This window comes from Erythrobacter aurantius, from assembly GCF_023823125.1.
In the GTDB taxonomy this organism is placed as follows: Bacteria; Pseudomonadota; Alphaproteobacteria; order Sphingomonadales; family Sphingomonadaceae; genus Erythrobacter; species Erythrobacter aurantius.
This window is the reverse complement of sequence record NZ_CP090949.1, coordinates 2,836,426-2,949,187: the sequence shown is the minus strand read 5'-3', so window position 1 is coordinate 2,949,187 and position 112,762 is coordinate 2,836,426. Positions and strand designations below refer to the sequence as shown.

The 112,762-nt window shown below is 61.5% G+C and carries 111 protein-coding genes and 1 tRNA gene (2 of these 112 running past the window's edge); 46 read left to right on the top strand and 66 right to left on the bottom strand.

The genetic code is table 11. The annotated features are described in order from the left end of the window. Together ccoN and L1K66_RS14135 are read right to left on the bottom strand one after the other, a co-directional pair. Positions 1 to 1,440 carry the 5' portion of a cytochrome-c oxidase, cbb3-type subunit I gene (gene ccoN / locus L1K66_RS14140; RefSeq protein ID WP_252258437.1) on the bottom strand. Its footprint begins 225 nt before the window's first position, so 1,440 of the gene's 1,665 nt are visible here — the first part of the coding sequence; it begins with the start codon at positions 1,438 to 1,440; its stop codon lies off the left edge, out of view. A gap of 99 nt (positions 1,441 to 1,539) precedes the next feature. Beyond that, positions 1,540 to 2,331, bottom strand: a complete 792-nt coding sequence (locus L1K66_RS14135) for a Crp/Fnr family transcriptional regulator (protein ID WP_252258436.1) — start codon at positions 2,329 to 2,331, stop codon at positions 1,540 to 1,542. Positions 2,332 to 2,452: 121 nt separating this feature from the next. Between L1K66_RS14135 and L1K66_RS14130 the strand changes: the two genes are divergently transcribed. Beyond that, positions 2,453 to 3,124, top strand: a complete 672-nt coding sequence (locus L1K66_RS14130; RefSeq protein WP_252258435.1) for an OmpW/AlkL family protein — start codon at positions 2,453 to 2,455, stop codon at positions 3,122 to 3,124. Positions 3,125 to 3,231: 107 nt separating this feature from the next. Here L1K66_RS14130 and L1K66_RS14125 read toward each other — a convergent pair whose 3' ends face one another. Continuing rightward, positions 3,232 to 4,620, bottom strand: a complete 1,389-nt coding sequence (locus tag L1K66_RS14125; RefSeq protein ID WP_252258434.1) for a DcaP family trimeric outer membrane transporter — start codon at positions 4,618 to 4,620, stop codon at positions 3,232 to 3,234. 149 nt (positions 4,621 to 4,769) lie between these two features. Between L1K66_RS14125 and acs the strand changes: the two genes are divergently transcribed. Then, complete coding sequence (gene acs / locus L1K66_RS14120) at positions 4,770 to 6,701, top strand: acetate--CoA ligase (protein ID WP_252258433.1); 1,932 nt, start codon at positions 4,770 to 4,772, stop codon at positions 6,699 to 6,701. 13 nt (positions 6,702 to 6,714) lie between these two features. After that, positions 6,715 to 7,365 (top strand): response regulator transcription factor, encoded by a 651-nt coding sequence (locus tag L1K66_RS14115; protein ID WP_252258432.1) that lies wholly within the window; start codon positions 6,715 to 6,717, stop codon positions 7,363 to 7,365. Here the strand turns inward: L1K66_RS14115 and L1K66_RS14110 are convergent. The 8 genes from L1K66_RS14110 to L1K66_RS14075 form a co-directional block, all read right to left on the bottom strand. Beyond that, positions 7,317 to 10,709: a PAS-domain containing protein gene (locus tag L1K66_RS14110; RefSeq protein ID WP_252258431.1), complete on the bottom strand. Its 3,393-nt coding sequence runs from the start codon at positions 10,707 to 10,709 to the stop codon at positions 7,317 to 7,319. The genes L1K66_RS14115 and L1K66_RS14110 overlap by 49 nt on opposite strands. A gap of 170 nt (positions 10,710 to 10,879) precedes the next feature. Next, entirely contained in the window at positions 10,880 to 12,655 is a 1,776-nt protein-coding gene (locus tag L1K66_RS14105) for a sodium:solute symporter family protein (RefSeq protein ID WP_252258430.1), read from the bottom strand. 12 nt (positions 12,656 to 12,667) lie between these two features. Then, entirely contained in the window at positions 12,668 to 13,033 is a 366-nt protein-coding gene (locus L1K66_RS14100; protein ID WP_252258429.1) for a DUF4212 domain-containing protein, read from the bottom strand. A 119-nt stretch (positions 13,034 to 13,152) separates the two neighbouring features. Continuing rightward, positions 13,153 to 13,830 (bottom strand): exonuclease domain-containing protein, encoded by a 678-nt coding sequence (locus L1K66_RS14095; protein WP_252258428.1) that lies wholly within the window; start codon positions 13,828 to 13,830, stop codon positions 13,153 to 13,155. Position 13,831: 1 nt separating this feature from the next. Then, positions 13,832 to 15,694, bottom strand: a complete 1,863-nt coding sequence (locus L1K66_RS14090; protein ID WP_252258427.1) for a putative nucleotidyltransferase substrate binding domain-containing protein — start codon at positions 15,692 to 15,694, stop codon at positions 13,832 to 13,834. Positions 15,695 to 15,756: 62 nt separating this feature from the next. Further along, on the bottom strand, positions 15,757 to 17,223 hold the full coding sequence (locus L1K66_RS14085) for a TolC family protein (RefSeq protein WP_252258426.1): 1,467 nt from the start codon (positions 17,221 to 17,223) through the stop codon (positions 15,757 to 15,759). Positions 17,224 to 17,225: 2 nt separating this feature from the next. Beyond that, positions 17,226 to 18,263, bottom strand: coding sequence for an efflux RND transporter periplasmic adaptor subunit (locus L1K66_RS14080; protein ID WP_252258425.1), 1,038 nt, complete (start codon positions 18,261 to 18,263; stop codon positions 17,226 to 17,228). A 2-nt stretch (positions 18,264 to 18,265) separates the two neighbouring features. Then, the gene (locus L1K66_RS14075; protein WP_252258424.1) at positions 18,266 to 20,032 is read right to left on the bottom strand and encodes an ABC transporter transmembrane domain-containing protein; all 1,767 of its coding nucleotides are present in this window, start codon (positions 20,030 to 20,032) and stop codon (positions 18,266 to 18,268) included. 204 nt (positions 20,033 to 20,236) lie between these two features. Here L1K66_RS14075 and L1K66_RS14070 point away from each other — a divergent pair, with 204 nt between their 5' ends. Genes L1K66_RS14070 through L1K66_RS14055 form a run of 4 tightly spaced genes read left to right on the top strand, consistent with a single transcriptional unit; the run spans position 20,237 to position 25,422 of the window. Further along, entirely contained in the window at positions 20,237 to 21,346 is a 1,110-nt protein-coding gene (locus L1K66_RS14070; RefSeq protein ID WP_256471458.1) for an FAD-dependent oxidoreductase, read from the top strand. 44 nt (positions 21,347 to 21,390) lie between these two features. Then, a complete protein-coding gene (locus L1K66_RS14065) occupies positions 21,391 to 23,532 on the top strand; it encodes an FAD-dependent oxidoreductase (RefSeq protein WP_252258422.1) in 2,142 nt (713 codons plus the stop codon). Positions 23,533 to 23,536: 4 nt separating this feature from the next. Next, positions 23,537 to 24,820: a NupC/NupG family nucleoside CNT transporter gene (locus tag L1K66_RS14060; protein ID WP_252258421.1), complete on the top strand. Its 1,284-nt coding sequence runs from the start codon at positions 23,537 to 23,539 to the stop codon at positions 24,818 to 24,820. A 14-nt stretch (positions 24,821 to 24,834) separates the two neighbouring features. Continuing rightward, positions 24,835 to 25,422 (top strand): CDP-alcohol phosphatidyltransferase family protein, encoded by a 588-nt coding sequence (locus tag L1K66_RS14055; protein ID WP_252258420.1) that lies wholly within the window; start codon positions 24,835 to 24,837, stop codon positions 25,420 to 25,422. A gap of 3 nt (positions 25,423 to 25,425) precedes the next feature. Here the strand turns inward: L1K66_RS14055 and L1K66_RS14050 are convergent, their stop codons facing one another. Beyond that, positions 25,426 to 26,229: a DUF1499 domain-containing protein gene (locus L1K66_RS14050; protein ID WP_252258419.1), complete on the bottom strand. Its 804-nt coding sequence runs from the start codon at positions 26,227 to 26,229 to the stop codon at positions 25,426 to 25,428. A 262-nt stretch (positions 26,230 to 26,491) separates the two neighbouring features. Between L1K66_RS14050 and L1K66_RS14045 the strand changes: the two genes are divergently transcribed. Then, on the top strand, positions 26,492 to 26,977 hold the full coding sequence (locus L1K66_RS14045; protein ID WP_252258418.1) for a c-type cytochrome: 486 nt from the start codon (positions 26,492 to 26,494) through the stop codon (positions 26,975 to 26,977). A gap of 79 nt (positions 26,978 to 27,056) precedes the next feature. After that, entirely contained in the window at positions 27,057 to 27,671 is a 615-nt protein-coding gene (locus tag L1K66_RS14040) for a plastocyanin/azurin family copper-binding protein (protein ID WP_252258417.1), read from the top strand. On the opposite strand, the gene hemA is transcribed toward L1K66_RS14040, so the two are convergent. The 14 genes from hemA to bchF all read right to left on the bottom strand — a co-directional run bounded on the left by hemA (position 27,658) and on the right by bchF (position 43,201). After that, on the bottom strand, positions 27,658 to 28,878 hold the full coding sequence (gene hemA, locus L1K66_RS14035; protein ID WP_034955133.1) for a 5-aminolevulinate synthase: 1,221 nt from the start codon (positions 28,876 to 28,878) through the stop codon (positions 27,658 to 27,660). The genes L1K66_RS14040 and hemA overlap by 14 nt on opposite strands. 22 nt (positions 28,879 to 28,900) lie before the next feature. After that, positions 28,901 to 29,695: a putative photosynthetic complex assembly protein PuhE gene (puhE, locus tag L1K66_RS14030; RefSeq protein WP_034955132.1), complete on the bottom strand. Its 795-nt coding sequence runs from the start codon at positions 29,693 to 29,695 to the stop codon at positions 28,901 to 28,903. Beyond that, positions 29,689 to 30,750: a magnesium-protoporphyrin IX monomethyl ester (oxidative) cyclase gene (gene acsF / locus L1K66_RS14025; protein ID WP_252258416.1), complete on the bottom strand. Its 1,062-nt coding sequence runs from the start codon at positions 30,748 to 30,750 to the stop codon at positions 29,689 to 29,691. Before acsF ends, puhE begins: the two co-directional genes overlap by 7 nt. Continuing rightward, positions 30,747 to 31,076, bottom strand: a complete 330-nt coding sequence (locus tag L1K66_RS14020; RefSeq protein WP_252258415.1) for a hypothetical protein — start codon at positions 31,074 to 31,076, stop codon at positions 30,747 to 30,749. The genes acsF and L1K66_RS14020 overlap by 4 nt, the downstream gene beginning before the upstream one ends. Continuing rightward, entirely contained in the window at positions 31,076 to 31,558 is a 483-nt protein-coding gene (gene puhC / locus L1K66_RS14015; protein ID WP_252258414.1) for a photosynthetic complex assembly protein PuhC, read from the bottom strand. The genes L1K66_RS14020 and puhC overlap by 1 nt, the downstream gene beginning before the upstream one ends. Beyond that, positions 31,555 to 32,271, bottom strand: coding sequence for a photosynthetic complex putative assembly protein PuhB (gene puhB / locus L1K66_RS14010; protein WP_252258413.1), 717 nt, complete (start codon positions 32,269 to 32,271; stop codon positions 31,555 to 31,557). The genes puhC and puhB overlap by 4 nt, the downstream gene beginning before the upstream one ends. Further along, on the bottom strand, positions 32,262 to 33,071 hold the full coding sequence (puhA, locus tag L1K66_RS14005; protein ID WP_252258412.1) for a photosynthetic reaction center subunit H: 810 nt from the start codon (positions 33,069 to 33,071) through the stop codon (positions 32,262 to 32,264). The genes puhB and puhA overlap by 10 nt, the downstream gene beginning before the upstream one ends. Positions 33,072 to 33,158: 87 nt before the next feature. After that, entirely contained in the window at positions 33,159 to 34,595 is a 1,437-nt protein-coding gene (locus tag L1K66_RS14000) for a BCD family MFS transporter (RefSeq protein ID WP_252258411.1), read from the bottom strand. Next, the gene (bchM, locus tag L1K66_RS13995; RefSeq protein WP_252260520.1) at positions 34,592 to 35,299 is read right to left on the bottom strand and encodes a magnesium protoporphyrin IX methyltransferase; all 708 of its coding nucleotides are present in this window, start codon (positions 35,297 to 35,299) and stop codon (positions 34,592 to 34,594) included. The genes L1K66_RS14000 and bchM overlap by 4 nt, the downstream gene beginning before the upstream one ends. Then, positions 35,299 to 36,195 (bottom strand): ferredoxin:protochlorophyllide reductase (ATP-dependent) iron-sulfur ATP-binding protein, encoded by an 897-nt coding sequence (gene bchL / locus L1K66_RS13990; RefSeq protein WP_034955126.1) that lies wholly within the window; start codon positions 36,193 to 36,195, stop codon positions 35,299 to 35,301. Before bchL ends, bchM begins: the two co-directional genes overlap by 1 nt. A 19-nt stretch (positions 36,196 to 36,214) precedes the next feature. Beyond that, a complete protein-coding gene (locus tag L1K66_RS13985; RefSeq protein ID WP_252258410.1) occupies positions 36,215 to 39,847 on the bottom strand; it encodes a magnesium chelatase subunit H in 3,633 nt (1,210 codons plus the stop codon). Then, positions 39,837 to 41,393 carry a ferredoxin:protochlorophyllide reductase (ATP-dependent) subunit B gene (bchB, locus tag L1K66_RS13980; RefSeq protein WP_252258409.1) on the bottom strand — a complete coding sequence of 519 codons (1,557 nt, stop codon included), beginning with the start codon at positions 41,391 to 41,393 and terminating at the stop codon, positions 39,837 to 39,839. The genes L1K66_RS13985 and bchB overlap by 11 nt, the downstream gene beginning before the upstream one ends. Before the next feature lie 3 nt (positions 41,394 to 41,396). Further along, positions 41,397 to 42,704, bottom strand: coding sequence for a ferredoxin:protochlorophyllide reductase (ATP-dependent) subunit N (locus tag L1K66_RS13975; protein WP_252258408.1), 1,308 nt, complete (start codon positions 42,702 to 42,704; stop codon positions 41,397 to 41,399). Continuing rightward, on the bottom strand, positions 42,701 to 43,201 hold the full coding sequence (bchF, locus tag L1K66_RS13970) for a 2-vinyl bacteriochlorophyllide hydratase (protein ID WP_252258407.1): 501 nt from the start codon (positions 43,199 to 43,201) through the stop codon (positions 42,701 to 42,703). The genes L1K66_RS13975 and bchF overlap by 4 nt, the downstream gene beginning before the upstream one ends. A 320-nt stretch (positions 43,202 to 43,521) precedes the next feature. Here bchF and L1K66_RS13965 point away from each other — a divergent pair, with 320 nt between their 5' ends. The 7 genes from L1K66_RS13965 to L1K66_RS13935 all read left to right on the top strand — a co-directional run bounded on the left by L1K66_RS13965 (position 43,522) and on the right by L1K66_RS13935 (position 50,282). After that, positions 43,522 to 44,409: a cobalamin B12-binding domain-containing protein gene (locus L1K66_RS13965; RefSeq protein WP_252258406.1), complete on the top strand. Its 888-nt coding sequence runs from the start codon at positions 43,522 to 43,524 to the stop codon at positions 44,407 to 44,409. Positions 44,410 to 44,421: 12 nt separating this feature from the next. Further along, the gene (gene ppsR / locus L1K66_RS13960) at positions 44,422 to 45,843 is read left to right on the top strand and encodes a transcriptional regulator PpsR (protein WP_252258405.1); all 1,422 of its coding nucleotides are present in this window, start codon (positions 44,422 to 44,424) and stop codon (positions 45,841 to 45,843) included. 233 nt (positions 45,844 to 46,076) lie between these two features. Then, entirely contained in the window at positions 46,077 to 46,979 is a 903-nt protein-coding gene (gene chlG / locus L1K66_RS13955) for a chlorophyll synthase ChlG (protein WP_252258404.1), read from the top strand. Beyond that, positions 46,979 to 48,319: a BCD family MFS transporter gene (locus L1K66_RS13950; protein WP_252258403.1), complete on the top strand. Its 1,341-nt coding sequence runs from the start codon at positions 46,979 to 46,981 to the stop codon at positions 48,317 to 48,319. Before chlG ends, L1K66_RS13950 begins: the two co-directional genes overlap by 1 nt. Beyond that, on the top strand, positions 48,316 to 49,512 hold the full coding sequence (locus L1K66_RS13945) for a geranylgeranyl diphosphate reductase (protein ID WP_252258402.1): 1,197 nt from the start codon (positions 48,316 to 48,318) through the stop codon (positions 49,510 to 49,512). The genes L1K66_RS13950 and L1K66_RS13945 overlap by 4 nt, the downstream gene beginning before the upstream one ends. Before the next feature lie 10 nt (positions 49,513 to 49,522). Beyond that, positions 49,523 to 50,011 carry a TspO/MBR family protein gene (locus L1K66_RS13940; RefSeq protein WP_330221236.1) on the top strand — a complete coding sequence of 163 codons (489 nt, stop codon included), beginning with the start codon at positions 49,523 to 49,525 and terminating at the stop codon, positions 50,009 to 50,011. A gap of 7 nt (positions 50,012 to 50,018) precedes the next feature. After that, positions 50,019 to 50,282: a hypothetical protein gene (locus L1K66_RS13935; protein WP_252258401.1), complete on the top strand. Its 264-nt coding sequence runs from the start codon at positions 50,019 to 50,021 to the stop codon at positions 50,280 to 50,282. An 11-nt stretch (positions 50,283 to 50,293) separates the two neighbouring features. Here the strand turns inward: L1K66_RS13935 and L1K66_RS16550 are convergent, their stop codons facing one another. The 11 genes from L1K66_RS16550 to L1K66_RS13885 all read right to left on the bottom strand — a co-directional run bounded on the left by L1K66_RS16550 (position 50,294) and on the right by L1K66_RS13885 (position 59,966). Then, positions 50,294 to 50,644, bottom strand: a complete 351-nt coding sequence (locus L1K66_RS16550; protein WP_407931953.1) for a DUF6804 family protein — start codon at positions 50,642 to 50,644, stop codon at positions 50,294 to 50,296. Next, entirely contained in the window at positions 50,631 to 51,227 is a 597-nt protein-coding gene (locus L1K66_RS13930; protein ID WP_252258400.1) for a hypothetical protein, read from the bottom strand. Before L1K66_RS13930 ends, L1K66_RS16550 begins: the two co-directional genes overlap by 14 nt. Positions 51,228 to 51,380: 153 nt before the next feature. Beyond that, on the bottom strand, positions 51,381 to 52,304 hold the full coding sequence (gene pufM, locus L1K66_RS13925) for a photosynthetic reaction center subunit M (RefSeq protein ID WP_252258399.1): 924 nt from the start codon (positions 52,302 to 52,304) through the stop codon (positions 51,381 to 51,383). Between the two features lie 4 nt (positions 52,305 to 52,308). Beyond that, positions 52,309 to 53,142, bottom strand: a complete 834-nt coding sequence (gene pufL / locus L1K66_RS13920) for a photosynthetic reaction center subunit L (RefSeq protein ID WP_252258398.1) — start codon at positions 53,140 to 53,142, stop codon at positions 52,309 to 52,311. 104 nt (positions 53,143 to 53,246) lie between these two features. Further along, positions 53,247 to 53,393: a light-harvesting antenna LH1, alpha subunit gene (gene pufA / locus L1K66_RS13915; RefSeq protein WP_084155766.1), complete on the bottom strand. Its 147-nt coding sequence runs from the start codon at positions 53,391 to 53,393 to the stop codon at positions 53,247 to 53,249. Between the two features lie 69 nt (positions 53,394 to 53,462). Then, complete coding sequence (gene pufB, locus L1K66_RS13910) at positions 53,463 to 53,633, bottom strand: light-harvesting antenna LH1, beta subunit (RefSeq protein WP_252258397.1); 171 nt, start codon at positions 53,631 to 53,633, stop codon at positions 53,463 to 53,465. A 147-nt stretch (positions 53,634 to 53,780) separates the two neighbouring features. Next, positions 53,781 to 55,226, bottom strand: coding sequence for a chlorophyllide a reductase subunit Z (gene bchZ / locus L1K66_RS13905; protein ID WP_252258396.1), 1,446 nt, complete (start codon positions 55,224 to 55,226; stop codon positions 53,781 to 53,783). Next, complete coding sequence (gene bchY, locus L1K66_RS13900; RefSeq protein ID WP_252258395.1) at positions 55,223 to 56,779, bottom strand: chlorophyllide a reductase subunit Y; 1,557 nt, start codon at positions 56,777 to 56,779, stop codon at positions 55,223 to 55,225. Before bchY ends, bchZ begins: the two co-directional genes overlap by 4 nt. Then, positions 56,779 to 57,768: a chlorophyllide a reductase iron protein subunit X gene (locus L1K66_RS13895; RefSeq protein WP_252258394.1), complete on the bottom strand. Its 990-nt coding sequence runs from the start codon at positions 57,766 to 57,768 to the stop codon at positions 56,779 to 56,781. The genes bchY and L1K66_RS13895 overlap by 1 nt, the downstream gene beginning before the upstream one ends. After that, on the bottom strand, positions 57,765 to 58,700 hold the full coding sequence (bchC, locus tag L1K66_RS13890) for a chlorophyll synthesis pathway protein BchC (protein ID WP_252258393.1): 936 nt from the start codon (positions 58,698 to 58,700) through the stop codon (positions 57,765 to 57,767). Before bchC ends, L1K66_RS13895 begins: the two co-directional genes overlap by 4 nt. A gap of 135 nt (positions 58,701 to 58,835) precedes the next feature. Beyond that, the gene (locus L1K66_RS13885) at positions 58,836 to 59,966 is read right to left on the bottom strand and encodes an acetylserotonin O-methyltransferase (RefSeq protein WP_252258392.1); all 1,131 of its coding nucleotides are present in this window, start codon (positions 59,964 to 59,966) and stop codon (positions 58,836 to 58,838) included. Positions 59,967 to 60,097: 131 nt separating this feature from the next. Between L1K66_RS13885 and crtD the strand changes: the two genes are divergently transcribed. Next, positions 60,098 to 61,684 (top strand): 1-hydroxycarotenoid 3,4-desaturase CrtD, encoded by a 1,587-nt coding sequence (crtD, locus tag L1K66_RS13880; protein ID WP_252258391.1) that lies wholly within the window; start codon positions 60,098 to 60,100, stop codon positions 61,682 to 61,684. After that, the gene (locus L1K66_RS13875) at positions 61,612 to 62,526 is read left to right on the top strand and encodes a hydroxyneurosporene dehydrogenase (protein ID WP_252258390.1); all 915 of its coding nucleotides are present in this window, start codon (positions 61,612 to 61,614) and stop codon (positions 62,524 to 62,526) included. Before crtD ends, L1K66_RS13875 begins: the two co-directional genes overlap by 73 nt. Before the next feature lies 1 nt (position 62,527). Here the strand turns inward: L1K66_RS13875 and L1K66_RS13870 are convergent, their stop codons facing one another. The 5 genes from L1K66_RS13870 to L1K66_RS13850 all read right to left on the bottom strand — a co-directional run bounded on the left by L1K66_RS13870 (position 62,528) and on the right by L1K66_RS13850 (position 68,046). Continuing rightward, entirely contained in the window at positions 62,528 to 62,689 is a 162-nt protein-coding gene (locus tag L1K66_RS13870) for a hypothetical protein (protein WP_252258389.1), read from the bottom strand. 13 nt (positions 62,690 to 62,702) lie between these two features. Next, positions 62,703 to 63,596, bottom strand: coding sequence for an alpha/beta fold hydrolase BchO (gene bchO, locus L1K66_RS13865; RefSeq protein ID WP_252258388.1), 894 nt, complete (start codon positions 63,594 to 63,596; stop codon positions 62,703 to 62,705). Then, entirely contained in the window at positions 63,593 to 65,281 is a 1,689-nt protein-coding gene (locus L1K66_RS13860) for a magnesium chelatase subunit D (protein WP_252258387.1), read from the bottom strand. Before L1K66_RS13860 ends, bchO begins: the two co-directional genes overlap by 4 nt. Continuing rightward, positions 65,278 to 66,279 carry an ATP-binding protein gene (locus tag L1K66_RS13855; protein ID WP_252258386.1) on the bottom strand — a complete coding sequence of 334 codons (1,002 nt, stop codon included), beginning with the start codon at positions 66,277 to 66,279 and terminating at the stop codon, positions 65,278 to 65,280. The genes L1K66_RS13860 and L1K66_RS13855 overlap by 4 nt, the downstream gene beginning before the upstream one ends. Positions 66,280 to 66,366: 87 nt before the next feature. Then, complete coding sequence (locus L1K66_RS13850) at positions 66,367 to 68,046, bottom strand: ABC transporter permease (RefSeq protein ID WP_252258385.1); 1,680 nt, start codon at positions 68,044 to 68,046, stop codon at positions 66,367 to 66,369. Between the two features lie 38 nt (positions 68,047 to 68,084). Between L1K66_RS13850 and L1K66_RS13845 the strand changes: the two genes are divergently transcribed. From L1K66_RS13845 to L1K66_RS13830, 4 genes are all read left to right on the top strand, one after another. Beyond that, positions 68,085 to 69,104, top strand: a complete 1,020-nt coding sequence (locus tag L1K66_RS13845) for an ABC transporter ATP-binding protein (RefSeq protein WP_252258384.1) — start codon at positions 68,085 to 68,087, stop codon at positions 69,102 to 69,104. A 75-nt stretch (positions 69,105 to 69,179) separates the two neighbouring features. Continuing rightward, complete coding sequence (locus tag L1K66_RS13840) at positions 69,180 to 70,214, top strand: Fe(3+) ABC transporter substrate-binding protein (protein WP_252258383.1); 1,035 nt, start codon at positions 69,180 to 69,182, stop codon at positions 70,212 to 70,214. Between the two features lie 161 nt (positions 70,215 to 70,375). Next, complete coding sequence (locus L1K66_RS13835) at positions 70,376 to 71,206, top strand: ferredoxin--NADP reductase (protein WP_407931952.1); 831 nt, start codon at positions 70,376 to 70,378, stop codon at positions 71,204 to 71,206. Positions 71,207 to 71,304: 98 nt separating this feature from the next. Then, entirely contained in the window at positions 71,305 to 72,447 is a 1,143-nt protein-coding gene (locus tag L1K66_RS13830) for an acyl-CoA dehydrogenase family protein (protein ID WP_252258382.1), read from the top strand. A gap of 325 nt (positions 72,448 to 72,772) precedes the next feature. Here L1K66_RS13830 and L1K66_RS13825 read toward each other — a convergent pair whose 3' ends face one another. Then, positions 72,773 to 74,068: a surface-adhesin E family protein gene (locus L1K66_RS13825; protein ID WP_252258381.1), complete on the bottom strand. Its 1,296-nt coding sequence runs from the start codon at positions 74,066 to 74,068 to the stop codon at positions 72,773 to 72,775. A 276-nt stretch (positions 74,069 to 74,344) separates the two neighbouring features. Between L1K66_RS13825 and L1K66_RS13820 the strand changes: the two genes are divergently transcribed. The 3 genes from L1K66_RS13820 (at position 74,345) to L1K66_RS13810 (ending at position 77,132) form a co-directional block, all read left to right on the top strand. Next, positions 74,345 to 75,085 carry an SDR family NAD(P)-dependent oxidoreductase gene (locus L1K66_RS13820; protein ID WP_252258380.1) on the top strand — a complete coding sequence of 247 codons (741 nt, stop codon included), beginning with the start codon at positions 74,345 to 74,347 and terminating at the stop codon, positions 75,083 to 75,085. Positions 75,086 to 75,310: 225 nt separating this feature from the next. Next, the gene (locus tag L1K66_RS13815) at positions 75,311 to 76,330 is read left to right on the top strand and encodes an aldo/keto reductase (RefSeq protein ID WP_252258379.1); all 1,020 of its coding nucleotides are present in this window, start codon (positions 75,311 to 75,313) and stop codon (positions 76,328 to 76,330) included. A 127-nt stretch (positions 76,331 to 76,457) separates the two neighbouring features. Next, a complete protein-coding gene (locus L1K66_RS13810; protein WP_252258378.1) occupies positions 76,458 to 77,132 on the top strand; it encodes a response regulator transcription factor in 675 nt (224 codons plus the stop codon). A gap of 82 nt (positions 77,133 to 77,214) precedes the next feature. On the opposite strand, the gene L1K66_RS13805 is transcribed toward L1K66_RS13810, so the two are convergent. Both L1K66_RS13805 and L1K66_RS13800 read right to left on the bottom strand, forming a co-directional pair. Further along, positions 77,215 to 79,929: a TonB-dependent receptor domain-containing protein gene (locus tag L1K66_RS13805; RefSeq protein WP_252258377.1), complete on the bottom strand. Its 2,715-nt coding sequence runs from the start codon at positions 79,927 to 79,929 to the stop codon at positions 77,215 to 77,217. A gap of 124 nt (positions 79,930 to 80,053) precedes the next feature. Then, positions 80,054 to 81,622 carry a hypothetical protein gene (locus L1K66_RS13800; RefSeq protein ID WP_252258376.1) on the bottom strand — a complete coding sequence of 523 codons (1,569 nt, stop codon included), beginning with the start codon at positions 81,620 to 81,622 and terminating at the stop codon, positions 80,054 to 80,056. A 316-nt stretch (positions 81,623 to 81,938) separates the two neighbouring features. On the opposite strand from L1K66_RS13800, the gene L1K66_RS13795 reads away from it, so the two are divergent. The 11 genes from L1K66_RS13795 (at position 81,939) to L1K66_RS13745 (ending at position 94,451) form a co-directional block, all read left to right on the top strand. Further along, positions 81,939 to 82,361 (top strand): tetratricopeptide repeat protein, encoded by a 423-nt coding sequence (locus tag L1K66_RS13795; protein WP_252258375.1) that lies wholly within the window; start codon positions 81,939 to 81,941, stop codon positions 82,359 to 82,361. 153 nt (positions 82,362 to 82,514) lie between these two features. Further along, on the top strand, positions 82,515 to 83,150 hold the full coding sequence (locus L1K66_RS13790; protein WP_252258374.1) for a lytic transglycosylase domain-containing protein: 636 nt from the start codon (positions 82,515 to 82,517) through the stop codon (positions 83,148 to 83,150). A 45-nt stretch (positions 83,151 to 83,195) separates the two neighbouring features. Beyond that, positions 83,196 to 83,504, top strand: a complete 309-nt coding sequence (locus L1K66_RS13785; RefSeq protein WP_252258373.1) for a TrbC/VirB2 family protein — start codon at positions 83,196 to 83,198, stop codon at positions 83,502 to 83,504. Between the two features lie 8 nt (positions 83,505 to 83,512). Continuing rightward, positions 83,513 to 83,797, top strand: coding sequence for a type IV secretion system protein VirB3 (locus tag L1K66_RS13780; RefSeq protein WP_252258372.1), 285 nt, complete (start codon positions 83,513 to 83,515; stop codon positions 83,795 to 83,797). 34 nt (positions 83,798 to 83,831) lie between these two features. Further along, the gene (locus L1K66_RS13775; protein WP_252258371.1) at positions 83,832 to 86,279 is read left to right on the top strand and encodes a VirB4 family type IV secretion/conjugal transfer ATPase; all 2,448 of its coding nucleotides are present in this window, start codon (positions 83,832 to 83,834) and stop codon (positions 86,277 to 86,279) included. Continuing rightward, positions 86,276 to 87,466 carry a type IV secretion system protein gene (locus L1K66_RS13770; RefSeq protein WP_252258370.1) on the top strand — a complete coding sequence of 397 codons (1,191 nt, stop codon included), beginning with the start codon at positions 86,276 to 86,278 and terminating at the stop codon, positions 87,464 to 87,466. The genes L1K66_RS13775 and L1K66_RS13770 overlap by 4 nt, the downstream gene beginning before the upstream one ends. After that, entirely contained in the window at positions 87,463 to 88,290 is an 828-nt protein-coding gene (locus L1K66_RS13765; protein ID WP_252258369.1) for a TrbG/VirB9 family P-type conjugative transfer protein, read from the top strand. The genes L1K66_RS13770 and L1K66_RS13765 overlap by 4 nt, the downstream gene beginning before the upstream one ends. A 37-nt stretch (positions 88,291 to 88,327) precedes the next feature. Beyond that, positions 88,328 to 89,467 carry a TrbI/VirB10 family protein gene (locus tag L1K66_RS13760; protein WP_252258368.1) on the top strand — a complete coding sequence of 380 codons (1,140 nt, stop codon included), beginning with the start codon at positions 88,328 to 88,330 and terminating at the stop codon, positions 89,465 to 89,467. 22 nt (positions 89,468 to 89,489) lie between these two features. After that, positions 89,490 to 90,551, top strand: coding sequence for a P-type DNA transfer ATPase VirB11 (virB11, locus tag L1K66_RS13755; RefSeq protein WP_252258367.1), 1,062 nt, complete (start codon positions 89,490 to 89,492; stop codon positions 90,549 to 90,551). Positions 90,552 to 90,693: 142 nt separating this feature from the next. After that, entirely contained in the window at positions 90,694 to 92,895 is a 2,202-nt protein-coding gene (locus L1K66_RS13750) for an RNA degradosome polyphosphate kinase (RefSeq protein ID WP_252258366.1), read from the top strand. After that, positions 92,892 to 94,451, top strand: a complete 1,560-nt coding sequence (locus L1K66_RS13745) for a Ppx/GppA family phosphatase (protein WP_252258365.1) — start codon at positions 92,892 to 92,894, stop codon at positions 94,449 to 94,451. The genes L1K66_RS13750 and L1K66_RS13745 overlap by 4 nt, the downstream gene beginning before the upstream one ends. Here L1K66_RS13745 and L1K66_RS13740 read toward each other — a convergent pair. Further along, positions 94,448 to 95,320 (bottom strand): queuosine precursor transporter, encoded by an 873-nt coding sequence (locus L1K66_RS13740; RefSeq protein WP_252258364.1) that lies wholly within the window; start codon positions 95,318 to 95,320, stop codon positions 94,448 to 94,450. The genes L1K66_RS13745 and L1K66_RS13740 overlap by 4 nt on opposite strands. A gap of 60 nt (positions 95,321 to 95,380) precedes the next feature. Between L1K66_RS13740 and L1K66_RS13735 the strand changes: the two genes are divergently transcribed. Continuing rightward, positions 95,381 to 95,457: transfer RNA gene (locus L1K66_RS13735), tRNA-Arg, on the top strand. Positions 95,458 to 95,473: 16 nt separating this feature from the next. Here the strand turns inward: L1K66_RS13735 and L1K66_RS13730 are convergent. The 8 genes from L1K66_RS13730 to leuC form a co-directional block, all read right to left on the bottom strand. Continuing rightward, positions 95,474 to 96,280 (bottom strand): NUDIX hydrolase, encoded by an 807-nt coding sequence (locus tag L1K66_RS13730; protein ID WP_252260517.1) that lies wholly within the window; start codon positions 96,278 to 96,280, stop codon positions 95,474 to 95,476. A 302-nt stretch (positions 96,281 to 96,582) separates the two neighbouring features. Further along, positions 96,583 to 96,921, bottom strand: a complete 339-nt coding sequence (grxD, locus tag L1K66_RS13725) for a Grx4 family monothiol glutaredoxin (protein WP_252258363.1) — start codon at positions 96,919 to 96,921, stop codon at positions 96,583 to 96,585. A 38-nt stretch (positions 96,922 to 96,959) separates the two neighbouring features. Then, on the bottom strand, positions 96,960 to 97,193 hold the full coding sequence (locus tag L1K66_RS13720; protein ID WP_034955079.1) for a BolA/IbaG family iron-sulfur metabolism protein: 234 nt from the start codon (positions 97,191 to 97,193) through the stop codon (positions 96,960 to 96,962). 12 nt (positions 97,194 to 97,205) lie between these two features. Further along, a complete protein-coding gene (locus L1K66_RS13715) occupies positions 97,206 to 97,529 on the bottom strand; it encodes a DUF1476 domain-containing protein (RefSeq protein WP_252258362.1) in 324 nt (107 codons plus the stop codon). A gap of 95 nt (positions 97,530 to 97,624) precedes the next feature. Next, on the bottom strand, positions 97,625 to 98,623 hold the full coding sequence (locus L1K66_RS13710; protein ID WP_252258361.1) for an NADPH:quinone oxidoreductase family protein: 999 nt from the start codon (positions 98,621 to 98,623) through the stop codon (positions 97,625 to 97,627). Between the two features lie 11 nt (positions 98,624 to 98,634). Continuing rightward, positions 98,635 to 99,234, bottom strand: coding sequence for a 3-isopropylmalate dehydratase small subunit (gene leuD, locus L1K66_RS13705; protein WP_252258360.1), 600 nt, complete (start codon positions 99,232 to 99,234; stop codon positions 98,635 to 98,637). Between the two features lie 12 nt (positions 99,235 to 99,246). Continuing rightward, a complete protein-coding gene (locus L1K66_RS13700; RefSeq protein WP_252258359.1) occupies positions 99,247 to 99,453 on the bottom strand; it encodes an isopropylmalate isomerase in 207 nt (68 codons plus the stop codon). 69 nt (positions 99,454 to 99,522) lie between these two features. Then, a complete protein-coding gene (leuC, locus tag L1K66_RS13695) occupies positions 99,523 to 100,953 on the bottom strand; it encodes a 3-isopropylmalate dehydratase large subunit (RefSeq protein ID WP_252258358.1) in 1,431 nt (476 codons plus the stop codon). 124 nt (positions 100,954 to 101,077) lie between these two features. Here leuC and L1K66_RS13690 point away from each other — a divergent pair, with 124 nt between their 5' ends. The 3 genes from L1K66_RS13690 (at position 101,078) to L1K66_RS13680 (ending at position 102,842) form a co-directional block, all read left to right on the top strand. Then, complete coding sequence (locus L1K66_RS13690) at positions 101,078 to 101,473, top strand: acyl-CoA thioesterase (RefSeq protein WP_252258357.1); 396 nt, start codon at positions 101,078 to 101,080, stop codon at positions 101,471 to 101,473. An 80-nt stretch (positions 101,474 to 101,553) separates the two neighbouring features. Next, positions 101,554 to 102,345 (top strand): fatty acid desaturase, encoded by a 792-nt coding sequence (locus L1K66_RS13685; RefSeq protein WP_252258356.1) that lies wholly within the window; start codon positions 101,554 to 101,556, stop codon positions 102,343 to 102,345. After that, the gene (locus L1K66_RS13680; protein ID WP_252258355.1) at positions 102,342 to 102,842 is read left to right on the top strand and encodes a sterol desaturase family protein; all 501 of its coding nucleotides are present in this window, start codon (positions 102,342 to 102,344) and stop codon (positions 102,840 to 102,842) included. Before L1K66_RS13685 ends, L1K66_RS13680 begins: the two co-directional genes overlap by 4 nt. A gap of 215 nt (positions 102,843 to 103,057) precedes the next feature. Here L1K66_RS13680 and L1K66_RS13675 read toward each other — a convergent pair whose 3' ends face one another. From L1K66_RS13675 to L1K66_RS13620, 12 genes are all read right to left on the bottom strand, one after another. Beyond that, on the bottom strand, positions 103,058 to 103,405 hold the full coding sequence (locus tag L1K66_RS13675) for a YbaN family protein (RefSeq protein ID WP_252258354.1): 348 nt from the start codon (positions 103,403 to 103,405) through the stop codon (positions 103,058 to 103,060). Positions 103,406 to 103,409: 4 nt separating this feature from the next. Beyond that, the gene (locus L1K66_RS13670; RefSeq protein WP_252258353.1) at positions 103,410 to 103,829 is read right to left on the bottom strand and encodes a SufE family protein; all 420 of its coding nucleotides are present in this window, start codon (positions 103,827 to 103,829) and stop codon (positions 103,410 to 103,412) included. Positions 103,830 to 103,884: 55 nt separating this feature from the next. Then, positions 103,885 to 104,130, bottom strand: a complete 246-nt coding sequence (locus tag L1K66_RS13665; protein ID WP_034955758.1) for a hypothetical protein — start codon at positions 104,128 to 104,130, stop codon at positions 103,885 to 103,887. Next, a complete protein-coding gene (locus L1K66_RS13660) occupies positions 104,130 to 104,468 on the bottom strand; it encodes a hypothetical protein (protein ID WP_252258352.1) in 339 nt (112 codons plus the stop codon). Before L1K66_RS13660 ends, L1K66_RS13665 begins: the two co-directional genes overlap by 1 nt. Next, entirely contained in the window at positions 104,468 to 104,761 is a 294-nt protein-coding gene (locus L1K66_RS13655; RefSeq protein WP_252258351.1) for a hypothetical protein, read from the bottom strand. Before L1K66_RS13655 ends, L1K66_RS13660 begins: the two co-directional genes overlap by 1 nt. After that, on the bottom strand, positions 104,761 to 105,126 hold the full coding sequence (locus L1K66_RS13650) for a hypothetical protein (RefSeq protein ID WP_252258350.1): 366 nt from the start codon (positions 105,124 to 105,126) through the stop codon (positions 104,761 to 104,763). Before L1K66_RS13650 ends, L1K66_RS13655 begins: the two co-directional genes overlap by 1 nt. Continuing rightward, positions 105,123 to 105,470, bottom strand: a complete 348-nt coding sequence (locus L1K66_RS13645) for a hypothetical protein (protein WP_252258349.1) — start codon at positions 105,468 to 105,470, stop codon at positions 105,123 to 105,125. The genes L1K66_RS13650 and L1K66_RS13645 overlap by 4 nt, the downstream gene beginning before the upstream one ends. Then, positions 105,470 to 105,778, bottom strand: coding sequence for a hypothetical protein (locus tag L1K66_RS13640; RefSeq protein ID WP_252258348.1), 309 nt, complete (start codon positions 105,776 to 105,778; stop codon positions 105,470 to 105,472). The genes L1K66_RS13645 and L1K66_RS13640 overlap by 1 nt, the downstream gene beginning before the upstream one ends. A gap of 28 nt (positions 105,779 to 105,806) precedes the next feature. Then, on the bottom strand, positions 105,807 to 106,187 hold the full coding sequence (gene pspC, locus L1K66_RS13635) for an envelope stress response membrane protein PspC (protein ID WP_252258347.1): 381 nt from the start codon (positions 106,185 to 106,187) through the stop codon (positions 105,807 to 105,809). Beyond that, positions 106,184 to 106,483, bottom strand: a complete 300-nt coding sequence (pspB, locus tag L1K66_RS13630) for an envelope stress response membrane protein PspB (RefSeq protein WP_034955060.1) — start codon at positions 106,481 to 106,483, stop codon at positions 106,184 to 106,186. The genes pspC and pspB overlap by 4 nt, the downstream gene beginning before the upstream one ends. 6 nt (positions 106,484 to 106,489) lie before the next feature. Continuing rightward, positions 106,490 to 107,305: a phage shock protein PspA gene (pspA, locus tag L1K66_RS13625; RefSeq protein WP_034955757.1), complete on the bottom strand. Its 816-nt coding sequence runs from the start codon at positions 107,303 to 107,305 to the stop codon at positions 106,490 to 106,492. Between the two features lie 161 nt (positions 107,306 to 107,466). Beyond that, positions 107,467 to 107,634 (bottom strand): hypothetical protein, encoded by a 168-nt coding sequence (locus tag L1K66_RS13620; protein WP_252258346.1) that lies wholly within the window; start codon positions 107,632 to 107,634, stop codon positions 107,467 to 107,469. A 179-nt stretch (positions 107,635 to 107,813) separates the two neighbouring features. Here L1K66_RS13620 and pspF point away from each other — a divergent pair, with 179 nt between their 5' ends. From pspF to L1K66_RS13590, 6 genes are all read left to right on the top strand, one after another. Continuing rightward, entirely contained in the window at positions 107,814 to 108,869 is a 1,056-nt protein-coding gene (gene pspF / locus L1K66_RS13615; protein ID WP_252258345.1) for a phage shock protein operon transcriptional activator, read from the top strand. A gap of 125 nt (positions 108,870 to 108,994) precedes the next feature. Further along, the gene (locus L1K66_RS13610; protein ID WP_252258344.1) at positions 108,995 to 109,366 is read left to right on the top strand and encodes a PilZ domain-containing protein; all 372 of its coding nucleotides are present in this window, start codon (positions 108,995 to 108,997) and stop codon (positions 109,364 to 109,366) included. Positions 109,367 to 109,435: 69 nt separating this feature from the next. Further along, positions 109,436 to 109,849 carry a PilZ domain-containing protein gene (locus L1K66_RS13605; RefSeq protein ID WP_252258343.1) on the top strand — a complete coding sequence of 138 codons (414 nt, stop codon included), beginning with the start codon at positions 109,436 to 109,438 and terminating at the stop codon, positions 109,847 to 109,849. 175 nt (positions 109,850 to 110,024) lie between these two features. Beyond that, positions 110,025 to 110,591 carry a ribosome maturation protein RimP gene (gene rimP, locus L1K66_RS13600; protein WP_252258342.1) on the top strand — a complete coding sequence of 189 codons (567 nt, stop codon included), beginning with the start codon at positions 110,025 to 110,027 and terminating at the stop codon, positions 110,589 to 110,591. Further along, positions 110,591 to 112,249: a transcription termination factor NusA gene (gene nusA, locus L1K66_RS13595; RefSeq protein WP_252258341.1), complete on the top strand. Its 1,659-nt coding sequence runs from the start codon at positions 110,591 to 110,593 to the stop codon at positions 112,247 to 112,249. The genes rimP and nusA overlap by 1 nt, the downstream gene beginning before the upstream one ends. Then, positions 112,230 to 112,762, top strand: the 5' portion of a protein-coding gene (locus tag L1K66_RS13590) for a DUF448 domain-containing protein (protein WP_252258340.1). The gene runs 196 nt beyond the window's last position; the window shows 533 of its 729 coding nt (coding positions 1-533); its start codon is at positions 112,230 to 112,232; its stop codon lies beyond the right edge, outside the window. The genes nusA and L1K66_RS13590 overlap by 20 nt, the downstream gene beginning before the upstream one ends.

The following is a 112,762-nucleotide window of genomic DNA, read 5'->3' as shown; positions in this document are numbered from 1 at the left end:
CCCGTCCGAGCCGTATTCACGCCACATCAGGCCCTGCGTGATCCCGGCGACCCACATGCTCGCGGCGTAGAAAACGATGCCGAGAGTGGCGAGCCAGAAGTGCCAGTTGATCATGCGCAGCGAATACAGACGCTCCTTGTTCCAAAGGCGCGGCACCAGGAAGTAGACGCAGGCGAAGGTGATCATGCCGTTCCATCCCAGCGCGCCGGAGTGGACGTGGCCGATGGTCCAGTCGGTGTAGTGCGACAGGCTGTTCACGGCCTTGATCGACAGCATCGGACCTTCGAAAGTGCTCATGCCGTAGAAGGCGAGCGCCATCACCATCATGCGGATGATCGGATCGGTGCGGATCTTGTCCCATGCGCCGTTCAGCGTCATCAGACCGTTGATCATGCCGCCCCAGCTGGGCATCCACAGCATGATCGAGAACACCATGCCCAGCGTCTGCGCCCAGTCGGGCAGCGCGGTGTAGTGGAGGTGGTGCGGACCTGCCCAGATGTAGAGGAAGATAAGCGACCAGAAGTGGATGATCGACAGGCGATACGAATAGACCGGGCGATTGGCCTGCTTCGGCACGAAGTAATACATCATCGCGAGGAAGCCGGCGGTAAGGAAGAAGCCCACCGCATTGTGGCCGTACCACCACTGGGTCAGCGCGTCCTGGACACCCGCAAAGGCACTGTAGCTGCGCGATCCGAGCAGACTGACAGGCATCGCCAGATTGTTGACGACATGCAGCATCGCGACAGTGACGATGAAGGCGAGGAAGAACCAGTTGGCAACGTAGATGTGCGGTTCATGCCGCTTGAGCAGCGTGCCCACGAACACGACGAGGTAGGCAACCCAGACGATGGTCAGCCAAAGGTCGACGTACCATTCAGGCTCGGCATATTCCTTCGATTGGGTGACGCCCAGAAGGTAGCCGGTCGCCGCCAGCACGATGAACAATTGGTAGCCCCAGAACACGAAGCGGGCGAGGCCGGGCAGGGCGAGCTGCGTGCGGCAAGTGCGCTGCACTACGTAAAAGCTCGTCGCGATCAGGGCGTTGCCGCCGAATGCGAAGATCACCGCCGAAGTGTGCAGCGGGCGCAGCCGGCCGAAGTTCAGCCAGGGTTCGAGGTTCAAGACCGGAAAGGCCAGCTGTGCGGCGATGAACACACCTGCAAGCAAGCCCGCCAGCCCCCAGAACATTGTCGCGATGACACCCCAGCGCACCACATCATCGTCATAGTGCGACGGGTCTGTAGGCATCTTGAAGATGCTTTGCGCCTTGGCCATCGGGTCAAAGCTGGTGAGTGTGGCAACCATCAGGATCGCGGCAACCAGCGCCACAATCCCCATGTGAATGGCAAAGCCGCTATCCTGCGCGCCAGCGATAGCGGCTATCGCTGCACACAGGACAAGGGCCCAGGCCCCGAACCTTCCGAGTACTGATTCCATGATTTCGATCCCTTTGTTCTGATCGCGTGTCCCATCCCTTTGCGATCAGGCAGTTTCTTGTAATTGATCTAGGTCAAATTTGGCTCTGGCTGTCCAAATCTATTGACACCCCCCGCGCGAGGCGAGGGCGTCAAGGTTGCACAGGCGGATGCCTGATCGTCCGTTCGTCTCAATCAGCCCTTCGGCCTTGAGATCGGCGAATTGCCGGCTGACCGTCTCGATCGTCAGGCCCAGACTGTCGCCGATATCACGGCGGCTCATGGGCAGGTTGAATTCGCATTCGCCGCTGGTGCGTCCGCAAATCCGTTCAGCAATCGACACCAGGAAGTCCGCAATCCGCTGGCGCGCGGATTTGTGCCCCATCTGCATCATGCGGGTGCGGCTGCGGTGAAGGGCCTGCAGCGATCGGGCGAGCACAGTGCGAATAACCGCCGGATCGTTTTGCGCGACATCCAGAAACTGGTCCGCTCTGAAGATCACGACTTCCAGATCGCTTAACGCTGCAAGTCGGAAATCCCCGTCGGCCTGACGCAGGACCGAAACGATGTCGCCCGGGAAATGGAACGCCAGCACCTGTGTGCTTAGGGTCGGATTTTCGGCTTCATCGCCGCTCGCGCCCCTCGCGGGAGACGATGCGAATAGCTTTGCCGATCCGGAAGCGATGAAGACCAACCGGTCTTCGTCCGGGTCTACCGGTAGTTCCCCACCCCGTACAATCTGCTGATATTCGCCGACCGCGCACAGCTTTTCTGCAATCGTATCCGAACCGGCATCCCGCACAAGCGTATCGCGGAACGCATCCATGCTGGCCTGTTCAGGAGTGATCGTGACGGTCGCCATAATGGTGACCGAATGCATCGTCTGACCGGCATCGTCTTTGATCAGAATCAAGATGCGGCATTTTGATGTCGATCAATGAAGAGCGGCGAATCTTCAGCCAATTGCGCCACCACAGGCAGCAAAAACCCTGGGTCGCGGAGGGCGGCCACTGCTGCTGTTAGAGGAAGGAACTATGAAGTATATTATCGCCTCAGCCTGCGCAGGGATCGCGCTGGCAGCTTCGCCCGCAGCGGCTCAGGATCGTGCCGGAGACGTGCAGGTCAAAGTCGTAATGACTGGCGTTCTGCCCGATGGTGAGATTGATAGCGTGAATGTCGATCTGGTCGGCCTTCCGGCTGGCACCGATACGGCAGCCAGCGACAATTATGTCCCGACCATTGCGGTTGAATACTTCTTCACCAACAATTTTTCGATCGAAACCATTGCCGGGACCACCCAGCATGACGTCGATGCCGTATCGGGACTGCCCGTCGGCGCCGAACTGGTTTCGGATGCCTTGTTGCTGCCCGCGACGGTAACCGCGAAGCTTCACTTCGATGCTGGCGGTGTGAAGCCCTACGTTGGTGCGGGCGGTGCCTATTTCATCTGGCTTAGCGACAAGCCGGGCGCTGCGACCCTGCCTTTGGGCGTTACCGATACCGATCTTTCGGATGAATTCGGATTTGTCCTCCAGGCTGGCGTCGATGTGCCAGTTGGCGATGACGGGTTTGGCATCACCCTTGATGCCAAGCGCTATTTCATCGGCACCACTGCACGCTGGTTTGCCGGCAACACGCTGGCCATCGAGACCGAGCACAACCTTGACCCCTGGGTCGTCAGTGCAGGCGTAAGCTACCGCTTCTGATCCTGCTTCAAGGCAGAAACAAAACGGCCCCGCAAGCACATCGCTTGCGGGGCCGAGTTGTTTGCGGAGCGGGTGAGAGAGGTGGTTCCGCTCCGGAGGGTTGTTGATCAGAAGTTGTAGCGGGTCGAAAACTGGATGCGCTGCAGATTGCCGCTGCGCCCGTCTTCGAGAATGCGCTCCGCGTACATCAGTTCGATACCGATATCGAGCGGGCTGACAGGGTTCCATATGATGTTGGCAAGCGCGTTCCAGCTCTCGTCGGTCACCTGATCGCTGGTCAACAGAACAGGATTGTCCGCCTTGAAGTAGGAACCGGCGATCGTCGACCTGACCTTGTCCGACCAGTAATGGCGATAGGCGGCGAAACCTGAATAGGTGAAGATCGGATCGAGCATGCCGTTGGCATCGATCGCAGCGTCGTTGACGATGTTGAGGCCAATGTATCGCCCCAATCCGTCGCCCGCGGTCGCCATAAAGCGGAAATCGTCCCGCTCCCCGACATTGATCTTGCCTGAAACACTGAGGCCATAGGCCATGGCGGAATCGTCGACCCCGTTCAGGTCATCCTTGGAGACGTGCAACTGGCGCAGGATACCGGCAGTCGAGATCGAACCCCAGTCGCCGCTCCAGTTATAGCGCGCCACGAAATCGGGCAGTTGATCGTCCCCGGCCAGGACACGGGCCCCGGTGTTCGTGGTAACGGCGGTTTCTGGCTGCTCCGCCGCCAATTGCAGCCCGCCCTTGGTCCAGCGGATCTGCGGCTGACGATCGAAAACAGTGCCGGGAGTGACCCCGATGAAATCAAGGCTGTCGGGCAGCGCACCGACATTCTGGAAAGTCGACCACGATTGCCCGAACAGCCAGTTGTCATATGTGATGAATGCCTGGCGAAGACGCGGGGTGAAACTGTTGGAAATTCGCTCGTCACCACCGTCTGTCACGTTGAAGTCCAGCTCGATATGCGAATTGAGCTTGTGCTCGGAACCGACATCGGTTGCCGTCTTCAGGATGAATCGCGTCTGGCGCGCGCTGAACTCGGTATCAAAGCCCGATGATGCTCCGCCAACAGGGATCGCCGCAGGGATGAGGAAATCGCGCAGGATGGAATTGCCTGGCAATTGCCCACCGCTTGTGCGCTGGCTGATCGCATCCAGTTTCACATATCCGGCGTAGGCGACGGTGGTGTTTCCGACCCGGAAGCCCTTGTCTTCCTGACCGCGTGGTTCGGCAATCTGTTCTGCAAGTTCTGCCTGGCGGGTCTGCAGCGCCTGCGTGGCTTCGAGCAATGCGGCACCTTGTTCACGCAAGTCAGCCTGTTGCTGTTCGCTTGCACCCTGCTGCGCGTCGAGCCGTTCGATCAGGCCGGCAACCATCGCCTCAAGCCTGTCGAGTCGGTCCTCCACCGATTGCTCTTGCGCCAGAACCGGCGAAGCCGTGAGGCACGTTGCGCCAAGTAAAACCATGCGCAGCGACCCGCGCAGTCCTTTCAGTCCCATGGAATTCCCTCCCGTCCGTTATTTATGGCCAGCAGGTCTGCCGCGTGCTTGCATCGCCGCACAGCTAGCGGATAGTCGTAAGACCATTGTCTGAGACGAAAGAGATGGGAGCAGGGAGTATGGTGGATTCACAAAAGAGGAGACTCGCTGTGATCGAAGCCGTTCAACGTCCGCAAGCCGACTACGCCACGCATTGCGTCGCCGAGCAGTATCAGGAGATGTACAAGGCGTCCGTCGAAGACCCGGATGCTTTCTGGCTTGGCCAGGCACAGCGACTCGACTGGATCAAGTCGCCGACCAAGGGCGGAGAATGGTCTTTCGATCCGGCGCAGATCAGCTGGTTTGCCGACGGGACGTTGAACCTCTGCTACAACGCGGTGGATCGCCAGCTCGAAACTCGCGCTGATCAGACCGCGATCATTTTCGAACCCGATGATCCTGCGACCCCGGGCCGAACGCTAACCTATCGCGAATTGCACGGCGAAGTCATCCGCATGGCCAACGCCCTCAAAGCCATGGGTGTAACGAAGGGTGACCGCGTCACGATCTACATGCCGATGATCGTCGAGGGTCTGCTGGCGATGCTCGCTTGCGCCCGAATCGGGGCGATCCATTCGGTTGTCTTCGGCGGCTTCTCTCCGGAAGCCTTGGCCGGACGGATCGAGGATTGCGGAAGCCGGTTTGTCGTCACCGCCGACGAAGGTCTGCGTGGATCCAAGCGCGTCCCGCTGAAGGCGAATGTCGATGCCGCACTGGCGGAGCCCGATCATGAAACGCCGCTCGATGGGGTGCTCGTGGTGCGCCACACCGGTGCCGAGATCGCGATGGAGGAAGGTCGCGACCACTGGTACCACGATGTGGCTTCAGACGCGGATGTTCCGTGCGAGGAAATGAATGCGGAAGACCCGCTTTTCATCCTCTACACCTCCGGTTCCACCGGCAAGCCCAAAGGCGTGCTCCACACCACCGGCGGCTATGGCGTATGGACCGCGACGACGTTCAACTACATTTTCGACTATCAGCCGGGCGAGGTGTTCTGGTGCACCGCCGACATCGGCTGGGTCACCGGTCATAGCTACATCGTCTACGGCCCGCTGATGAACGGGGCGACGCAGGTGGTGTTCGAAGGCGTGCCCAACTACCCCGATCACGGGCGGTTCTGGGACGTGGTGGACAAGCACCAGGTCAATATCCTTTACACCGCGCCCACCGCGATCCGGGCGTTGATGCGCGAAGGCAATGATTTCGTCACCAGCCGCAGCCGCAGCAGCCTGAGACTGCTTGGTTCTGTTGGTGAACCAATCAATCCCGAGGCATGGCGCTGGTACTTCGATGTCGTGGGCGAGGGTCGCTGCCCGATCATCGACACCTGGTGGCAGACTGAAACCGGCGGTTGCATGATCACGACCCTGCCCGCCGCGCACGACATGAAGCCCGGCAGCGCGGGCCTTCCTTTCTTCGGGGTCAAGCCGCAGCTGGTCGACAATGAGGGAGGCGTGCTTGAGGGCGCAGCCGAGGGCAACCTCTGCCTCGTCGGTAGCTGGCCCGGTCAGGCGCGCAGCGTCTATGGCGACCATGAACGGTTCCAGCAGACCTATTTCTCTACCTACAAGGGCAAATACTTCACCGGTGACGGGTGCAAGCGTGACGAGGACGGGTACTACTGGATCACCGGCCGCGTGGACGACGTGATCAACGTCTCCGGCCACCGAATGGGTACCGCCGAGGTGGAAAGCGCTCTGGTGCTGCATGCCAAGGTCGCCGAAGCCGCAGTGGTCGGCTATCCGCACGATATAAAGGGGCAGGGGATCTACTGCTACGTCACTCTCAACGCAGGCGAGGAAGGCTCTGACGAGCTGTTCAAGGAATTGCGCGCATGGGTTAGGCAGGAAATCGGCCCGATCGCAACGCCGGATCACATCCAGTTTACCGACGGCTTGCCCAAGACTCGATCGGGCAAGATCATGCGCCGCATCCTGCGCAAGGTTGCCGAAAACGATTACGGCTCCCTTGGTGATACATCGACGCTGGCCGATCCGTCGCTGGTCGATCGTCTGATCGAGGGCAGGCAGAATCGCTGAGGGGAGCGCGCGCATGCGTGTCATCATCGCCGATGATCACCCGCTGTTCAGGACGGCATTGGGTCATGCGGTTTCGAAAGTCTGGCCCGAAGCCGAGGTGATCGAAGCGAGCAGCGCAGGCGCAGCGCGTGAGGCATTGTCGCAAGGCGAGGCTGAAGCGCTCCTGCTCGATCTGCACATGGAGGATTCGAACGGGCTGTCCGTGCTGATGGACCTGCGTCAGGATTTTCCCGCGCTCCCGATCGCCATCGTCTCGGCGAGCGAGGAACAGCGGGTCTTTGCGGCGGCGAGCCAGCTGGGCGCGGCGGCTTTCATCCCGAAATCCTCCAGCCTGGAGGAAATGCGGGAGGCGTTGGCCGCGGTGCGCGACGGGGACGGCTGGTTTCCTGCCAATGATGCCAGCGATGATGATGATCTGGCCCGGATCGCCAGCCTTACTCCAGCACAGCGGCGGATACTCGGGGCGATCCGGCAAGGCCTGCTGAACAAGCAGATTGCCTATGATCTCGACATCAGCGAAGCCACGGTAAAGGCCCACATCACTGCCATCTTTCGCAAGCTTGGCGTGGGCAATCGCACTCAGGCCGTCCTGCTGGCAGCCAAGCTGGATGTCGATCAACCCGTGGCGGATTCGGCTGCGGGCTGTTCACCCAGTTGCTCCTGAGCGAGGCACGTCGAGATCAGCGCTCGCAGGGCGGCGGGGGATGACGGCTTGAGCAGGCGATTGGCTCGCATCCGCTGAGCGGCCTTTTCGGTTTCTTCCGATTCCTCGGCTGTGAGCAGGATGACGGCGGGCGCCGTTTCCCAATGCTCGCAAAGAGCCGCGTAGACAGCATCACCGCGCTCTTCCTCATCCAGTCGATAGTCCATTATCACCATGCGCGGCGGTTTGGGGCGTTCCCGCAGCGCTTCCGCCAGCGATCCTGCACAAGTCACCGACAGGCCCCATTTCTCCAGCAGCGCAGAAGTCGCGCTCAGCGCTGAGGGATCATTGTCCACCACAAGCACATCGGCCGCACCAAAGCTTTGCGTGGGGCGTCCTGCCGACTTGCGCGGCTGCGATGCCTGCCAGTGCAAGACGGGCATATGCAGTGCGAACCGGCTACCCTTGCCAATGCTCGAAGTCGTTTCGACATGGATGTCGAGCAGCCGGGTGGTGCGCCTGACGATGGCGAGACCGAGGCCGAGCCCCTCGCGATCGGTCGATGTGCCCCGGTTGAATTCGTCGAAGATCGTTTCACGGTCCTTGGCCGCAATGCCGCGGCCCGTGTCGTGAACGCAGATGCGGATCTCCGTTCCGGCGCGACGTACTCCCAGCAACACGCCGCCTTTCTCGGTGTATCGCACTGCGTTGCTGACCAGATTGCGCACCACGCTTGTGAGCAGGGCGCGGTCGCTTTCCACCCATGCACTGGTCCGTACGCGGCGGAAGGTGAGACCCTTGGCCGCAGCCTGTACTGCAAATTCCCGCATCACTTCGTCAAAAATCTGGTCGACCGCCAGAGCTTCGATCTTCGGTTCGATCCCGCCGCTGTCGAGCTTGGAAATGTCCAGCAAGGCCCGGATCAGGCGATCCGCCGAAATGATCGAACCGTCGAGGTCTTTCACCAGACGTTCGAGGCCTGCTTGCCCTGCCACTTCCTCACCCAGAGCCGATGCGAAGAGTCGAGCGGCATTCAGCGGCTGGATCAGGTCATGGCTAGCTGCGGCCAGAAAACGGGTTTTTGATCGCGTTGCCTGTTCCAGTGCGGCGTTGGCTTCGCTCAACTGGACGGTTCGTTCGGCAACCTTGCGTTCAAGCTCCTGTTCGGCCCGACGATCAGCGGTAATGTCAGTGTATGAGGTGGTGTAGCCGCCCCCCGGTGTCGGCGATCCGACGATGCGCATGATCCTGCCATCGTGCTGTTCGCTTTCGATCCGATGCTCTCGTCCGGCTCGCATGTGATCGATCCGCCGCCCAACCTGCTGTTCGATTTCGTCCTCGCTCAGACTGGTGCGGGAAAGGTTGTAGCGGATCAGCTCCGCAATCGGCGTTCCGACCGCAACCAGGTCATCGGGCAGGTCGAACATTTCCTGATAGCGACTGTTCCACGCGACAAGGTTCATTTCCGCATCCACCAGAGCGACACCCTGATCGATGCTTTCGATGGCGATCTGAAGCAGTTCGCCGCTGAACGATAGCCGGCGATTGGTTTCGTCGAACATGGCGACGACTTCGGGCAGAGGGATGGGATCTCCGCCTGCCCAGGACGATACGAGCATCCGGGCAGAGGATGCGCCGATCACCCCCGAAATCGTTCGTTCGGCCATGTCGGTTACCACTGCGTCTGCCGCATCCCTGTCACGGTAGGCGCCTGGTAGTGCTGCGATGGCCGCATCTGCGCGATCAGGGCCGACGAACTGTGTGAGCAGCAGGCGGACATCCGCGACGCGCTTTGTGGTGAGAAACCTGGGCTTGGCACCGGGGCTTGGCGTGCCGACAAACGCCGCCGCCTGAGCCGCATCGATGATCGATGGCTGATTGATGGCAGACCCGATCCAATAGGCAACTACGTTGAGGCCCAAGCTAAGCGCGACGCCCGAAACCAGTGGGTCAGTATGAATTGCCAGAACCGGCGCGGTTCCTGTGGCCGCGGGAATGATCAGCAGGACAAGCCACATGGCAAAACCAGCCAGCAGCCCCGAGATCATCCCGCCCTTGTTACCGGATTGACTGAGCATGCCGAGCACCAGTCCGGGCGCAAACTGCGCGGCTGCGGCAAAGGCCAGCGTGCCAAGCCCGGCGAGGCTCCCAAGCTTTCCAAAGCCGAGGTAGAAAAGATAAGCGAAAAACAGCAGCGCCCCGATCACCAGTCGTCGGATCGTAAGCAGGCTTTGCGCGATTGCGCTACGATCACCTTTCCCGCTCAGCGCCTTGCGCAGCATCAGGGGGGCGATCAGATCGTTGGTGATCATGGTCGACAGGGCCACGCTCGCCACAACGATCATCCCGGCCGAAGCCGAGAAGCCGCCGATGAATACCAGCAGCGCCAATGCATTGTTGCCTGTCGCCAACGGCAAGGCCAGCACTATCGTATCGGCGTCTGTTCCTACAGGCAGGCTGTTCAATCCTGCCAGCACGATGGGGACGATAACGATCGATGTGACGATCAGATAGGCGGGGAACACCCATTGCATCGCCGGTGTGGGTCGGTCGCCGTCAGCCTCGATAAAACTCATGTGAAATTGCCGCGGGAGGCAAAGCGCCGCGCAGGCAGCGATCACCGTGAGAGTCACGAACCGTGCGTCAATCTGGGATGGGGAGAAGACGTCGCTGGTGGTGATCGCTCCGGTCTGGCCACCCGACAGAAGTATGAGAGCAAGGCCCGCCACCGCGATAAGCGCGACGAGTTTCACGATCGCCTCGACGGCTATTGTCAGGACCAACCCGGCATTGTCGCCTGCGCGATCGGCACGGCGCGAACCGAACAGGATGGCAAACAGCGCCATCAGTCCCGCAACCAGCAAGACCAGTTCATCCGTCGCGACCTGCGTTTCGATTTCTGGGCTCAACGTAATTAGCGAAGTGCTGACCGATTGCAGTTGCAGCGCCATGTAGGGCAGCGAGCCAATCGTCGCGATGATCGTCACCAGCGCGGCGACGCTGGCGCTCTTGCCATATCGCGCCGAAAGGAAATCCGCGATAGAGGTCGAATGCTGGGCTTTCGACTGGGCAAGGATCTTGCGCACCAGCCCAAAGCCCAAGGTAAAGACGAGAATGGGGCCCAGATAGATCGGGAGAAAATCAAGCCCGGCGGTTGCCGCGGTGCCGACCCCGCCGAAGAACGTCCAGCTAGTGCAATAGACGGCAAGGCTGAGCCCGTAGACGGTTCCCGAATTCGCTGTGAGCCATCGGGCAAAACTGCCCGTCTGCGCGGGCGTTTGCCCGGCCTTGTCCCGCCAGGCCGCGAGCCAGAACAATGCGCCAAGGTATATGCAAGCAGCAGCAATGGCTGCCCCGAACATCATGATCCCAGTCCTCTCCCGAAAGAAAGGCTACGCCAATTTCCCAAATGTGCAAGTTCGGCTGCGATCAAGTTCCTGCGAGGCAATGAAAAAGGGCGGCGTCCCCGTCGAACGCCGCCCTTCGCTTTTTCAGACCCTTGGTCCGGTCTGAAAGCCGGGATCCCTACCGGCAATCAGTGGGCATGGGCGTCCCCCGCACCGCGCGGCACGCGGATCGAGTCCACCAGCTTGCGGATTTCAACCGGGGTCTTCGCCGTGAAGCTTGCGACCGCGATGGCGACTGCGAAGTTGAGCAGCATGCCGATCACCCCGATTCCTTCGGGCGAAATGCCCAGCAGCCAGTTGTCAGCCACATTCGCCGCCGGATTGATCAGCTTGAAGTAGAAGATGTACCCGAAGGTGAACACCAATCCGGTGACCATCCCTGCAATTGCGCCTTCCTTGTTCATCGACTTGAAGAAGATGCCCATGAAGATTGCGGGGAACAGGCTGGATGCTGCAAGGCCAAAGGCGAAGGCCACAACCTGCGCCACCCATCCCGGAGGATAGATGCCGAGGTAACCTGCCACGAGGATTGCGGCGGTAGCGGCAAGCCGGGCTGCCAAGAGTTCACCCTTGGCCGAAATGTCCGGCTTGAAAGTGCTCTTGAGCAGATCGTGGCTGACCGAGCTTGAGATCACCAGCAACAGGCCCGCCGCAGTCGAAAGCGCAGCTGCCAAGCCGCCCGCTGCCATCAGTGCGATGACCCAGGCAGGCAGACCTGCGATTTCAGGATTGGCCAGAACCAGAGTGTCGCGGTCGACATAGACCTCGTTTTCACTGTCGGCATTGGGCGCGTTTGCCACCACCCGCTCACCCGAAGGACCGGTTTCGCCGGTGAATTCGGGCTGGCCTTCAAAGGCGGTGCCGGGGCGATATTGCATCACGCCGTCGCCGTTCTTGTCCTGCCACGCGTAAAGGCCTGCATCTTCCCAGCTGGTGAAGAAGGGTTCGACTTCGGTGTAAGCCACATCGTCGACCTTGTTCAAAAGGTTGTACATGCCGAATGCACCCACTGCCGGCGCGGTGGTGTAGAGCAGAGCAATGAAGATCAGCGCCCAGCCAGCCGACTTGCGCGCATCCGATGCCTTGGGCACCGTGAAGAAGCGCACGATGACGTGCGGCAGACCAGCGGTCCCCACCATCAAAGCCATGGTGATGCAGAACATGTCGATCGTGCTCTTCGAGCCCGCCGTGTACTGGTTGAAGCCCAGTTCAACGAGCGTGTTGTCGAGCTTTTGCAGCACCGACATGCCCGACCCGTCATTGATTGCCGATCCCAGCCCCAATTGCGGGATCGGGTTGTCGGTCAGCATGAAGCTGATGAAGAAGGCCGGCACCAGATAGGCGAAGATCAGCACGCAATATTGCGCGACCTGCGTATAGGTGATGCCTTTCATCCCGCCCATCACGGCGTAGATGAAGACGATCCCCATGCCGATGATCACGCCCATCGTGATCTCCACCTGAAGGAATTGCGAGAAAACAATCCCCACGCCGCGCATCTGCCCGGCGATATAGGTAAAGCTGATGAAGATGAGGCAGATCACGGCCACCACGCGGGCGGCTTTCGAGTAATATCGTGTGCCGATGAAATCGGGCACGGTGAACTGCCCGAACTTGCGCAGATAAGGTGCAAGCAACAGCGCGAGCATCACGTAACCGCCGGTCCAGCCCATCAGGTAGACGGAGGCATCGTAACCCATGAAGGCGATGAGGCCCGCCATGGATAGAAAACTGGCCGCGCTCATCCAGTCGGCTGCGGTTGCCATTCCATTGACGACCGGGTTGACCCCGCCGCCTGCGACATAGAACTCCTTGGTCGAGCCAGCTCTGCTCCAGATCGCAATGCCGATGTAGAGGGCAAAACTGGCGCCGACGAAGAGATAGATCAGAGTTTGCGTTTCCATTGCTCCGCCCCCTTAGTCGTCGAGATCATACTTGCGCTCGATCTGCTTCATACGAACCACGTAGAAGAAGATCAGCGCGATGAAGATGTAGATCGAGCCCTGCTGCGCGAACCAGAACCCGAGCGGGTATCCGCCCAGCATGAACTGGTCGAGGAAGCCTCTGAACAGGATGCCTGCGCCAAAGGAGCAGGCAAACCAGATCGCCATCAAGGCAAAGAGCAAGCGGAGGTTTTCGCGCCAATAAGCGCCTTCCGCTTCGCTGGTTTCGCTGCTTTCCGCAGCGGATTGCTGTGAAACATCGGAGGAGGGCGCTTCATAGCCGTCTCCTCCGCCGTGATCGAATTCGCCGGGATCGGCGGTGGTACCGGTATCGTCCATTTCTCTCCCCTATCGTTGCCGTCGCCCGCATCGAGAATCCGCGAGCTTGAAACAGCAGGCTAGGTTGAGAGGGGCAGCGAAGGGAGAGAGACTTTAGTCTTACCCGCCTTGAACAGGGTTCAACCGTGTTCGAGATCGCCGAGAGTGGTCGCTGAAGAAAGCCGGGTCAGTTGCGCCTGAAACAGTTCTGCCGCAGCAATGGCATCGGTCAGCGCGTCATGCGCCTGATATTCGGGGAGCCCATACCGCTTCCGGCATGAGGCGAGACGATAGGCCTCGGGGCCGATGCAATTGGGGTTAATGCGGCGCTCAAGCGATAGCGTGCAGACCTGTCTGATCGGTATTGGTTCGCCAAACAGCTTTTGCGTCATGCGTTGCAACGATGATTTCTCGATTCCGGCGGCATGCGCGACCATCACCCGGCCCGCCATCGCCTCGATCAGGGCCGCGATCACCTTGGCGACAGGCTCGCCTTGTGCGGCGCGTTGTTCCCCGATGCCATGGATGGTGACGGCTTCATCATCGAGCTGTGCATAGCTGCGGATGTCGATCGACTGTGCGCCCGCCATTGCGATGCCGCGGCCGGTAAAGGGCACCCATCCCGCCTGAAGCAGGTGCGCGTCCTTGCGCAGCCCGTCGAGTTCGAAATCCAGCGCCAGAAATGGTGCTTCGCGAGCAGGCGTCGCGGGATCGGGCCAATCGGCTGCGGCATAGGCGTGCAGCAGCGCCTGATCGCTTGACGCAAGCGATTTGAAAGCACGTTCCTGGCGCCAGCGAGCAATTCTGGCTGAAACCATGTCAGGCAATCCCGCCGGCGAAATTCCGGCGCAGCGTGTCGAGCGCATCGCGGATCACCGCAAAGGCATCCTTGAGATAGTCGCGTTCAAGCGGCGACAGGTCTGATGGCGCGATCATGTTGTCCGGGGTTTGCCCCGCCTCGATCTGCCGGGCCTGGTGGGCGATCCGCAATTCGTTCACGAAAAGCAGCGCATCGGCCAGACTCTCGGCATCGTCCCGGTGCATCTTTCCCGATTTCGCAAGCGCTTCGAGCCGTGCAAGCGTTCCGACTTCGGCTACACCCGCTGACAACGCATGGGTTCGCGCAATGTCGATGATCGGCATGATCGCCTGTTTCTTGGCGTTGAAGACCTTTTGCCCGTCGTCCGCCTTTTCCAGCACGAGATTGCGGAAGAAGCCGAGGGGGATCTTGCTGCGCAGGGCGTCCCGAGCGAGAAAGCTTACGAACAGCGGACTGTCCTTGAACAGATCGATCACCGCATCCTGAAGCGATCCGGCAAGCCCCACATCACCATGAACGCAGCGCATGTCGAAGAAGATCGTTGCGCGCAAAATGCGATCTTCGTCAGGGCGCGAAATCCACGCGTCATAGCGATCTTTCCAACCGCCAAGGGTCAGACGTTGGTCGGCGTTCTTCGCCATGATCCCGCCCTTGCAGTAGACATAGCCGCATTGGTTAAGCAGGTCTGAGACAAAGGTGCCGAGCGCCTCGAAATAGGCGAGATCGCTGTCGCGGGCAGCGTCGTCGATGATCAGGCCGTTGTCCTGATCCGAACCCACCAGTTGCTCCTCGCGCGCCAGTGAACCGAACACCACCAATGCATAGGGGCAGGGCGGGGCGCCAAGCTCTTGTTCCGCCAATTGCGCGGCGCGGCGATGGACGGCTTCCCCCAGCGCGGAGGTAAACCGCATCGCCTGATTGGCGTGGATGCCCGATGCGATCATCCGGGCAAAGCTTTCCGGCACCCGCCGAGATGCCTCGATCAGTTCGTCAGCAGTGCGTGCCTTTGCAATCATCGCGCCGGTATCAATCGCATTGCTGCCGATGGCTGAAAGGATGTCGGTTGCGCTGAGGATTCCAGTCAGATCGCCGTGATCGTTAATCAGGGGTATGTGCCTGAATCCCCCGCTGGTCATCAGCGCCATTGCTTCTGCGACGGGGCTGTGGGTGGTCAGGGTGCGCGGATCGGGGGTCATCACTTCGCCGATAGGCCGGTCCAGCGGGACGTTGGCGGCGACCACCCTTCCGCGCAAATCCTTGTCAGTGAAAATCCCGGTAAGTCCGCTCGCGCTGCATATCGCGAGCGTGCTGACATTCTGGGCCTGCATCAATTGAACGGCCTCGTAGATAGAGGTGTCAGGCGGACATGTGACTGGAGCGCTGCGCCCGATGATGTCTCCCACCTGCCGATCCTCAAGAGCGAAACCGGTACCCGAACGCCTTTGCGCCAAGGCGTGCCGGATGCGCTGCGCTTCGTCTTCGGCGAAGAAGGCTCGGAACGCAGGCACGGTTTCACGCAGGCTGTGAAAGCGGCCTGCCGGGATCGAGTAAAGCAGCGTGTCCTCGATAGCGCTGGTGGTGTTGCGGACTTCACCTCCGCGCAGGAGCGAGGGATAGGCGAAGCACGATCCGGTCGAAAGCCGAGCGGTCAATTCTTCGCCGGCGAGCTTCAGTTCAACCGCGCCCGATCGGACAATGAAAAGGCGGTCGTTGTGTGATCCCGCTTCGATCACCGTTTCACCCTTGCGGAAGTAGGCGACTTCCACTTGGCGGCTCACCGCTGCAAGCGTTTCCTCATCAAGTGCATCGAACGGAGTCGAAGCACGAAGGAAGCGGGCGATTTCGGCAATTTCACTGGCCATGTGGCCAGAATACCATTCAATGCACTGCGCGTCCTGTTAGACTTTGGGTCTATTGAACAGCGTTATTCGAGCCCGAGTTCATCTAGGTTCATCGTTGCCGCATTGTAGCTTGCCGCAGCCAGCCGACCGTTCAGATCAGCGCGGATCTTTCGAATGCGGGCGTCCGCGGCGCTTTCTTCGCGCAGGTTCACAAGGAAGAAATCGCCTGCCCCCAGAGAAAACCGCCGGCGTTCCGCCTCAACCATGGCTGATGCCTGCTCGACTTCGTCTTCAGCCAGTCCTGCCAGCCTGAGCGCGGCGTTGAGGTTGGTCAGAATATTGTCGAGTTCGACTTCGATCTGGTCAGCGATCCGGCGTTCACGCAGCTCGATTTCGCGCAATTCGGCCTCCGCCCGCTGCAACCGCCCGCGGGCCTGCCGCCGCTGCAGGGGAACGGTGAAGGTCACTCCGACTGTGGTATCGGTGGAATCGAAGCCCGGGCCACCAGCTCCGACAGGTCCGAAGTCACGCGAAAGCTCCACATTCAGATCCAGCTGCGGCTGGAGATCGTTGCGCCGCAACTCGACCTTGTTCTCGGCGCGTTCGATAGCGAGCCGGAAAGTTTGCAATTCCGGCCGGTTCTGGAGGATGTCGCTGCGCCGCATCGCGATCAGCGATTGCATGTCGGGCAGCGAGTCTATCTGTTCCTGATCGGGCAAGTGGGCGCGGGTCGGCATGATCATGCGCCCGTTTGAATCGCGCAGGTAAAAGCTCAACGAATTGGACGAAGTTTCGAAATTCCGCTGTGCTTCGGCCAGCAAAGTGCGGCGGCGGATGACGTTTTGCTCATTCTCGGTCAAGGCGATGCGCGGTGTCGCGCCCAGCCTGACTTGCCGCTCCAGCCCGATTGCGCGTGCTTCCGCGATTTCGAGCAGCTCCTCATAAACCCTGATCTCATTGCCCGCCGCAACCCAGCGCCAATAGGCCTTGAGCGCTTCATGCTGGACATTGAGCTGCACCAGAAGGACGTCGAGGCTGGCCTGACCGCTGGCAAGACGCGCATCCTCGACCCCAAAGCGGCGCTGGTCGATCCGGTTGTTGCGCAAGAGCGAGAACAAACCCCCAACCTTGAATTCACCCAGCTGATTGGTGTTGTAGTAATTCTCGTATGTCGGGAAGTCGCCGTCCGACAGCCGATAGGAACCGTAGATTTCCGCGCCCATCGGTGCGAGCGGCTGGCGGGCCTCGATCGATCCGTAACCACCCGAATAAAAACCCGTTATCCGGTCATAGGCCTCGCCCTTCAGCATCAGGTCGAAGGCGCCGTCGGCGGCAAGCTGATCGCTTCGCGCTGCCGCTTCGCGCTCGAAACTTTCGAGGATGGCGGGGAAGGTAAGGGCCGAACTGCGCAGAACCTCGTCAGGCAGCAACGGCCCGGTCTTCAGCGCCTCCTCCAAGGGGTCGCCAACCGGTTCAATGTCTTGAGCTAATGCCTGCGCAGCGCCCAATCCGACCATCAGCGCAGCAATCAGCGCGGCTCGAAACAGCATGGTTACCCACCCTGTCCCTGTCCGGAGCGGGCAGTGAGTTCCGGCGGGAAGTTGTTCAGCTGGCGCCAGATCTCATAGCCGACAGGCACAGTTTCGAGCAGGATCCATGATCTGACAACCGTGCCAAAGCGCGCATAGCGTTCCGGCGGCCATTTCTCGTCCGGCCCGGCATCGGGATCTTCTGCAATCAGCACGCGGAAACGCCCGTCGGGCTGCGCGACCTGATCGACCGTTGCGACCACGCCGGGGAAAGTCCCGATCGCAACCGACGGCCACCCGCTGAACTGCACCGCAGGCCAGCCTTCGAATTCGATGCGAGCTTTCTCTCCGCCTTGCACCAACGCCACGTCACGTCCGTCCACGAACACTTCAACCACTCGGCGGGTGGTTTCGGGCACGAAGGTTGCGAGCACCTGGCCAGAGCTGACAAAGGTAGCTGCATCACCGGCATTGATGCTCTGGATGAAGCCGTCGCGCGGTGCGGTGACAAGCTGTTCGGACTGGCGCGCCAGATTGGTTTCGGTCCGGGCGAGGTTGGCCTGCGCCTCCGCAACACGTCCACGCATCTCTTCCACACGGATTTGTGCCTGTTCGTAATCACGGCGGGCCGAAAGGCCGGCGGCGAACAGTTCCTGCATTCGCCGCAGGTCGATCTCTGCCGTTGCAAGGGCATTGCGCGCAGTTTGCAGCTGGATTTCCACCTGCGACCGTTCCGCTTCGAGCCGCTGGACCAGATTCGGGTCGATATCCGCGATCCGTGCGATTGGATCGCCCTTCTTCACCCGGCTGCCATCGTTGACGAACCATTCCTCGATCCGGCCGGACACCAGCGCGTTGATTTCCTGCTGTCGTTCATTCGGGTTGAGCGTCGTGACAACCCCGACGCCGCCGATGGTTTGCACCCAGGGCACGTAGACGAGGAAGGATAGCACCGCGAGTATGGCGATCAGCAGCAAGACAAAGACAGTGCGGAAAATGCGCGGGGTCTTTACGCTTTCAAGCGCGGTGAAATGCGCCATGTCCTGTTTGAGGGCTTCCATGGTCACTCTCCCCCCGCTGCAACGGATGGGGTGGGGGCTGCCCGGGATGTCGTGCGCGCCTCCAAACCGCCTTTGACGGCAAGGCGATACTGCTCGAAATCGTCAAACCACGTCTGCTGCTTCGCTTCGAGGTAAAGGAACCTGTCGAAGCCAAGGTCGATCCTGCGGCTCGAAAAATAGATCACCGTCGAATAGGCCTGTGAGCGCAGTTCCTCGATCGCGCGGGCGATATGTTCTTCGTCGAGCAAGTCGAACAGCCGGCTCAGAACGAGGATGCGCGGCTGTTCGAGCAAGGCATTCGCCAGTTTCAACTGCTGCAGCTCAACCGAGGAAAGTGGCCATCCACTGTGCGCGATAGGGGTGTCGAGGCCTTTCTCGAAGCTTGATACAGTCTCCGTCAGCCCGACCGTCTCCAGCGCGGCAACCATGCGCTTGCTGGCGGTATCGGGGCAGGAAAGACCGAGATATTCGCGGATCGTCATGCCGACAAAGGTGGGCCGGTCGAGCACATGCACGTCCTTGCGCAAATTGTAGGATTCGATGTCCTTGAAATCGACCCCGCCCATCGTCAGGAACCCGGCCTTCGGACGTTCGTGCATCTTGAGGAGGTTGGTGAAAAGCCGCTGCACGCCGTGGTCGCTCGCGGCCGCCATCACGATTGCGCCGCTCGGGATTTCAAGGTTGAATTCGGCCTCGCGCTGGCGGGCGATGCCAGTGGCCCCCTTGAAAACCAGCGTGTGATCAAGCCCGCTTATCGGGTTTTCGCCAGCAACCTCCTCCTGCTCCACGTCATAGAACAAGGACAGTTCCTCGACAGCGGCGCACAGATCGTAGAAATAGGTGAGGTAAGTGCCCAACTGCGCCACGCCGAAGAAAGCGACCGACAGGACCAGTTCGGCTGCCACAAGCTGCCCGAGGGTCAACTGTCCCTGAATTACCAGCCAGCCGCCAAGACCAAGCAGCGCCGCGCTTGCTCCGGCATATAGAAGCAGGAAGGCCAATGTCTGAGCGAAATGCTGGCGGAAGTGGCGCTTGCGCTCTTTCAAGTACTCGTGAGTCTGCTGATCCGATCGATCAAGCGCGTAATCGATGCGCCGTTGCGATTTGAAGAAGCCGTTCGATCCGCCGATCGTTTCAAGCCAGTCAGCCGTGCCGTGCTTGGCATGCGAAAGATCGATCCCGGTCCGGACCGCGCGGGCACCCCAGATCAGCCAGATCACCCAGATCAGCGCCGACATGACAAGGGTGAAGACCAGAAACAGCGGGTGGTAGAGCGATACGAGCACAAAACCGACCGCCACCTGCAAAACCACGCTGAACCCGCCGATGAAGAGCACCGGGAGGGCCTTTTGCACATTGATCACGTCGAAATAGCGATTGAAAAGCGCACCACGCTTGTTGTCGCTGAAGAACGGGTTCTGCGCGTAGACCGAGATCAGCGTGATTTCCGCCACCATGCGGGCGTAGAACCGCCTAGCGAACAGCTCCATGAGATGGATGCGCAAGGCGTAGAGCAACCCGAAGATTATCAGCAGTCCGAACAAAGTCAGCGAAAGCATCACCAGCGGTGCCGTAAGCGCCGTGTTGGCCACCGTGTTGACCAGCATCTGCACCGAAATAGGAGTCGCAAGCGAAAGCAGGCTGATACCGATGCCGTAAATGATCGCCAGCCAGTAGAAGCTGCCTTCGGGCCGGAGAATCTCGAAGAAGCGCCTGAAGAATTTTACGAGGGAAAGCCGAGTTCCATAACTCGGGGACTCAAGTGCCATGACTGCCGTACCGTCCAATCAGCAAAAGTTGGTCGACCAATCCTGGAAAGGTGCCGGGATCCCCAAAAACCGGCGGAGGGGGCAAGATTGGTGTTACCTTCAATGGGTTCGAACGCCTAAGGGGGCTAGGGGTTCCTGATCGCGGCTGGCAATTGGGAGTTCCGTATTTCATGTTCAATAGGGTTTGCGGAGGCGACAATTCGGATGGTTGATCGCGCAGCGCATATTCTTTTGATCGGAGGCGGCCATGCACATTTGGCAGTCCTCGCAGACTGGATCAGGAAGGGCCTGCCAAGCGCCCGCGCGACCTTGATCACGCCGCACCGGCACCTGCGCTATTCGGGAACGGTGCCGGGCTGGATCGCCGGACAGTATGACCGGGACACCGGTTTGGTCGACTTGTCCGGACTTGCGGCCCGCGCCGGGGTTGATCTGGTGCTTGATCACTGTGTCCTGATCGATCCTGATGCGCGGGTTATCGGAAGTGAGCAAGGCTTTGAGCTGCCGTTTGACATTGCCTCGATTGATACCGGGGGTGTCGGGCAAGCCGCGAAGCTGCTGGGCGACGATCCGAGGATTATCGATATCAGACCGATAGATCGCTTCGTTGATGAGCTTGATCGTCACAACGCGTCTAAAAGGATCGCTGTGATCGGTGGGGGCGCCGGGGGAACCGAGCTTGCCTTTGGCTTGCGCAATTCGGCCCGCTTCGATCGGCAGCCCGATATCGCTTTTGTGACGGGTGCTGCGGGCTTGCTCCCTGATTTCTCCTCGGCGGTCAGGGGCAAGGTTCAGGCGGAACTTCAACAGCAGGGCATCGAGGTCATCGTCGGTGATGCCTCGATCAAGGCAGGGCAACTCAATGTCGAACGCGCTTCATGCGAACCGGTTGACCTGATCGTCGCCGCGATGGGTAGCGGAGCGCCGGATTGGCCCACACAGGGCGGATTGGTCTGCGATGAAAGCGGCTTCATTGCGGTGGACCGGTTTCAACGCTCGATCTCGCACCCGCATGTCCTTGCCGTAGGTGATGTCGCCGCGCGCCAGGACCGCCGGATTGCACATTCGGGGGTTCATGCGGTCTTTGGCGGGCCGGTTCTGGCTGACAACTTGAGGTTGATGGCTGCCGGCCTTGCCCCGCAGCGCAGCTACACACCGCGCTGGAACAATCTCTATCTCATGTCCACCGGCAGGGAAGAGGCCATCGCCAGCTATGGCCCGTTGGCCGCACAAGGGCGATGGGTTTCACGATTGAAACACTGGATCGACAATCGCTGGCTTTCCCAATACGCCGCTTTGGCAAAACCCGGGTAACCCCGGAGCGAAATCGCGCGAATGACTGCGTTCAAAGGAACCCGATGAAGAAAATACTGATCATTCTTGCGATTGGCGCGCTGGTGGCGGCCTATTTCTTGTTCGATCTTGGGCAATATCTGACGCTCGACGGGATCAAGCGGGTCGTCGATCAGGCTCAGGGCTTCTATGCCGAAAACCCCGCCTTGGTGTTGGGCGCGTTCATCCTGATTTATGTCGCGGTGACGGCGGCATCGCTACCGGGTGCCGCCATCATGACGCTGGCGGCAGGCGCGCTGTTCGGGCTGGTGACAGGCACGATCCTCGTCTCTTTCGCCTCTACGCTGGGGGCAACGCTTGCCTTCCTGTCATCGCGCTTCGTGCTGCGTGACTCGGTAGAGGCGCGGTTTGGGGAGCGGCTGAAATCGATCAACGCCGGGCTCGAACGCGACGGAGCGTTCTATCTTTTCACCCTGCGGATGATCCCGCTGTTTCCGTTCTTCGTCGTCAATCTGGTGATGGGGCTGACCCGCATCCGCACCTGGACCTTCGCGTGGGTGAGCCAGGCGGGGATGCTGCTTGGGACGATCGCCTATGTGAATGCGGGCACGCAATTGGCGCAGATCGAAAGCACTTCCGGGCTGCTTTCGCCTGTGCTTATCGGCTCTTTCGTATTTCTTGGCATCGTGCCTTGGATCGCCAAGGCGATTATCGGCGTCATCCAGCGCCGCCGGGTCTATGCCGGATTCAAGCGCCCGGCGAAATTCGACCGCAATCTGGTGGTGATCGGTGCAGGCGCCGCGGGCCTCGTTTCGGCCTATATCGCCGCCACGGTAAAGGCCAAGGTGACGCTGATCGAGGCAAAGGACATGGGCGGCGATTGCCTCAACACCGGCTGCGTGCCGTCCAAGGCGCTGATCAAGAGCGCCAAGGTCGCCAGCGTCATGCGCAACGCTGATCGATACGGCATCACTCCGGTAGAGCCGCAGATACCGTTCAAGCAAACGATGGCGCGGGTGATGGAGGTCATCAAGGCGATCGAGCCGCACGACAGCGTTGAGCGTTACACCGATCTCGGCGTCGATGTGGTGAAGGGCTATGCCACTATCATCGACCCATGGACGGTCGAAATCGCCCGGAATGATGGAGAGACGCAGCGGCTCACCACCCGCAGCATCGTGATCGCCAGCGGAGCAGAACCGGTGGTGCCGCCGATCGAAGGGATCGGGCAATCGAACTATCTCACCAGCGAGACGCTGTGGGATGCGTTTGCCCAGATGGATCAGGCACCCGGCAAAGTCGTAGTGCTTGGCGGTGGGCCGATTGGTTGTGAATTGAGTCAGGCACTTGCGCGGCTTGGCTCGAAAGTGACTCAGGTCGAAATGGCGGACAGGCTGCTGGGGCGCGAGGACGAAGATGTGTCATCGCTGGCAAAAGCCGTGCTGGAGGAGGCGGGCGTCACCGTGCTGACCGGTCACAAGGCGGTGAAGGTCGCAGACGGCGTTCTGATAACCGAGAGCCAGGATGGCGGCGCAAGCGAAGTCCCGTTCGACACGCTGATCGTCGCTGTCGGGCGCAAGGCACGATTGACCGGGTTCGGACTGGAAACGCTCGGCATCGACACGGACAAGACCGTCAGCACCGACGAATTCCTCGCCACGAAATTCCCCAACATTTTTGCCGCAGGAGATGTGGCCGGGCCTTACCAGTTCACCCATACCGCCAGCCATCAGGCATGGTATGCCAGCGTCAATGCGCTGTTCGGCACCTTCCGCAAGTTCAAGGCCGATTACCGCGTGATCCCGGCTGTGACGTTCCTCGATCCGGAATTTGCCCGCGTCAGCCTCAACGAAACCGAAGCGCGCGAACAGGGCGTCGCTTTCGAAGTGACCACCTATGAAATCGACGATCTCGACCGGGCGATTGCCGAAAGCGAGACCAAAGGCTTCGTCAAGGTGCTGACCGCGCCGGGCAAGGATCGCATTCTGGGCGCGACCATCGTCGGCGCCAATGCGGGCGAATTGCTCGCCGAATATGTGCTGGCGATGAAGCACGGCATCGGGCTGAACAAGATCCTCGGCACAATCCATTCCTACCCCACCATGGCCGAAGCGAACAAATTTGCTGCTGGCAACTGGAAGAAGGCGAACAAGCCCGAGGGGCTGCTTGCATGGGTGGAAAAATACCACGCATGGCGGCGGGGCTGAACCGGTGGAACTGTTTGATCAGCTGCGCGGGATTTTCGGCATTGCCTTGCTGCTCGCGCTGGCGTGGGCGCTGAGCGAGGATCGCCGCGAGCGTCCCGGCTGGCGGTGGATTGCCGGCGCGCTTGCCCTGCAATGCGTTCTGGCGGTGCTGATCGTGCGCGTCCCCTTTGTCTGGGACATGGTAACGCTCGCCAATGAAGGCGTGGCGGCGATAGAGCGGGCGACGCTGGCCGGATCGTCTTACATGTTCGGCTATCTTGGCGGCGCAGACTTGCCATTCGAATTGAAAGAGGGTGCGCAACCGCCTCTTATCATTGCCTTTCAGATATTGCCTTTGGTGATCGTGTTCTCAGCCCTCGCGGCATTGCTCTGGCATTGGGGCGTGCTTCGCTGGCTGGTGAACGGCCTGTCGTTCCTGCTGCGGCGCAGCCTCGGGGTGAGCGGGGTTGTGGGGCTTTCAGGGGGCGCCAACATGTTCCTTGGCGTGGTTGAAAGCCCGCTTGTGGTGCGCGCCTACTTCGCCCGGATGAGCCGGGCCGAACTGTTTCAGGTCATGGTCCTCGCAATGGCGACGATCAGCGGAGCGATCCTGATCCTTTACGCTACAACCTTGCGCGATACCGTGCCCGATGCTGTCGGGCATATGATTTCCGCGTCGCTTGTCTCGCTACCTGCAGCACTTTTGATAGCGAAACTCATGGTCCCGGGATCGGCGGAGGATCAGGGGACCGAAGCGGACACGGAAGATACGGGTCTCAAATACGACAACAGCATTGATGCCATCGTCAAAGGGACGATGGACGGGATGCAGCTTTTCCTGGCTGTCATCGCGGTCATCATAGTGGTGTTCGCGCTGGTTGCGCTGACCGATCAGGTGCTCGCTCTGCTGCCACTGGTCGGTGACGAGCCGCTGACGCTCAAGCGCCTGTTCGGCTGGCTGTTTGCCCCCTTCATGTGGGCCATCGGCGTGCCCTGGGCCGAAGCGCAGGCTGCGGGCGGTCTGATGGGGACCAAGGCGATACTCAACGAATATGTCGCCTACCTTGAGCTTGCCGCGCTGCCTGAAGGGACGCTCGGGCCACGGAGCTTGCTGATCGTCACCTATGCGCTCTGCGGCGTCGCCAACCTTGCCAGCGTCGGCCTGCTGGTTTCGACCATCGGCACGCTCTGCCCGGAGCGCCGGGCCGAGGCAGCCGGGCTGGGGATCAAGAGCTGGATCGCCGGCAATCTGGCGAGTGCGATGACGGGGGCATGGATAGGGCTCGTCACATTCGGGGGCTATGGCTAATGCTCGATGCGCGGTTGAGGCCCTTGATCGATCCGCCGCTCAATCGCGCTGGCCGCGTGATCGCGGGGTGGGGTGTCAGCGCCAATATGCTGACCTTCGCCGGATTGGCGCTGGGGCTGGGCGGGGCCGTAGCCATCGCCTTTGGCAAGCTATGGCTTGGCCTTGCCCTGATTATGTCCAATCGACTGGCTGACGGGCTGGACGGGGCGGTTGCGCGGGCCACCGCTCCGACCGATCTGGGAGGGTATTTCGACATCGTCGGCGATTTCGCCTTCTACGTGTCGATCCCGCTCGCCTTCGGCATCATGGCCCCGGCCAACTCAATGCCGGCGCTGGTGCTAGTTGCAAGCTTCGTGCTGACGGGCGTGAGTTTCCTTGCCTTTGCCGTGATCGCGGCCAAGCGTGGCCAGGAAACGGAAAAGCACGGCAATAAGAGCTTCTTCTATTCGACCGGGCTGGCCGAAGGGGCCGAGACGATCGCGGTGTTCATCGCGATGTGCCTGTTCCCAGACTGGTTCGGCATGATCGCCTATGGCTACGCCGCGCTCTGTGTGCTGACGGTGTTCCAGCGCAGCGCGATGGCCGTCGCGCAGTTCCGCTAGCGATCAACGCTGGCCTATCTGGGTGGCAACCCGCTCGCGCAGTTCGGCGATCCGCTTGGCATTGGCGCCCAGATCGCTGCGGCCCACGCGGCTGACAGAGCGGAAATCGATTTCGTTCTCCCCGATCCGGGCAACCACATCATCCTTGAACCCGAACCAGAAGGTTTCGGCCACGCCTTCGACCCGGCCTTCCTCGGCGTTCTGGCGAATGTCGGAAAAGCCCATGCTGCCCATGGCGGCAGCGACGGCAGCGACGGCATCGGCCTGGCTCGCTCCGCCAAGCGGGAGCGGTGACAGGTTGGCGTAGGTGTCGTTGATGATCTGCGCGTGGCTCTTGATCGCCAGTTCAGGCGCGCTGCCCCTGTACAGTTCCAGCTCGCCCAGCGGCACCTGATAGTCGCTCAGCGGATTGGCTCCGCTTTCGGCGCGTGCTGCCATGGTTTCAGCGGAAAAGGCCGGGGGATCAGCGGTGTCGGTTGCGACATCGTGGATCGGATTCTCTCCGGCTGTTGAACGCACGGACAAAAAACTAAGGAACATTCCCGCCGGGATAAGCACTCCCAGCGCCGCGATCGCGATCACATGCTTGAGCCGCGGCTTTTTCAGCAAACCGATAACCAGCGAAATGAGCGCCACCACAGCGACGATGCCGAGCAGGTAGGGTCCGGCGGAGAATGTCATCGCGCCGAGTCCCGTCTGCCAGCTCCAAAGGCCGATCTTCGTGCCCAAGGCAGCGATCATGAAATAGATCGGGAGAAAGGCGATCATCGCCAGGACGAGCTTGGTGTGCCATGCAAGGTTTTTCATGCTGGCCTGTTTAGCGATGGTTCTGCGTTAGGCAATCGCGATCCTGTAGCGGGCAGCATCACGCACCCCCTAATGAGAAGGGGCGAAAGCGAATGCATTTTTTGCGAAACCCATCTCTTTCTGGTGCGTTACGGATAGGAGATCACTCGTGGTGGGACCGCGCAGGCTTTTGATGTTTCGGGAAAAATCTTTCTGAAACAACGCATTAAAAGTCTGTGGTGACGCGGGAGGGTCTGCCAAAGAAAAAGGGAAGAAGATCACTATGCGTAAGATTATTCTGAGCACCGTCGCAATGACCGGTCTGGTTGCGCTTTCCGCCTGTGGCGGCGGCAACGCTCCGGAAGAAGCACCGGCCGAAACCGAAGCCACTGCAGAAGCCGAACCGGCTGCTGAAGAGCCCGCTCCCGAGCCGGCTGCCGATGTCGCTTTCGCTGACCTCACCGGCGATGCCGCTGCCGGTGCAACCGTGTTCGCACAGTGCCGCACCTGCCACCTGATCGAAGAAGGCAAGAACGGCGTTGGCCCGTCGCTCTACGGCGTTGTTGGCCGTGCCGCTGGTTCGATCGAAGGCTTCAATTACTCGGACGCCAACAAGGGCAGCGGCCTGACCTGGACGCCCGAAGTGCTGTTCGAATACCTCGAAGCACCGCGTGAATACATGCCGGGCACCCGCATGGCCTATCCGGGCCTCAAGGACCCGCAGGATCGTGCTGACCTCATCGCTTATCTCCAGACCAACGGCGAATAAGCAATCAGCATCTTCTGACATGGTCTTGCCCCGCGGTCCCGATTTCCTTCGGTTCCGCGGGGCAAGCCGTTTCTGGGGCTTGAGCGAACAACTGATGCGGCGGTTTACAACCTTGGCCCTTGGGCTTGCAGCAATGGCGGCGATCCCGCTGCTCGGCGCCTGCAATCAGGCTGGTGGTGCACCTGCCGAAGAAGCCGAAGCCGCTCCGACCCCTGAAACCGAAGGTCCGGAAGTGGAGCCCAACGGCCGGGTCATCGACATTTACATGTACACTGTCGATCCTGAGAATTCGTCACGCATGCACGTGTTCAAACCGAAACTCGTCAGTGCGAAGGTTGGGGATACGATCCGTTTCATCCCGACCCAGCCTAGTCACCAGTCTTCGTCTATCGCCACTATGCTGCCCGACGGGGCAAAGGGATGGGAAGGCGAAGTCAACGAGGAAATCCGTTACGTCCTGCCAAAGCCGGGCGTCTACGGATATCAATGCATCCCGCACTATGCGGCCGGCATGGTGGGCGTCGTGATCGTCGAAGGCGAGGGCAAGACTGCCAATCTGACCTTCGCCATGGAGGCCCGTCATCCGGGCCTTGGCAATCCCAAGTTCGTCGAGATTTTCGCCGAAGCACGGGCGCGTGGAATGTTCGATCCCGTACCCGCCGTGCCTGACGAAGCAGAAATCAGGCAGCCGTAGCCATCCTCGCCAGTTCGCACTGCGACCAGATTTCGCTCAGTGCGTTGATCAGTCGATCGATATCGCCGTCGTCATGCACCGGCGAAGGCGTTAGCCGCAAACGCTCGGTTCCCACGGGAACTGTGGGATAGTTGATAGGCTGCACGTAGATGCCGTGATTGTCCATCAGCCAGTCGCTGATCCGTTTGCACTTGTGCGCATCGCCCACCATCACCGGAATGATATGGCTGGGATTGGCGAGATGGGGGATGCCCATCATGTCCAGCTTGCGGCGCACCTGTTCCACCCGCTCTTTCTGCAGATCGCGTTCCGCGCTGCTTTCCTTGAGGTGGCGGATGCTCGCTGCCGCGCCCGCGGCGACGGCCGGGGGCAGGGCGGTGGAGAAGATGAAGCCGCTGGCAAAGCTGCGCACGAAATCGACCAGATTGCGGCTGGCGGCGATATAGCCGCCCATCACACCATAGGCCTTGCCCAGAGTGCCTTCGATCACGGTGATCCGGTCCATCAAGCCTTCACGTTCGGCAACGCCGCCGCCGCGCGGGCCGTACAGGCCGACAGCGTGGACTTCATCGATATAGCTCATCGCCCCGTGCTTCTCGCAAACATCGAGAATGTCGGCGATGGGGGCGATGTCGCCATCCATCGAATAGACGCTTTCGAAGGCGACCAGCTTAGGCACTTCGGGGCCGAATTCGGACAGGTGGCGATCGAGATCCTCGACGTCGTTGTGTTTCCATATCTTGTAGGGCGCACGGCTGTGACGGATGCCCTCGATCATGGAAGCGTGGTTGAGCGAATCTGAGAAGACTACGCAGCCCGGGATCTTGGCCGCGAGCGTTCCCAGACCCGCCCAATTCGATACATATCCGCTGGTGAACAGAAGCGCGCTTTCCTTGCCGTGCAAGTCGGCGAGCTCCGCTTCCAGTTCGACATGATAATGGTTCGTACCCGAAATGTTGCGCGTGCCTCCGGCACCCGCTCCGCATTCGTCGAGCACGTTGTGCATGGCTTCAAGCACCTTGGGATGCTGGCCCATGCCGAGATAGTCGTTCGAGCACCAGACAGTGACGGCCTGCGTCTCGTCTTCGATAAAGCGGGTTGCATGCGGGAATTTGCCCCGGTGCCGCTTGATATCGGTGAAGACGCGGTAGCGCCCTTCTTCGCGCACGCTGTCCAGCTCGCTGGCGAAATAGGCTTCGAAGTCCATCACTTTACCCTCTGTTTGCATCTCATTGTATCTTCTTGGCTCGCACGGCGCCCCGCCGTGTGAACGCCCAGCCCCACAGCATTCCGTCGCGGAATGGCAGGGCCAGAAACAGGTGTTCGAGCGCGCCCAACAGGCACAGCGCGGTCAGCAGGCTGGCGCCCACCATTTCCGGGCTGCCCGTAGGGGCGGCCATCGCGTAACCGGCGAATTGCCAGGCCAGCGCCAGGATCAGCGCAATCGATACGGCCAGAAGCCAGGTCATGCGATTGCGCCCGAAATAACTCTTCAGATAGTCGAGATGCGCGGGCAGCATCTCAGTGGTCGAATTGGGCACGCCGACAAACAGGTTGATCTTCGACGATAGCCGCAGCCCGAACATCAGCACGAAAATCATCGCGCCGATCTGGTTTGGGGCGTTCCACGACAGGGAAATCAGCATCAGCGCTGTCAGCGCGAGAGCGATTTCGTGATGGATCACCGTTGCGCTGGCTTGCGTGAAGCGGTCAAACCCGCGCGCTTCCGGCTCGCAGGCAACCCGCCGTGGGCCGGCTGCCGCCCCGGTGAGGAAGCCGATTTCGTGCCAGCCCCAGACCAGCAAAGCCCCGGCAAACGCCGAATATACCGCCAGTGCGGTCACGAATTGCGATGCGATCAGGATCGCGATCAGACCGATGATTCCGCCGATCCCGCCGATCATCACGCTGCGCCTGAAAGTCGCCCGCTCACGATTATCCGCCCAGGCAATCAGCCCGGTCGCCATGAACCATATGGCCACCGTCACGATGAACGGCACGATATGGCCATGCCAGTCTACCATGCGGGATAAAGCCGGATGGATTGCGGGAGAGTGTTCGGCTTGGTGCGGTGGAAATACATCCGCGCGAAATTGAATCCTGCTCCAGCCATGCCGCTGATGCGCTTTGCAAAGCCGGTGATGCCGCCTTGTTCCTTGCCGTCCTCAATCCGCAGTGCTGCCTGACGCAGGGCTTCCATCTTGCGCCGGAACGCGGGATCATCGGTATCCAGTTCCACCGGGAAGACCTGGCGGCTGATCTGGTTGCAGATGTCGAACACCTTGTAGTCATACTCGGTCGGATCAACGCCCAGCGCCTTGTGGAACACGGGTCGCTGATGGTCGCGTACGTACATTGTGGCATAGACCGACAGCAGGAAGAACCGCACCCACAGCTTGTTCGCGCCTTCCAGCAGCTTCGGATCAGAGCGGAGCAGCATGGCAAAGGCCTCGCCATGGCGGAACTCGTCATTGCACCATTCCTCGAACCAGTCGAAGATCGGGTGGAATTTGTTTTCCGGATTGCGCGCCAGATGCCGGTAGATCGTGATGTACCGCGCATAGCCGATCTTCTCCGACAGGTAGACCGCGTAGAAAATGAACTTCGGCTTGAAATAGGTGTATTTCTTGGTCCGGGTCAGAAAGCCGAGATCGACGCCGATCCCGGCATCCTTCAGGCTTTCGTTGATGAAACCGGCATGGCGGCTTTCATCGCGAGCCAGCAGCTTGAACAGCTGTTTCACGTCCGGGTTCTTCGTCCGCTTGGCGATTTCGGCGTAGAGCACGCAGCCCGAAAACTCCGACGTCATCGAGCTGACGAGGAAATCGGTGAATTCCTTGCGCAGCGCCGGGTCGAGCCCTTCGATCACACCCTTGAAGCTGTCGTTGTGCTTGAAGTGCTTCTTGTTCGGATCGCCGATCATTTCCGCGATAAGGGCGTCCCACTCTTCACGCACGGGCGACACGTCGATCGCATCCAGCGCGTCATAATCGGTGGTGTAGAAACGCGGGGTCAGCATCGTGTCCTGAGTGGCGAGTTCCATCGCCTCCTCGCTGGTCATGGGCTTGTATGCGTTCATTTGATCCTCCCGGCGTTGAAGCTCACCTCGTAAAGCTCGGCCAGATCGAAATAGGCGGCGAGACGGGTGAGGGCGCGGGCAAGCGGCCCTGCGCGGGTAATTGTGGCGGTGCGTTCAAACACCTGCCTGCTGCCGAACGGGATCGATATCGGATCGCCGTGGACAAGCACCTTGTCCCCCGGCTCCATCTCGATGCCGTCGGCCAGATCGACATGCGCGTGAAAATGGTCAGAGCTTTGCTCCACGGTGATGAAGCACGGGGTATCGAACTGTCGCGCTCCGCGACTCTTCGACGCAGCCGATCCCTTGACTGTCGCAGCACCCATCAGCGCGCCTCCTTTTCCAGCATGTCGGCAAAGGTCTTGTGATTGCCCAGGCCGAATGCCGATAGTTCCGCGCCTTTTCCGGTGGTCGGATCGCGCAGGGTGATCGAGCCATTGTCCCATTGGATCAGCTCGAACGGCGTTTCCCGACCGATGCCGCGAATGCGGCGCTGATGAGCGAAACTGCGCATGGTGGTGCGCACGAAGCCACCGGTGCCGGGTCCGTAGCTGACAATTTCCTCGCCGGTCGAAGCGTCCTCGACCCGGACGGTACCGTCGGCTTCATCGTAGAATTGCAGCGAACGGGTCGCCGCCATTGTCGTCCCGGCCTCGGTGCGGGCGAGGTCGGGAATCGCCTGCCGCTCAAAGAAGCCGAATGAGACCGATGCCGTCAGCGCAAGCGTGATCGCAATCAGCCCGCCCATAAGTATCAGGGGCACCTTGTGGACGTGGATTTCGTCCTCTTCATATTCGCGTACGATCACGCCGGTGCTCCTTCCAATCCGCCGCTGCTGCTTTCAGGCAAGCTCGATGGCCCGCGCGAAGGCCGCGCAGCGGCATCCTGTTGCTGGACGCTCTGAGGTTGCGAAACATTGATCTCGGTCAAATTTCGCTCGATCTGGACGACATTCGCGCAAGCATCCGCCAGCAAGGCTGCGACCTTTTGCGCATCGGGAATGCCGCGTAGCATCGGTTCGGGCCGGGCAAAGTGCCAGGGGCGCGTATGCGGCCACAGCAGGAAAAAGCCGAGCAGACGTTCGCCGCCGATTTTCAACGCGATATCGCCGTGTTCCTTGCCCCGCATCTTGAGATCGGCTGACAGCACATGTTTGAGCGGCACATTGATCCGCGTTTCAAGCGCCATTCCGATCCGCATGATCAGACGCGTGTCGGTCAGGATGTAGAGTGTCGTGCGCCGCGATACCCATGCAAGGGTATGTAGAACGGCAACGCCTGCAACCCCCAGAACCGCGCAAACGATCGCGGTCGTGATGTTTCCGAGGATTGCGGAAATCGCGATCAGCGCGACGAAATACAGGCCCACCGTGCGAGTGTGAAAGGCGGTTCGTGAAAGGACCGCCAGATCTGGCTGGCCCTTCCACAACACCTTTTCATCCATGGTCGGCGTACCCATGGGGTCTCCATGGGCACTGGGACCGGCCTCGGTTTCGTCTTCGGGCTTGAGCGTTACAGCCATGGTTCAGCCCGCTCCGGGGTCGCATACATGTAACCCCCACCGTAATAGGCCATGATCTTGTCCTCCTCGAGCCGGGTGATCTGGCCCGGAATGGCAAGTTCAGGCACCGCGTCGAACTGGTCGGCGCGGATCGCATCGATATCGATCAGCGGAACCTGATCGTCGACGATCGGCATGATGCCGCCAAGCCAGCTCTTACCCTGAACGGCGCAGACGAACATCGGGGCGAGCACCTTCTTGCCTGAATTGGTCGTCACTTCGAGATAGCGGATGATGTGCTCCGACTGGTCGACCCAGACATCGCTCACCGTACCGGCCAGCTTCTTGTCCGCGGCATAGACCGGCAGGCCTACGGGGTTCTGATCTTTCGGAGCGATCTCGATTTCGTGGCTGTTGCCGATGGGCACGATACGCGGACGACCATCGAACGTCAGATCGGGATAGTCGTTGCGATTGGCATAGGCTGCCGGGCCAAGGCCGTCGGCCATCGGATTACCCGTGGGAACCCACGGAGCACCTGGTGCGCCGAAGGCCTGCTTGGCTGCGATGTTCACCGGATCGCGCGGCAGATCTTCAGGTGTGTAGGTGCCGCGACCATGCGGCAGCTTGAAGGTCTTCTTGGTGCCATCGGTTAGCGGAACGCCCGGCTGCACGGCGCCGGATTGTTCGTGTTCGAGCGGATAGCCTTCGCGGCGACTTTCGCGGTTCAGATAGACCACGAGGCCCACGAAGAAGATGAAGAAGAGGATGAACGACAGTTCTGCAACGTCGAATACCCCTGCAATGTAAGTGTTACCCATTCTACTTTCCCTTCATTGGCTTGGGGGCAGTGGCGGCTGTCCCCGGGTTCGACTGCGCCGTCCCCCCGAATTGCTTTGGGCACGCGGTCATGTCGGGAACTCACGCAGACCAAACTTCTGGTCCGCGCTATCCCGCGAATTGATGGAATCTTCGTCGGAACGTCCGACAAGCGGTCCGATCACGGCGAGGCCTGCCAGCAGCAGCAGCACCTCGATCATGTAGACAGTGGTGTATCCGGTGGCCCGGGTCGCGATTGCGGCGCTCGGATCGGCGTTGATGGCGATTGCAGCGATGATATCCCGCAGCGCGCCTCCCAGCGCGATCCCGGCGCCTGCACAGGTTGCTTGAACAGCACCCCATGCGCCCAGCGCCAGCCCGGCGGTTTCGCTTTTGGTGAGGTTCATCGCCTCGATCAGCGTGCCGACCGAAAACAGCCCCAGACCAAGGCCGATCAGCGTCGCGCCGACGTAAAGCATCGCCGGGGAGCCGAATGGCGCAGCGAACATCACGATCAGGAACGCGTTGATTCCGGTAACAAGCCCGAGCCCGGCAATACGCAGGGGATCGCCTCCGCGCGACAGCCAGCGACCGGAAAGCATGAAACCGACAAGCGATCCGAATGCCCATGCGCCGGTCAAAGTCGTTGTCGCGCCGACCGACATGGCAAGGATTTCTCCGCCAAAGGGTTCAAGCAGAGCATCCTGCATCGCGAATCCGGCGGCCCCGATGCCGATCGCGGTCAGCAGTCTTGCATTGCGGCCATCGCGGACAAACGCATGCCACAACTCGCCAAAACTGGGTGCGTCGGGCTGCGGCTTGGTGCGATCAGGCGCGCGTGCTTCCTGCTTCCACAGGGCTGTGAGATTGAGCACGAAGGTAAGCACCGCCGCGCCCTGGATCACCTGCACCAGTCGCATCGGTGAAAAGTCGATCAGCAGCCCGCCGATCACGAAAGCGGAGATCATCATGCCGACCAGCAGCATGACATAAAGCAGCGCGACAGCACGCGGACGCTTGTCCTCGGGCGCGAGATCGGTGGCGAGTGCAAGTCCCGCTGTCTGGGTCACATGGAAGCCGGTTCCGGTCAGCAGGAATGCTGCCGCTGCGGCGACAAGCCCCAGCACGAAGTTTTCCGGACGGCTGAGGTGGAGCAGGGCAAAGGGCATGAAGGCCAGCCCTCCGAACTGCATCAAGGTACCAAACCAGATGTACGGAACACGCCGCCAGCCCAGCGCCGACACGTGCCGATCCGATTTGTGTCCGATCAGCGCGCGGAAAGGCGCGGCGACCAATGGAACCGCGATCAAGAGCGCAACCAGCCATGTCGGTGTGCCCAGCTCGACAACCATCACCCGGTTGAGCGTGCCACTGAGCAGCACCATCGCCATGCCAACGCTGACCTGGAACAGGGCAAGACGCAGCAGCCGCCCCAGCGGCAGTTCGGTGCTCGCCGCATCGGCAAACGGCAGCAAGGCCATCATGGCCTGGCTGACTTTGACGTTGGGGCGGGCTTTCTTACTCATCCGCGTTTCACCAGTTCCAGCGCCTGGCTGGTATAAAAGCCCGAAGAAACACGGTGCGTGCGGCCGATCTTCCAGTCATCGAGACGTCCTAGCCGTGCGCGCAGTTCAGTTTCCGAGACAGGCACGATTGCAGGGGAGCGATCGCTTTTGGGAAACACCTTGCCGACAGAATGCATCGCGCCCAGCAGGCGGGTATGCGGCGCGAATGTGAACAGGATCGAGCCTGTCGCCCGGTCTGCCAGCTGTGCCACTGCATCAACGAGGTCTTCGGGGGCGTAGTGGATCAGCGAGTCCATCGCCACCACATGATCGAAACTGCCGAGTGCGGGATCGAGCATGTCGCCCGAACGCCAGCGGATCCGGCCATGGCCGATAAAGCCGGGTGCGCGCTCCTTCGCGACCTCCACCAGCCCTCCGGCAACATCGACGCCGGTGACTTCCGCCCCCCGGCAGGCGGCCGCCACCGCCAATGCGCCGGTGCCGCAGCCCGCGTCGAGAACCTTCGTGCGCCGCAGGTCACGCGGCATCCAGTCGAGCAGCGTTTTCCGCATTTCCTCGCGCCCGGCGCGGACGGTTGCGCGAATGCCGCTGACTTTCGCGTCGGAAGTCAGATCGATCCACGCTTGCTTGGCGGTGCTGTCGAAATAGGTCGCCAGCGCCTCGCGGCGTACCGTGTATGGTGTTTCGGGAGAGCGAGTAGCCATCATTCAAACCCCAGAAAATCGAAGATGTCGCGATCCTTCATCGGCGCGGCTGTGCTCGGTTCCACTCCGGCCCAGAGCATCGCAGCCAAGCGCAGATATTCGTCCTGCGCCTGCTGCACTTCCGGGCTGTCCTCCATTTCAAAGAGTGTGCACTTCTTGAGCCGCGAACGACGGATCGCATCGACATCGCGGAAATGGGCGAGGCGCTGCATGCCGATCTGGTCACAAAACCGATCGATCTCGTCGGTTTCGCGGCTTCGATTGGCGACCACTCCGGCGAGGCGCACATCGTAATTCTTCGACTTGGCCCCGATTGCGGCGACGATCCGGTTCATCGCGAAGATGCTGTCGAAATCGTTTGCCGCCACCACCAGGGCGCGCTCGGCATGTTGCAGCGGGGCGGCAAAACCGCCGCACACCACGTCGCCAAGGACATCGAAGATCACCACGTCGGTGTCTTCCAGCAGGTGATGCTGTTTGAGCAGCTTCACCGTCTGTCCGACGACATAGCCGCCGCAGCCCGTGCCTGCGGGAGGCCCGCCAGCCTCCACGCACATCACGCCGTTATAGCCTTCGAACATGTAGTCCTCTGGCCGCAGTTCCTCGCTGTGGAATTCGACCGTTTCGAGCACGTCGATGACGGTCGGCATCAGCTTCTTCGTCAGGGTGAAGGTGCTGTCATGCTTGGGATCGCAGCCGATTTGCAGGACGCGATGGCCCAGTTTCGAGAAGGCCGCCGAAAGGTTCGAAGAAGTGGTCGATTTGCCGATGCCGCCCTTGCCATAGACGGCGAAAACCTTTGCACCCTTGATCTGGTCGCGCGGATCGAGCTGGACCTGAACAGATCCTTCCCCGTCGGGCCTCGAAAAGCCGGATTTCGGATTGTGCAGGTTCATTGTTCTGGATCCCTCTCTCTCATTCGCTCACGAAAACGCCTTCGAGGCGGTCTTCGAGTTCGTCATTGGCCTCACGCAGTGCAGCCAGGGTCGCCTCGTCGGGCTCCCACAGGTTGCGGTCGCATGCTTCGAGCAAGCGTCCGGCAACACGCGCTGAGGCTTTCGGATTGAGCTCGGAGAGACGACGGCGCATCTCAGGGTCGAGCACAAATGTTTCGCTGATTTTCTGGTAGACCCAAGGCGCGACCTGACCGGTGGTGGCGGACCAGCCAAGCGTGCTGGTCACATGGCCTTCGATTGCCCGGACACCTTCGTATCCGTGCTGCAGCAGCCCTTCGAACCATTTGGGGTTCAGCGTCCGGGTGCGGGTTTCGAAATCGATCTGTTCGGACAGCGTGCGCACCTTGGCGCTGCCACGCGTCGCATCGAGGATATAGACTGGCGATTCGGCACCTTTGGCCTTCGCAACCGAGCGGGTAACCCCGCCAAGACCGTCGACGTACTGATCGACATCATTGATACCGATCTCGACGCTTTCGAGGTTCTGATAGGTGAAATCGACATCCTTCAGCACGCTCTGAAGCAGGGCTCGCTGCTGCACCGGTTTGCCCGATACGCCATAGGCAAAGCCCTTGTTCACCTCGAACGCATTGGCGAGCTCGTCCGGGTCGGCCCAGACGCCGCCTTCGATCATCTGGTTCACATTCGCCCCATAGGCACCTTCTGCGTTCGAGAAGACGCGCAGGGCGGCGGTTTCGATGTCGCAGCCGTGCCGTTCCATCTGGGCGAGGGAATGCTTGCGCACGAAATTGGATTCCAGCGGCTCGTCAGCCTGGCTGGCAAGCAATGCGGCTTCGGCCAGCATGCGCGTTTGCAGCGGCAACAGGTCGCGGAAAATGCCAGAAAGCGTGGCCACCACGTCAATCCGCGGGCGGCCGAGTTGTTCGAGCGGGATCAGTTCGGCACCACACAGGCGGCCATAGCTGTCCCTGCGAGGGCGAGCGCCCATCAGCGTCAAAACCTGAGCGATCTGGACGCCTTCGCTCTTCAGATTGTCGGTTCCCCAAAGCACCATCGCGATGCTTTCCGGGAAAGGCTGACCGCTTTCGACATGGCGTGCGATCAGGCGATTGGCCTGCTCCTCGCCCTGTTTGCAAGCATAGCGCGAGGGCAGCAGGAACGGGTCGAACCCGTGAATGTTGCGTCCGGTCGGCAGGACATCGGGATTGGCGACGATATCGCCGCCGGGCGCGGGCTGGACATAGCAGCCATCAAGCGCATGGATCAGCGCGCCCAGTTCGTCGCTGGAATCGAGTTTCGCGCCGAGGACCGCGCGATCATTGTCGCCGCCGGTCACGTCACTCGCATCGACCATGGCATCGAGCATGGACTCGCGCTCTGCACCTTGCGGATTGCGCCCGAACACGTGCAACCCGTGCGGGATCAGCGCGCGCTCCATTTCGTAGAGGCGGGCCGAAAGGCTCTCCATCTCGCCGCAGTCGATATCCAGCGCATCGCATTGCTCGACGATCAGTTCCGCAAGCTCGGCGCGTTCGGCCTCGTCGGTGCTTGCGCGCCAGCGTTCGACGCTGGCCTTGAGCTCGGAGAGGCCCTTGTACAGGCCGGCCTGTGCCAGCGGCGGGGTCATGTAGCTGATCAGGGTCGCGGCAGACCGCCGTTTTGCCAGCAAACCTTCAGATGGGTTGTTGGCGGCGTAGAGATAGTAGTTTGGCAGGTCGCCGATCAGACGTTCGGGCCAGCACGCGCCCGTCATCCCGGCCTGCTTGCCCGGCATGAATTCGAGCGCGCCATGCGTCCCGAAATGAAGGACCGAATGCGCTCCGAAATCCTCGCGGATATAGCGGTAGAAGGCGCTGAAGGCGTGGGTCGGGGCAAAGCTGCCTTCGAACAGCAGCCGCATCGGATCGCCTTCGTAACCGAAGCCGGGCTGGATACCGACAAAGACATTGCCGAAATGCGCGCCAAGCACCTGGATATGTGCGCCGTCACTTTGCGCCTTGCCGGGCGCAGGGCCCCATGCAGCCTCGATTTCCGCAAGGTGCTTCTCTCGGCGCACATGTTCGTCCGCCGGCACACGGTGCGCGACATTCGCATCGGACCCGAACCGCTCCGAATTGCCCTTCAGGATCGCGTCCCGCAACGCGTCGACGTTCTCGGGAACTTCTACCGCATATCCCTCTGCCGCCAATCGTTCGAGAGTGGCCTGAAGGGATTCGAATACGGACAGGAATGCAGCCGTGCCGGTGGCGCCGGCGTTGGGCGGGAAATTGAACAGCACGATCGCCAGCTTGCGTGCGGCACGATCGCTTCGCCGCAGCGCGATCAGCTTGGCCACGCGCGCCGCCAGCGCCTCTGCACGTTCTGGGCAATCGCGCATCGGATTGAGCTTTTCGGAAACTGGCGTGGCGCAGTGGCGCTCACAGCCCGTACAGGTTCCGCCACCGGCATCACAGCGACCGCCGTAAACGCTCGGCGCAGTCCCTCCGTCGAGTTCCGGCAGAGCCACCATCATGGTCGCTTCAAGCGGCAACAGGCCCTGTTCGCGCGAACGCCAGTGTTCGAGCGGCTGGAATTCGAGCGCATGTGCCGCCACATAAGGCACGTCGAGATCGCTCAGCACACCGCGAGCCGCCTCGGCATCGTTGTAGGCAGGGCCTCCCACCAGCGAAAACCCGGTGAGGTTGACCACTGCATCGACCATCACCTGCCCGCGATGGACAAAGTATTTCTCGATGGCGGGCCGTGCGTCCAGGCCGCTCGCAAAAACGGGGACTACCTTAAGCCCGGCGGCTTCGAATGCCGCGATGGCGCCGTTGTAATGGCCGGCATCATTGCCCAGCAGGTAGGAACGCAGCAGGATCAGTCCTACCGTGCCGTTCTTGCCGCCGTGATTGTGCGCCCCGTCGCGCGGCAGCATTAGCAGGCTATCGGAAATCGGCTGGCGCGCGCGGGGATGATAGACCCCGTTTTCGGGATATTCGAGTGGCAGCGGAGCAGCCGTTTCTCCACGCCGACCTTCGCGCTCACCCGAGGCGTAGCGATCGATCAGCGCGCGGACCATGGCGATCACGTTCTCGTCCGAACCCGCCAGCCAGTATTGCAGCGTAAGGAAATAGGCACGCACATCCTGCGCCGTGCCGGGAATGTATTTCAGGATCTTCGGCAGGCGGCGCAGCATCTTCATCTGGCCGGCGCCCGAACTTGAGCCCTGTTTTTTCGATCCGCGCAGCTTCTTGAGCAGCGCCAGAGGCCCCTTGGCGGGGGCATCCATGCGATAATTGCCCATCCGCGTAAGCTTCACGACATCACCCGCCGACATCAGGCAGACCATCGCATCGCAATCTTCGCGCCGCGCTTCCAATGCGGGCATGATCGTGCGCACATGATCGTCGAGGAACATCATGGTGACGATGATGATGTCGGACTGGGCGATTGCCTGCGTCGCCTGTTCGAGAGCGGCACTATCGCTTCCCCATTCGGAGGCCGCATGCAGGGATAGGTGAATATTGTCGCGCGAAAGAACGGCGTCGGCGCGTCCCACTGCGCCTTTCAGATGATTGTCGAGCGTGATGATCGCAACCCGGACGGGCGCAGCACCGACAAGCGGCTTGATGTCCGCCTTACCGTGCATAGTGCGCCTTTGCGTCATACAGGGTTTCTAGGTCGATCCGGGTGCGACCCTCCTGAGCGGCGAAGGCTTCCGTATTGCGGCGCGCCTTGCCGCGCACGAAGAACGGGATCTTCTTCAACTCGCGCTGCGCTTCGTCGGTCCACAAATCACCGTCATTGGCGGGAACGATCGGCTCGGGCTCCGACGCCGCCTCGGCCTTGGCCAAGGTTCTGGGCGAATGCGCCGCGTGGTGCGATGCGCCCGCTTCATCGGAAAATTCGAAATCCTCGCGGAACATGGTGAGCAGATGCTCTTCCAGCCCCATCACCAGCGGGTGCACCCAGGTGTCGAAGATCACGTTCGCGCCTTCGAAGCCCATCTGCGGAGAATGCCGTGCCGGGAAATCCTGCACGTGAACGGGCGCGGAAATCACCGCGCAAGGCATGCCCAAGCGCTTCGCGATGTGGCGCTCCATCTGCGTGCCAAGCACCATTTCCGGCGCGGCTTCGATGATCGCGTCCTCGACCGCGAGGTGATCGTCGGTGATCAGTGGCTCTATGCCGTATTGCTTGGCCGCTTCACGGATTTCGCGGGCGAATTCGCGATTGTAGCAACCAAGCCCGCATACCTCGAAACCGAGCTCGTCACGGGCAATGCGCGCAGCGGCAACCGCGTGGGTCGCGTCGCCGAAGATGAAGACGCGCTTGCCGGTGAGATAGGTCGAATCGACGCTGCGGCTCCACCACGGAAGCCGGGAATGGGTGTCGCCGAGGGCAGGCGTGGGATCTGCACCTGCCAGCTCGGCGACGTCGGCAATGAACGCTCTAGTGGCGCTCACACCGATAGGGACGGTCCGCACGGCAGGTTGCTTGAACGTGCGTTCAAGCCAGCGTGCGGCCTCATCTGCGATTTCGGGATAAAGGACGATGTTGAAATCGGCATTGCCGATCCGGGTAATGTCCGAGGGCCGCGCGTTGAGCGGCGCGACCAGATTGACCTCGATATCCAGCAGATCAAGGATCTTGCGGATTTCGATGAGATCGTCGCGGTGGCGGAAGCCAAGCGCGGTGGGGCCGAGGATGTTGGCGCGCGCCCTGCGCCCTTCGCGCGGGGCAGGCGTCAAATCCTTGTCCGCCAGATTGCGGACGATTTGGTAGAATGTTTCGGCAGCGCCCCAGTTTTCCTTGCGTTGATAGCTGGGCAGCTCAAGCGGGATCGCGGGGCAGGGCAGGTCCATCGCTTCGGACAGGCCGCCCGGATCGTCCTGGATCAGCTCGGCGGTACACGATGCACCGACAATGATCGCCTCAGGCTTGAACCGTTCGACCGCGTCCATCGCGGCATCCTGGAAGAGTTGCGCGGTATCCTTGCCCAGATCGCGCGCTTCGAAGGTGGTGTAGGTGACAGGCGGACGCGCGTTGCGCCGCTCGATCATGGTGAACAGCAAGTCCGCATAGGTATCGCCCTGCGGTGCGTGCAGGACATAATGCAGCCCCTTCATCGCGGTCGCGATGCGCATCGCGCCAACGTGGGGCGGGCCTTCATATGTCCATACCGAAAGCTGCATCGCCTACACCTCCAGCATGTCGCGGCGCCGCAGCGGCCGCGCAAAGAGTTCGGCGAGATCACCGGCTTGGTCGAAACCGTGGATCGGCGAAAAGACGAGTTCGATCGCCCACTTGGTGGCGAAGCCTTCCGCTTCGAGCGGGTTGGCAAGTCCCAGCCCACACACCGTCAGATCGGGACGGTCCTCGCGAACCCGGTCCAGTTGGCGATCAACATGCTGGCCTTCGCTGATCCGCGCATTGTGGGGGATCAAGGCGAGCTCTTTTTCGCAATGCGCGCGGTGGAGATAGGGTGTGCCGACCTCTACCGGGACCATGCCCAGTTCGGTTGCAAGGAACCGTGCCAGCGGTACTTCGAGCTGCGAGTCGGGCAGGAAACTGATGCGCTTGCCCTCAAGTGCGCTGCGGGTGTGCTCGATGGCGCGTTTGGCGCGTTCGCGGCCCGGTGCGACCACGCTGTTGAAGTGCATTTCATCTATGCCGAATTCCCGTGCGGCGGCCTTCAGCCAGTCGGTCGTGCCTTCGGCGCCGAACGGGAACAGCGCATCCAGCCGCTTGGCTCCGCGATCCTCCAAAGCCATCGCCGTGTCGGCAAGGAAGGGCTGGGCGAGCAGGTAACGCGTGTTCGGACCCAGTGGCGGCAGGTCACGCGCATTGCGCGCGGGGAAGGAAGCCACATTGGCAATGCCCAACTGGTCGAAAAGCCGCAGGAACTGGTCTTCGACAATGTCGGGAAGCGATCCGACCAGCAACAGGTTCTTGGGCGCGCCTGCATCAGCGACGGGCATTTCCGGCACCAGCGCTGCAAGGCATGCGTCTTCGCCCTGAGTGAAGGTCGTCTCGATCCCGCTGCCCGAATAATTCAGGATCCGCACATTGGGCATGTGCTGCGCGCCGAGCCGCTGTGCCGCTTTCGCAAGGTCCAGCTTGATCACTTCGGACGGGCAGGAGCCGACAAGGAACAACGTCTTGATATCCGGGCGCCGTTCCAGCAGCCGGGTGACGACGCGGTCCAGCTCGTCCTGGCAATCGACCATACCGGCCAGATCGCGCTCTTCCATGATGGCGGTGGCAAAGCGCGGTTCGGCGAAGATCATTACGCCCGCCGCCGATTGCAGCAGATGCGCGCAGGTGCGCGATCCGACGACGAGGAAGAATGCGTCCTGCATCTTGCGGTGGAGCCAGATGATCCCGGTCAGCCCGCAGAAAACCTCGCGCTGGCCGCGTTCGCGCAAGACCGGGCGCGCGCCCTTTGCCTGCGGCGCATCGCAGCCGGACAGGGCGGGGGCAGTGATGGTGTCGGGAGGGCTCATGCTGGCACCGCCTCAGGGGACGACCCCTGCAACCGCGCCATCCGCAGCTTCCACAGGAACTGGCCTGCGTTGATGACGTAAGCGCCATAGCCAGCGAGAGCGACCATGAGACGCTGGTCTATCGTTCCCAACGCGCCGAACAGCATCACCAGATAAAGTGTGTGCAGCGCCAGCACGAGCATCGAGAACACGTCTTCCCAGAAAAACGCCGGTGCAAACAGCCATTTGCCGAAGACCACCTTTTCCCAGATCGAGCCGGTGATCATGATGGTGTAGAGTACAAGCGTCTTCACCACGATCGAGGCGTCTGCCGCGAAGGCCCCTTCGCCAGTGGTGAGTGTGCGAATGACCAGCCCCAGGCTGATAATGAAAACCACGAATTGTAAAGGAGCGAGGACACCTTGGACGACAGTCCAGACCGACTCGTCTCTCCGCTGCCGCTCTGCATCCGTGTAGAGCGCCGTCGTTTTCCCCCCTGCTGCTTCTTGTCGCTTCATCGACTGAGTCGACTCGGCGGGGGAAGAGAGATTCTGCCGATTCATCCTCGTAGATAGCCTTTGCTGCCAGATTCAGAACCTACGCCCATGTGCCAAGCAGTGTCAATCTAATTAGACGTAAACAAAATTAGACAGTCTCCAATGCCCCCTTCGGTTCGCGTTGCCTGCGGCGGTGTTCTTGTGTACTGTGCTCGCGTTGGCGGTTCAGGAGTCGGGATTCTTCCGGCCTCGCCAGCCTCGACGCGATCCGCGCCACCCTCGGAGACTATCAGCCGGGGAGACGGGAAGGGTCTGCTATGGCAGCCTTAAGAGGGGCAGGAATGATCGGTGCGGGTTCTGCCGCACTACGTAAGGTGATGGCCAATCCGCTTGGACGGAAGAAGCAGGAGCCCGATCAGCATGAAGGGTTCGAGGATCCGTTGGCTAATGATTCAATCAACACCATTATCGAAGGCGAGATCATACCGCGCCTGCTGATGGCGCACGCCGTCGGATCGTCAGACGAACTGCATGATGGAAAGAACCGCATCGCGCCGCCCAGAGCCGATGATTTCGCGCTCCTGCCATTGCGGCTCGAAGCCAGCAGCCTGATTGCCGAGGTTGATGCATTTCTAGCCGAAGGGGTCAGTGTTGACGCGATTTTTGTCGATCTGCTTGCCCCGGCTGCGCGCAAGCTGGGTGAAATGTGGGATGCCGATGAATGCGACTTCATCGATGTCACTATGGGCCTTTGGCGTCTGCAGGAAGTGATGCGGGAGATCTCGACACGCGCCCCTGCCAACCGCTTTCAGCCGGATGCCACCGCCGCGCGCGCGCTGTTTTCACCAATGCCCGGTGACTCCCATAATTTCGGCGCCGTGATGATCGACGAGATCTTCGCGCGCGCCGGCTGGCACAGCACTGTTGTCACCAAACCCCTTCGCAAGGAATTGCTCGATACGCTTTCCCGTGAACCGTTCGACCTCGTAGGATTGACCGTATCCCGCGATTGCCCTAGCTCCGCCCTCGAAAACCTCATCAAAGCGATGCGCAGCGTGTCTGCCAATCCGCACCTCTCCATCTTGATTGGTGGCCAAATGATAAATCAGAACCCTGCAATTGTTGCCGAAGTGGGAGCCGATGGGACCGGCGCCGACGCTCGTGCCGCCCTCGAAGTAGCACAGCGTCTGGTCCAGTCCGCCGCGGTGCGTGCGCACATGCTGAGATAGGGTGGGCCATAGATGCTGACCCGCAAGCATTCCATCGAGGGCAAGAACCCCTTCGGCAAGGCCGCAGAATTGTTCAACACGCTGGACGCCGATTCCGCCATGAAGCTTGCCATGGTTGCGGGCGACATCACCTTGATCCTCGATGACACCGGCACGATCCTTGATGCCGCATTCGATCCCAAGGACTTTCCGGGCTTTGAAGGTTGGGAGGGAACCAACTGGATCGAGACGGTAACCGTCGAAAGCCGGCCCAAGGTCATGGAAATGCTGGCTGCCGCCCGTCGCGGCGAAGTCCAGCACTGGCGCCATGTCAACCACCCGACCCGCGATGGCGACGTGCCGATCCGCTATGCCGTCCTCAGCGTGAACAACGGCGAGCACCGGATCGCATTCGGTCGCGATCTGCGCGAAGCGGGCAAGATGCAGCAACGCTTGTTGCAGGTGCAGCAATCGCTGGAGCGGGACTATCTGCGGATGCGCCAACTTGATGCGCGTTACCGTATGCTGTTTGACCTGTCGGGCGAGGCGGTGTTGATCGTCGAGGCGTCGACCTTGCGCATCAGGGAAGCCAATCCGGCTGCTCATGCGATGATGGGCGCGCGCCCGGCGACCTTGCCGGGCAAGAAACTGCCGGGATTGATCGACAAGGATTCGCGTGATCGCCTGCAAGGGCTGATCGGTGCGGCGCTTGCCTCGGCGGCGGTATCCCCGATCGAGATCGAATTGGACAAGGGCTCGCGCAAAGTCATGGCCTCTGCCGCAGGGTTCTCGCAGGATCGCGGCCAATTCCTGCTTCTGCGCTTTTTCGGCGATCATGAGAAGCACGGCGAAGGCGCGCCTGCGGTGCTCGATCTGGTCGAGCAGATGCCCGATGCCTTTGTTGTCGCGGATGCCAATCTTGAAGTCGCCAGCGCCAACAACGCCTTTGTCGAACTGGTGCAAGCGCCCAGCGTGGACACCTTGCGCGGGCGCCATATGTCGAGCTGGATCGGGCGTCCGGGTATCGACCTGGACCTGATCGAAGGCCAGATCGACCAGCATGGCGCGGCCCGAAATGTCAGCACGGTCTTGCGTATCGGAGACGATATGGAAGGCGAACCGATTGAGCTTTCGGCGGTGCGCAGCGGCGGGGATAGCGGGCTGTACGCCTTTGTCATCCGCCCGATTGGTCGGCGCTTGCGCGATCTGCCGCCGGGATCGCAGGATCTTCCGCGCTCGGTCGAGCAATTGACCGATCTGGTAGGGCGCATGTCGCTCAAGGAAATCGTGCGCGAGAGCACCGATCTGATCGAGCGTTTGTGTATCGAGGCCGCGCTGCAATACACTTCGGACAATCGCGCGTCAGCGGCGGAAATCCTGGGCCTTTCGCGCCAGAGCCTCTATTCCAAGCTGCACCGCCACGGGCTTGGCAATCTCGACAGCGATCCTGACTAGGCTGGTTTCCTTGCCTTTTTGGGCGATTGCTGAAGGCGTTCCAAAACGGACATAAGGCGTTCGAAAGCCTTTTAATCTGCTCTTGCCGGTCGCTTTTTGCCCATGAGACGAAGCGAGCCCTGAAACCCCGTTTTTGACCCCAAAATCGCTTTTTCGTTCCAGAATCGGCACATGTCGGATTCATAATGTCAATTTTATTTGACGCATGGGTGTGTCAGGCATAGCCTCACAATATGGAGCGCTCGGCTGTCTCGACTCGACCTGCGCCTGTTCCGGCGCTGAGAGACGTTGTCCAGCTTCTCAAACCGATAACCTGGTTTCCCCCGATGTGGGCCTTCATGTGCGGTGCCGTTTCTTCGGGCGCCGGGCTTGATGGCCGCTGGTGGTTTGTTGCGGGCGGGGTGCTGCTCGCCGGACCGCTGGTTTGCGGGACGAGCCAGGCGGTGAACGACTGGTTCGATCGCCACGTCGATGCCATCAACGAACCCGATCGCCCGATCCCCTCCGGCCGCATTGCCGGGCGTTGGGGGCTGTATATCGCGATGATCGCCACGGTGGTTTCGGCGCTGGTCGGCTGGCTGCTTGGCCCGCTGGTGTTTGTCGCTGCGCTGGTCGGGCTGGCTCTGGCATGGGGCTACAGCGCGCCGCCCTTCCGTTTCAAGACGAGCGGCTGGACCGGCCCGGCGGTTGTCGGCCTTACCTACGAAGGATTGAGCTGGTTTACCGGTGCTGCCGTGATGCTGGGCGCCATGCCATCGGCAAAAGTGCTGATCGTGCTGGTGCTCTACAGCCTTGGCGCGCACGGCATCATGACACTGAACGATTTCAAGGCGGTGGAGGGCGATCGGGCAACCGGGCTCAAATCGCTCCCGGTGACGCTTGGCGTTGCGCGGGCTGCGCAATTGGCCTGCGTCGTCATGGCCGTGCCGCAGCTAATCGTCATCGCCCTGCTGGCAATGTGGGGATACGAACTGTCGGCGATACTGGTCGGCTGCGTACTGGTCGCGCAATTCGCCGCCATGCCGCGCCTGCTGCGCAGCCCTGCCAAATATGCCCCGTGGTACAACGGCGTGGGCGTGACGCTCTACGTTTTCGGCATGCTCGCCGCCGCGCTGGGCCTGGGAGGGTACATCTGATGGCCGCTGCGCAGCCCAAGGGACTGAGCTGGTTTGGCATCATCCGCATCGGGATGGTGCAGGCATCGATCGGCGCGCTGGTGATGCTTTCGACAACCGTGCTCAACCGCCTGATGGTGGTCGAATACGCGCTGGCCGCAGCTATCCCCGCAGGCTTTGTCGCATGGCATTATGCGGTTCAGTTGACACGGCCCTTGTGGGGGCAGGTTTCCGACAAGGGACGCAAGCGGACGCCGTGGGTCCTCGCCGGGCTTGCGGTGCTGGCCGGTGGTGTTCTGATCGCCTCGCAAGCGACACCGATGATGGCGGACGGCTTTGGCGCGGGCTTCGCGCTGGCGGTGATCGCCTATACGCTGATCGGCATCGGTGTGGGCATGGGCGGCACTTCCGCTCTGGCGCTTCTGGCGTCGGGCGTAGCGCCGCAAAGGCGTGCTGCAGCGGCTGCAACCACATGGATCATGATGGTGGCAGGCATTGTCGCCTCGGCGATTACGGTCGGCGCCCTGCTCGATCCCTATTCACCCGAGCGTCTGATGGAAGTCGCCAGCGGGCTGGCTCTCGTCACGGTTGCCGTTACCGCGCTGGCGGTGTTCCGGCTTGAGCAAGGGCATGTCGTTTTCGAGGAAACGCGCAAGGACGAACCCGCGCCCGATTTCCGCGCCGCCATCGCCGAAATCTGGAACGAGGCTGCGGCACGTCGCTTCACCATTTTCATCTTCGTTTCGATGATCGCATTTTCGATGCAGGACCTGATCCTTGAACCCTTCGCCGGGCTGGTTTTCGGCATGACGCCCAGGGAATCTACGCAGCTGGGCGGCCAGCATCAGGGCGGCATACTGCTGGGCATGATTGTCGCCGGGGTTGGCGGCAGCGCGTTCAAGGGCAAACTCACCTCCGATCTGCGCCTGTGGATCGTTGCCGGATGCCTCGCTTCGGCGGCGGGTCTGGCGGGTCTTGCGCTGGCGGCGATTGCCGGGCCGGGCTGGCCGCTTGGGATCAATGTCTTCGTCCTCGGCCTCGGCAATGGCGTGTTCGCCGTCGCCTCTATCGGAGCGATGATGGGGCTGGCCGGAGCGGGAGAGAAAACCCGCGAAGGCGTGCGCATGGGCGTTTGGGGCGCATCACAGGCAATCGCATTCGGCCTTGGCGGAATGTTCGGAGCGATGGGCGTCGATATCGCCCGCCGCGTGCAGGCGCATGATGGCAGCGCCTTCCAGCTGATCTTTGCCATCGAAGCCGCGCTGTTCGTCCTCGCCGCGATCCTCGCGGTGCGGGCGGCCGGCAGTCAGGCCATGCCGACGCGCGCAAGTCAGGCACAGGACCGGGAGATATTCGCATGACAGAGAAGCTCTATGATGCCGTTGTTGTAGGCGGCGGACCTGCCGGGGCCACGGCGGCGGACGATCTGGCCCGTGCCGGCCATTCGGTGCTGCTGATGGAGCGTGGCGGACGGATCAAGCCATGCGGCGGCGCGGTTCCCCCGCGCTTGCTCGAAGATTTCGACATACCGCAAAGCCTGCTGGTCGCCCGCGCGCGTTCGGCCCGGATGATCGCGCCATCAGGACGCGCGGTGGACATGCCGGTCGGCGAAATCGGCTATGTCGGCATGGTCGATCGTGAGGAATTCGACGAATGGCTGCGCGAACGCGCGGCGCGGTCGGGCGCGGAACGCCTCACCGCGACTTTCGAAAAGGTCGAACGCGATGAACACGCTCATCCGCTTGTGACTTTCCGCCGCGAACGGGGCGGCCCGATCGAGCGGGTGCGTGCGCGGTGCGTCATCGGTGCCGACGGAGCTCGCTCTGCCGTGGCAAAGCAATGCCTGCCCGATGCCGAGCGGGTGAAATGCGTCTTCGCCTATCACGAGATCATCAAGTCACCCGAAGGCAAGGGCGAACGCTATGATCCCGATCGCTGCGATGTGTTCTACCAGGGGCGCTTGTCGCCAGATTTCTACGCCTGGGTCTTCCCGCACGGAGAAACCGCCAGCATCGGCGTAGGCAGCGCGAACAAGGGGTTTTCCCTGCGCGGAGCCGTATCGGAAATGCGCGGCGATCTTGATCTGACCCGCTGCGAAACCGTGCGCCGCGAAGGTGCGCCGATACCACTCAAGCCGCTCAAGAAATGGGACAACGGTGCCGACGTGATCGTCGCAGGCGATGCGGCCGGGATTGTTGCTCCGGCATCGGGCGAAGGGATCTACTACGCTATGGTCGGCGGCCGTTTCAGCGCCGAAGCGGCGAGCGAGTTCCTCAAGACAGGTCAGGCCAAGGCGCTCAAACTTGCCCGCAGCCGTTTCATGAAAGAGCATGGCCGCGTCTTCTGGATCCTCGGGATCATGCAGTATTTCTGGTATTCGTCGGACAAGCGGCGCGAACGGTTCGTCGACATGTGCGATGACAAGGATGTGCAGCAGCTCACCTGGCAGGCCTACATGAACAAGAAGCTGGTCCGGTCAAAGCCGTTGGCGCATGTGAAGATCTTCCTGAAAGACACAGCGCACCTTCTTGGTTTGCGACCGGCAAGCAGCTAGCTTCATGTCCATGCACTTGAGCAAGACGTGGATTCTGCCCGCAATCGTAGCCGCCATCGCTGCGGCAATCGTCGCGGTGCTGGGCGCAACCATCACCGATCTGGGGCCGTGGTATCAGGGGCTGGCAAAGCCATCGTGGAACCCGCCCGACTGGGTGTTCCCGATCGGCTGGACACTGATCTACGCCCTGAACACCGCGGCGATCGTTTCCGCATGGCGCGCCGCGCCTACGCCGCGCGTATCCGATACGGTGATCGGCCTGTTCGCGCTCAACGCCTTTTTGAACATCACCTGGAGCATGATCTTCTTCCGCATCCAGCGCCCTGACTGGGCGTTTATCGAGGTGCTGCTGCTGTGGCTCTCGATCCTGGCGCTGATCATGTATTCGTGGCGGGTGTCCAAATCGGCCGCCTTGCTGTTCCTGCCCTATCTTTTCTGGGTGACATTCGCCGCCGCGCTCAATTGGGCAGTGGTTGATCTCAACGGCCCCTTTGGCTGATCCCTTGATGGAAGGCATAGCCGCCTTCTTTGCCAGCGGGCACGGTGCCGACGTCGTTCTGGCCGTGCTGGCCACGGAGGCTGTGTGGCTCAAGGTGCGCGGATGGAGCATCGGCGCCATCCTCGGCCTGCTGGGCCCGGCCGCACTGATCGTGCTGGGGTTAAGAGCCGCGCTGGTCGGCGCGGATTGGTGGTGGGTGGCAATCCCGCTGGCGCTGTCTTTCCCGCTGCATGTGATGGACCTGCGAACGCGCCTTTCAGCTTCGGACTGACTCAGACCTGGTCAACCTCTTCGGTCAGTACTCTTCTCGAGTTCCTGCTTTGCTGAGGGGCTTCGGAACCGCCAATATACAGTTAGGAAGGCTATGGCAGTGAAGACGTTCACAGCCTGCCACAAGTCTTTCTCGAGAGAAATTTTGATGAATGGGTTGTACAGTAGTGCAAGAAAACCGAAGGCCCAGCCCCACCCTACCTGGCTCGATTTGAAGGCGCTCCACGCAATCCATGCTGAGTATAGCGTTACTGAAAGGCGCAGAAGTTGGTAGTACCCATACGGCCAGTCAAACAGCGCGAGAATACAAGCTCCAGCAAGCCCTATCGTAAGCCAAGCTGGCGGGTTGCTATCTGAGTCCATGGCGTGAATTTTTTGTTTCTACCCAAACAATAAATAGCTGAACGACGAGACCAATAAGAAGTAGTGGCGCAAACCAATATATCAATCGATAGAAATCAGTATCTCTCGGTTCGATAAGTGTGGCGATCATCATTGAAATCACGCCAAGTTGGGCAAAAAATGATGTCAGGGCGGCATAGTCGTTACCCGCTTTTGCATCCTCACGTGCCAAGAAGGACCATGGGCCGGTGGCAGAAGCATACCCCCACAATAGGTGAAATATCCCGGCATCTGAATTGTGGACGATTCCAGAGAAGATTGCGACGCAAGAAACAGCAACGATTGTGTAAGTCCAAGCCATAGCCGGAATAGCGGCTATAGCCACGAGCACCAAGTTATCTCGATCCGCCGCCCATGCTGCAATCGGAGCAAAGATCATTCCCGGAAGCAAAGCCAATGATAGCACATATGCGCCAACAAACATCCAAGCGAGCCCCAGGAAAAAGATGCTCCATTCCCCTTGGAACAACATTCCGGCACCGCCCAATAATCCGGCGAACAAGTTTAGAAGAATGAACGGCAATACTAAGATTTGCATCGACATTGACCCTTAGATTCACATGCCAATTTAGAACCTAAATCATATCCGGGTGCAAGACGCAAAAAACCCGGCCGTGCTTTGCGCAGGGCCGGGTTTGTTGACCTTTGGCTTGAGCGGGGAAGGGGACCGATTGCGACCGGCCCCGTCCCCCTTGGCTTACTTCGGTGCGTAGTAGTGTTCCTGCGCCCACAGGTACCAGTTGTCGACAACGGTGCCCGAAAGCAGGATGCCGATACCGCCGGTAAGCGTCGTCAGCACCGCAAACCACCAGGCCCAACGGTGGATCGATTCCATCGTCGCGTTGAAGCCCATGGTCCAGCGCCAGAACAGTCCGGCGCGTTCCGATGCCGTGCCGCGATCGGTGATCTGCTCGATCTCGCGTTCGCCGCCATAACGGCCCACTGCCAGGATCGTCGCCCCGTGCATGGCGAACAGCACCGCCGAGCCATAGAGGAACACGATCGAGAGCGCGTGGAACGGGTTGTAGAACAGGTTACCGTGAATGAGCGAGAAGTTGTTCGTCCAGTCGAGGTGCGAGAAGATCCCGTAGGGAACCGCTTCGGACCAGCTGCCGATCAGAGCCGGGCGGATGAAGCCCAGCACGAGGAACAGCCAGATTGCCGAGGCGAATGCCCATGGGATATGCATTCCCATACCCAGAGCGCGTGCCCGCATATACGTGCGTGCCCACCAGGTCAGAACGGCAATCGTCAGAAACGCCCCGGTCATGATGAACCAGCCGCCTTTGTTCAAAGGAACGAAGAAGCTGAAACCGTATTCCGGACCCGGAGGATCAAGCGAAAGCCAGAACAGCTCGCGCATGAACACCTGAGGGCTCCATCCGGCTTGCGCCCAGAAGTTGAACCCGATGATCAGGAACGCGGCGGTTCCGAATGCCAGCGAGATCATGCCGAGCCAGCCGAGATAGATCGGGCCGAGCTGCGCCTGACCGATCTTCCCCAACCAGTAATTGTAACCGGTGGCGTTGATGCGGCCTTCGCTGCCGTCGAGGTGCGGGACACCCATTTCGGGAGCCGCCTTTACCTGGATCTGCGTGAAGATGTTTTGATAGGTGCTCATGACATCATACTCCTGCCGACCAGATCGGGACCGCGCGCCACCAATCCCACCATTCGACCCAGCTGCCCGTCATCAGCGTGCCCGAGATCACGATGCAGACCGCGCTCCAGAACGCTGCACTGAGCGCCAGGAACAGACCCACACGGTGGATGCCCAGCGTGCCGACCGAATAGCCGATGAAATCGCGGAAATAGGTGTCTTCGTATTCGGGCGTCTTGACGTCGGTGCCGTTCGACGGGTTCACCGCCGAAAGGACAAGGCCGCCGTGGAGCGCCAGCGCGAGACAGTTCGTGAAGAAGAACGTGATCGCGAGCATGTGCACCGGATTGTAGTGGAAGTTCACATAGTTGTAGCCGGTGTACGAAACCCAATCGAGGTGCGACCAGATGCCGTAAGGGAACGCATGGCCCCAGGCACCCATCCACAGCGGACGGATCACATTCAGCGTGACAAAGGCGAACACCGCGACGCTGAAGGCGATCGGGATGTGGTAGCTCATGCCAAGCTTGCGCGAGATTTCAGCCTGCCTGAAAACCCACGAATAGAAAGCCACCACGGCACAGGCCGTGATGATCTGGTGATACCCCCCTTGGTTGAGAGGCATGAAGGCAAGCCCGGCTTCAATCGGCGGTGGTTGAATGTCGATAAGCCAGGGGTTGAGGGTCGGTCCCTGAAGCGCGGCGGCGAAGATCAGCATGGTGCCCAGAAGGGCGCTGACTGCCGTCGTTACTCCAAAGAATCCGACATAAAACGGCCCGACCCAGAAGTCGAAAAGGTCGCCGCCGATTAATGTGCCACCGCGCACGCGGTATTTCCGCTCGAAACTAAGGAGCGCCATAGGTCCATCCTTCCCACCTCAAGGGCAGGTTTTGTCGTTTCCGATCAGAGGTGTAGAGGAGGCAGGCAGGCGAACCTGCCCCCTTACGTTTTCTGAGGCTTCAATCAGCCGGCCGGTGAAATCCCACCAAGCCAGTTGTACCGCTCAGTGCTGAGCAGGATGAAGTGGATCGTAAATGCCAGAACGGCCAGGCCGACGTGCAGCGCGACCAGGGTCCGGCGAACATCGAAGTGTTTCCAAATACCGTACATAGTCTGTTCCTTTTGAAACGTTGAAAAGCTCTGGTGACGTGATCGACAGGATTGCCGATCAAGCCATCATCACTGGCCGAATGGGCCTTGGAACCAGGGCTTCCACGCGTACATCAAGGCGTGTGCGACGAGGGCGATGCCGACATAGAGGGTGAAGGTTCCCATGAACGCGCCATGGATTTCCTTTGCCTCGTCATCGGTCAGATACGTCCCCACGCTCGGGCGATCAGGATCGTTCATTGCAGTAACTCCATTTGAGTTTATTGGACCGAGGGCGGGAGTGCCCCCGACGGTATCCGCGCGTGATCCCCCACGTGGATTGCGGATGCCTGTTACTGTCAGGCAAAGGTGTTGGCCGCGGCTCGGCGATGAACGAAAGGGCGCAGGTCATGCGGTCTCCCCTTCGAGCAACGCCTCGGCGAGGCAGTCTTCTGTAACTTTGGCGAGGCCGTGGCGGCGCGCAGTACGCTCTGCAGCGTCGCGCAACCTCTTGGCCGCTGAAATCCGGATCAGGACGGGCTGTTTCTCGACCAGAAGATCGAGCCGTGCCTTGGCGTCATTGTCCCACGTCAATTCGCTCTGGCTGCGCGCCGGAGTCGCATCGACCTTGTCCATGTCGGTGGCGAGCGGGAGGATGTGGAACAGCGCGTCGAACAGCGCATTGCACACTTCCTGCACCAGATAGGTCGCCCCCGAATACCCCATGAAGGGGGTGCCGGTGTGACGGCGGATCGCCGCGCCGGGGAAGCTGGCAGGGATGAATTTCCCGCGTGCTCCGCATTCGGCCATGTACATCCGCTCGTTATAGCTGCCCAGCATCACCAGCGGCGGGTTCGCGTGGATTGCCGCGCGCACATCCTCGTTCACCGGCTTCACCCCGGCGCAGCGCGAAAAAGCCAGCGCACAGGGCAGTCCCATGTCATCTTCGAGGAAGTGACGGATGCCGCGGGCGTAGGTTTCATTGGCGACAATGCCGAAACTGGCCGTGCCGAAGAAATCCTGCGTGACGGAGCGCCACAAATCCCATAGCGGCTTGATCGTGGTGTGTTTCTCACGCTCGATAAAGGGTTCGGGATCCAGCCCCAGCTCCTCACCCAGCGCCCGTAGGAACTTGGTGGTCGAGGTCAGGCCGACAGGCGCCTGGAAATACGGACGTTCCAGCGTCTCGCACAAATTGCGGCCGAACTCGCGGTACATGCAGACATTCGCGTCTGCAGTGCCGAGCTGGCGGATATCGGCGAGGTGGCAACCCAGCGGGAAGACCACGCCGACTTCTGCTCCGATGCCTTCGATCAGGCGGCGGATCTCGGCAAGGTCCGATGGCATGTTGAACATGCCGTAGGACGGGCCGATGATGTTGACGACGGGCTTTTCGCCCTCTTTGCGCGGTTTGGGCTGAGGCGCCTTCTTCGGCCCCAATTCGGTCCAGAGCCAGGTCAGCGCGCGGTCGGCGCTTTGCCACTGGTCCTCGTCGATCGTGCGCGGCAGGAACCGCTTGATATTGGTGCCTTCGGGCGTGACGCCGCCGCCGATCATCTCGGCGATGGAGCCCGTGACCACCACCGCGGGCAGTTCGGGGTCGAGCGTCTGCCAGGCGCGTTTCATCGCGCCTTCGGTTCCGGTCTTGCCCAGTTCTTCTTCGCCCAGTCCGGTGACGACGATGGGCAGTTCATGCGGGGGCAGGGCGTCGGTGTAATGCAGCACCGAAGTCACTGGCAGGTTCTCGCAGCCAACCGGGCCGTCGATGATGACCTGAAGACCCTTCACCGCTGTGAAGACGTAGGTTGCGCCCCAATATCCGCCGGCGCGGTCGTGATCGAGGACGAGAGTCATGTGCCCACCGCCTCGGACGCCTTGCGCGCCGCTTCGTTCAGTGCCGCATATTTCTTGCGGAATTTGGGGCGGTCCACCGGCACGTCTTCCCAAACCCCTGCGGCGTGTTCGGTCCCGACCCCTTCAAAAAAGTCGCGCATCGCGTCAAAGCGCGCCTTGTTGCCCATCGCCGCGTTGATCACGGTGGCAAGGCTGCCTGCGCCTGCAGGGCCCATCAGTGGGCGGGCCGAGATCAGGTTGGTGAAGTAAAGCGAAGGGATCGCCTTGGCCTTGGCGTGCTGAACCACCGGAGTGGTGCCGACTGCCAGATCAGGGCGGAATTCCTCGACCGCGGCGATATCGTCTTCGAGGCTGGCGCGGAAATTGACCTTCACGCCGCGTGCCTCAAGCCATTCGCGATCGGCGTCGGACCACTTGGTGCGCGGGCAGGCGCTGCCGACATAGGGCACGTCCGCGCCGCTTTCGATCAGCAGGCGCGCGACCAGCAATTCGGAACCTTCATAGCCCGATACGGTCACGCGGCCATTGATCGGGGAACCTGCAAGCGCGCCCTTGATCGCGCCGATCATGGCGTTCTTCACTCCTGCCACCTTTTCGGCAGGCAGGCCCAGCGTATCGCCCAGCGCATCCAGCCATGCGGCGGTGCCGTCTGCGCCGACAGGCGCGGAGCCGATTACCGGACGACCAGCGGCTTCGAATTCGCGGATGCTGGCGGTGTAGAACGGGTGGATCGCGGCGGCGACGCTGCAATCGAGCGCTGCGTAGAGTTCGCGCCACTCGCGGGTCGGGACAACCGGCCCGGCGGCGAGCCCCAGCGGCTCGAGCATTTGCCCGATCACCACCGGATCAGCCGGGAACATTTCGCCAAGCAAGGCCACTGTGGGTTTGTCGCTGCGCTCCTTCGGCGCGGCGACCGGCCCGGCGGCGACTTCCTCGCGTGCATATTGCAGCATGGCGCCGGCCAGGACGTCCTTTGCCTCTGCATGGGTCGGAATGCCGAAACCGGGTACGTCGATGCCGATGATGCGCACACCGTTGATCTGCTTCTTCAGCAGCCTCAGCGGCACGCCGCTGGCGGTGGGAACGCACAGGTTCGTCACCACGATCGCGTCGTAATGTTCGGGATCGGCAAGGCCTTCGACGGCTTCCTTGATATCCTCAAACAGCTTGCCGGTTACGAGCGTTTCCGAGGAGAAGGGCACATAGCCCACCGTCCGCCGCGCGCCGTAGAAATGAGAGGTGAAGGTAAGGCCGTAAACGCAGCAAGCGCTGCCCGACAGGACTGTCGCGGTGCGCCGCATCCGCAGGCCGACGCGCAAGGACCCGAACGCGGGGCACATGCTTTGCGGCTGATCATGCGGGCCGACGGGATAGTCGGCGGCATATTGATCTAGAATGTCGCTCTTGCCCGCCTGACGCGCGGCATCGCGCATCGTGTCCTTGCTGGCGCAGCCGCCTTCTGCCGGTGCGGCCTGATCGTTCTGACCAAGGTCGATCCGGTCCGGGGCGCGCATCGCAGTTTCCTGGGCGTTCGAGGCGGGTTGGTCGGTCATCAAATGTCGTCGTAGACGACCTCCAGTGATGGCTTTTCCTCAAATATGCCGCCGCGCATATCGGCCTGGGTGGCTGGGATCAGTTCGACATTGCCGCCCGTGTCTTCGGGACTGAACAAGCCGAGCAAGCCATCCTGGTCCAGCGGAGAGGGCTGGCGCGGCGGCGCCTCGGCGACGTTCGTGGCGAGCTCTTCGAAAAGGCCGCCCCATTCTCCACCGGGCATTCCGATGATCTGGTAATTGGCGCTCTTGCGCCGGATGTCCTCGTTCGCGGGGATTGCGGTGAGCACGGGAATGCCGACAGCGTCGGCGAAGGCTTGGGCTTCGCCCGTGCCATCGTCCTTGTTCACGATCATGCCCGCGACGCCGACATTGCCGCCCATCTTGCGGAAATATTCGACCGCGTGGCAGACGTTGTTGGCGACATAAAGCGATTGCAGATCGTTCGATCCGACAACGATCACCTTCTGGCACATGTCGCGTGCGATCGGCAGACCAAAGCCCCCGCACACGACATCGCCGAGGAAATCGAGCAGGACGTAGTCAAAGCCCCATTCGTGGAAACCGAGCTTTTCGAGCAGTTCGAACCCGTGGATGATCCCGCGCCCGCCGCATCCGCGACCGACTTCGGGGCCGCCCAGTTCCATGGCGAACACGCCGTCGCGCTGGAAGCAGACATCTTCGATCGTCACTTCCTCGCCCGCGAGCTTTTTCTTGGACGAGGTTTCGATGATGGTCGGGCAGCTCTTGCCTCCGAACAGCAGGCTGGTGGTATCGCTTTTCGGATCGCATCCGATCAGCAGCACGCGCTTGCCCTGCTGCGCCATCATATAGCTGAGGTTGGAGAGGGCAAAGCTCTTGCCCGATCCGCCCTTGCCATAGATCGCGATGACCTGGGTTTCGCTTTTCACCTCTCCGGTGTGGACCGGATCGGGCTCGTGATCGGCTTCTTCACGCAGGGCTTCGGCTTGGGATTCAAGGATGCTCATGCCGCGTCCCTCCATTCGAGAACCATTTTAAGACAATCCGGATCGGTGAAGGCCTGCGGATAGGCATCAAGCGCTTCCGTCGCGGGTCTGCGGTTCGAAATCAGACCGTCGAGATCGAGTTTTCCGTCTTCGATCAGCGCGCGGGTCGCCGCCAGATCGCCGGGTTGCCATTCCGCCGCGACGCGCAGGCGCGCCTCCTTCATGAAAGCGGGCGGGAAAGCGAAATTGATGCGGCTGGCGTAAAACCCTGCGAGGGTGATTTCCCCGCCCTTGGCAAGCCGTCCGATCAATTCGTCGAAAATGTCGGCATCGCCGCTGGCATCGCAGATCGAGGCATAGTCGCGCCGTTCGTCCGCATCTGGAGCGATCACCGCATAACCGGTTGCGCCATCGCGGCGTTTTTCGCTGGTTTCCCAGACCGTTGGAGCAGGTGCGCCCAGCGCCATGGTAATCCGCGCCAGCAATCGGCCCAGAACGCCATGTCCGATGATGAGATCGGGCAGAGGACCGCCAGCGATCGCGTGATAGGCGGTGGCCGCGAGCGCGCACAGCACGCCATCGGCTCCCAGCCTTTCGGGTATCGGCAGGGCGCGTGCCGATGGCACGATCACGCGGGCTGCCGTCCCGCCAAACAGTCCGCGCGCGCCGGAATAGCAGTTTGCACCGGGTACGAAGACCCAGTCGCCAATCCGGCCACGCGCGTTCGAGCCTGCGTCGACGATCCTTCCGACTGACTCGTAACCGGGCACCAGCGGGTACCCCATCCCCGGAAAGCTGGGCATTTGCCCGCTCCAAAGGAGTTTTTCCGTTCCGCTGCTGATGCCGCTCCAGACGATTTCGACGATCACATCGCCCTCACCGGCAGGATTCAACTCGAGGGACTGAAGCGCGAGGCGCTCAGGTCCTTCAAGTATCACTGCCAGAGTGTTCATCATCCTCGCCTCAATTCGCCCCGGACCCCTGCAAGTGCGAGTCGAAGCGACTCGTGCAGTGGCCAAAAGATGATCCCTCACAACGTTTGCTACGCTTTACACTATCAAGTGTCAACCAAAGCAGACACTTTGTTTTCAAGCGAAAGCGACAATCATGCTTGCGTTGACCGGTTGCGGGGTTGCGATGGATTGAGTTCGGGCAAAACCCGCCTTGCGGCACATGCGGGCGATTTCCTCCCCGCTGCGGGGGCGGCCGGATCCCATCGCCCAGAGGTAGAAGCCGAAGAACGCCTCTCCCATGCCTTCCGCGCCGGGTACGCAGGCCATCGGTTCCGCTATCAGCAGACGTGCGCCGGGCTTCAGGCTCCTGTGGATATTGGCGAGCAGGGCCGCCGCAGGGCCGTCATCATGATCGTGCAGTATCCGGACAAGCGAGACGATGTCGTATCCGCCGGGAATCGGGTCTTCAAAGAAATTGCCCGGATGCGCGCTCACCCGCTCTGGGCCGAATGCGTCCGCCAGCACTTGCTCGCCTGCCTGCGCTACTTCGGGCAGGTCGAACAGGCCGAGGTGGAGGCCGGGGTTGGCCTCTCCCATGCGCCTCAGAAACGCGCCGTGCCCGCCGCCCACATCCAGCAACCGCGCCCGCGCAGGGAAGCGGAAACTGGCAAGCACCTGATCCGCGACGAAATGCTGCGATGCCGCCATCAGCTCGGAATATTCGGCGGTTTGTTCCCCGCGCTCCGCCGCACCGTGCAAGGCTCCGGCATAGGACCAGTAGCGTGAAAGGGCGGTGGGTTCCTTGCGATCCCGGCGCAGCAGTTCCATCGGATCGGCCAGATCGCGGTAAAGCAGCTGGTGATGGCGCACCATCGCCTGCGCTCCCTTGTCCGCCGCCAGCACCGCGCCCTGTTCGCCCAGCATCCACCCGTCCGGCTCCGGTTCCTCCGACAGGCGCAGCGCCCGCGCCGCACGAAGCAGGGTGAGCGCCGCGTCCGGACTGAGATCAATCCTCGCGGCTACCTCCTGATGGCCGACAGGGCCGTCCTGAAGCACATCGAACAGCCCGCTTTCGACACAGGCGCGCAACGTCTGCGAATAGGTGAAGCCTGCCACCAGGTCGAAGGCGTTGCCGGCACGGCTGCGGGCGATGCGATTGATCAGCGGCAGCTTCGCCGCCCAATATTGAAATCCGGGATCGGCAAAGACGGCATTGCGCCGCGCCACATAGCGCACGCGCAATGATTTTCGAGCTTCGTTCGCCATGCGTGATCCCTGTTTGACACTCTTTATGTCCAAATGATTGGACAGATGCTACAGTAAGGTCAATGATATTGTCGGGACTCGCGTTCCTGACTGGCGCGCGACCCCCCGCAGAAGCTGACGGGTGAGGGTGAATGGGCGGCCATGTAGTCGTGATCGGAGCAGGAATGGGCGGGCTTGCCAGCGCCGCCCGGCTGGCCGCGCGCGGTTACGATGTCACCGTGATCGAGAAGGAACAGGACGTCGGAGGCAAGGCCCGGCGGGTCTTGATCGACGGCCATCCGGTCGATGCCGGCCCCACGGTCTTCACCATGCGCGACGTGTTCGACGGGATTTTCAAGGAATGCGGGGCGCGGCTGGACGATCACGTCCGCATCCGTCGCGCCGAAGTGATCGCGCGCCATACTTGGAGCGAGGACGAACGGCTCGACCTGTTCGCCGATCCGCTCCGCAGCGAGGACGCCATCGGCGATTTCGCCGGAGCGGATGCGGCGCGCGGCTACCGCGATTTCCGCAACGTCACGCGCAAGATGTACGACGTGCTGAACGAACCGATGATGCGCGGCGACAATGTCTCAAGCCCGTTGCCGCTACTCTGGCGCATCGGACTTTGGCGGCTGGATGCCTTCGCCGCGATGCGCCCGCACCAGAACATGTGGAAAGCGCTCGGCGGGTTCTTCCCCGATCCGCGCCTGCAACAATTGTTTGGCCGATACGCCACCTATTGCGGGTCTTCGCCCTTCGCCGCGCCCGCGACGCTGATGCTGATCGCCCATGTCGAGGCGACCGGGGTGTGGCTGATCGATGGCGGCATTCACGCTCTGGCGGAGGCGCTGCGCGATGTGGCGCAGGCCAAGGGCGTGCAATTCCGCATGGGTACGGCGGTTGCCGAAATCCTGTCTGAGCGCGGGCGCGGGGTGACAGGCGTGCGGCTCGCCAATGGTGATCGCATCACTGCCGATGCGGTAATCTGCAACGCCGATCCCAACGCGCTTGCCACCGGAAAGTTCGGATTGGAGGCGGGCCGGGCGGTTCCCGCATTGCCGCCGGACAAGCGATCGCTCTCGGCACTGGTGTGGTTTGCCCATGCGCGCACCTCCGGCTTTGACCTGACCCATCACAACGTCTTCTTCTCGCGCGATTACCGCCGCGAATTCGACGAGATCGCCGCCGGTCACCGGCCCGGCGAACCGTCCGTCTACATCTGCGCTCAGGACCGGCCCGGCCATCGCGGCGGCTTTCCGGGCGAAAGCGCCTCCATCGCGCAAGGGCGGCGCGAGCGCATCCAGATCATCGTCAACGCGCCCGCCAACGGCGACACCCATTCCTGGCCACCAGAGGAGATCGAGCAATGCACGCAAGAGATGAAGGCGACGCTCGTGCGATGCGGGCTGACGTTGGAAGACGGGATGCCGCATCAGGTGGCGAGCCCAGCCGAGTGGGAGCGCCTGTTCCCGGCAACGGGCGGCGCCCTTTATGGCAGAGCGTCGCACGGCTCGGCGGCATCATTCCTGAGGCAGGGGCCGCGCACGCGGATGCCGGGACTTTATTGCGCGGGCGGGGCGACCCATCCCTCGGCAGGGGTCCCGATGGCCGCCTTGTCCGGGCTGCTCGCGGCGAAAAAGGTACACGCGGACCTAAGTTCGACATGGCTATCGAGCCGGGTGGCTACAGCTGGTGGTACATCGATGCGATCAGCGCGGACGGGCGCCACGGGCTGACAATCATCGCCTTTCTGGGCAGCGTTTTCTCGCCCTATTACAAGCGCAGCGGGCGGCACGATCCGCTGGATCACTGCTCGCTCAATGTCGCGCTTTATGGCCCGGATCATCGCTGGGTCATGCACGAGCGCCCGAGCGGTGACGTGACGCGCGATGCAAGGACGCTGACCATCGGCACCAGCCAGGTGCGCTGGGACGGGACCATGCTGGAAATCGAGATCGAGGAACGCGATACCCGGCTGTTCAATCCGTTCCATCGGCGGGTGTGCGGCAAGGTACGGGTGTTTCCCGAGGCGCTCAATCCTGCCAGCTTCGCGCTGGATCCCGCGCATAATCACATCTGGCATTGCATGGCCCCGCGCGCCCGGATCGAAGTGGAGATGCAGCGCCCGGGCCTTTCATGGAGCGGGGAGGGGTATTTCGATCACAATCGCGGCAGCGAACCGCTCGAAAGCGGTTTCAACGTCTGGCACTGGTCACGCGCGCACATGAAATCGGGCGCGGTGGTCTGTTACGAAGGCGAACGGGGTGACGGCTCGGTGTTTGCCAGCGCGATCCGGTTTGATCGTGAGGCAATCCCCGTCGAAGTCGATCTTCCGGCAATCGCCCCACTGCCGCGCAGCAAATGGCAGGTGGAACGGCGCACCCGTTCGGAAATCGGCGTCGCCCATGTGCGCAAGACGTGGGAGGACACGCCGTTTTACGCCCGTAGCGAGCTAGCGTCCAAACTCTATGGCGAGGAAGTCGTGGCGGTGCAGGAAAGCCTCGACATGCGGCGCTTCGCATCCCCGGTGGTGCAATTCATGCTGCCGTTCCGGATGCCCAGACAAAGCGCGAAGTAGACTAGTTCTCCTCTGAAGCTTCCGCCTTCTTGGCCGCTTCTTCGGCTGCACGGCGGGCGCGGATTTCCTTCACCTCGCGCCGCATCTTGAGCCATTGCCAAAGGCCAAAGCCCAGCGCGATGCCATAGAAGAACACCAGTTCGATCCAGCCGTAATTCTGCATGGCGTTCTCCGTTTCAGGCGGCGGGCGTAAGATATTGCGCGGCCAGATCCTCAATCAGTCTTGCGGCCTTTTCGGGCGCTTCCTCATGCGCAAGGTGGCCGAGCCGGTGCAGGACTTCAAGCTGCGAAGTCGGCAGGTTGGCATGCGCCTCGCGCGCCCATTCGAGCGGGATCGTCGCATCCCTGTCCGAATGCACCAGCAGCACCGGATTGGCGACTTCGTGCATCCTGGTTTGCAGCGTCGGCAAATCCCAGTTCGCCATCATCGCCAGCGCGCCTTTGGTATGGTGCGGGTTTTTCAGCAGCGTCGAATAACAGGCCAGCCCCTCGGCATCGATGTGCGATGCGGTGGAGCGGTAGATGAAGCGTTCGCCTTCGCTGCCAAAGCTGGCGGCGGCAGAAAACAGGCGCGGCACGAAGGGATTGACGAACAGCAGCTTGGCAAGCGCGGGGAACAGTTGCGAAGCCGGGCCGGGGAAAGGGCGGAGCGCCGAATTCAGCCCGATGATCGGCCCTTTGAACCCGTGATCGAGCGCCAGTTGCAGCGCCAGCGCCGCTCCGGCGGAATGGCCCGCGATAATGTCAGGCTGGAACCCGGTCTGATCCAGCAGGCGCTGCAGCGATGCGGCCATGCGTGGCAGAGACATGTCGTCGGGCCGGTGTCCGGTGGTGAAGGCATGGCGCGGCAGATCGGGGGCCAGCAGTTGAAACTGCGGCGCCAGCATCGGCATCAGCCCGCGCCATGAATGCACCGAAGCGCCCGTTCCGTGCAGCAGCAGCAGGCGTGGACTGCCCGCTTCGCCCATTTCCTGCACATGCCATGTTGCTCCGCCCACCGGGACAAAGCGGCTGGCGTCGCGGTGAGGCCAGATACGGCCTTCGCGGTTCCAGTCGAGCGGGCGGCTCATGCCGGAACCGGTTGCGATTGCACGGTAGAGATCGCCTGATGCAGCGCCTTGGCATCGGCGCGGGGCAGGGCGAGGAACCGCGCCAGCATAGCGGTGGCAAGCGCCTGACCTTCAGGCCCCGGCCTTGCCGAGATGTCCACCACCAGCGCGTCGATCCCGTCCCGCGCAATAGCCTTCGCAGCGGCTTCGGCATCCTCGCGCGCTTGCTGGCGTCCGGGTTGGCCTTTCGCATCGAGATTGGCTCGCCCATCGGTCAGGATCACGAGGCTGGGTGTGCGTCCCTTGCCGCGTACCGCATGCGCCACTTCACGCGCAGCGTTGAGCCCCATCGCCAGCGGAGTGCCGCCTCCGCCGGGCAGTTCGGCAAGAGCACGCTTGGCCCGCGTAAGCGAGCGGGTGGGCGGCAGGATCATCTCGGCGGTTTCGCCGCGAAACGCGATCAGCGCGACCTCGCTGCGGGTGACATAGGCCTGCGACAGCATCAGTTCGACCGCGCCCTTTGCCTCCGCCAGCCGTGCTGCGGCGGCGGAGCCGGAGGCGTCGACGGTGAAGATGGTGACGCGCGCGGCTTTCTCTTCGAAACGGCGAATGCGCAGGTCTTCCTTGCGCATCAGGATTGGCGCGTCGGCATCCGCACCCGCTTCACGGCGGCGCACGCCTTGCCATGGGACGGCAGCACGCAGGGTGTCGATCAGCGCCAGTCGCGCGCCCCCGCGCGGCATTCCCGGACGCGCACCCAGCGGCTTTCCGCGCAGACCGGACTTGCGCTTTTGCCCCGAACCGCTTGCGCCCGCGCGCTTGGGGGCATTGCCCTTGGCGAGTTGCTCCAGCAGGTCGGGCGGGATCGAAGCAAGCGCGGCTTCGACGATCAGGTCTTTCAGTTCCTGCTCGCTGGGCTGCTGTTCGCTGTCGGATGGCGTGTCGTTGCTGTCGGGCGGGGGAGGGGGTGGTTCCTCCTGCTCATCTGGTTCCGGCTCTTGCTCCATCGGCGGCAATTGCGTGGCGCGCGGGGCAAGCACCAGCCGCGCGCCGGCTTCTAGATCGGTCCGCTCGGCGGTGTTCCGGCCTGACATGGCTGCATGGACGCGGGCCGCCTCGCTGGCGAAGATCAGCGGGCGCAGCGATTGCACGCCCAGTGCCGCGGCCGTCGCTGCCAAGGCATTCAAATCATCGTCGCACAGCGGTGCGGTATTGCCACTGCCAGCGTTCAGCGAAGGCGCCTCCCATTCGCGGGACTGGCCCAGATCGCAGTGGAACGCCAGCCGCTCGGTGATCGACGGTGGCGGCGCGTCATCAGGCTCTATTCCGTCGTCGAGCAGGATCAGCGCCACCTGCCTGTCGTCCAGCGCCTGCGCCAGCCGTCCGGCCACCGCCTCGTTCAGCCGTTCGGCCATCGGCACGATCAGCGCGCCGCCGACCGCTTCGGCCAGCAGACCGCGCATCTCCACCGGCTTTCCCGCGGCAAGGCTGGCGGCGATGTCGATCCCGCCCAGCAAGCGTTCGTCATCGACATGGCCGGGCATCTTGCGGCACGGCATTGCCTCGCCCAGCGCCTGCACCAAGGCATCGCGCGCCGGGCTTGATCCGCGCAGCACCATGCCGCCGAATGTCAAAGGGGAGCGGATGAAAAGCTTTGCGGCGAGCAGCGCGTCGTCAAAGGGTGTCGGGGCGTCCCCGGCGTTCACCCGAACAGCTCTTCGATGGCGCGGGTGATGCGCGCGGTCGATCCGGTTTCGTCGAGCACGTCGCGCCGCAGCCTGTGCCGCAGCGCCGAAGGAGCGACCGCTATCAGATGTTCGCGCTTTACACTGCGCGCGCCTTTCAGCGCGGCGAGAGCCCGTGCGGCGCGCATCAACGTCAATTCGCCGCGCAGGCCGTCCGCCCCCACCGCAAGGCACAGATGCGCCGCATCGGTGAGCAATTCCTCGTCCGGTTCCAGCTTGGCCAGCCGCGCCTTCCCTCGTGCGACCTGTTTGAGGATTTTCTCATCCTCCGCTGCCCATTGCGCCGCGAAAGCTTCGGGATCCCGTTCGTTTGCGGCGACCAGCTTCATGATCGCAACCCGCGTTTCGATCGCTTCGGGCGTGCGCACCTCCACCGACAAACCGAACCGGTCGAGCAATTGCGGGCGCAGTTCGCCTTCTTCGGGGTTGCCGCTGCCGATCAGCACGAACTTCGCCGGGTGGCGCACCGAAAGCCCTTCGCGCTCCACCACGTTTTCACCCGATGCCGCCACGTCGAGCAGCAGGTCTACCAGATGATCTTCGAGCAGGTTGATCTCGTCAATGTACAGGAACCCGCGATGCGCCTTGGCCAGCAGGCCCGGCTCGAACCCCTTTTCGCCCGAACGCAGCGCCTTTTCGAGATCGAGCGAACCGATCACGCGGTCTTCCGTCGCGCCCAGCGGCAGGTCCACGAAGGGTACCGGGCGTTTGCGCAAAGGCCCGCCGCCGCACACATCGGGATAGCGTTCGGCATCCTCTTTCGATCCGCCATAGGGGCAATCGGCATGGGCGGTGATCGGCGGCAACAGGCTGGCCAGCGCGCGCGCCGCCGTGCTTTTGCCCGTGCCGCGATCGCCGAAAACCATTACCCCGCCAACGCTGGGATCAACCGCAGCAATCAGCAAGGCCTGCTTCATTTCGTCCTGGCCGACGATGGCGGAGAAGGGAAAGCGTGCCATTTCCCCAACCTTTTGAACCCTAATCCCGCGTTCGACAAGGTTTCATGACAGTATGGGTGACAATTTGTCCTGACAGTGCCGGTAAGGTCAGGATTTCGGCCTGCGGGTCAGCAACAGCACCGGGATCAGGCCCGCCGCCAGCAGGATGAGCGCGGGTATGGATGCCTCCACCAGCCGTTCGTCACTTGCAAGGCGATAGGTGCGGGTGGCCAGCGTTTCGAGGTTGAACGGGCGCAGGATCAGCGTCGCGGGCAGTTCGCGCAGCGTGTCGATGAAAACCAGCGCGGCGGCTGCGGCAAGGCTGGGGCTGAGCAGCGGGATATAGATGCGCGCCAGCACCCGGCGCGGCCCCGCGCCCAGCGAACGCGCCGCTGCGTCGAGCGATGGTGGAATGCGGCTGAGCCCGCCGTCGATCGAATTGAACGCCACCGTCAGGAACCGCACCGAAAGGGCATAGACCAGCACCACGCTTGTCCCCGTCAGAATCAGCCCGCCGGTATGGCCGAGCGAATCGCGGGCAAACCGCGTCAGGCCGACATCAACCGCTCCCAGCGGGGCCAGCAGACCCACCGCCAGCAGAGCGCCGGGCAGGGCATAGCCCAAGGTCGAAACCCGGATTGCGGCCGAGGTGGCTGAGCTGTTCGAGCGAGCCTTGGCAAAGGCCAGCACGATCCCGGCGGCAAGGCAGGTGATCGAGGTGGCGATCCCCAGCCACAGGCTGCCGCTGATGTAATGCGCCAGATCGCCCATCGCGGAGAGAGCGGCATCGCTGCCCGCCATCCACAAAAGCGCGCCCGCCGGAATGCCGAAACCCAGCAGCACCGGCAGCGCGCAGGCAATGGTCGCCAGCGCCTTGCCCGCCGGGGAAAGCGCGATCAACGCTTCGTCCCGCCGCCCGACCGCCAGCGTATCCTTGCCCGATGTCCGGCCCGAACGGGTGCGCGCCTCGATCACGATAAGGCCGATCACGAAAATCAGCATGATCGCCGCCAGCTTCAGCGCCGCCTGCTTGTCCCCCATCGCCAGCCAGCTGCGGAAAATCCCCGTGCTGAAGGTGGGGATGGCGAAATATTCGGCGACCCCGAAATCGGCCAGCACCTCCATCAAAACCAGCGCCAGTCCCCCGGCAATCGCCGGGCGCGCGGCGGGCAGTGCCACCCGCCAGAAGGCACGCGAAGGCGTCGCACCAAGGCTGCGTGCGGCGCGGAACTGGCTTTGGCTTTGTGCCGCAAACCCGGCCCGCGCCAGCAGATAGACATAGGGGTAAAGCACGATGCCCAGCACGAATGCGCCGCCGGGCAGCGAACGGATTTCGGGGAACCAGTAATCGCCGCTTTCCCACCCTGTCGCGCCGCGCAAGGCGGTTTGCACCGGCCCTGCAAAATCAAACAGGTCGGCATAGATATAGGCCGCGATATAGGCGGGGACCGCCAGCGGCAGCACCAATGCCCAGGCGAACAGGCGGCGTCCGGGAAAACGTGCCGCGGCCACCAGCCAGGCCGTGCCCGTGCCGACGATGGCGGCAATGGACCCGGCCAACACCATCAGCAGCATTGTATTGCCGGTGTACCGCGCCAGCACGGTGCGGGCGAGGTGCGCGATCGCCTCCATCCCGCCGCTGGGCGCGGAAACCAGAATGGCGAGGATCGGCAGCGCGGCTAGCGCGGCCAGCGCCAGCGCGCCCGAAGTCCAGCGATCAAGCCGGATCAGGGGCGCGTGCACGGCAAGCCTTGCACCGGACGGGGCGGATTGCGTAAGGCGGCTCACCGGACGCATCCGTCTTTCTTGCCGATCAGGACAATCATGTGAGCCTCGAATTTCGTCATATTGCCCATGCTTACGGAGATGTGACGGCGCTGCGCGATGTGTCTTTCACCGCGCCGACCGGCGAGATTACGTGCCTGCTTGGCTCTTCGGGCTGCGGAAAGTCAACCTTGCTCAATCTCGCGGCGGGACTTCTCGATGTGCAGCACGGCAGCGTGCTGGTGGGCGGGGATGTGCTGGCGCAGCCGGGGGCAAACCCGCCACCCGAAGCGCGGCCCGTGGGGCTGGTGTTTCAGGACGGCGCGCTGTTCCCGCACATGACGATCGCGGGCAATATCGGCTTCGGGCTGCCGCGCGGGAATCGCGGGGAAGTGGACGGCTGGCTTGAACGGGTCGGCCTGTCGGGCCTTGGTGCGCGCTATCCGCACGAACTTTCGGGCGGTCAGCAACAGCGCGCCGCGCTCGCCCGCGCGATGGCGCCGGGGCCCAAAGTGCTGTTGATGGACGAACCCTTTGCCAGCGTCGATATCGTGCTGCGCCGCCGCCTGCGCCGCGATTGCCGCGTGCTGTTGCGCGAACAGGGGACGACAACGGTGATGGTTACGCACGATCCCGAAGAGGCGCTGGATGTGGGTGATCGCATCGCGGTGATGGAAGAAGGGCGGATCGTGCAGTTCGGCACGCCTGAAGATCTGCATGAAAGGCCTGCCACCGCGTCTGTCGGGGCGATTTTCGGCGGGGCGCAGGTGATGGTGGCCAGCCGCGAAGGCGACGCTTTGCGCACGCCGCTGGGCCTGTGGCCGGTTACCTGCGTGGCGGGCGAACTGCCCGATGCCGCCGCGCTCGATCTGCTGATCCATGCCGAAACGCTCGATTGCGAACCCGATGCCGAGGGGCTGTGGGTGCGCGACGTGCATCCTCTGGGCGTCGCCAGCCGGGTGCTGCTGCGCAATGGATCGGGCGATGAAATGACGGTGCAGACGACATCGCCCGTGGCTGAGGGCAGCCGGTATCGCGTCGTTCCCCGGGTCGGCAGCGTCAGGGCTTTCGCGCACCAATAGGGCGCCCTGAATATCTACTATTGCAAATCATTCGCAAAACGGACAGAGAGCGCGTGAATGACGGAAAGGTATCCCATGAAGCGTATGATTCTCGGCTTGGCCGGTGTGTTTGCCCTTGCGGCGTGTTCGGGTGCGGAAGATGCCGCGCCGGTCGCCGATGCGGGCGAGGTGAACATCTATTCCTCGCGCCACTACGACACCGATCTGGCTTTGTATGAGGATTTCACCGAGCAGACCGGGATCAAGGTCAACCGGATCGAAGCCGATGCCGATGCGCTGATCGAACGGATCCAGAGCGAAGGCGAATTCTCGCCCGCCGACCTGCTGATCACCGTCGATGCCGGACGGCTGTGGCGCGCAGAGGAAGCGGGCATTCTTTCGCCGGTTGACTCCGAAGTGCTGAACGAACGCCTGCCCGCGCATCTGCGCCACCCTGACGGGCTGTGGTTCGGCCTGTCGACCCGCGCGCGGGTGATCATCTACAACAAGGAGCAGGGCACGCCCGAAGGGCTCGCCAACTATGCCGATCTCGCCGATCCGGCGTGGCGCGGCGATATCTGCATCCGTTCGTCCTCCAACATCTACAACATCTCCATGCTGTCGGCGATCATCGCGCATCGCGGTGCCGAAGCGGCTGAAAACTGGGCCAAGGGTGTGGTCGCCAATTTCGCGCGCGATCCGCAAGGCAATGACACCGCCCAGATCGAGGCGGTGGCCGCAGGCGAATGCCGCATCGCCGTGGTCAACACCTATTACCTCGCGCGCTATGCCGGGGGCGAGGGCGCGGACCGTGCGATCTTCGACGCGATCGGCGTGATCTTCCCCGATCAGGACGGCGTGGGTACGCATGTCAACATCAGCGGCGCAGGCGTGACGGTGAACGCTCCCAACCGCGCCAACGCCATCGCTTTCCTCGAATATCTCACTTCCGAAAGCGCGCAGCGGTATTTCGCGGATGGCAACAATGAATACCCCGCCGTTAACGGGCTGAAGGCGAATTCGGCGGTCGAACAGCTTGGCACATTCAAGGCTGACACGCTCAACGCCGCGGAAATCGGGCGGAACCAGCGCCAGGCGGTGGAGATTTTCGACCGGGCCGGGTGGAACTGATCAGGGGCGAAAAGCAGCGCGCCTTTTTGCGCGGGATCAAGGCGCGCTTTCACCCCTTATCACTAAACTACCTTGAAGCGCGGCGGTGAAACGTCCATTTGCCCTCCCGCATTCCCGAAGGCGCGCTCGCGCCAGAACCGCAAGACCGAGGCTTTTGAGTTTTGACCGAGACGACCACCGTATCGCCCATTCCACCCCGTGAAGCCTTTGAGGAAAGTGGTGCCGTTTCGGTCGAGACGATCACCCACGTCCACCAGTGGAACGACGACCTCTTCAGCCTCAAGATGACGCGCCCGGCGTCTTTCCGCTTCCGTTCGGGCGAATTCATCATGATCGGCCTGCCCAAGGAAGACGGCAAGCCGTTGCTGCGCGCCTATTCGATGGCTTCGCCCTCCTATGCCGAGGAACTCGAATTCCTTTCGATCATCGTGCAGGACGGCCCGCTGACCTCGCGGCTCCAGCATATCAAGGAAGGCGACCCGATCTACCTCGGCAAGAAGCCGACCGGCACGCTCGTCACCGACGCGCTGCTGCCGGGCAAGCGGCTGTTCATGCTGTCGACCGGCACCGGCCTTGCCCCGTTCATGAGCCTTGTGCGCGATCCCGAAGTCTACGAGATGTTCGAGGAAGTGATCGTCGTCCATTCGGTGCGCCGCGTGGCTGACCTTGCCTATCGCGAACTGCTGGAAAGCAAGCTCGAAGGCGATCCGCTGCTCGAAGACGATCAGCGCGAACGCATGATCTATGTCCCCACCGTCACGCGCGAACCGTTCCGCACGCAGGGCCGCATTCAGGCGCTGATCGACGATGGCCGCCTGTTCGAACAGTCGAAGGGTCCGCAGCGTTTCGTCCCCGAGGAAGACCGCGTGATGCTGTGCGGTTCGATGGCGATGATCAAGGACCACGCCGCTGATCTGGAAGCGCGCGGTTTCGAAGAGGGCGCGAACAACAAACCCGGCCAGTTCGTGATCGAGCGGGCGTTTGTGGGCTAAGGCCACGCGCCTCGTATTCTTCGCACTTTACATCGGCGGTGCTCTCAGGCCAGTTGCGTCCCGCAACCTGAATCGGCTCACCGGAGAGAGACGCCCCCATGCTGAACACAGCAAACCGCACCGCCTATAACGAAGACCACGAAGCATTCCGCGACACCGTGCGAAAGGTGCTCGCCGAACACATGGTCCCCTATCTCGACCAGCACGAGGAAGAAGGCATCGTCCCGCGCGAGGCTTGGAAGGCGCTGGGCGAGGCGGGGATGCTGTGCCCCACGGTGAAGGAAGAGAACGGCGGGCTCGGCCTCGATTTCGGCTTCAACTGCGTGCTGGCGGAAGAGCTCGCCTATATCGGCACCTCGGCCGGCTTCACGCTGCAGAACGACATCACCGTCAACTATTTCGAGCGGCTCGGCAGCCCGGAGCAGAAGGAGAAATACCTGCCCGGCATGATCAGCGGCGATATCATCAGCGCCATCGCCATGACCGAACCGGGCGCGGGCAGCGACCTTCAGGGCATCCGCACCACTGCGGTTGAGGACGGCAATCACCTCGTTATCAACGGGTCGAAAACCTACATCACCAACGGCCAGAACGCCGATGTGGTGATCGTGGTGGCGAAAACCGATCCCACCGCAGGGGCCAAGGGAACTTCGCTGATCCTCGTCGATGCCGACACCCCCGGTTTCGAAAAGGGCCGGAACCTCGACAAGATCGGACAGCATTCCGCCGACACGTCCGAACTGTTTTTCCAGGACGTGCGCGTGCCCAAGACAAACATTCTGGGCGGGGAAAATCGCGGCTTCATCCACCTGATGGAAGAATTGCCGCAGGAACGCCTCTCGATCGCCGTTTCCGCCATGGGCGGGGCGCAGCGCGCATTCGACGAAACGGTGAACTTCACCAAGGAACGCAAGGCATTCGGCAGCACCGTGTTCCAGTTCCAGAACACCAAGTTCACCCTCGCGGACCTCGCGGCGAAATTGCAGGTCGGCTGGGCGCATCTCGACTGGGCGATTGCCCGCCACCTGCGCGGCGAACTGACCACGGGCGAAGCCAGCGCGGCAAAGCTGTGGCACACCGAAATGCAGTGGGAGATGGTTGACGCCTGCCTGCAACTGCATGGTGGCGCGGGTTACATGAATGAATACGCCATCGCGAGACTGTGGCGCGACGCCCGCGTGCAGCGCATCTATGGCGGCACGAGCGAGATCATGAAGGAAGTGATCAGCCGTTCGATCTAGCCGATGGGTTGGACTGATGCCTGTCGTGGCGGGCTTGCGACGCTTTCGAGCAAATGGCGATCGTTCCGCTAGCGACCCCATTGCGGACGCTAGGTTAGCTCCACTTCACGAACCCTGCCACGAGGCGAACAAATTTTCGCAACATTGGCAGCGGAAAGGGGGACTCAAGCACCGACCGGCGATTTATGATTTCAACGAAAACGGGTGGTGGAAGCGTCAATGGTTTTAGGGTCAGGGCGCCATTCACGTCGCAAATGGAAGGAATTTAGACTTCAAGGGAGTTAAAGACCGAGGCTTTACTCTCACGGCTATGTCAGGCGTGTGGCTACTCAGCCAGCCTCCCTTCGCACACGTAGGTCAGTGTTCTTTCGGACCCAATCCCGATACGGGAGGCAGTTATCCATTCCGAAGAAGGATCATCTTGCGTCGTGACCTCCTCCCCTTGGTAGTAGACTGATTCAAGGTGGCGAAATCGTCCCATGGCGCAGTCGAATTCTGAGAGGTTCCTTCTGCTGGTGTCCCCATGCCTGTTTGGCCTGCCGAAGTCGTTTCGTACCCAGGCTTGCTTATAGCCATTGGATATCATGCGGATTGACCGGCGGTCGACGTATTGATCCCAGCCTCCACCGTTACTGTTAACCAGAACCCAAGTAGGTGATGTTGCTGGGGCGCCTTCGGCGGGAGGATCATTCGCGAGGATCCGCGCTTTCATTTGCGTGAATTCCGCTTCCGACAACACGCCGCGATCCCGTAGATCGGCAAGCCTTTCCAGTTCAGCGATGCTATCTGTCACTGAAGTTCCGTCTGGCTCGTCAAGTTCTATCGATTGGGGTTCGCCTTCGCCAACTGTTGGCGACAGATTTCCAAGGGGGGCTCCCGGAATAGGGTCCCTGAATACCGTCTCGACTGTGACAGAGCGACGTTCGGAACCTCGATAAAACTCAACAGTAAAGCTTCGTTCCTCCGCCGCCTCTTCTAGCGCGGGCAAGAGGTCTTGCGGCTCTCTTACCCGTTCGCCAGCGATACGAGTGATCACGTCTTCCAAAGCGAGTTGGGCTTGATCTCCTTGACCACCCGGGACCACCTCACGGACTACGTAGCCTCTTCGTGGCTGTTCGACTGGCTCCAGTCTAAGACCGAGAAGAGCATGGTTCGGGAAGGTGGTTCCAGGGGTGTATTGCCCTCCGGCATTCAACATGAAGTTTGTCACATTATTCTGAAAACGTGCGTCTTCATAGGCGACACGGCTTTCTCTCCCGAGAGAAACCGTTCCAGCCCACCCCGAGGCGGTCGCCATTGTCCCCCCATCTACGGTGTTTAGGTCAAATCTGAAATAGGCTCTCGGGGATTCTGACAAAGTCACGATGTTGAGGACGCCCGTGAGCGGATCGTCTCCGTAGATTTCAAACTCACATGTGATGCTGAACTTCTCCCGCTCGACGACATTGCCTTCATTGACTCGGCAAAGCTCGCTCAAGCTGGCGAGCACCTCTTCAGGTTCATTCGCGAAAAGTGCTTCTGGCTGTCCGGTTGGCGAAACAGCATAAACTTCTTCTGCTGAGGCTGTCTGGCTAGACAAAAGAAGGGCGCTGACGATGCCGAGTGCTGAGAAGGCCTTCATGATGTTCCGGGTGATCCAATTTTCGAGTTCAGACTTGGCTCTTTAGCTAAACCACCGACGGCCCCGCATTCAAGCCCACCACCCCAACTTTCAGCTATCAGCTTTCGTCAAGCGAACACACCAAATCGACTAACCTACGGAAGTCCACTTCCCACCCATTCTCTGCCACAGGCGAAGCCGGAGGGCTTGCCTGAAAGCCGTCGGCATCGCCGTCTGAATCGATCGCTTTACAATTCGCTCAACACGCTCTTGGATGGCCATCAAAGGAGAGCGACATTGAACACGCCCCTCGATTTCAGCGGAAAGCTCGTGCTCGTCATCGGCGGGTCGAGCGGGATCGGCAATGGCATTGCCCAAGGGTTTCGCGCGCATGGGGCGGCAGTGATCGTCACCGGCACGCGGCCCGACGAAGGGGACTATCTGGAGGCCGAGGACAGCGATCTTCGCGGGCTGACCTATCACCGGCTCGACGTGACGGATCGCGACGCGGCGGATGCGCTGGCGGCGGAAATCGGTGCGGTCGATGTACTGGTGCAGTCGCAGGGGGTGGTTCGTTACAAACGGGCCGAATTCACCCGCGAAGGCTGGGATGCGGTTGTCGATGTGAACCTCAATTCGGTGATGGATGTGGCGCGGGCCTTTCACCAAGGGTTGGCAGAGCGCGGCGGCAACATGATCGTGGTGTCTTCCGTTGCGGCGTTCAAATCGACCATCGGCACGCCCGCCTATGCCGCGTCGAAAGCGGGCGCGGCGAGCCTCGTGAAGACATTGGGCGAAGCCTGGGCGAGGGACGGTTTGCGCGTGAACGGCATCGCGCCGGGGCTGGTCCCGACCAAGCTGACCGCCGTGACCACCGACCATCCCGAACGGCGCGAGGCAAGCCTGCGCGCGATCCCGCTGGGGCGGATGGGCACGCCGGAGGACATGGCCGGGGCGGCGTTGTTCCTCGCTTCTCCGCTGGCATCCTACATGACCGGGCAGACGCTGGTGGTGGACGGCGGGCTGACGCTTTCGTGACATGACCGGCGCAAGCCTCGCGGCGATTTCCTACCCGCCGCTTGAATGCTAATTCTGCATCACGACGCGAAGCGAGGCGGCAAAAAGGTGGAAAATGCGAAAAGTCACACCCGGCGGGCCGGAAATGGGAAAGTTCCTGCATTATTTCATAGGGTTGTTCGCAATTCCGATATTTTCAAAACACCCATTTGTTTGTTCCATCCCAGCCTTCGAAAGGCATGAATCATGAAATTCACCCGTCTCGGCAATTCCGGCCTCTCCGTCTCGCGCCTGTGTCTGGGCTGCATGAGCTATGGCGATACGACCAAGGGCTGGCACGGCGACTGGCTGCTGGATGAAGAGGCGAGTCGCCCGTTCTTTCGGCAGGCGCTGGAGGCGGGGATCAACTTCTTCGACACCGCCAACGGCTATTCGGGCGGCGCGTCGGAAGAGATCACCGGCAAGCTGTTGAACCAGATGGCGCGGCGCGACGAGATCGTGGTGGCGACCAAGGCCTTCATTCCGTGGCGCAATGCCCCCAACACCGGCGGGCTTTCACGCAAGTCGCTGATGCAGGCGATTGACGACAGCCTGACGCGGCTGGGCATGGATTATGTCGACCTGTTCCAGATCCACCGCTGGGACGATGCGACCCCGATCGAGGAAACGATGGAGGCGCTGCACGACATCGTGAAGGCGGGGAAGGCGCGCTATATCGGCGCATCGTCGATGTATGCTTGGCAGTTTGCCAAGGCGCAGGAAGTGGCGCGCAGCAATGGCTGGACGCGGTTCATTTCGATGCAGAACCAGCTCAACCTGATCTACCGCGAAGAAGAACGCGAGATGCTGCCGCTGTGCGTCGATCAGGGGGTCGGCGTGATCCCGTGGAGCCCGCTGGCGCGCGGGCGGCTGGCGCGGCCTCTGGGTGAAGAGACGGTGCGCAGCAAGACCGACGGTTTCGGCAAGGTGATCTATCCCGAGGACGAGGCCGACAATGCCGTGATCGCCGCGCTTGATACGCTGGCGCGGCAGCGCGGGGAGGCGATGGCGAGCATCGCGCTGGCATGGCATTTCACCAAGCCGGCGGTCGCGGCGCCGATCATCGGGGCGACCAAGCCGTCGCATATCGAGGCGGCGGTGGCGGCGCTCGATCTGAAGCTTTCGGCGGAGGAAATCGCAATGATCGAGGCACCTTACCGTCCCAAATGGCCCACCGCCATGGCGATGGCCTTGCCGGGCATGGATCAGGTGAGCGTGCTGGATTGAGCAAAAGGAGCGATGCGCGCACAAAATCGACGCGAATGTGACATGTGTGTAGTGATCGTCGCAATCACGTCACGAATGCGTCACATCGCGGCGGCAATCCGGGGCTCGCAACAGTCCGGGGCGGCGCATGGACGTCATCAACATCTTCCTTACCAGCGAGCTTGGCGAAACGCTCGAAGACTTCATCCACGACGGGAAGCGATTCACCTTCGACAGGATGGGGCCGGATGGCCCGCTCCGTCTGGTGGATGGCCCGGTGTGGGTGTTTGTCGATTGGGTGATGGACGATCTGGCGGGGCTCGAAATGTGCCGCCGCCTGCGCGCCGACCCGCGCACCAGCGAAGCGCATGTGACGATGGTGCTGGAGGAAGACGACGTCGAGGATCGCCGCCGCGCGCTGAAGGCCGGGGCGGACGATTACATGGTCGGGCCGCTGGCGCGCAACGCGGTGCTCGACAGGGTGCTGGCGCTGCAATCGCGCCACGCCGAACGACACGCGGTGCAGCGGGTCGACATGGGTCCGCTGGTGATCGACATGGCTGCACTACAGGCGCGCTGGAACGACGAACCGATCATGCTGCGGCCCAATGAGTTCCGGCTGCTGCGCTTCCTCGCGGAAAACCCCAACCGCGTGCTCAGCCGCGAGGACATGATTCAGGGACTGGGCAAGCGCGAGCCGCCGATTGACGAACGCACCGTCGATGTCTGGGTAGGACGTCTGCGCCGCGCCTTGAAGGCGGCCGGAGCAGGCAATCCGCTGCGCACCGTGCGATCGATGGGCTACGTCTTCGACCTGCCCTGAAGCGCGAACGAAGCGACCGGCAAAGCAAAAGGCCGCCCCGTTACAGGGCGGCCTTTCCTAATTCGGTATCGCCTGTTAGCGATCAGAACTTGGCAGTCACTCCCAGCGAGAATGACGTGCCGACCTGGAAGGTGTTGAACTCGATCCGGTTCGCGCCAAGCTCCTGGAACTCGAAATTGTCGCGGCCAAAGATATTGCGCGCTTCAAAGCTCAGTTCCAGCGGCACGCCGAGCTTCAAATCAGTGCGGGCAACGATGTCGACCGTCAGGCCCGGATCTTCGATGAAGTCCGGCTGAGCCCCCGCACGCTGGGTCACGCGTTCGCTGGCGTAGTTGAGCAGGACGGTCAGCTGCTGGACCTTCTCGGTATCCTCGATGCCGAACGAGAAGTTGGCGATGTGATCCGACTGGCCCACCAGCGGCGCGCCATCGTCGAAGATGAGGCTGGCAAGCTGGTTGGCATTGCCCGGAACGGGCGAAATGTCACCCGCGCCGACCGAGAGTTCGGATTGGGTGAAGGTGTAGTTGGCAATGAACAGCAACTGCTTCGTTTCGAAGAAGCTGCCGCCAAGGTTGTAGAGATCGATGCCGTAAACCGCATCAAGCTCGAAACCGTAAAGCTGTGCCGAAGGGGCGTTGGCGAAGCTGGTGAAGACCTGCCCCGATGCGACGTTGAACGTGCTTTCGATCGGGTTGTCGATCTTCTTGTAGAAGCCGGCAAGGCTGACGCGATCCGACCCGCCGAGATAATATTCGGCGCGGGCTTCGATGTTCAGCAGTTCGCTGTCCTGCAGCAGCGGGTTGCCCTGGAACAGGCGGTTGCTTTCGGGATCGAAGTAACGCTGTTCGACCAGCTCGCGGAACTGGGGGCGGGCGATCGTCTGCGAGGCCGAAAGGCGCAGTTGCAGGTCGTCGATCGGCTCCCAGGTGACGGTGCCGCTCGGCAGGAAGTAGTCGTTGGCGATGAAAGTCGGCGTGGCCCCGGCGATCGGCGTGTTGAAGATCGTCTGGTCGAGGTTCACCGCCTGCGTCGCGTCTTCATAACGCACGCCTGCTTCCAGCGTGAGGTTGCCGGTCGGCAGCCAGCGGAAGAGGCCATAGCCCGCGTTGACTTCCAAGGCCGCGTCAAACACCGGGAAGGGCGTCGCTTCGGTAAGGGTGACGTTGAAGCCCGCAAGGGTGGCCCCGTTGATGATGTCGCCCGGACGCCGCAGACCCAGCGCAATAGCGGCGTTTTCGTCAAGCGAGCCGAGATCCGGATTGCTGGCATCGGGCGCGATGAACGGACGGAATTCGCGGCTTTCCGAGCGGCGATCGGTGTCCGAATAGGCATAGCCCACGGTGACTTCGAAAGTGTCGGTCAATTCGTAGCCGAGATCGACGCCGCCGAACCACAGCTTCTCCGTCAGGTCATCAAACGAGACGGTGGTGATGCCTGCGTCCGAAAGCTGGTTGAAATACGCAACGAAGAAGTCGCCGAACGGGTTACCCGAAAGGTTGGTGCGGGTGTAGCTGAAGGTGGTGTTGAACGGAGCTTCACGATCGGTGCGGGCGTATCCGCCGCGCAGATCGACGCTGAACCGGTCAAAATCCAGTTCCGCGACCAGTTGCGAGTCCATCAGCTGACGCTCGAACCATGCGGTCTGCTGGTTCTGGAAATCGAACCCGGTTTCGCCGGGGAAGATGTCGAACCCTTCGGAAAGACGCGCGGTTTTGAGCGTGTCACGGATGTAGAGATTGGTCCAGCGCACCGTGTGCGGGCCGAAATCGAGGCCGAGGCCCAGCAGGCCGTTCACCAGCACGCTTTCATCAGTGATGAAGGTTTCGGTTTGTTCGAACACCTCGGACAAATCATTGCTGCCACGCTGGCTCAAAACGCTGCGGTTGCGCAGGCTGTTCTTGATCGAGGCGGTGGCGATCACGCCGAGATAGGTGTCTTCGCCCAATTCGAACGAGGCCCCGCCGGTGATCGATCCGGAAAAATTGGGGCGCTGGTTGTCGACCTTTTGCAAGGTGACGAGATTGAGCGGGAATAGCTGCCCGGCAATGCCTTCAGAGACAGAGATCGGGACGTTGCCGATGCGTTCGCCGCTGTCGAAGAATGCCTGCAGGTTCGACAGGATATCACGGTTGCCGTTGTCGAAACCGAAGGAATCCCAGTTGGAACCGAAATAGGTCAGGCCGTTTTCAAAGGTCGTCTCGGTATCGCCGCCCATCGAGAAGCTGACCGAGAGGAAATCCTCAACCGGAACGGCCTTGGTCGTGAGGTTGATCACGCCGCCGCCGAATTCGCCGGGGTAGTTGGCCGAATAGGTCTTCTGCACCAGCGACGAGGCGATCACGTTGGTCGGGAAAATGTCGAGCGGAACGACGCGGCTCAGCGGTTCGGGGCTGGGCAAGGGAAGGCCGTTCAGCAGCGCGAGCGAGTAGCGATCACCGAGGCCGCGCACGAACACGCGTCCGTCGCCGACCACCGAAAGGCCGGTCACGCGGCCCAGCGCGCCGGCAATGTCACCTTCGCCGGTACGAGCGATGTCCGCTTCGGAAAGGACGTTCAGCACCTGCGTGGACGAACGCTCCGGATTGCGGTTGCGCCGCCCGGTGACGATGATCCCGGAGCCGCCGGGCACCGAGATTTCCGGCTCCTGATAATCGTCTTCCTCGACGCTTTCGACGTCCTGAGCCAGCTCGTCCTGCTGCGGGGCGGGCTGCGCCGTATCCTGCGCGTGCAGGACGGCGGGGAAGGTGAGCGACGTGGTGAGAAGCAGCAGGCCTGCCAGGCGCTTGCCGGTCGACATAATGTGAGACCCCTTCATGTTTAGGTCTTGAAACGTGTCCGGGCCGAACGTGACCCGATTGAATGAGCAGAGGAGGCGCACGCGGTTTCGCGGCGCCTCCCCCGGTTCAGGTCGAAAGGCGCGATTAGTAGACCGGGAGCGAGGTGCAAGCCCCGGTCGCGCTGCCGAAGTTCATCGTTGCCGAATTGCAGGTCCAGTTGCCGAATGCCTGTGTCAGGTCGGACTGGACAGCACCGATGAAGCCGGGCTGCGGATCGGTGAAGAAGGACGAACGGGCCGTCGCATCGAACACGGTTACGCCGTTTTCATTGGCGCCGTTCACCAAAGTGTTGGTGAGCGAGAGCGTGAACAACAGGTTGTTGTTGGTGCCATTATCCACGACAGCCTGAACCTCTGCGTCGGAAACACCGGACGAACCACGCACCGGACGGTTGGCGCCATCGCAAACGACCGAGTCGATGCCGATGATCGCAGCCAGGGTGATCTGTTCGTCGATGCGGATGCAACTGTCGTCAGCGGAGTCTACGTCGATCACGCCGTTAGTCAGACCCAGAGCCGGTCCGCCGCGAGCGCGGACGGCTTGCGAGGATGCCGACGAACGCTGGACGAAGGTGAAGTTGTTCACGTTCATGCGCGACTGCGGCAGGGCATTGCCCGGGGTGCCGTCGCCAAGATCGTCCGGCGAGTCGAATTCGATGATGCTGTCACCGGTGTTCGAACGCTGCACGACAACCACCGTTTGGAGGTTGGCCTGAGCGCCGCTGTCCACGTCGATCGAGTCGTCCGAAGCGCCGATCACGGCGAGGTTGCGCATGTTGACCGAGCCGCCGAAGAATTCGACGCCGTCGTCCGAGCTGTTGAACGACATCAGATTGTTGATCGTGGTGCCTGAACCGATACCGCCGGTGGTCAGCGACTGAAGTTCGTTGGCCTGCTGCAGTTCGAAGCCGGAATAGCGGATCTGGTTGAAGGTGAACGAACCCGAGCTGTCAGCCGAGTTGGTGCCACCGAAAGGCGTCGCAACGGTGGTGCCTTCGAGCTGCTGTTCGCACTGCGGGTTGGCATTCGGGGTCGCTGCGGTGTTGAACACCTGGTCCGAACAGTCCGAAACCGGAGCGCGGCCGAGCAGGACGACGCCGCCCCATTGTGCTTGGCTGTTGTCGGTTGCGATGCCGAGCACGTTGTCGCGGCTGGTCCAGACGATCGGGCGATCGGCGGTGCCGTTGGCGGAAATGGTGTTGCCGCGGTTCACGACGAAGAAGGATTCAGCCGAGGCGAACAGGATAACGCCCGGTTCGATCGAAAGGTTCACATCGGAACCGGTGCTGTTGAAGCCCTGGTCAGTACCGACATTGACGCGGCCCGAGATTTGATAAAGCAGGCCGTTGATGAAGGGCAGGTTGTCGTCAGCATTGAAGGTCGTCGGAAGCTGGCAGACGCGATATTCGCCGGTCGGGCCGGTGATCGTGCCGACATCGGTGAGGCCGGGCGACGATGCGATCGTCGGGCAGCCGGCGGCCGGTGTGACCAGCGCCTGAGTCGGCGTGGGGGTTGGCGTCGGAGTCGGCGTGGGAGCCGGGTTGTTGATGATGATGTCGCCGCTGGTGCCGGGCGAGACGATTTCGTCCGCGCCGCAGCCCGCAAGAGCAATGATGCTGGCGCCAAGAACGAGAGTGCGTTGAATGTTTTTCACAGCGAGCGGTCCCCTAAAAACCGAGAATCGAAAAGATGCGACGTGGTTCGCAAGGGCTGCGCTAGGTGCCGTGTGTGACAGAATTTTTGCTGTGTTACGGATTAGGTCCAAATGCTGTCACATAACCGAAGAAAGACAAATATGACAAACAATCCATTTGGCGAACCTGGGTCATGATGGAAATGTTACAGTCATAACCTGTTGAAATATCGAGACTCATCTCTCAAAAATGACAAAAGAATTACATTATGACATTTGCGTTGCATCTGCGCGCCTTCTCGCGCACCTTCACATTATCAACTTGGAGGTTCGAGAGATGAAGCTGTCAAACATGACACCCGCCGCAATAGCCGCCCTGTTCGCTGCGTCGATGAGTGTGGCCATGCCTGTTCAGGCGCAAACCAATCCGGCGGCGGAACGCGAACTGGCCGTGCAACCTCTTGCTCAAGGCGAAAGCGTGCGCGCCATCGCCATGCTCAAGACTGCGCTGGAGGAAGCGCCCGGCGATCCGGCGCTCCTGATCAATCTCGGCATCGCCTATGCGCAAGGCGGCAATGATGCCGAAGCGCGGGCAAGCTTCGAAGCGGCGATGGCATCGCGCGAAGTCATCGAACTGGAAATGGCAAATGGCGCCACGATGGATTCGCGTCGGCTCGCGCGCCGCGCGCTCGCGATGCTGGATCGGGGTGAGTTTCAGCAACGGGCTGGTGACTCAAGCCGTCTGACCCTTCGCCAATAGAAAGTAGCATTCAGACGAACGAGGGCGGCTTTCCCAGGCAGGGGAGGCCGCCCTTTTCGTGCCCCTTCATGAAGGTGCCCGGCCGAACGATCCTGAGGCTGTCACCTTTGTGTCATTTACTGTAGACAAAGGGGAGTTTCTGGAGGGCCCGGAATGATTCTCGCCCGTGCGAGCAGTGTTGGCTTGGCTGTCTGTCTGGCGTTCGCCGGAACAGTCGCGCAAGCAGACGTCATGGAACTGGACGAAAGCGGCGCCCGCTGGGTTGCCGGGGGTTCATCCGTGCTTGTCGGAGCGGCTGCTCCGGCAGGGCCCGAAAATGTCCAGGTCGATCTTGATGCCATGATCATTCCGGACGCGATCATTGCCAACCCGCTGGCGCACTCCGCCGTTGTGCCGCCGCGCTATGCAGCCAAGATCAGCGAGCTGGCACAGCGGTTCGATCTGAGTCCCAGCCTGCTTGAGGCACTCGTGTGGCAGGAAAGCCGCTGGCGTGAGAATGCGGTTTCGCATGCAGGGGCGCGGGGCCTTGCGCAATTGATGCCCGGCACCGCGCGCTATCTCGGCGTCAATCCCGACGATCCGATGCAGAATCTCGAAGGCGGCGCGCGTTACTTGCGCGAACAGCTCGATCTGTTCGACGGCGATCTCGAAAAGGCGCTTGCCGCCTATAATGCCGGGCCGGGCCGGGTGATCCGCGCAGGCGGTATTCCGAACATTCAAGAGACCAAGCAATATGTAGCGGCGATCATGGGGCGGCTCGCCAGCCATTCCCGGCCGGATGCACGCTAGGCTGCTCGAACCAGACAAATTGTTCAAAGGACTATGGAAGCTTCAATGACATCGACTTTTCGCTTTCCGGCTCGCGCCATGGCCATGTTCGCGGCTCTCGCAGCACCAAGCGCGGCTTTGGCCCAGAGCACCAATCAGGGCGGTGATCCGATCACCAGCGCATTGCTGTGGATGCAGAGCATATTGCTCGGCCCGATTGCGACCGCTCTCGCGGTGATGGCCGTGGCCGGGGTGGGCTTCATGATGCTGACCGGCCGGATGAACTGGCGCTATGGTGCGACCGTTATCATCGGCGTCTTCATCATCTTTGGCGCGCCGCGGCTGGTGGCGACCATTTCCGGCGGGGCGGTGTAGCGCGCATCATGAGCGATCTCGTCCGCCATCCTGTGCACCGCACGCTGACTCGCCCGCAGATGTTCATGGGCGTGACGATGAATTTCTTCATCATCAACATGATGGTGACGACGATCGCGTTTCTGATCCTCAACAGTTTCTGGATCATTCCGGTTCCGTTCGTAATGCATGGGATCGGCTATTTTGCGTCGCTGCGCGAACCGCGCATTTTCGACCTGTGGGTGACGAAAGTGTCCAAGTGCCCGCGCGTACCCAATTACAAGCGCTGGGGCTGCAACAGCTACGCGCCTTAGAATTGACGAACAGGCCTTTTAAGGGGGGCCGGATATGGTGAAATGGATCGGACCTGCTGCATGGAGCGCCAAGGAGGCGCGCGTCGGCGATCGCCTGCCGTATGAGCGGCTGATCGACGAAAGCACCGTGCTGCTGCGTGACGGATCGGTGATGAGCGCGATCCAGGTGCCCGGCCTGCTGTTCGAAACCGAGGATTCCGACGCGCTCAATGCCCATGCAGCGACGCGCGAAGTGGTGCTGCGTTCGACGCTGGATGCACGGTTCGTGCTTTATCATCACGTCATCCGTCGCCGGGTCGAGGTGGAGCTTGACGCCGAATTTCCCGATCCGCTTTCGCGCCACATCGATGCGCGCTGGAAACAGCGACTTGCGGGCGGATCGCTGTTCATCAACGACCAGTTCGTCACCCTCATCCGCCGTCCGGCGCGCGGCAAAACGGGCTTGCCTGAACGGATCGGCAAGTTCTTTTCACGGCAGGGCAAGGATGAGCTTGAAGCCGATCCCAAGGATCTGCGCAGCCTGAAAGCTGCGGTGACGGGACTTACCGCGTCCCTTTCCGCCTATGGCGCGGCGGTGCTGGGCGACTATGCGGCACCCGGAGGCAAGGGCGGGACCAATTCGGAAATGCTCGAATTGCTCTCGGCGCTTTACAATGGCGAGATGCGCCCTGTGCGGCGTCCATCGCCCGAAACCGATATCGGCCACATGCTGCCGTATCGGCGGGCCAGTTTCGGTCTCGATGCGATGGAACTGAAGGGATCGGGCCAGCCTGACTTCTCGGCCATCCTGGGATTGAAGGATTATCCCGAGGCAACCTCTCCGGGTCTGCTCGATGGCTTGCTGCGCCTGCCGTTCGAAATGATCGTCACCGAAAGCTATGCGCCCAATGAAAGGACGACGGCAAAGGAGCGGATCGACTTGGCGCTGCGGCGTTCGCGTTCGGTCGACGAAGAGGCAGCGGCAGAGCGCGCCGACATGATGGCTGCGCGTGATGCGCTGGGCAATGGGGCTGTCGGCTTTGGTGATCATCACCTGACCGTGCTGGTGCGCGAAGCCACACTTGATCGGCTCGATGATGCAAGCGCGGCTTGTGCCGCCGCCCTTGCTGATAGCGGCGCCATAGCGGTGCGCGAGGACGTGAACCTTGAACCCGCGTTCTGGGCACAATTTCCCGGCAATGAAGAATACATCGTGCGCCGCGCGATGATCTCGTCCGCCAACATGGCGAGCTTTGGCAGCTTCCACGGCTTCGCGCTGGGACAGGCGAGCGGTAATCACTGGGGCGATGCGGTGACGCTGCTGGAAACCACTAGCGCGACACCGTTCTTCTTCAATTTCCACCACGGCGACCTCGGCAACTTCTCCGTCATCGGCCCGTCGGGTTCGGGCAAGACCGTGGTGATGAATTTCCTCGCCGCGCAGGCGCAGAAGTTCAAGCCGCGCACGATCCTGTTCGACAAGGATCGCGGGGCTGAGCTGTTCATTCGCGGCATCGGCGGGCGTTATGACCGGATCAATCCGGGGCAGCCGACCGGTTTCAACCCGCTCGCCCTGCCTGATAGCCCGGCGAACCGCGCGTTTCTGCGCGACTGGCTCGGTGTGCTGCTAAAGGCCGAGGGGCCGGAGGAATACGCGACAATCAGCGCGGCGGTCGATGCGACCTATGCGAATGATCCGTCGCTGCGGCGACTGCGCCATTTCAAGGAACTGCTAGCCGGTGCGCGCCGGCCCGAACCTGGCGATCTTGCCGACAGGCTGGGCGCTTGGATCGGCTCTGCCGGTGGTGATGGCGGCGAGCATTCGTGGTTGTTCGACAACGAGCGCGATGCGCTGGACCTCGACGCCCGCGTTCTGGGTTTCGACATGACGCAATTGCTCGAAAACCCGCGCCTGCGCACGCCGACGATGATGTATCTGTTCCACCGTATCGATGAACGGCTGGACGGTGAACCGACCATGATCCTCATCGACGAGGGCTGGAAGGCGCTCGATGACGAGGTATTTGCAGCCCGCATCCGTGACTGGCTCAAGACCCTGCGCAAACGCAACGCGCTGGTGGGCTTTGCCACGCAGAGCGCCCGCGATGCTCTGGAAAGCCGCATTTCGACGGCGCTGGTGGAACAGACCGCGACGATGGTGTTCATGCCGAACAGCCGCGCCCGGCCAGAGGATTATTGCGACGGTTTCGGTCTGACCGAACACGAATTCGCGCTGATCCGCTCACTCCCGGCACACAGCCGCTGCTTCCTTGTGCGTCAGCCCGATGCAAGCGTGGTGGTGCGGCTCGATCTGTCGGGTGCGCCGGAAGTGCTGACGATCCTTTCCGGACGGGAGGCCGCCGTGCGTCGCCTCGATCTCCTGCGCGAAGCCGTGGGTGACGAACCCAGCGCGTGGTATCCTGCGCTCACCAACCGCGCGTGGCCCGACGGGGTCAGCGATGTGGATGAGGATGGCATTCCCGTCTGGCAGGCGGCGGAATGACGACGAGCTGCGATCTCGTTGCTCAGGACATGGGCACCGGCGTCGCTGCGGCGCTGACTGCGGTTGATTGCATCGCATCGCAGGTCAGCGAGCAGGCGTTCAATCGTCTGTTCGGATCCGAGGGGCAATTCGGGCTCGCGCTTTCGATCATGCTCACCCTTTATGTGGCGTTCTTCGGCATCAGCCTGATGCTTGGCAGGTCGAACCTGTCGATCCGCGCTGTCATCCCCAGGATGATGACGATCGGGCTGGTCTTGACCTTTGCGACCAGTTTTGCCGCTTTTCAGGCGATTTTCTACGAACTCGTGGTCGGTGGCCCGAACTACGTCGCAGGCTTGCTTACCGACAGCGGCAGCTCTGCCACCGCCACCTTCGCGACCAAGCTCGATATCGTATTCCTCGCCGTGCAAGAGGCGTCAACCGGCCAGACCGATATCAACATGTTCTCGCCTCCGGGGATGATGTGGTTTGGTGCGATGCTGTTGCTGATCGGAACTGTCGGTCTGCTGGTGACGGCCCGGATCGGGATTGCCTTGTTGCTTGCCATTGGGCCGATCTTTGTCGTTATGGCGCTGTTCAATGGCACTCGCGGGCTGTTTGTCGGCTGGCTCAAAGGTTTGGTGATGCTTGCACTCGCGCCGTTTTTTGCGGTTGTCGGCGGGTCGATCATGCTTGAGCTTGCGGTGCCGATCCTTGCTGCACTGGTCGCGGTTCCGGGACAGATTGACCAACAGGCGGCGATGGCGTTTTTCCTTGTGGGGTTTGTCCATTGCGCGCTGATGCTGATGGTTCTGATCGTTTCTGCAAAAATGGTCAGCGGCTGGACAGTCTTTGGCTTCGCCACCCCGGACAAAGCTGATAACCGCGCGTTCGAGCCTGCTCTTGCTCCGATGGCGCAACCGCTGGCGGTGACACCGGATCGTGCTTCGCAATTGACGCCGAGGGCGGCTCCGACTGGTGGGCAACGACGCGTCGATGTCGCAACCCCCGTCGTGCAGGCAGCCAATGATACGGGTTCAGCGGGCAGTGCGATCATCCGCGAGACCAAGGTATTTGCCACCAGTGCTGGCACCGGCCAAAGCGCCGCAGGTGCGCCAGCAACCTCGCGCACGCGCGGGATTGGAAACCGCTTCCGCTCCGCAGGTCAGGCGGGCAGAAATGTTTCGAGATCGGAGAAAACGAAATGATCCGTGCCGACTTCATTCGGCCTTTTGTTGCTGGGCTTGCCCTTGCACTAGCGGTTCCTGCAGCTGCGCAGGACGCGGCTGAAGGCGATCCCCGTCTTCAGACGCTGACCTTCGACGAAGCGCAGGTTTTCACCATTCGGGGCAAGGTTCTGGTCCAGACGACGATCAAGTTCGGACCGGACGAAACGATTGAGAACGTCGCGGTCGGCGACAGCAATGCGTGGCAGATTCAGCCGAACAAGGCGCAGTCGATCCTGTTTGTGAAGCCACTGGAACCGAGCGCGCGCACCAATATGACGGTAGTGACGAGCAAGCGCACCTATCTGTTCGATCTGGTTGCCAGCCCGCGCAATGCGCCGCTGTACGTTCTGCAATTCCGTTATCCGGAACTGGAGCGGGCTCAGGCAGAGGCGGAACTCGCCGCAGCGCAGGAGGCCGAACGCGCGGCTGCTGCGGGCGAACCCAATGCGATTGAACTGGCTGCGGCGAACGATCCCTATGCGGTCACCGATCCCGCGATGCTCAATTTCGAATGGGCAGGGGCAGGCGCCAGCGAATTGCTCCCGTCCCGCGCCTATGACAATGGCGATGCCCTGTTCCTGACTTGGCCTGCAGGGACTGCGGTTCCCGCGATCCTTGTCACCAATGCCGATGGCGATGTCGGGCCTGTCAACTTCACGGTTCGGGGCGATACCGTTGTGCTGGACGGTGTGCCTGCGCAGGTGATCCTGCGTTCGGGCGGTGAAAGCGCCACGCTTACCAACACCGGCCCGGTGCGTTCCCAGAGCGCCCGCGCAGGCGACAGCGGGCGACGTGGATCATGATGGCCGCGTGTGAACTGTTTCAAAGGGAGAAGAACTGATGCGTCTTGCCATGCGTCTTCCGCCCAAGAAGGGCGACAATGGAAACAATGGCGGGATCGATCCGCGTGACGAGGAATCCGCCGACGTCATCGATCTCGCAAGCCGCAGCGGCTTTTCTCCGGTCGCGCAGCGCAAGACCAAGACCGAAGGGCTGGGGCTCGCGGCGGGGGTCGCGATCGTGGGGCTGCTTGGTGCCACGACCTTTTGGGCGATGAACGCGGCACAAGTTCCCGAACCCGCCAGTGTTGGCGGACAAGGCCAGCAGGTGCCCGCGCAAGCGGCGGCTGCTCCAGCAGTTGATCCAAACGCGCAGCCATCGCCGCCCCCGGCAGTTCTGCCGGCGCGTCCCGATCCGGCACCCGCGCCGATCCTTGCGAACGCGCCTGCCGTGGGAGCCGCTGTGAACCCTTACAACAGCCCTCAGCTCGTGTTCGATGCCAGTCAGGCGGCCGGAGCGAATGTCGCGCAGCAGCCGATCACGGGCGGGTCGACGAGCGCGGCGACAAGCACGGGTGACAGCGGCGCAGGAGGTTCGGCAGCTGCCTTTGCAAGCCGCATAGGCGGCGTCGGCGGCGCTCCGGCCCAGGCGCGAGCTATGGTCAATCCGGCAACGACGGTAACAGAAGGAACGATGATCCCCGCGATCCTCGAAACCGCGATCAACACCGACGTGCCCGGCTATGTTCGCGCGGTTGTGAGCCAGGACGTGCGCAGCTTTGACGGCAGCCGGGTGCTGGTGCCGCGTTCGTCGCGCCTCATCGGGCAGTACCAGTCCGGTGTCCAGCAAGGGCAAAAGCGCGCTTATGTCATCTGGACCCGTCTGATCAGGCCGGATGGTGCATCGGTGAATATCGCGTCACCAGCGGTGGCCTTTGATGGCACAACCGGGCTGGAAGGCGATGTGAATAGCCACTTCTTCCGCCGCTTCGGTTCCGCGATGTTGTTGTCCGTGATCGGCGGGCTCGGGGCGGTGGCTTCGGGCGGCACCTCGATTGTGCTTGGCGGCGCCGGACAGGGCGCTGCGGGTGTCGCAGCGGAGCAAGACGGCCAGATCAGCCCGACGATCCGCGTGCGCATGGGCGAACCGATCCGCGTTTTCACCGCGCGCGATCTCGACTTCAGCACCGTTTCGCAGTGATTTTGGGCGGGCGTTTCCGGATATGACGGCTGACATTCATCCTCTTTCGACCGGCCAGCATCCCGCTGGTGGCAATGCGGATGATGGCACCGCCCCAACAGGCGAAACGCCCTCCTATGCTGCTATCGGAGGGGAACGCAGCGTCTATCTCGAAGCCTATCTTGCGCCGTTCAAGCGCTGGCTGGATCGCGACACGATTACCGAAATCATGGTCAACGCGCCCGGCGAGGTCTGGATCGAGGATGCGTCAGATCCCGGAATCAAGAAGGTCATCACCCCCGAAATCGATGATCGCCTTGTGCAACGCCTTGCCGAACAGGTTGCGCGGGTCAGTCATCAAGGCATCAACCGCGAACATCCGCTGTTAGGTGCTACCTTGCCCGACGGCGCGCGTATCCAGTTCTGCGGTCCGCCTGCAAGCCGCAAGCATTGGGTCATGGCCATTCGCCGTCACCGCCGGCTCGACCTCCCGCTTGACGCCTACGACACCGGGCCTCTTGCCGGTGAGGCTGTGATCGAAATGCCCGATCCGCAGTTTCAGCCGATCGAATATCTGCGTGAAGCCATCCGCCACCGGCGCACCATCCTCATCTCAGGCGGGACAAGCACCGGCAAGACGACTTTCCTCAATGCCATGCTGGGTGAAATCCCGCGCGAGGAGCGCGTCGTGCTGGTGGAAGATACGCCCGAATTGAAATTCCCGGGCGAAAACTCTGTCGGATTGGTGGCGGTGAAGGGCGAACTAGGTGAGGCGAAGGTCACCCCCAATGAACTGCTTCAGGCCGCATTGCGACTGAGGCCCGATCGCATCGTCCTTGGCGAACTGCGCGGCGCAGAAAGCGTGTCCTTCCTGCGCGCGATCAACACCGGCCATCCCGGCAGCTTTTCGACCATTCACGCCAATTCGCTGCGGGGCGCATTGGAGCAACTCGCGCTCATGGTCATGCAGACAGGGATCGGCCTTACCCGCTCTGACACGATTTCCTACGCGGCGAGCGTTATCGACGTGATCGTGCAATTGGGTCGCGATGCCAACGGCAAGCGCGGGATTACCGCAATTGCCGACAGCCGATCTCTGGTTTGACAGCTGCACCCTAAGTGGGCGTCATGATTAATTGACAATCGTGTGACATCGCCCTTTGGTGATTTACACGTCTTGCACTGGCTAACATTGGGGCTTCGATCAAGGGCCGCATTTGGCCTGAGGAAAGACCGGCAGGAAAGCAATGAGCAGTCCCACTCAGACCAGCCAGCCCAATGTTTCGGCCGCATCCCCGCCGTCCGTCCCACCGACGGCCATTTCGCCCGGCGCGGAAGCCTATTTCAACCGTGAACTGTCATGGCTGGCGTTCAATGAGCGCGTTCTGGCGGAGGCCTGCAACGCGAAATACCCGCTGTTAGAACGGCTGCGGTTCCTTTCTATTTCGGGCAGCAATCTCGATGAATTCATGATGATCCGTGTCGCGGGCCTTGTCGGACAGGCGCAGCGCGGGATCGACAAGCCGGCGATTGATGGCCGCACGCCGACGCAGCAGTTGGTGGCAATCCGGGAGAAGCTGGCTGAACTTTCCGCCCTTCAGCAGGATATCTGGCGTGAATTGCGTGACCAGTTGGCGGTGGCCGACATCCACATCGCCGATGAGCGTCGGGTAAAGCCTGAGGCGCACAAATGGCTGGAAAGCTTCTTCCTCGACGAAATCTCTCCGATCATCACGCCGCAGGCGCTTGATCCTGCGCATCCGTTTCCCTTCGTTCAAAACGAAGGGATGGGCCTGCTGTTCACGCTGACGCGCGACGCGGATCAGGAACAGATTATCGAAATGATCCTGATCCCATCGGCGCTGCCCCGGTTTGTCCGCGTTCCTGCGGAAGTGAGCGGGACGACAGAGGCAATCTACATCTCGATTGCCAGCCTGATCCAGCGTTATGCCAAGAAGCTGTTTCCCGGCTTTACAATTCAGGGCGACGGCCTGTTCCGGGTTCTGCGCGACAGCGATATCGAAATCGAGGAAGAGGCAGAAGATCTCGTGCGGACTTTCCGCAGCGCGATCCAGCGCCGCCGCCGGGGGCAGGTGATCCAGTTGGAGCTTGAAGAGGATTTCGATCCCCGCGCCGAGGCGATCCTGCTCGAACAGCTCGGCATCAACCAAGCAGCCGTGATCAAGACCGATGGAATGATCGGGATCGACGGGCTCGCGGAAATCGTTGGCGAGGATCGGCCCGACCTGAAATTCGATGCCTATTCCCCGCGCTATCCTGAACGGGTGCGTGAACACGATGGCGATGCCTTTTCCGCGATCCGGGAAAAAGACATCATCATTCATCACCCCTACGAAAGCTTCGAAGTGGTGGTCGATTTCATCCGACAGGCTGCCGCCGATCCGGATGTGGTAGCGATCAAGCAGACGCTTTATCGCGCCGGCTCTCAATCAGCGGTGATCAATGCCCTGATCGAAGCGGCTGAGAACGGAAAGTCCGTCACTGCCGTAGTGGAATTGAAGGCGCGCTTTGACGAGGAACAGAACCTCAAATGGGCGACCAAGCTTGAACGCGCCGGGGTTCAGGTGATCTACGGTTTCACCGATTGGAAAACCCACGCCAAGGTGGCGATGGTGGTGCGGCGCGAGGAAAACGGGTTTCGCACTTACTGCCATTTCGGAACCGGCAACTACCACCCGATCACGGCCAAGATTTACACCGACCTTTCCTTCTTCACTGCCGATCACAAGCTGGCGCGCGATGCAGCGAAGATGATGAATTTCGTAACGGGCTATGTCGAACCGCACGGGCTGGAAATGATTTCGATCGCTCCGCTGGACCTGCGCGAGGAGATATATCGCCGCATTGATGCCGAAATCGCCAACGCCGCCAAGGGCAAGCCCGCCGCGATTTGGATGAAATGCAACCAGATCACCGATGTCGGGATGATTGATCGGCTTTATGCAGCCAGTAATGCGGGCGTTCCCGTTGAACTGGTGGTGCGGGGGATTTGCTGCCTTCGCCCCGGTGTTCCGGGAATGAGCGAGAATATTCATGTCAAATCGATCATTGGACGCTTCCTGGAGCACAGCCGAATTTACGCCTTCGCCAATGGCCGGGCGATGCCGGGCCCGAACGCCAAGGTCTACATCTCCTCGGCCGACCTGATGGAACGCAATCTTGATCGCCGGGTCGAAGCCCTGATCCCGATCCGCAACCGAACCGTGCATGACCAGATCCTCCAACAGGTGCTGCTCGCCAACATGCTCGATACCGAACAAAGCTGGTGGCTGCATTCAGACGGCAGCTATTCGCGGGTTGAAACAGACGGAAAGCCGTTCAACTGCCACCGTTACTTCATGACGAACCCATCGCTTTCGGGCCGGGGCGGGGCGCTTGAGGCAGGCGGCGTGCCCAAGCTTTCGCTGCGGCGGGGCCGTTCGGGATGAGCACAAAGCGCAGGCGCGGTGATCGCGACGGGACATTCGCGGGTAACACGCCCGAGCGGGCGATTATCGACATCGGCTCCAACACGGTTCGCTTGGTCGTCTACGGCGGCTCGATGCGGGCACCGATGGTGATCCTGAACGAAAAGGTCACTGCGCGGCTTGGCCGCGATATCGGCAAAGACGGGCGACTGGCCGATGAAGCGATCGCTTTCGCGCTTCGCGGTTTGGAGCGATTTGCCCTGCTGCTGGACGATCTTGGAATTGACGATGTCGAGACCCTCGCGACTGCTGCTGTGCGGGAAGCCAGCAACGGTCCAGAATTCGTCGAGCAGCTCGAGGCGCTGGGTTTCAAGCCGCGCATCCTTTCGGGTGAGGAAGAGGCCCGTATCAGCGCCAGCGGAGTGATAGGCGCCTTTCCCGGAGCCCGTGGCAGCGTTGCCGACCTTGGTGGAGGCAGCCTTGAACTGGTCCATATCGCCGGGGATGAAACAAGTGATCCGGTATCTTTGCCGCTCGGCGCGTTGCGGCTCCCTGACTTCCGGCCGCCCAGCGGAAAAAATCCCGTCGCGCAAATGCGCAAGGGGCTGGAAAAGGTCATACGGGAAGCGGGTTGGTCATCATCCGAGCACGGCAATCTTGAGCCAGAGCCGCTTTATCTTGTCGGCGGAACATGGCGCGCCATGGCAGTTTTTGCCATGCAGACGCGCGATCATCCCTTGTCCGATCCGCACGGCTTCGAATTGAGCGTTGAAGACGTCCTGCAATTGACCGAACTGCTGATCGCTGAGACGCCAGAAAGCTTGAAAGACCGCAAACGCATTTCCATCATGCGCGCCGAAAAGCTTCCCGACGCGGCGGTGCTGTTGCAGGCGCTTGTCGCGCAGCTTTCTCCAAGCAAGATCGTGTTTTCATCGTGGGGTTTGCGAGAAGGATTGCTTTACGATCGACTTCCGCCGCACGGGAAAGCCCAGGATCCGCTGCTGGCCGGTGTATCGGTCTTCGCCACTCAGCGCGGTGCACCTCCGACGCTGGCCACGCTTATTGCGGCTTGGACGGTGGCTGCTGTCCCGATGCGCCGCCATGGCAATGAGCGCCTGCGTCTGGCCGCGACGATGTTGGCACTGGCATCAATGCAGATCGAGCCGAACATCCGCCTGCCGCAAGCCATCGACTGGGCTTTGCACAAACGCTGGATCGCGGTGGACGGAGCAGAGCGCGCCATGCTGGCGGCGACAATCGCAGCGAATGGCAACCAGATTGATCTTACCGACAGTCTTAGCTCTCTGGCTGGCGAGGAAGCGATCGATGAAGCTGTGTGCTGGGGCCTTGCAGTAAGACTGGCGAGAAGGCTTGGTGCGCGGTCAAGAAGGTCGCTTCAGGTCAGCCGCCTGGTGATAAGGGACGGATTCCTAATCTTGCGGCTCGCCACCAGCCATGAGGCGCTGTTCGGCGTGCCGGTCGAAAAGGACATGAAGCTGCTGGCAGGGCAACTCGGCCTTGATTGGACTGTCGAAATTGTCCCTGACGAGGACTTGCACGCTGACGCGGCGGACTAGGATCGGCTCTCGCTGCTCGAAAAGGGCGAGAAATCGGTGTCAGTGTCAAACAGATCGACGCCTTCGGCTTTCTTCAGGCGGTTCACCACCAAGTAAGTCACCGGGGTCAGCAGCGCTTCCCATAGCACCTTGAGCAGCCAGTTGGTCACCATCACGGTAATCACCGCCTCGGTCGTCCAGATGCCGAGAAAGGCGATGGGGTAGAAGATGAGGCTATCCACGCCCTGTCCGACCACTGTGGAGCCGATCGTGCGGGTCCACAGCATCTTGCCACGGGTCCACACCTTCATCTTTGCCATGACGTAGGAGTTGACGAACTCGCCCGCCCAAAAGGCGACTATCGATGCGACAACAATGCGCCATGTACTGCCGAAAACGGATTCGTATGTCTGCTGGCAGATTGCACCCGTGGGGCCATCGGGATCGGTGGTGGAGGTAAGGGGACCTTGGCCTTCAAACCCGCTAGCCGAACAGGCCCAGCCATCAAACGCTGGCAGGCTGACGACGACGTAGCTCATGAAGGCAAGGAAGATCATCGCGGCAAAGCCGGTCCAGATCACGCGCCGTGCACGGGCGAAACCGTAGATTTCCGTCAGCACGTCGCCGATAACATAGCCGAGCGGGAAGAACAGGATTCCCGCTCCGTAAATGAACACGCCGTCAGACGCAGGCCACCAGCCTTCTGGCCACCAGCTGACTTCGACAAATGTAAGCTTTGCCGCGCCGATGATGTTCGAAAGCAGCAGGATCGCGACAAAAGCCGCCATTACGAATTCGTAATAGCGGAACGTGACGGGCGCATGGCTTGTCGCCTGAATGCCGTCATCAGGATCGGTGTCGAAAGCGGCGGCTTTGTCGAGGTTTTCCATCGACGCTTGCCTAGCGCGATTTGATTGCCGGGCAAAGCGCGCTATTGGCGGCAACGGCGCGCGCCCTTAGCTCAGCTGGATAGAGCACGGGACTTCTAATCCTGAGGTCGTAGGTTCGACTCCTACAGGGCGCGCCAACAACCTTCTCGCCAATTACCCCCGCGCGACTGTTTCCAGCAATTCGGCGGTGATGGGATAGCCCGCATCTTCCATGATCGTGAGCATGGGCTGTCCGCTGCTGGTGTCGATTTGCGGCACGATCGTTTTCACGGGGATCGCCTCCGCCTGAGCGCGGGCTTCGTCGAAACTGGCGAACAGGGCGAGCCGTTCAAGGTTTCGGCGGGTGGGGAAAATCAATTTGATCTCACCCCGGTCCGCCGCATCGAGCGCGCCTTGCGCACTGGTCCAGAACAGATGGGTGTTTTCCGAATTGTCGATCGAAACATCCACCGCGCCGGTGCCCAGATTGGCGAGGTAGAAGCGCGTGTCGTAAACCCGCGGGATGTTCTCGTTCTTGGGGAACCAACGGGCAAAAGGCGTGATCTGTTCAAGATCAAGCGACCAGTCGAACGCGTCGAGAACCGGGGCAAGTTCGTTGCGTTCTTCAAGCATGGTCCGCGCCTTGGCCGCGCTTGCGGCATCGATCTTGCCTTTCAAACCCAGCGCGAGCCCGGTTTCCTCAAGCGTTTCACGGATCGCGGCAATCTGGTGCGCGGCCTCTTCGGCGGTGAGGGTAATCGTCCCCGCATCCACAAGCGCTTCAGCCATGGCGAAGTCCGAAGGGTCCACCCTGCCACCCGGGAACACCGCCATCCCGCCGGCAAAAGCCATTGTGCGCGAACGGATCGTCATCAAGACCTGCGGCGCGCCGCCATCGGGGCAGTTGCGAAAGATGATGATAGTGGCTGCGGGAATGCCTTCGGATGATTTGCCCGCGGTCTTGTCGAAATCGGTGCCCATACGCCGAGTGATGGCGCTCAAACCCCGACTTGCCAAGCCTTGCGATCATGTCTGTCGGTATATCTTACATTTCGGATCATGGTTAATCGGCGTCAACCATCTAACCATCTGAAATTATTGGACTTCGCAGTTTTGGCACGGGAGCTGCATATTGAATGGCGAAGCAAGTGGTCTTCGAAATGAGGTGGGGCCTTCCTGGTCTCTGGGTCTTACCTCCCCGTGCAAAAAGAGCCGCCTCGCCTGGTACAGCGAGGCGGCTTCTTTTTTGTCCAGTGCGCTTTGGCGCCCAGACGAATCCGCGATCAGCTTTCGATACGGGCGATCTGCTTTTCTTCCATCAGCTGCTGAAGCTCGCCGGCTTCGAACATCTCTTTCATGATGTCGCTTCCGCCGATGAATTCGCCTTTGACATACAGCTGCGGAATGGTCGGCCAGTCGGAATAGGCCTTGATGCCCTGGCGGATTTCCATGTCCTGCAGAACATCGACGCTTTCATAGGCAACGCCGCAATGATCGAGGATATTCACCGCAAGGTTCGAGAAACCGCACTGCGGGAACAGCGGCGTGCCTTTCATGAACAGCACGACGTCGTTTTCGCCCACAAGGCTCGCAATACGGGTGTTGGTGTCGGTATCAGCCATGGTTCGGCCCTTTGATTGGGATGTCTTGAGATTGACGGTTACGTGGGAATAACCGTTGTGACTTGCAAGGCGTGAAGTTCGCCGCCCATCTTCTCACCTATGGCGGCGTAAACCATCTTGTGCTGCTGCACCCGGTTTTTCCCTGCAAACTGGCTCGAAGTAACGGTTACGGCCCAGTGATTGTCATCCCCTGCAAGGTCGCGCAGTTCCACAATCGCGTCGGGAAACGCCCCGCGAATGGCGGCTTCGATATCGGCTCCTGCCATCGGCATGGGCGTGCTCCCTCAGATCTGGCTCATGAACTGGCGCTTGGCCTCAACCGCCATCTCGTCGAGCTTGGCGCGAATGTCGGCCTCGGAAACATTGGTTTCCGCAGCGGTCAGATCACCCAGCAGCTTGCGGATCACGTCTTCGTCACCGGCTTCTTCGAAATCCGCCTGAACGACCGATTTCTTGTACGCTTCGGTTTCCTCCGGAGTCAGGCCCATGACCCCTGCTGCCCATTCGCCCAGCAGGCGATTGCGGCGTGCAGCGATCTTGAACGCGGTTTCTTCGTCGAGTGCGAACTTTGCCTCTTCAGCGCGTTCGCGATCCTTGAAATCTGTCATGGGTATCCCTCCGTGAGAACGTCTATTCGAGATAGGGTTGCGTCCGTCTAGCGGCAAGCGCTTCATGCCGCAGTCTGAACGCTATTGCCCCGAGTTTATTGCATCGTCACCACAAGCTTGCCGACAGCCTCTCGGTTTTCCAGCTTGGCGATGGCTTCGCCAGCGCGTTCGAGCGGGAAGGTCTCCGATACCAGCGGATCGATCTGGCCTTCCTTCATCAGGTCGAAAAGCTCTTCTACCTGAGCACGGAACTTGACGGGCTCGCGGGCGGTGAACGCGCCCCAGAACACGCCGCAAATGTCGCAGCTCTTGAGCAGGGTTAGGTTGAGCGGCATCTTCGCGATCCCGGCCGGGAAGCCGACCACCAGGAAACGGCCCTCCCATGCGATCGCGCGCAGGGCCGGTTCGGAATACTGGCCGCCCACGATGTCGTAGACAATGTTGGCGCCGGTCGGTCCGCAGGCTTGCTTGAACTGGTTCGCCAGCTCTTTCGATGCGTCCTTGTCCATCTGCTCGCGCGGGTAGATAACGACTTCGTCAGCGCCCGCCTTGCGCGCGACTTCGCCCTTCGCCTCGCTTGAAACCGCAGCGACAACGCGGGCACCGAACGCCTTGGCAAGCTCCACAGCCGACAGGCCAACTCCGCCTGCTGCACCCAACACCAGCACGACATCGCCAGGCTTGATATTGCCGCGATCTTTCAGGCCGTGGATTGTCGTGCCGTAGGTCATCAGCAGCGACGCCGCCTTTTCGAACGGCACACCGTCGGGAACAGGGAACATCCGGCCGGCCGGAACGATCGCCTTTTCGACAAGGCCGCCATTGCCGATCCCGGCCATGACATGATCACCAACGGCAAAACCTTCGACGCCTTCGCCAACAGCCTCGATCACGCCAGCGATTTCACCGCCGGGGGAATAGGGGCGTTCGGGTTTGAACTGGTAGAGATCGCGGATCATCAGAGTGTCAGGGTAATTGATCGCGCAGGCCTTCACCGCCACCAGCACTTCACCCTTTCCGGGGGTAGGCGCGTCGATTTCATCAAGCGTCAGCGTTTCGGGTCCACCGACCTGATGCGTGCGGATGGCTTTCATGGTTCTCTCCCTCAAATTTGCGTGCCGGCAGTCAGCCAGCTTTGCGCCGCGCTGCGACGGCTTTCGTATTGTGTTATCGCTTCCTGCCGCTCCAGCGTCAGCGCGATTTCATCAAGCCCTCCCATCAGGCAATGCTTGCGGAACGGATCGATGTCGAAGCTGAAGCGATCCTGAAACGGGGTGGTAACGCTCTGGGTCTCCAGATCGATGTCGATCTCGTGACCTTCGCGGGCAACCTCCAGCAAGCGATCAACCGCAGCCTGCGGCAGCACGATCGGCAGGATACCGTTCTTCACCGCGTTGCCCGAAAAGATGTCGGAATAACTGGGCGCGATGACAGCTCGCACGCCAAGGTCGAGCAAAGCCCAGGCGGCGTGCTCACGGCTCGATCCGCAGCCGAAGTTGTCACCTGCTATCAGGATCGGCGAGCCCTTATACGCGGGATCGTCAAACACGTTGTCGGGCGCAGCACGGATCGCTTCAAAAGCGCCTTCGCCCAGACCTTCACGGGTGATCGTTTTCAGCCATTTGGCCGGGATGATGATGTCGGTATCGACATTCTTGGCGCCGAACGGGATGGCGCGGCCGGTGACCCGCGAGATTGCTTCCATCGTCTGGTTTCCTCAATCCGTTTCGGGAGGCTCGCCCGAAGGAGCACTGCCTGACTGGCCGGGGCCATTAGACGTGTCATCGGGCTTCTTCAGGAAACGCTTCCCTGCATACAGCAGCGCCGCAGCGACAGCAGCGGAACCGATCGTGGCCGCAGCGCCGATCGCGGCATTGCGTGCAGTGCTGGACTTCTGGCTTTTCTCGGGGGTCTTGTCAGTCATGGATTTCTCATGCGCCTGCGTGGCGGGGGTTTCAAGGGCGAGGGGCTGAGCGTGTCGGCAAATTGTGGATCAGGCAAGCTCGCGAACATCGGCAAGGCGGCCTGTCACCGCCGCTGCCGCCGCCATTGCGGGAGAGACCAGATGCGTGCGCGCGCCCGGCCCCTGACGGCCGACGAAATTGCGGTTGCTGGTCGAAGCGCAGCGTTCTCCGGCCGGGACCTTGTCCGGGTTCATTCCGAGGCAGGCCGAACATCCCGGTTCACGCCATTCGAAACCGGCTTCGATGAAGATCTTGTCGAGCCCTTCTTCCTCGGCTTGGCGCTTCACGAGGCCGGACCCCGGCACAACAATCGCCCAGCGCACGTTATCCGCCTTTGAACGCCCCTTGAGCACCTCTGCGGCTGCTCTCAGGTCCTCTATGCGGCTGTTGGTGCAACTGCCGATGAATACGTTCTCGATCGGAACCTGCGTCATTGGCGTGCCCGGCTCGAGGCCCATGTAATCGAGGCTCTTGGCCGCCGCCGCTCGCTTCGATTCATCGGCAAAGCTTTCGGGCGAAGGGACGACACCGCTGATCGGGACCACGTCTTCGGGGCTGGTGCCCCAGGTGACTGTGGGGGCGATGTCGGCCGCGTCGATCACCACCGATTTGTCGAACTGCGCGCCCGGATCGGTGTGGAGCGTCTTCCAGTAAGCGACCGCATGATCCCAAGCCGCGCCCTTGGGGGCCATCGGACGACCCTTGAGATAGGCGAAGGTCGTTTCATCAGGGGCGACCAGTCCTGCTCGGGCGCCTGCCTCGATGCTCATGTTGCACACGGTCAGCCGCTGTTCGATGCTCATCGCTTCGAACACCGCGCCGCGATATTCGATTACGTGACCGGTGCCGCCAGCCGCGCCGATCACCCCGATGATGTGGAGGATCAGGTCTTTCGCGGTAACGCCGGGGCCAAGTTGCCCTTCGACCCGGACTTCCATCGACTTCGATTGCTGGAGCAGCAGCGTCTGGGTTGCCAGTACGTGTTCGACTTCACTGGTGCCGATCCCGAAGGCGAGAGCGCCAAGACCGCCGTGGCTGGCGGTGTGCGAATCCCCGCAGACGATGGTGGTGCCGGGCAGGGAGAAGCCCTGTTCCGGGCCGACCACATGGACGATGCCCTGTTCCGCGTCGGCATCGCCGATGTAGCGGATGCCGAATTCAGGTGCGTTCTTTTCGAGCGCGGCAAGCTGCGCGGCGCTTTGCGGATCGTCGATCGGAATGCGAGCGCCCGCTGCATCGCGCCGGGCAGTGGTCGGCAGGTTGTGATCGGGCACCGCCAATGTGAGCTCCGGACGACGCACCTTGCGGCCGGCAAGTCGAAGCGCTTCGAATGCCTGCGGGCTTGTCACCTCATGGACGAGGTGCCGGTCGATATAGACGATGGCGGTTCCGTCATCGCGGGTTTCGACGACGTGATCGTCCCAGATTTTCTCATAAAGGGTGCGTGGGCGGCTCGACATGACGCGTTCTTCCTAGGGGTTGGGGGGTCCGATTAGCGATGCTTGCGCCACACTGGCAAGGTTTGGGTTGATCATGATCAACTTTGTGATGGAAATGGCCTAGTTTTGCGGCTAACTTACACTCATGTCAGCAAGGCCCTTCAGCTTCCCGATTACCGTTGCCCCTGAAGACATCGACTTCATGGGCCATGTCAACAATGCGCGCTACCTCAACTGGGTGCAGGATGCGGTGTTGGCGCACTGGAACAAGATCGCCCCGGCCGAGGAGGTGGCGCAAAAGGCGTGGGTCGCGCTCAAGCACGAGATCACCTATCGCAAACCCGCTTTCCTCGAAGACGATGTGATCGCGCGGACCGTGCTGGAAAGCTACAATGGCGCGCGCGCTTTCTATCACACGGTGATCCACCGGGGCGAGGACGTGCTGGCCGAAGTCCGGTCAAGCTGGTGCTGCATCGACGCGAGGACATTGCGCCCCGCGCGCATCGGAGAACACTTGCGCGAGTTCTTCTTCCCCGATTAGGATTGAGCAGGCTGGCGATTGCCACCGCCTGACAAGCCTATATACGCAGCCATATGCCTCCTTCGAGCGTAACTGCTGACATGACTGCCAACCGGCTTATCCTTCCATCCGCGCCCGTACAGGGCGCAATCGGTCTGGCGCTGGCTGCGGCGATCGCGGGAAGCTGGCTGGGCATCCATGCCTATGCCATGTTCGTGTTCGAGCTGTCATGGTCGAACCTGCCGTTGGCGGTCGCGATGGCGGCGGTGCAGTGCTGGCTTTCCGTCGGCGTGTTTATCGTCTGCCATGATGCGATGCACGGGACGCTGGTGCCGGGAAAGCCGCGGCTCAACGCCGCCATCGCCGCGCCGCTGTTGTTCCTCTACGCGGGCTTCCGCTGGAGCGTCCTGCGCGATGCCCATCATACGCATCACCGGCTGGCGGGCAGGCCCGGCGATCCCGATTTTGACGAGGATCACCCCGCGAATTTCCGGCAGTGGTACTGGACCTTCTTCAAACGCTATTTCGGCTGGCAGTCGCTGGTGTTCGTGCATGCCGTGGTCGGGGTCTATTGGCTGATCCTCGGCATTCCGATGGTCCAGATCGTGCTGCTGTACGGAGCGCCCGCGCTGCTGTCTTCGCTCCAGCTGTTCTACTTCGGCACCTACCGTCCGCATCATCATGCGCCTGGGGAGCCGTTTCCGGACGATCACAATGCCCGCACCAACGGCTTTGGTTCTATTGCAAGCCTCGCAACCTGCTTCCATTTCGGCTATCACCTTGAGCATCATCGGCGGCCCGATGTGCCGTGGTGGGCGCTGCCCGCTGCCAAGCGCGCCGGGATTGCCGAGCAAAGTGGCCTGATCGATACGGAAGGGAGGATCGTTGCATGAGCTGGCTTGAAGCGGGAGCGATCGTCCTTGCCGCCGTGATCGGGATGGAGCTGTGGGCGTGGTATGCGCACAAATACATCATGCACGGCTGGGGCTGGGGCTGGCACCGCGACCATCACGAACCGCACGACAACACTTTCGAGAAGAACGACCTGTTCGCCGTTGTGTTCGGCCTGATCTGCACGGCCATGTACATCTTCGGCTCGCTCTATTGGGAATGGCTGTGGTGGGCCGCTGTCGGCGTGTCGATCTACGGCGTGATCTACACGCTGATCCACGACGGGTTGGTGCATCAGCGCTATTTCCGCTGGGTGCCCAAGAAAGGCTATGCCAAGCGGCTGGTGCAGGCGCACAAGCTGCATCACGCCACTATCGGCAAGGAAGGCGGGGTCAGCTTCGGATTTGTCTTCGCACGCGATCCGCAAGTGCTGAAGGCCGAGCTGCGTGAACAGGCCAAGACCGGTGTGGCCAAGGTGCGAGATAGCGCCGGGGCCTGATTTGCCAAGTCCGATGGAACACCGAAACGGGTGTTTTGAAAATATCCGGCCATCCCGAAAATCGAATTAACGCAATGACTTGTGCGGGAAAGCGCACGCCAAGGTGTGACTTTCCGCAAGCCGGAGACTGATGCTGCCGGCGCGCTGGAAGAAAGACGACGATTGGAAAGAGCCGGTGCGATCATAGCTCGCCCGGCTGCGAGTAGGAAAACGCTCTATCCGTTGCGTGTCGCGATCCAGCCGCCGATCACCACCAGCACCGTCACCGAAATCCACACCCAGGGATGGCCCAAAGTCACCCAGGTAAAGCCGACGCCCGCCACCAACGTCGCGATCGCGGCGACTTTGGCGCGGCGCGGGATTGCGCGGCGTTCGTGCCATTCGCGCACCTGCGGCCCCCAAACGGGATGTTCGAGAATGCGGCGCTCCCATTCGGGATTGCTGCGTGCGAAGCAGAATGCGGCCAGCAGCAGGAAGGGGACAGTCGGCAACAGCGGCAGCACCGCGCCCACCGCGCCCAAGGCGACAAACAGGATCCCGGCGGCAAGATAGAGCCGCCGCATGGGATCAGTTCCCCGCTATCCGGGCGGCGTGTTCCTGCACCAGCGCGATCATATTGGGGACGCCCTGCGTGCGATTGCTCGACAACTGGTTCTTGAGGTCGAACGGAGCAAGCGCGCCCGTCACATCCATCGCCGCGACTTCGCCGGCGGGCTTGTCCTGAACCGCGGCGATCACCAGCGCGACGATACCCTTGGTGATGGCGGCGTTGCTGTCGGCGAGGAAATGCAGGCGCTGTTCGTCCTCTGCGCTCTGTTCGGTGGGATAGACCCACACCGCCGCCGAACACCCGCGCACCAGAGTGGCATCGGTTTTCAGCGCATCGGGCATGGGTTCCAGTTCCCGGCCCAGTTCGATCAGCAGCGAATAGCGTTCGTCGCCTTCGAGAAATTCGTATTCTTCAAGGATGTCATCGAGGGTTCGCATGGCCGCGCATGTAGGGGCAGGGCGGGCCGAAGGGAAGGGGGCTGGGGATTGCGCCCTACAGCTCCACCCCGGCGGCGATCGCTTCGAGCTTCTTGATCCGCTCTTTCATGTCGGCCAGTTCGATCCGGGCCGCGCCAACGCCCGCGCCGCCTTCGATTTCGGCGTTGCCGCTGCGTCCGACACGCTCAAGCTCCTGCCGCTTGAGTTCTAGCCAGCCCTGCCACGCCTGCAGCAGGACATAGGCAACCACGCACACGGCGAAAAGGCAGGTGGCGGCAATAACAAGAGTGGGGTCCATCATCATTGGCTCTGCTCCTTATCCGGAGATGCAAGAGATTGCCCGATAGAGGGTTCTTCCGGGCCTCTCAGCGCTTCGATTTCGGCGGCGATGCGGGCGCGTTCGCGGGCATCGGGGGTGTTGTTGTCGGTGGCGATGCGTTCGAGCACGTGCAGGCGCTCGCGCAATTGTTCGATCTCGCGCCGGGTTTCCTCGATCTCGGCGCGCGAGGCGGCATCATCGCGGTGGCCGATATAGCTTTCATTGCCGGATTCGTCGGTGATGATCCCGGCGCGCGCTTTGGAAAGCTGCACCACACCCCAGACGACGATGGCGACGATGGCGATAACGGTCCAGTTCATCAGCCGTGCTCCTGTTCCTTCGTGCGGGTTGCGCGTTCGTCGCGCAGCGCTTCGATCTCGTCGGCCAGCAAGGCGCCGCGATCGGTGGCGAGCCGTTCAAGCACCCGCAGCCGGTCTTCGATCAGATCGGTGCGGTCGGCGATGTCGCCCGATCGCGGGCTGCCACCGGCAAGGTGCGCACGCTGTTCGCGCTTGTAATCGAGCACCTTGGCCACGATCGCGTTGATCCCGATGAAGCTGATGCCGGTAATGGTGATGATCATGATCACCACAAGCAGGAAATCGGGGTCCATTACGCGGTTCCTTCATCCTTGCGGTGTTGCAGCGCGCGGTCGCGGAGAGCATCGATCTCCGATGTGAGATGGAACCCGCTGTCGGTGACGATGCGTTCGACATTGATCAGGCGATCCTTCACCGATCCCAGTTCGGCCCGCAGTTCGGCGTTTTCCTGGGTCAAAAGGCTGATGCGCTGCTTTGCTTCGTGATCTGTCGAAGGCTTCAGGGCCTGGCCCCATGCACCATCCAGCGGGTATCCGTGCTGGATGCGCAGGCGGGTGGTGTAAACCCAGCCGAAGATGCCGGCCCCGCCGATGGCGAGAGCGCCGCCGATGATCCAGGGCAGATGGGGGACGATGATGGCTGCTGCATCGGGGCTCACGACTGGTTTTCCTTCTTTCCAAGGTTGAGGGGCACGCCGGTGTCGGCTGACCGTGTGGGGGTATCTCTGAGCGATTCGATTTCCTCGGCCAGCGAATAGCCGCGATCGGTGACGATCTTTTCGAGCACGATCATGCGATCCTGCATTGCGTCGATCTTGTCGTGCAGTTCGCGGTTTTCGGCCTTCAACCGCTGGGCTTCGGCAGTGTCGGGTTTCTCGGTGAAACCGCCGAATTCATCTTCCAGCGCGTAGCCATGCTTGGCGCGGATCCAGTTGTTCAGGATCCATGCGCCATAGGATACAGCGATGATCGCGATAATGAATTGCGGCCCGCCCCAGTCCATTACGCCTGCTCCCTTCTGGCGATGTTGAGCGGCACGCCGCTGTCCGGATCTTCAACCTTGCGGGTGTCGCGCAGAGCCTCGATCTGGGTGGCGATGTCGTATCCGCGATCGGTGACGATCCGTTCGAGCACCTGCACCCTGTCTTCGAGCCGCTGGACCTGCGCTGCGTATTGCGCTGCCTTTTCGGCTGTGGCGTCGGCGGTGGTGCTGACCTGCATTTCAGCCAGCTTGCGCTGGTGGGTCGTCCAGATCGCGACGATCGGGATCGACACGCCAAGGATCGGTATCAGATAAGCCCAGTCCCACATTGAAAAGTCCCTCCTACTTTCGCGCCGTTCAGCGCAGCTGTTCGATTTCTGCCGTCAGGCGCGGATTGTTGCTGACGTAATAGGTTTCAACGTCGGCAAGGCGGCGGTCGATATCGCGGAAGCGCGCGCGGATTTCGCGGGCCGTGCGCTTCGGGCTCTGCCGGACGCGCTGCCAGTACTGCTCTTCCTGCGTATCGCGGTAGAGGTGCGGCGGCTTCTTCTTGAGAACGAAACCGGCGATCAGATAGGCAAGTATGGCTACTGGGCCGAGTGCAAAAATCGTCAAGCCGATGGCGCCAAGACGGATCCAGAACGTATCCACTCCGGTGTATTCGGAGATACCCGAACACACGCCCATCAGCTTGGCATTGTGGCTGTCGCGGTAAAGCGTCGTGCGGGGGCTGTTCATGCGCGGGTTCCTTTCTTTTCGGCGATCAGCTGTTCGAGTTCACGCAGCTGCTGGTTGTCGGTTTCCTGGTCGGCCTGCAGGCGCTTGACCGGGTGGAAATCGGGATCGTCGGTGGCGACGAGCCGCTCGACCGTGTCCATCCGTTCATCCAGCCGCTTGGCGAGGTTGTAGAGTTCCTCGAGCAGCACTTCGTCATCGGTGGTGATGGTCGCGGCGGTCTTCCACTTGGTGACATAGTGGAGGATGAGCCACGGCAGGCCGATGAGTACGGCGGGAATGATGATGATCTCTTCCATGGCGTCTTACCCCTCTTTCGCGTCGGGCTTGCCGAGCGCTTTCTTCATTGCTGCAAGTTCATCGTCGATCGCGTCCTGCCCTTCGAGCGCGGCGATTTCGTCGGCGAGCGAAGGTGTGCCCTTTTCACCGATCGAAATCGCGTCGGCGCGGCCTTCGGCGTAATCGACGCGGCGTTCGAGCTGGTCGAAACGGGCGAGCGCCTCGTCAGTGCGTTCGGTGCTCATCAGCGTGCGCAGCTTGACGCGGTTTTCCGCGCTTTCGAGGCGGGCGGCGATCTGCGTCTGGCGGCTGCGGGCTTCGCGCAGGCGGTGCTGCAATTTCGCGATGTCATCCTCATAGGCGCGCAACGCGTCGTCGAGCACGGCGATTTCCTGCTTGAGCTGATCGCCCATGTCGCCGGCCTTCTTCTTTTCGACCAGAGCGGCGCGGGCCAGGTCTTCGCGGTCTTTCGACAGCGCGAGCTGCGCCTTGTCGGCCCAGTCGGCCTGAAGCTTGTCGAGCTTCATGACATGGCGGCGCATTTCCTTCTGGTCGGCAATCGTGCGTGCCGCGCTTGCCCGGACTTCAACCAGCGTCTCCTCCATTTCGAGGATGATCATGCGGATCATCTTCGAAGGGTCGTCCGCATTATCCAGCAGATCGTTGAAGTTCGCGGCAATGATGTCACGGGTGCGGCTGAAAATGCCCATAAAGGCTACTCCATCTAGGAACGGGTTGGTGCTTTGGCGCTGCGAGTCTTCACCCTTGTCGCCTCGGCCGTAATTCTGCGTCGGAGTGGGGCTGCGGCGCAAGGCTTCGATTTCGGCATCGAGCCGCGACAGCGCGCCCTTGGCGACGGCTTTGGCAGAGGATTGGGCCGGAGCGCTGCCGCCAGAGCCGTCGCGCGTCGGGGAAAGCGCGTCGCTCGCCTTGGCGGCATTCGCGGGGGGAGTGGTGCGCTCCGGCCCGAAGGGGATGTCGTCTCGCTTGCTCAAGGCAAGTCTCAAGCCAGCTCAACCAGCATGATGCTGTCGCCTTGCGGCTGCGCGATCTGCGCATCCTGCGAAGTCAGCGTCATCTGGGTGGTGAGCGCGATCATCGCGGTCATCGCGAACACGCTGGCAAGCGAAGCCTGGCCCAGCTTGGTGTTGAAGAAAGCGCGGTTGTACATGGTCTTGGCCTCCGAAAGAGTGTGACTGAAACTGTTGCTCCAAACTTTGCAACCGCCGTGCCAAAACCGAAAAACCGCGGAAATCCGGCCAAAATGCGTGACAATCCGATGAACGACTTGGCGGCTATTGCCAACCCTTGGGATTTTTCACTATATCTTGGCTGGAAAGGAGTTCGGGGTTGGAGCGCGAGAACCAGTTTATCGGCCAGTCCGGCGCCTTCCTCGACGCGGTGGAACGCGCCAGCCGCGCCGCACCCATGAGCCGCCCCGTGCTGGTGATCGGCGAACGCGGAACCGGCAAGGAGTTGATCGCCGAACGTCTTCACCGCCTCTCCAACCGCTGGGACGCGCCGCTCGTCACCATGAACTGCGCGGCCTTGCCCGAAACCCTGATCGAAGCTGAATTGTTCGGCCACGAAGCGGGCGCCTTCACCGGTGCTACCAAAGCGCGAGCCGGAAGGTTCGAAGAAGCCGACAGGGGCACGTTGTTCCTCGACGAACTGGGCACTTTGTCGATGGGCGCGCAAGAACGGCTGTTGAGGGCGGTCGAATACGGCGAGGTGACGCGCATCGGATCATCGCGCCCGATCCGGGTCGATGTCCGGATTGTCGCGGCCACCAATGACGATTTGCCCGCTCTAGCCGAAAGCGGAGAATTCCGCGCCGACCTGCTCGACCGGCTAAGCTTTGAAGTGATCACCCTGCCGCCGCTGCGCGTTCGCGAAGGCGATGTCGGCGTTCTGGCCGAATATTTCGCGCGGCGCATGGCGGCTGAACTCGATTGGCACCGCTGGCCCGGATTTGCTCCGCATGTGATGGAGCAGCTCGAAAATTACGAATGGCCCGGCAACGTCCGCGAATTGCGCAATGTCGTGGAGCGCGCCGTCTATCGCTGGGACAATCCCGACATGGCTGTCGCCCATGTCCAGTTCGATCCGTTCGAAAGCCCGTGGAAGCCGCTGACGCCCAATCATCGGCGAGCAGACAGCAAACCGCCGTTCGCGGCAAACAACAGCGGTGGGCCGCAACCCAACGGTGCGGTTCCGCCCGGTGTCGATTTCGAGCAGATCGACGATCTTCGCGCCGCCGTTGACGCGCATGAACGCGCGATTGTCGAGCATGCGCTTGGGAAACACCGTTGGAACCAGCGCCAGACGGCCAAGGCGCTGGGCCTGAGCTATGACCAGCTGCGCCACGCGATCAAGAAGCACGGCCTGATGGAAGAAGGTGAGTGATTACAGCTCGCAAGGCTGATCGGGCGTGAGCCAATAGCGTATTGGAAACACGGCAATTTTGCCCCCGAGCTTACCATTCCTTTACCACCTTCGGCCAATATGTCGCCAGAAGCTCAGGTGGTTCGATGGAACAGCAACGACTCGAGACAGCAGAACGCGCCGCTCCGCGCCTGCCCTTGTCCCTGCCCGGAACGCTTTTGGCCGTGACCGGCAACCAGAACTGCATTCTCGTGAACCTGTCGCGCACCGGTGTGCTGATCGCGCTGCCCGAACCTTTGAAGTTGGGGGCGGAGGGCTATCTGCGTTGCGGCCCGATCGATCATTTCATGGTCGTCACCCGCAAGCAAACGGGCATGAACGCGCTGTCTTTCGACATACCGGTGGACGATCATTTCGTTTTCGGGATCCGCCAGTATCAGGAAGGGCAGGCCGAACGCGAACAGGAAGAAATGATCGAAGCGGTGATGGCCTGGACGTCAGGCAAGGGCCTCCGCTAAAACTACGGTGTTAATCCCTATCCGGGCCTGAACCCATTTTTCGTGCCTCCGGTTCAAGTTGGCACGATCATGCAGTTTGACCGTGTCCCTGGGCCGACTTTAATCGACAATGACCCCGAACAGATCGTGGGTCGTCGCCATGCGCCTCGTTTGCGTTTGTCGATCCCTGCGCGACTGTTGACCCTTGACGGAGCTTCGCGCTGCATCCTCGTCAACTTGTCGCGTACAGGCGCTCACATCGGCCTCAAGCAACCTCTGGCTGCTGGTGCAAGAGCGATCCTGCAGGTTGATGGCATCGACAGTTTCGGTTTTGTGACGCGCTGCGACATCGGCCCGAATGGCGGTTCGAACGGTTTCGAATTCGAAGATCCTCTGAGCGATGCGGAAGTCCTGGCCATGCGGCAATACGCCGAGGGTCTGGAAAGATATTTGGAGGCGCGTCTGCGCCGCCAAGCTGAAGCCTGGGTCGAAGGCAAGATCTAGCCGCCCCTCTATCTTTGCGTCGGCTGCGCAGAAGGCTTGCCAAACCCGTGCGCTGCGCCTATCTGCGCTGACATCCCGACATCGTCGTGACTTTGAAGGGGCTGGCGCCACTGGGGGCCGGCACCAAAGGCCATTGTCATAAACCTTGTCACTCAAAGCTGCTATAAAGGATTGCATGACCGATATCGCGCGCCTGATCGAGCTCATCGAACCGGAGGCAAATGCCCTGGGGTTCGAGCTCGTGCGCGTGCAGATGATGCAATCCGAAGCCGGCGACGGCGGCGAGGCGCTTCAGATCATGGCTGAAGACCCGGCAACCGGGCAATTGATCATCGAGCAATGCGCCGCCTTGTCGCGCCGTGTTTCGGAAATGATCGATGCGCGCGAGGAAGCGGGCGAGGTCCTGGTCGAAGGGGCCTATCACCTCGAAGTGTCGTCGCCCGGCATTGACCGTCCGCTCACCCGCGAAAAGGATTTCGCCAACTGGGCCGGACACGAGGCGCGCATCGTGATGCGCAAGGGATTTGACGGCCAGCGCACTTACAAGGGCGAACTGGGCGGGATCACAGGCGGCATGGTGACGATCACCGATGCCAAGGCGGGTGAAGTCACGCTTCCCCGCGATGAAATTCACAGCGCCAAGCTCGTCCTGACGGACGCGTTGATCGCTGCTACCAGACCCATCGACACCACTGGTGCCGAGGATATTGTCGAAGAAACAGAAGAAAAGGCAGACGACTGATGGCCAGTGCCATTTCCGCCAACAAGGCTGAACTGCTCGCGATTGCGAACGCCGTTGCATCGGAAAAGATGATCGACAAGTCGATCGTCATCGAAGCGATGGAAGAAGCGATCCAGAAATCGGCGCGCAACCGCTATGGTGCCGAAAACGATATCCGCGCCAAGCTGGACCCGCAGACCGGTGATCTGACGCTGTGGCGTGTGGTCGAGGTGGTCGAGGAAGTGGACGACTACTTCAAGCAGGTCGATCTCAAGCAGGCCGAGAAGCTTCAGCCGGGCGCTGCCGTCGGCGATTTCATCGTCGATCCGCTGCCGCCGGTCGATCTGGGCCGTATCGACGCACAGTCGGCCAAGCAGGTGATCTTCCAGAAGGTCCGCGATGCCGAGCGCGAGCGTCAGTACGAAGAATTCAAGGATCGCGCGGGCGAAATCATCACCGGCGTGATCAAGTCGGTCGAATTCGGCCATGTGATCGTGAACCTTGGCCGTGCCGAAGGTGTTATCCGTCGCGACCAGCAGATCCCGCGCGAAGCCGCCCGTGTCGGCGAGCGCGTGCGCGCGCTGATCACCAAGGTCGAACGCAACAACCGTGGGCCGCAGATCTTCCTGTCCCGTGCGCATCCTGACTTCATGAAGAAGCTGTTCGCGCAGGAAGTGCCCGAGATCTACGACGGCATCATCGAGATCAAGGCCGCCGCCCGCGATCCGGGCAGCCGCGCCAAGATCGGCGTGATCAGCCGGGATTCGAGCATTGACCCGGTCGGCGCATGCGTCGGCATGAAGGGCAGCCGCGTGCAGGCTGTCGTGCAGGAACTGCAGGGCGAAAAGATCGACATCATTCCGTGGTCGGAAGACACCGCCACCTTCGTCGTCAACGCGTTGCAGCCGGCAACCGTCGCGCGCGTGGTGCTGGACGAGGAAGACGGCCGCATCGAAGTCGTCGTGCCTGACGATCAGCTTTCGCTCGCCATCGGGCGTCGCGGCCAGAACGTGCGTCTGGCCAGCCAGCTGACCGGCCACCAGATCGACATCATGACCGAGGAAGAAGCTTCGGAGAAGCGTTCGAAGGAATTCGCCGAACGCTCCAAGATGTTCGAGGAAGAGCTCGACGTCGACGAAACCCTGTCGCAGCTGCTTGTAGCCGAAGGCTTCGCGATGCTCGAAGAAGTCGCCTATGTCGAAATGTCCGAACTGGCCGCGATCGAAGGCTTTGACGAAGAGCTCGCCGAAGAACTTCAAAGCCGCGCGATCGAGGCGATCGAGCGTCAGGAAGAAGCGCACCGCCAGGTTCGTCGCGAACTGGGCGTCGAAGACGCGCTGGCCGAAATGCCGCACCTGACCGAAGCGATGCTGGTCACACTCGGCAAGGCGGGGATCAAGACGCTCGACGATCTGGCCGATTTGGCCACCGACGAACTGATCGCCAAGAAGCGCGAAGCACCGCGTCGCCGTGGCAATGCCGACGGTCCGCCGCAGCGTCGTTCGCAGCGTGAAGGCGACAAGGGCGGCGTGCTGGGCGAATACGGCCTCAGTGAAGAGCAGGGCAACGAGATCATCATGGCTGCCCGCGCACACTGGTTCGAAGACGAAGAGCCCGCTCAGGAAACTTCCGGTTCGCCGGAAAGTCAGGAGGCCGCCGATGCGGACTCCACCCAATGAGCGCGTAGGTTCAGACATCGCTGAAGACGCGGACTCCCCCGTTTCGGGGAGCGAGCGTCGCTGCCTGCTTTCGGGCGAGGTTGGCCCGCGCGATCAGATGATCCGGCTGGCCATTTCGCCCGCGGGCGAAGTGCTGCCCGATCCGGCTGGCAAGGCACCGGGCCGGGGCGCTTGGATCATGCCTGATCGCGCCGCGCTTGAAACCGCGATAGCCGATGGCCATTTCAAGCGGGCGTTGATGCGCGCATTCAAGGGCGGGCCGGCCAAGGGTGACGGAGCAGGCGGTTCGCTTTCCTACAGCGACGATTTGCCGCAAGCGATCGAAATGGCGCTGACTCGCAATCTGCTCGATCGGCTGGGGCTGGAACTGCGCGGTGGCAACATCGTGCTGGGTTCGTCCCGCATCGCCGAACAGGCCCGCTCGGGCAGGATCACGCTGCTGCTCCACGCAAGCGACAGCAGCGAAGATGGGCGCAAGAAGCTTGACCAAGCATGGCGGGTCGGGCTGGACGC

Coding starts and splice junctions, on each gene's coding strand:
- L1K66_RS14130 (WP_252258435.1), top strand. CDS start 2,453: ATGAAGTATATTATCGCCTCAGCCTGCGCAGGGATCGCGCTGGCAGCT.
- L1K66_RS14125 (WP_252258434.1), bottom strand. CDS start 4,620: ATGGGACTGAAAGGACTGCGCGGGTCGCTGCGCATGGTTTTACTTGGC.
- L1K66_RS14115 (WP_252258432.1), top strand. CDS start 6,715: ATGCGTGTCATCATCGCCGATGATCACCCGCTGTTCAGGACGGCATTG.
- L1K66_RS14110 (WP_252258431.1), bottom strand. CDS start 10,709: ATGATGTTCGGGGCAGCCATTGCTGCTGCTTGCATATACCTTGGCGCA.
- L1K66_RS14105 (WP_252258430.1), bottom strand. CDS start 12,655: ATGGAAACGCAAACTCTGATCTATCTCTTCGTCGGCGCCAGTTTTGCC.
- L1K66_RS14100 (WP_252258429.1), bottom strand. CDS start 13,033: ATGGACGATACCGGTACCACCGCCGATCCCGGCGAATTCGATCACGGC.
- L1K66_RS14095 (WP_252258428.1), bottom strand. CDS start 13,830: ATGGTTTCAGCCAGAATTGCTCGCTGGCGCCAGGAACGTGCTTTCAAA.
- L1K66_RS14090 (WP_252258427.1), bottom strand. CDS start 15,694: ATGGCCAGTGAAATTGCCGAAATCGCCCGCTTCCTTCGTGCTTCGACT.
- L1K66_RS14085 (WP_252258426.1), bottom strand. CDS start 17,223: ATGCTGTTTCGAGCCGCGCTGATTGCTGCGCTGATGGTCGGATTGGGC.
- L1K66_RS14080 (WP_252258425.1), bottom strand. CDS start 18,263: ATGGAAGCCCTCAAACAGGACATGGCGCATTTCACCGCGCTTGAAAGC.
- L1K66_RS14075 (WP_252258424.1), bottom strand. CDS start 20,032: ATGGCACTTGAGTCCCCGAGTTATGGAACTCGGCTTTCCCTCGTAAAA.
- L1K66_RS14070 (WP_256471458.1), top strand. CDS start 20,237: ATGGTTGATCGCGCAGCGCATATTCTTTTGATCGGAGGCGGCCATGCA.
- L1K66_RS14065 (WP_252258422.1), top strand. CDS start 21,391: ATGAAGAAAATACTGATCATTCTTGCGATTGGCGCGCTGGTGGCGGCC.
- L1K66_RS14050 (WP_252258419.1), bottom strand. CDS start 26,229: ATGAAAAACCTTGCATGGCACACCAAGCTCGTCCTGGCGATGATCGCC.
- L1K66_RS14045 (WP_252258418.1), top strand. CDS start 26,492: ATGCGTAAGATTATTCTGAGCACCGTCGCAATGACCGGTCTGGTTGCG.
- hemA (WP_034955133.1), bottom strand. CDS start 28,878: ATGGACTTCGAAGCCTATTTCGCCAGCGAGCTGGACAGCGTGCGCGAA.
- puhE (WP_034955132.1), bottom strand. CDS start 29,695: ATGGTAGACTGGCATGGCCATATCGTGCCGTTCATCGTGACGGTGGCC.
- acsF (WP_252258416.1), bottom strand. CDS start 30,750: ATGAACGCATACAAGCCCATGACCAGCGAGGAGGCGATGGAACTCGCC.
- L1K66_RS14020 (WP_252258415.1), bottom strand. CDS start 31,076: ATGGGTGCTGCGACAGTCAAGGGATCGGCTGCGTCGAAGAGTCGCGGA.
- puhB (WP_252258413.1), bottom strand. CDS start 32,271: ATGGCTGTAACGCTCAAGCCCGAAGACGAAACCGAGGCCGGTCCCAGT.
- puhA (WP_252258412.1), bottom strand. CDS start 33,071: ATGGGTAACACTTACATTGCAGGGGTATTCGACGTTGCAGAACTGTCG.
- L1K66_RS14000 (WP_252258411.1), bottom strand. CDS start 34,595: ATGAGTAAGAAAGCCCGCCCCAACGTCAAAGTCAGCCAGGCCATGATG.
- bchM (WP_252260520.1), bottom strand. CDS start 35,299: ATGGCTACTCGCTCTCCCGAAACACCATACACGGTACGCCGCGAGGCG.
- bchL (WP_034955126.1), bottom strand. CDS start 36,195: ATGAACCTGCACAATCCGAAATCCGGCTTTTCGAGGCCCGACGGGGAA.
- L1K66_RS13985 (WP_252258410.1), bottom strand. CDS start 39,847: ATGCACGGTAAGGCGGACATCAAGCCGCTTGTCGGTGCTGCGCCCGTC.
- bchB (WP_252258409.1), bottom strand. CDS start 41,393: ATGCAGCTTTCGGTATGGACATATGAAGGCCCGCCCCACGTTGGCGCG.
- L1K66_RS13975 (WP_252258408.1), bottom strand. CDS start 42,704: ATGAGCCCTCCCGACACCATCACTGCCCCCGCCCTGTCCGGCTGCGAT.
- bchF (WP_252258407.1), bottom strand. CDS start 43,201: ATGAAGCGACAAGAAGCAGCAGGGGGGAAAACGACGGCGCTCTACACG.
- L1K66_RS13965 (WP_252258406.1), top strand. CDS start 43,522: ATGATCGGTGCGGGTTCTGCCGCACTACGTAAGGTGATGGCCAATCCG.
- ppsR (WP_252258405.1), top strand. CDS start 44,422: ATGCTGACCCGCAAGCATTCCATCGAGGGCAAGAACCCCTTCGGCAAG.
- chlG (WP_252258404.1), top strand. CDS start 46,077: ATGGAGCGCTCGGCTGTCTCGACTCGACCTGCGCCTGTTCCGGCGCTG.
- L1K66_RS13950 (WP_252258403.1), top strand. CDS start 46,979: ATGGCCGCTGCGCAGCCCAAGGGACTGAGCTGGTTTGGCATCATCCGC.
- L1K66_RS13945 (WP_252258402.1), top strand. CDS start 48,316: ATGACAGAGAAGCTCTATGATGCCGTTGTTGTAGGCGGCGGACCTGCC.
- L1K66_RS13940 (WP_330221236.1), top strand. CDS start 49,523: ATGCACTTGAGCAAGACGTGGATTCTGCCCGCAATCGTAGCCGCCATC.
- L1K66_RS13935 (WP_252258401.1), top strand. CDS start 50,019: ATGGAAGGCATAGCCGCCTTCTTTGCCAGCGGGCACGGTGCCGACGTC.
- L1K66_RS16550 (WP_407931953.1), bottom strand. CDS start 50,644: ATGGACTCAGATAGCAACCCGCCAGCTTGGCTTACGATAGGGCTTGCT.
- L1K66_RS13930 (WP_252258400.1), bottom strand. CDS start 51,227: ATGTCGATGCAAATCTTAGTATTGCCGTTCATTCTTCTAAACTTGTTC.
- pufM (WP_252258399.1), bottom strand. CDS start 52,304: ATGAGCACCTATCAAAACATCTTCACGCAGATCCAGGTAAAGGCGGCT.
- pufL (WP_252258398.1), bottom strand. CDS start 53,142: ATGGCGCTCCTTAGTTTCGAGCGGAAATACCGCGTGCGCGGTGGCACA.
- pufA (WP_084155766.1), bottom strand. CDS start 53,393: ATGTACGGTATTTGGAAACACTTCGATGTTCGCCGGACCCTGGTCGCG.
- pufB (WP_252258397.1), bottom strand. CDS start 53,633: ATGAACGATCCTGATCGCCCGAGCGTGGGGACGTATCTGACCGATGAC.
- bchZ (WP_252258396.1), bottom strand. CDS start 55,226: ATGACTCTCGTCCTCGATCACGACCGCGCCGGCGGATATTGGGGCGCA.
- bchY (WP_252258395.1), bottom strand. CDS start 56,779: ATGACCGACCAACCCGCCTCGAACGCCCAGGAAACTGCGATGCGCGCC.
- L1K66_RS13895 (WP_252258394.1), bottom strand. CDS start 57,768: ATGAGCATCCTTGAATCCCAAGCCGAAGCCCTGCGTGAAGAAGCCGAT.
- bchC (WP_252258393.1), bottom strand. CDS start 58,700: ATGAACACTCTGGCAGTGATACTTGAAGGACCTGAGCGCCTCGCGCTT.
- L1K66_RS13885 (WP_252258392.1), bottom strand. CDS start 59,966: ATGGCGAACGAAGCTCGAAAATCATTGCGCGTGCGCTATGTGGCGCGG.
- crtD (WP_252258391.1), top strand. CDS start 60,098: ATGGGCGGCCATGTAGTCGTGATCGGAGCAGGAATGGGCGGGCTTGCC.
- L1K66_RS13875 (WP_252258390.1), top strand. CDS start 61,612: ATGGCTATCGAGCCGGGTGGCTACAGCTGGTGGTACATCGATGCGATC.
- L1K66_RS13870 (WP_252258389.1), bottom strand. CDS start 62,689: ATGCAGAATTACGGCTGGATCGAACTGGTGTTCTTCTATGGCATCGCG.
- bchO (WP_252258388.1), bottom strand. CDS start 63,596: ATGAGCCGCCCGCTCGACTGGAACCGCGAAGGCCGTATCTGGCCTCAC.
- L1K66_RS13855 (WP_252258386.1), bottom strand. CDS start 66,279: ATGGCACGCTTTCCCTTCTCCGCCATCGTCGGCCAGGACGAAATGAAG.
- L1K66_RS13840 (WP_252258383.1), top strand. CDS start 69,180: ATGAAGCGTATGATTCTCGGCTTGGCCGGTGTGTTTGCCCTTGCGGCG.
- L1K66_RS13830 (WP_252258382.1), top strand. CDS start 71,305: ATGCTGAACACAGCAAACCGCACCGCCTATAACGAAGACCACGAAGCA.
- L1K66_RS13825 (WP_252258381.1), bottom strand. CDS start 74,068: ATGAAGGCCTTCTCAGCACTCGGCATCGTCAGCGCCCTTCTTTTGTCT.
- L1K66_RS13815 (WP_252258379.1), top strand. CDS start 75,311: ATGAAATTCACCCGTCTCGGCAATTCCGGCCTCTCCGTCTCGCGCCTG.
- L1K66_RS13810 (WP_252258378.1), top strand. CDS start 76,458: ATGGACGTCATCAACATCTTCCTTACCAGCGAGCTTGGCGAAACGCTC.
- L1K66_RS13805 (WP_252258377.1), bottom strand. CDS start 79,929: ATGTCGACCGGCAAGCGCCTGGCAGGCCTGCTGCTTCTCACCACGTCG.
- L1K66_RS13795 (WP_252258375.1), top strand. CDS start 81,939: ATGAAGCTGTCAAACATGACACCCGCCGCAATAGCCGCCCTGTTCGCT.
- L1K66_RS13790 (WP_252258374.1), top strand. CDS start 82,515: ATGATTCTCGCCCGTGCGAGCAGTGTTGGCTTGGCTGTCTGTCTGGCG.
- L1K66_RS13785 (WP_252258373.1), top strand. CDS start 83,196: ATGACATCGACTTTTCGCTTTCCGGCTCGCGCCATGGCCATGTTCGCG.
- L1K66_RS13780 (WP_252258372.1), top strand. CDS start 83,513: ATGAGCGATCTCGTCCGCCATCCTGTGCACCGCACGCTGACTCGCCCG.
- L1K66_RS13775 (WP_252258371.1), top strand. CDS start 83,832: ATGGTGAAATGGATCGGACCTGCTGCATGGAGCGCCAAGGAGGCGCGC.
- L1K66_RS13770 (WP_252258370.1), top strand. CDS start 86,276: ATGACGACGAGCTGCGATCTCGTTGCTCAGGACATGGGCACCGGCGTC.
- L1K66_RS13765 (WP_252258369.1), top strand. CDS start 87,463: ATGATCCGTGCCGACTTCATTCGGCCTTTTGTTGCTGGGCTTGCCCTT.
- L1K66_RS13760 (WP_252258368.1), top strand. CDS start 88,328: ATGCGTCTTGCCATGCGTCTTCCGCCCAAGAAGGGCGACAATGGAAAC.
- virB11 (WP_252258367.1), top strand. CDS start 89,490: ATGACGGCTGACATTCATCCTCTTTCGACCGGCCAGCATCCCGCTGGT.
- L1K66_RS13750 (WP_252258366.1), top strand. CDS start 90,694: ATGAGCAGTCCCACTCAGACCAGCCAGCCCAATGTTTCGGCCGCATCC.
- L1K66_RS13745 (WP_252258365.1), top strand. CDS start 92,892: ATGAGCACAAAGCGCAGGCGCGGTGATCGCGACGGGACATTCGCGGGT.
- L1K66_RS13740 (WP_252258364.1), bottom strand. CDS start 95,320: ATGGAAAACCTCGACAAAGCCGCCGCTTTCGACACCGATCCTGATGAC.
- L1K66_RS13730 (WP_252260517.1), bottom strand. CDS start 96,280: ATGGGCACCGATTTCGACAAGACCGCGGGCAAATCATCCGAAGGCATT.
- grxD (WP_252258363.1), bottom strand. CDS start 96,921: ATGGCTGATACCGACACCAACACCCGTATTGCGAGCCTTGTGGGCGAA.
- L1K66_RS13720 (WP_034955079.1), bottom strand. CDS start 97,193: ATGCCGATGGCAGGAGCCGATATCGAAGCCGCCATTCGCGGGGCGTTT.
- L1K66_RS13715 (WP_252258362.1), bottom strand. CDS start 97,529: ATGACAGATTTCAAGGATCGCGAACGCGCTGAAGAGGCAAAGTTCGCA.
- L1K66_RS13710 (WP_252258361.1), bottom strand. CDS start 98,623: ATGAAAGCCATCCGCACGCATCAGGTCGGTGGACCCGAAACGCTGACG.
- leuD (WP_252258360.1), bottom strand. CDS start 99,234: ATGGAAGCAATCTCGCGGGTCACCGGCCGCGCCATCCCGTTCGGCGCC.
- L1K66_RS13700 (WP_252258359.1), bottom strand. CDS start 99,453: ATGACTGACAAGACCCCCGAGAAAAGCCAGAAGTCCAGCACTGCACGC.
- leuC (WP_252258358.1), bottom strand. CDS start 100,953: ATGTCGAGCCGCCCACGCACCCTTTATGAGAAAATCTGGGACGATCAC.
- L1K66_RS13690 (WP_252258357.1), top strand. CDS start 101,078: ATGTCAGCAAGGCCCTTCAGCTTCCCGATTACCGTTGCCCCTGAAGAC.
- L1K66_RS13685 (WP_252258356.1), top strand. CDS start 101,554: ATGACTGCCAACCGGCTTATCCTTCCATCCGCGCCCGTACAGGGCGCA.
- L1K66_RS13680 (WP_252258355.1), top strand. CDS start 102,342: ATGAGCTGGCTTGAAGCGGGAGCGATCGTCCTTGCCGCCGTGATCGGG.
- L1K66_RS13675 (WP_252258354.1), bottom strand. CDS start 103,405: ATGCGGCGGCTCTATCTTGCCGCCGGGATCCTGTTTGTCGCCTTGGGC.
- L1K66_RS13670 (WP_252258353.1), bottom strand. CDS start 103,829: ATGCGAACCCTCGATGACATCCTTGAAGAATACGAATTTCTCGAAGGC.
- L1K66_RS13665 (WP_034955758.1), bottom strand. CDS start 104,130: ATGATGGACCCCACTCTTGTTATTGCCGCCACCTGCCTTTTCGCCGTG.
- L1K66_RS13660 (WP_252258352.1), bottom strand. CDS start 104,468: ATGAACTGGACCGTTATCGCCATCGTCGCCATCGTCGTCTGGGGTGTG.
- L1K66_RS13655 (WP_252258351.1), bottom strand. CDS start 104,761: ATGGACCCCGATTTCCTGCTTGTGGTGATCATGATCATCACCATTACC.
- L1K66_RS13645 (WP_252258349.1), bottom strand. CDS start 105,470: ATGGACTGGGGCGGGCCGCAATTCATTATCGCGATCATCGCTGTATCC.
- L1K66_RS13640 (WP_252258348.1), bottom strand. CDS start 105,778: ATGTGGGACTGGGCTTATCTGATACCGATCCTTGGCGTGTCGATCCCG.
- pspC (WP_252258347.1), bottom strand. CDS start 106,187: ATGAACAGCCCCCGCACGACGCTTTACCGCGACAGCCACAATGCCAAG.
- pspB (WP_034955060.1), bottom strand. CDS start 106,483: ATGGAAGAGATCATCATCATTCCCGCCGTACTCATCGGCCTGCCGTGG.
- L1K66_RS13620 (WP_252258346.1), bottom strand. CDS start 107,634: ATGTACAACCGCGCTTTCTTCAACACCAAGCTGGGCCAGGCTTCGCTT.
- L1K66_RS13610 (WP_252258344.1), top strand. CDS start 108,995: ATGGAACAGCAACGACTCGAGACAGCAGAACGCGCCGCTCCGCGCCTG.
- L1K66_RS13605 (WP_252258343.1), top strand. CDS start 109,436: ATGCAGTTTGACCGTGTCCCTGGGCCGACTTTAATCGACAATGACCCC.
- rimP (WP_252258342.1), top strand. CDS start 110,025: ATGACCGATATCGCGCGCCTGATCGAGCTCATCGAACCGGAGGCAAAT.
- nusA (WP_252258341.1), top strand. CDS start 110,591: ATGGCCAGTGCCATTTCCGCCAACAAGGCTGAACTGCTCGCGATTGCG.